The organism is Streptomyces sp. NPDC020780 (assembly GCF_044334475.1).
GTDB lineage: Bacteria > Actinomycetota > Actinomycetes > Streptomycetales > Streptomycetaceae > Streptomyces.
In genome coordinates this window covers 517,181-632,523 of sequence record NZ_JBIRTB010000002.1, presented here as the reverse complement: position 1 = coordinate 632,523, position 115,343 = coordinate 517,181, and the positions used below count along the sequence as shown (strand labels likewise).

At 70.9% G+C, this 115,343-nt stretch carries 93 protein-coding genes, 2 tRNA genes, 1 other RNA gene, 2 pseudogenes and 1 riboswitch (1 of these 99 cut by a window edge); of the genes and pseudogenes, 72 read left to right on the top strand and 26 right to left on the bottom strand.

What is annotated here, in order from left to right:
- The 3 genes in view from ACH4VO_RS06115 to ACH4VO_RS06105 are tightly spaced (each overlapping or abutting the next) and all read left to right on the top strand, a layout consistent with a single transcriptional unit that may run on beyond the window.
- Window positions 1–1,848: the 3' portion of a CDP-glycerol glycerophosphotransferase family protein gene (locus tag ACH4VO_RS06115; protein ID WP_360995757.1), read on the top strand. It extends 1,626 nt beyond the left edge of the window; 1,848 of the gene's 3,474 nt are visible here — the last part of the coding sequence; the start codon falls outside the window, past its left edge; its stop codon occupies window positions 1,846–1,848.
- Window positions 1,845–4,700 (top strand): CDP-glycerol:glycerophosphate glycerophosphotransferase, encoded by a 2,856-nt coding sequence (locus tag ACH4VO_RS06110; protein ID WP_360995755.1) that lies wholly within the window; start codon window positions 1,845–1,847, stop codon window positions 4,698–4,700. Before ACH4VO_RS06115 ends, ACH4VO_RS06110 begins: the two co-directional genes overlap by 4 nt.
- Window positions 4,697–5,854, top strand: coding sequence for a glycosyltransferase (locus ACH4VO_RS06105; RefSeq protein WP_360995753.1), 1,158 nt, complete (start codon window positions 4,697–4,699; stop codon window positions 5,852–5,854). Before ACH4VO_RS06110 ends, ACH4VO_RS06105 begins: the two co-directional genes overlap by 4 nt.
- A gap of 98 nt (window positions 5,855–5,952) precedes the next feature.
- On the opposite strand, the gene ACH4VO_RS06100 is transcribed toward ACH4VO_RS06105, so the two are convergent.
- The 5 genes from ACH4VO_RS06100 to ACH4VO_RS06080 all read right to left on the bottom strand — a co-directional run bounded on the left by ACH4VO_RS06100 (window position 5,953) and on the right by ACH4VO_RS06080 (window position 15,614).
- A complete protein-coding gene (locus ACH4VO_RS06100) occupies window positions 5,953–8,187 on the bottom strand; it encodes a bifunctional glycosyltransferase family 2 protein/CDP-glycerol:glycerophosphate glycerophosphotransferase (RefSeq protein WP_360995750.1) in 2,235 nt (744 codons plus the stop codon).
- A 184-nt stretch (window positions 8,188–8,371) separates the two neighbouring features.
- The gene (locus tag ACH4VO_RS06095) at window positions 8,372–9,250 is read right to left on the bottom strand and encodes a carbohydrate ABC transporter permease (protein ID WP_360995827.1); all 879 of its coding nucleotides are present in this window, start codon (window positions 9,248–9,250) and stop codon (window positions 8,372–8,374) included.
- A 50-nt stretch (window positions 9,251–9,300) separates the two neighbouring features.
- The gene (locus tag ACH4VO_RS06090; protein WP_360995748.1) at window positions 9,301–10,674 is read right to left on the bottom strand and encodes a sugar ABC transporter permease; all 1,374 of its coding nucleotides are present in this window, start codon (window positions 10,672–10,674) and stop codon (window positions 9,301–9,303) included.
- Window positions 10,675–10,678: 4 nt separating this feature from the next.
- Window positions 10,679–12,025 carry an ABC transporter substrate-binding protein gene (locus tag ACH4VO_RS06085; RefSeq protein WP_398440876.1) on the bottom strand — a complete coding sequence of 449 codons (1,347 nt, stop codon included), beginning with the start codon at window positions 12,023–12,025 and terminating at the stop codon, window positions 10,679–10,681.
- Window positions 12,026–12,266: 241 nt separating this feature from the next.
- Window positions 12,267–15,614 carry an FHA domain-containing protein gene (locus tag ACH4VO_RS06080; protein ID WP_360995742.1) on the bottom strand — a complete coding sequence of 1,116 codons (3,348 nt, stop codon included), beginning with the start codon at window positions 15,612–15,614 and terminating at the stop codon, window positions 12,267–12,269.
- 451 nt (window positions 15,615–16,065) lie between these two features.
- Between ACH4VO_RS06080 and ACH4VO_RS06075 the strand changes: the two genes are divergently transcribed.
- The 4 genes from ACH4VO_RS06075 to ACH4VO_RS06060 all read left to right on the top strand — a co-directional run bounded on the left by ACH4VO_RS06075 (window position 16,066) and on the right by ACH4VO_RS06060 (window position 21,297).
- Complete coding sequence (locus ACH4VO_RS06075; protein ID WP_360995739.1) at window positions 16,066–17,700, top strand: serine/threonine-protein kinase; 1,635 nt, start codon at window positions 16,066–16,068, stop codon at window positions 17,698–17,700.
- Window positions 17,701–17,870: 170 nt separating this feature from the next.
- A complete protein-coding gene (locus ACH4VO_RS06070; protein ID WP_360995736.1) occupies window positions 17,871–19,109 on the top strand; it encodes a serine/threonine-protein kinase in 1,239 nt (412 codons plus the stop codon).
- 70 nt (window positions 19,110–19,179) lie between these two features.
- Window positions 19,180–20,286 (top strand): peptide chain release factor 2, encoded by a 1,107-nt coding sequence (prfB, locus tag ACH4VO_RS06065; protein WP_360995733.1) that lies wholly within the window; start codon window positions 19,180–19,182, stop codon window positions 20,284–20,286.
- A 354-nt stretch (window positions 20,287–20,640) separates the two neighbouring features.
- Window positions 20,641–21,297, top strand: a complete 657-nt coding sequence (locus ACH4VO_RS06060; protein ID WP_398440875.1) for an LPXTG cell wall anchor domain-containing protein — start codon at window positions 20,641–20,643, stop codon at window positions 21,295–21,297.
- Window positions 21,298–21,416: 119 nt separating this feature from the next.
- Here the strand turns inward: ACH4VO_RS06060 and ACH4VO_RS06055 are convergent, their stop codons facing one another.
- Window positions 21,417–21,605, bottom strand: coding sequence for a hypothetical protein (locus ACH4VO_RS06055; protein WP_069173036.1), 189 nt, complete (start codon window positions 21,603–21,605; stop codon window positions 21,417–21,419).
- 258 nt (window positions 21,606–21,863) lie between these two features.
- On the opposite strand from ACH4VO_RS06055, the gene ftsE reads away from it, so the two are divergent.
- From ftsE to ssrA, 5 genes are all read left to right on the top strand, one after another.
- Window positions 21,864–22,553: a cell division ATP-binding protein FtsE gene (ftsE, locus tag ACH4VO_RS06050; protein WP_014046319.1), complete on the top strand. Its 690-nt coding sequence runs from the start codon at window positions 21,864–21,866 to the stop codon at window positions 22,551–22,553.
- 102 nt (window positions 22,554–22,655) lie between these two features.
- Window positions 22,656–23,576 (top strand): permease-like cell division protein FtsX, encoded by a 921-nt coding sequence (ftsX, locus tag ACH4VO_RS06045; RefSeq protein ID WP_360995727.1) that lies wholly within the window; start codon window positions 22,656–22,658, stop codon window positions 23,574–23,576.
- A 68-nt stretch (window positions 23,577–23,644) separates the two neighbouring features.
- Window positions 23,645–24,865, top strand: coding sequence for a S41 family peptidase (locus tag ACH4VO_RS06040; RefSeq protein ID WP_360995724.1), 1,221 nt, complete (start codon window positions 23,645–23,647; stop codon window positions 24,863–24,865).
- Between the two features lie 18 nt (window positions 24,866–24,883).
- The gene (gene smpB / locus ACH4VO_RS06035; protein ID WP_360995721.1) at window positions 24,884–25,372 is read left to right on the top strand and encodes an SsrA-binding protein SmpB; all 489 of its coding nucleotides are present in this window, start codon (window positions 24,884–24,886) and stop codon (window positions 25,370–25,372) included.
- A 130-nt stretch (window positions 25,373–25,502) separates the two neighbouring features.
- Window positions 25,503–25,890, top strand: a transfer-messenger RNA (tmRNA) gene (gene ssrA, locus ACH4VO_RS06030).
- Between the two features lie 155 nt (window positions 25,891–26,045).
- On the opposite strand, the gene ACH4VO_RS06025 is transcribed toward ssrA, so the two are convergent.
- The gene (locus tag ACH4VO_RS06025; RefSeq protein WP_398440874.1) at window positions 26,046–27,335 is read right to left on the bottom strand and encodes an MFS transporter; all 1,290 of its coding nucleotides are present in this window, start codon (window positions 27,333–27,335) and stop codon (window positions 26,046–26,048) included.
- An 83-nt stretch (window positions 27,336–27,418) separates the two neighbouring features.
- Here ACH4VO_RS06025 and ACH4VO_RS06020 point away from each other — a divergent pair, with 83 nt between their 5' ends.
- The 10 genes from ACH4VO_RS06020 to ACH4VO_RS05975 all read left to right on the top strand — a co-directional run bounded on the left by ACH4VO_RS06020 (window position 27,419) and on the right by ACH4VO_RS05975 (window position 41,787).
- Window positions 27,419–28,414, top strand: coding sequence for a LysR family transcriptional regulator (locus ACH4VO_RS06020; protein WP_360995718.1), 996 nt, complete (start codon window positions 27,419–27,421; stop codon window positions 28,412–28,414).
- A gap of 140 nt (window positions 28,415–28,554) precedes the next feature.
- Complete coding sequence (locus tag ACH4VO_RS06015; protein WP_360995715.1) at window positions 28,555–29,199, top strand: hypothetical protein; 645 nt, start codon at window positions 28,555–28,557, stop codon at window positions 29,197–29,199.
- A 66-nt stretch (window positions 29,200–29,265) separates the two neighbouring features.
- Window positions 29,266–31,392 carry a glycosyltransferase gene (locus tag ACH4VO_RS06010; RefSeq protein WP_360995713.1) on the top strand — a complete coding sequence of 709 codons (2,127 nt, stop codon included), beginning with the start codon at window positions 29,266–29,268 and terminating at the stop codon, window positions 31,390–31,392.
- Between the two features lie 320 nt (window positions 31,393–31,712).
- Entirely contained in the window at window positions 31,713–32,993 is a 1,281-nt protein-coding gene (locus tag ACH4VO_RS06005; protein ID WP_398440882.1) for an acyltransferase, read from the top strand.
- 153 nt (window positions 32,994–33,146) lie between these two features.
- Window positions 33,147–34,478, top strand: a complete 1,332-nt coding sequence (locus ACH4VO_RS06000; RefSeq protein ID WP_360995711.1) for a nitrate/nitrite transporter — start codon at window positions 33,147–33,149, stop codon at window positions 34,476–34,478.
- 129 nt (window positions 34,479–34,607) lie between these two features.
- Entirely contained in the window at window positions 34,608–35,753 is a 1,146-nt protein-coding gene (locus tag ACH4VO_RS05995) for a uroporphyrinogen-III synthase (protein ID WP_360995708.1), read from the top strand.
- Window positions 35,754–35,816: 63 nt separating this feature from the next.
- Complete coding sequence (locus ACH4VO_RS05990; RefSeq protein WP_360995705.1) at window positions 35,817–36,380, top strand: GNAT family protein; 564 nt, start codon at window positions 35,817–35,819, stop codon at window positions 36,378–36,380.
- 308 nt (window positions 36,381–36,688) lie between these two features.
- Complete coding sequence (locus ACH4VO_RS05985) at window positions 36,689–39,064, top strand: UvrD-helicase domain-containing protein (RefSeq protein WP_360995702.1); 2,376 nt, start codon at window positions 36,689–36,691, stop codon at window positions 39,062–39,064.
- 451 nt (window positions 39,065–39,515) lie between these two features.
- Window positions 39,516–40,949, top strand: coding sequence for an NAD-dependent malic enzyme (locus tag ACH4VO_RS05980; protein WP_069173024.1), 1,434 nt, complete (start codon window positions 39,516–39,518; stop codon window positions 40,947–40,949).
- Window positions 40,950–41,505: 556 nt separating this feature from the next.
- On the top strand, window positions 41,506–41,787 hold the full coding sequence (locus ACH4VO_RS05975; protein WP_003968811.1) for an HU family DNA-binding protein: 282 nt from the start codon (window positions 41,506–41,508) through the stop codon (window positions 41,785–41,787).
- 359 nt (window positions 41,788–42,146) lie between these two features.
- Here ACH4VO_RS05975 and murA read toward each other — a convergent pair whose 3' ends face one another.
- The gene (murA, locus tag ACH4VO_RS05970) at window positions 42,147–43,487 is read right to left on the bottom strand and encodes a UDP-N-acetylglucosamine 1-carboxyvinyltransferase (RefSeq protein WP_360995698.1); all 1,341 of its coding nucleotides are present in this window, start codon (window positions 43,485–43,487) and stop codon (window positions 42,147–42,149) included.
- A 298-nt stretch (window positions 43,488–43,785) separates the two neighbouring features.
- Between murA and ACH4VO_RS05965 the strand changes: the two genes are divergently transcribed.
- The 20 genes and pseudogenes from ACH4VO_RS05965 to ACH4VO_RS05870 all read left to right on the top strand — a co-directional run bounded on the left by ACH4VO_RS05965 (window position 43,786) and on the right by ACH4VO_RS05870 (window position 69,686).
- Window positions 43,786–44,346 (top strand): YqgE/AlgH family protein, encoded by a 561-nt coding sequence (locus ACH4VO_RS05965; RefSeq protein WP_360995695.1) that lies wholly within the window; start codon window positions 43,786–43,788, stop codon window positions 44,344–44,346.
- A gap of 30 nt (window positions 44,347–44,376) precedes the next feature.
- Window positions 44,377–44,676 carry a DUF3039 domain-containing protein gene (locus ACH4VO_RS05960; RefSeq protein ID WP_014155978.1) on the top strand — a complete coding sequence of 100 codons (300 nt, stop codon included), beginning with the start codon at window positions 44,377–44,379 and terminating at the stop codon, window positions 44,674–44,676.
- A gap of 300 nt (window positions 44,677–44,976) precedes the next feature.
- Window positions 44,977–46,281: an extracellular solute-binding protein gene (locus ACH4VO_RS05955; RefSeq protein WP_360995692.1), complete on the top strand. Its 1,305-nt coding sequence runs from the start codon at window positions 44,977–44,979 to the stop codon at window positions 46,279–46,281.
- A gap of 2 nt (window positions 46,282–46,283) precedes the next feature.
- Window positions 46,284–47,255, top strand: coding sequence for a sugar ABC transporter permease (locus tag ACH4VO_RS05950; protein WP_360995690.1), 972 nt, complete (start codon window positions 46,284–46,286; stop codon window positions 47,253–47,255).
- Complete coding sequence (locus tag ACH4VO_RS05945; RefSeq protein ID WP_360995688.1) at window positions 47,252–48,103, top strand: carbohydrate ABC transporter permease; 852 nt, start codon at window positions 47,252–47,254, stop codon at window positions 48,101–48,103. The genes ACH4VO_RS05950 and ACH4VO_RS05945 overlap by 4 nt, the downstream gene beginning before the upstream one ends.
- A gap of 2 nt (window positions 48,104–48,105) precedes the next feature.
- A complete protein-coding gene (locus tag ACH4VO_RS05940) occupies window positions 48,106–49,737 on the top strand; it encodes a beta-N-acetylhexosaminidase (protein WP_360995685.1) in 1,632 nt (543 codons plus the stop codon).
- Window positions 49,738–50,049: 312 nt separating this feature from the next.
- Window positions 50,050–50,946 (top strand): FAD binding domain-containing protein, encoded by an 897-nt coding sequence (locus ACH4VO_RS05935; protein ID WP_360995682.1) that lies wholly within the window; start codon window positions 50,050–50,052, stop codon window positions 50,944–50,946.
- A complete protein-coding gene (locus ACH4VO_RS05930; protein WP_360995679.1) occupies window positions 50,943–52,871 on the top strand; it encodes a 2Fe-2S iron-sulfur cluster-binding protein in 1,929 nt (642 codons plus the stop codon). Before ACH4VO_RS05935 ends, ACH4VO_RS05930 begins: the two co-directional genes overlap by 4 nt.
- 82 nt (window positions 52,872–52,953) lie before the next feature.
- Complete coding sequence (locus ACH4VO_RS05925; protein WP_360995676.1) at window positions 52,954–55,293, top strand: xanthine dehydrogenase family protein molybdopterin-binding subunit; 2,340 nt, start codon at window positions 52,954–52,956, stop codon at window positions 55,291–55,293.
- Window positions 55,294–55,396: 103 nt separating this feature from the next.
- A complete protein-coding gene (locus tag ACH4VO_RS05920) occupies window positions 55,397–55,909 on the top strand; it encodes a hypothetical protein (RefSeq protein WP_360995673.1) in 513 nt (170 codons plus the stop codon).
- A 1,539-nt stretch (window positions 55,910–57,448) separates the two neighbouring features.
- On the top strand, window positions 57,449–58,849 hold the full coding sequence (gene mycP / locus ACH4VO_RS05915; RefSeq protein ID WP_360995671.1) for a type VII secretion-associated serine protease mycosin: 1,401 nt from the start codon (window positions 57,449–57,451) through the stop codon (window positions 58,847–58,849).
- A 314-nt stretch (window positions 58,850–59,163) separates the two neighbouring features.
- On the top strand, window positions 59,164–60,561 hold the full coding sequence (gene mycP / locus ACH4VO_RS05910; RefSeq protein ID WP_360995668.1) for a type VII secretion-associated serine protease mycosin: 1,398 nt from the start codon (window positions 59,164–59,166) through the stop codon (window positions 60,559–60,561).
- A gap of 328 nt (window positions 60,562–60,889) precedes the next feature.
- Window positions 60,890–61,389, top strand: a pseudogene (locus tag ACH4VO_RS05905) (GNAT family N-acetyltransferase).
- Window positions 61,390–61,713: 324 nt separating this feature from the next.
- Complete coding sequence (locus ACH4VO_RS05900; RefSeq protein ID WP_398440873.1) at window positions 61,714–62,148, top strand: hypothetical protein; 435 nt, start codon at window positions 61,714–61,716, stop codon at window positions 62,146–62,148.
- 19 nt (window positions 62,149–62,167) lie between these two features.
- A complete protein-coding gene (locus tag ACH4VO_RS05895) occupies window positions 62,168–64,522 on the top strand; it encodes a hypothetical protein (RefSeq protein WP_398440872.1) in 2,355 nt (784 codons plus the stop codon).
- Between the two features lie 23 nt (window positions 64,523–64,545).
- Entirely contained in the window at window positions 64,546–65,229 is a 684-nt protein-coding gene (locus ACH4VO_RS05890; protein ID WP_360998288.1) for a hypothetical protein, read from the top strand.
- Window positions 65,230–65,492: 263 nt separating this feature from the next.
- Window positions 65,493–65,817, top strand: a pseudogene (locus tag ACH4VO_RS05885) (MFS transporter); the annotation flags it as partial.
- Window positions 65,818–66,156: 339 nt separating this feature from the next.
- On the top strand, window positions 66,157–66,591 hold the full coding sequence (locus ACH4VO_RS05880) for a hypothetical protein (protein ID WP_360998292.1): 435 nt from the start codon (window positions 66,157–66,159) through the stop codon (window positions 66,589–66,591).
- A 19-nt stretch (window positions 66,592–66,610) separates the two neighbouring features.
- Entirely contained in the window at window positions 66,611–68,962 is a 2,352-nt protein-coding gene (locus ACH4VO_RS05875; protein ID WP_398440871.1) for a hypothetical protein, read from the top strand.
- A 34-nt stretch (window positions 68,963–68,996) separates the two neighbouring features.
- Window positions 68,997–69,686, top strand: coding sequence for a hypothetical protein (locus tag ACH4VO_RS05870; protein ID WP_360987417.1), 690 nt, complete (start codon window positions 68,997–68,999; stop codon window positions 69,684–69,686).
- A 199-nt stretch (window positions 69,687–69,885) separates the two neighbouring features.
- On the opposite strand, the gene ACH4VO_RS05865 is transcribed toward ACH4VO_RS05870, so the two are convergent.
- Window positions 69,886–69,960 (bottom strand) — tRNA-Cys (locus ACH4VO_RS05865).
- A 201-nt stretch (window positions 69,961–70,161) separates the two neighbouring features.
- Here ACH4VO_RS05865 and ACH4VO_RS05860 point away from each other — a divergent pair.
- The 5 genes from ACH4VO_RS05860 (at window position 70,162) to ACH4VO_RS05840 (ending at window position 75,974) form a co-directional block, all read left to right on the top strand.
- Window positions 70,162–71,628, top strand: a complete 1,467-nt coding sequence (locus ACH4VO_RS05860) for an MFS transporter (protein ID WP_360987419.1) — start codon at window positions 70,162–70,164, stop codon at window positions 71,626–71,628.
- A 183-nt stretch (window positions 71,629–71,811) separates the two neighbouring features.
- Window positions 71,812–71,943: a hypothetical protein gene (locus ACH4VO_RS05855; protein ID WP_360987421.1), complete on the top strand. Its 132-nt coding sequence runs from the start codon at window positions 71,812–71,814 to the stop codon at window positions 71,941–71,943.
- 150 nt (window positions 71,944–72,093) lie between these two features.
- A complete protein-coding gene (locus ACH4VO_RS05850; protein ID WP_360987423.1) occupies window positions 72,094–73,875 on the top strand; it encodes a DEAD/DEAH box helicase in 1,782 nt (593 codons plus the stop codon).
- A 505-nt stretch (window positions 73,876–74,380) separates the two neighbouring features.
- A complete protein-coding gene (locus ACH4VO_RS05845) occupies window positions 74,381–75,025 on the top strand; it encodes a helix-turn-helix domain-containing protein (protein ID WP_358675352.1) in 645 nt (214 codons plus the stop codon).
- Window positions 75,026–75,185: 160 nt separating this feature from the next.
- A complete protein-coding gene (locus ACH4VO_RS05840; protein ID WP_360987425.1) occupies window positions 75,186–75,974 on the top strand; it encodes a S16 family serine protease in 789 nt (262 codons plus the stop codon).
- Here the strand turns inward: ACH4VO_RS05840 and ACH4VO_RS05835 are convergent.
- From ACH4VO_RS05835 to ACH4VO_RS05820, 4 genes are all read right to left on the bottom strand, one after another.
- Complete coding sequence (locus ACH4VO_RS05835) at window positions 75,904–77,244, bottom strand: MFS transporter (protein ID WP_360987427.1); 1,341 nt, start codon at window positions 77,242–77,244, stop codon at window positions 75,904–75,906. The genes ACH4VO_RS05840 and ACH4VO_RS05835 overlap by 71 nt on opposite strands.
- A 2-nt stretch (window positions 77,245–77,246) precedes the next feature.
- On the bottom strand, window positions 77,247–77,429 hold the full coding sequence (locus tag ACH4VO_RS05830; protein ID WP_360987429.1) for a hypothetical protein: 183 nt from the start codon (window positions 77,427–77,429) through the stop codon (window positions 77,247–77,249).
- 13 nt (window positions 77,430–77,442) lie between these two features.
- Window positions 77,443–78,060 (bottom strand): winged helix-turn-helix domain-containing protein, encoded by a 618-nt coding sequence (locus ACH4VO_RS05825; RefSeq protein WP_360987431.1) that lies wholly within the window; start codon window positions 78,058–78,060, stop codon window positions 77,443–77,445.
- Window positions 78,061–78,184: 124 nt separating this feature from the next.
- Window positions 78,185–78,658 carry an Lrp/AsnC family transcriptional regulator gene (locus tag ACH4VO_RS05820; protein WP_360987433.1) on the bottom strand — a complete coding sequence of 158 codons (474 nt, stop codon included), beginning with the start codon at window positions 78,656–78,658 and terminating at the stop codon, window positions 78,185–78,187.
- A 122-nt stretch (window positions 78,659–78,780) separates the two neighbouring features.
- Between ACH4VO_RS05820 and hppD the strand changes: the two genes are divergently transcribed.
- The gene (gene hppD, locus ACH4VO_RS05815; protein WP_360987435.1) at window positions 78,781–79,926 is read left to right on the top strand and encodes a 4-hydroxyphenylpyruvate dioxygenase; all 1,146 of its coding nucleotides are present in this window, start codon (window positions 78,781–78,783) and stop codon (window positions 79,924–79,926) included.
- A 145-nt stretch (window positions 79,927–80,071) separates the two neighbouring features.
- Here the strand turns inward: hppD and ACH4VO_RS05810 are convergent, their stop codons facing one another.
- Window positions 80,072–81,676, bottom strand: a complete 1,605-nt coding sequence (locus ACH4VO_RS05810; protein ID WP_360987437.1) for a tetratricopeptide repeat protein — start codon at window positions 81,674–81,676, stop codon at window positions 80,072–80,074.
- Window positions 81,677–81,773: 97 nt separating this feature from the next.
- Here ACH4VO_RS05810 and ACH4VO_RS05805 point away from each other — a divergent pair, with 97 nt between their 5' ends.
- Window positions 81,774–83,141, top strand: coding sequence for an FAD-linked oxidase C-terminal domain-containing protein (locus ACH4VO_RS05805; protein WP_360987440.1), 1,368 nt, complete (start codon window positions 81,774–81,776; stop codon window positions 83,139–83,141).
- A gap of 88 nt (window positions 83,142–83,229) precedes the next feature.
- Here the strand turns inward: ACH4VO_RS05805 and ACH4VO_RS05800 are convergent, their stop codons facing one another.
- A complete protein-coding gene (locus ACH4VO_RS05800; RefSeq protein ID WP_360987442.1) occupies window positions 83,230–83,706 on the bottom strand; it encodes an SsgA family sporulation/cell division regulator in 477 nt (158 codons plus the stop codon).
- Between the two features lie 213 nt (window positions 83,707–83,919).
- On the opposite strand from ACH4VO_RS05800, the gene ACH4VO_RS05795 reads away from it, so the two are divergent.
- Together ACH4VO_RS05795 and ACH4VO_RS05790 are read left to right on the top strand one after the other, a co-directional pair.
- Window positions 83,920–85,542, top strand: coding sequence for an RDD family protein (locus tag ACH4VO_RS05795; protein WP_360987444.1), 1,623 nt, complete (start codon window positions 83,920–83,922; stop codon window positions 85,540–85,542).
- A gap of 216 nt (window positions 85,543–85,758) precedes the next feature.
- A complete protein-coding gene (locus ACH4VO_RS05790; protein ID WP_360987446.1) occupies window positions 85,759–86,409 on the top strand; it encodes an RDD family protein in 651 nt (216 codons plus the stop codon).
- A 27-nt stretch (window positions 86,410–86,436) separates the two neighbouring features.
- On the opposite strand, the gene ACH4VO_RS05785 is transcribed toward ACH4VO_RS05790, so the two are convergent.
- Complete coding sequence (locus ACH4VO_RS05785; protein ID WP_360987448.1) at window positions 86,437–86,733, bottom strand: hypothetical protein; 297 nt, start codon at window positions 86,731–86,733, stop codon at window positions 86,437–86,439.
- A 378-nt stretch (window positions 86,734–87,111) separates the two neighbouring features.
- Between ACH4VO_RS05785 and ACH4VO_RS05780 the strand changes: the two genes are divergently transcribed.
- Both ACH4VO_RS05780 and ACH4VO_RS05775 read left to right on the top strand, forming a co-directional pair.
- Window positions 87,112–89,511, top strand: coding sequence for an immune inhibitor A domain-containing protein (locus ACH4VO_RS05780; protein WP_360987450.1), 2,400 nt, complete (start codon window positions 87,112–87,114; stop codon window positions 89,509–89,511).
- Window positions 89,512–89,634: 123 nt separating this feature from the next.
- Entirely contained in the window at window positions 89,635–89,994 is a 360-nt protein-coding gene (locus ACH4VO_RS05775; protein ID WP_360987452.1) for a hypothetical protein, read from the top strand.
- Window positions 89,995–90,012: 18 nt separating this feature from the next.
- Here ACH4VO_RS05775 and ACH4VO_RS05770 read toward each other — a convergent pair whose 3' ends face one another.
- Complete coding sequence (locus ACH4VO_RS05770; RefSeq protein ID WP_360987454.1) at window positions 90,013–90,597, bottom strand: isochorismatase family protein; 585 nt, start codon at window positions 90,595–90,597, stop codon at window positions 90,013–90,015.
- A gap of 158 nt (window positions 90,598–90,755) precedes the next feature.
- The gene (locus ACH4VO_RS05765) at window positions 90,756–92,084 is read right to left on the bottom strand and encodes a nicotinate phosphoribosyltransferase (protein ID WP_360987457.1); all 1,329 of its coding nucleotides are present in this window, start codon (window positions 92,082–92,084) and stop codon (window positions 90,756–90,758) included.
- A gap of 79 nt (window positions 92,085–92,163) precedes the next feature.
- Between ACH4VO_RS05765 and clpS the strand changes: the two genes are divergently transcribed.
- From clpS to ACH4VO_RS05730, 7 genes are all read left to right on the top strand, one after another.
- Window positions 92,164–92,481: an ATP-dependent Clp protease adapter ClpS gene (gene clpS / locus ACH4VO_RS05760; RefSeq protein ID WP_069172987.1), complete on the top strand. Its 318-nt coding sequence runs from the start codon at window positions 92,164–92,166 to the stop codon at window positions 92,479–92,481.
- Window positions 92,482–92,522: 41 nt separating this feature from the next.
- Complete coding sequence (locus tag ACH4VO_RS05755; RefSeq protein ID WP_360987459.1) at window positions 92,523–93,107, top strand: DUF2017 domain-containing protein; 585 nt, start codon at window positions 92,523–92,525, stop codon at window positions 93,105–93,107.
- A 319-nt stretch (window positions 93,108–93,426) separates the two neighbouring features.
- Window positions 93,427–94,857, top strand: coding sequence for an amino acid permease (locus ACH4VO_RS05750; protein ID WP_360987461.1), 1,431 nt, complete (start codon window positions 93,427–93,429; stop codon window positions 94,855–94,857).
- A gap of 157 nt (window positions 94,858–95,014) precedes the next feature.
- Complete coding sequence (locus ACH4VO_RS05745; protein ID WP_360987463.1) at window positions 95,015–95,449, top strand: M67 family metallopeptidase; 435 nt, start codon at window positions 95,015–95,017, stop codon at window positions 95,447–95,449.
- A 122-nt stretch (window positions 95,450–95,571) separates the two neighbouring features.
- The gene (locus ACH4VO_RS05740; protein WP_015577357.1) at window positions 95,572–95,685 is read left to right on the top strand and encodes a putative leader peptide; all 114 of its coding nucleotides are present in this window, start codon (window positions 95,572–95,574) and stop codon (window positions 95,683–95,685) included.
- 113 nt (window positions 95,686–95,798) lie between these two features.
- Window positions 95,799–96,077: a MoaD/ThiS family protein gene (locus tag ACH4VO_RS05735; RefSeq protein WP_360987465.1), complete on the top strand. Its 279-nt coding sequence runs from the start codon at window positions 95,799–95,801 to the stop codon at window positions 96,075–96,077.
- On the top strand, window positions 96,077–97,027 hold the full coding sequence (locus tag ACH4VO_RS05730; protein ID WP_360987467.1) for a cysteine synthase: 951 nt from the start codon (window positions 96,077–96,079) through the stop codon (window positions 97,025–97,027). Before ACH4VO_RS05735 ends, ACH4VO_RS05730 begins: the two co-directional genes overlap by 1 nt.
- Window positions 97,028–97,440: 413 nt before the next feature.
- Here ACH4VO_RS05730 and ACH4VO_RS05725 read toward each other — a convergent pair whose 3' ends face one another.
- Window positions 97,441–97,911, bottom strand: coding sequence for a type II toxin-antitoxin system PemK/MazF family toxin (locus ACH4VO_RS05725; RefSeq protein ID WP_360987469.1), 471 nt, complete (start codon window positions 97,909–97,911; stop codon window positions 97,441–97,443).
- A 171-nt stretch (window positions 97,912–98,082) separates the two neighbouring features.
- On the opposite strand from ACH4VO_RS05725, the gene ACH4VO_RS05720 reads away from it, so the two are divergent.
- A complete protein-coding gene (locus ACH4VO_RS05720) occupies window positions 98,083–98,835 on the top strand; it encodes an MBL fold metallo-hydrolase (protein WP_360987471.1) in 753 nt (250 codons plus the stop codon).
- A 186-nt stretch (window positions 98,836–99,021) separates the two neighbouring features.
- On the opposite strand, the gene ACH4VO_RS05715 is transcribed toward ACH4VO_RS05720, so the two are convergent.
- Both ACH4VO_RS05715 and ACH4VO_RS05710 read right to left on the bottom strand, forming a co-directional pair.
- Window positions 99,022–100,287, bottom strand: a complete 1,266-nt coding sequence (locus ACH4VO_RS05715; RefSeq protein ID WP_360987473.1) for a PTS transporter subunit EIIC — start codon at window positions 100,285–100,287, stop codon at window positions 99,022–99,024.
- A gap of 256 nt (window positions 100,288–100,543) precedes the next feature.
- Window positions 100,544–101,803 (bottom strand): PTS transporter subunit EIIC, encoded by a 1,260-nt coding sequence (locus ACH4VO_RS05710; protein ID WP_360987475.1) that lies wholly within the window; start codon window positions 101,801–101,803, stop codon window positions 100,544–100,546.
- 217 nt (window positions 101,804–102,020) lie between these two features.
- Here ACH4VO_RS05710 and ACH4VO_RS05705 point away from each other — a divergent pair, with 217 nt between their 5' ends.
- The 4 genes from ACH4VO_RS05705 (at window position 102,021) to rdgB (ending at window position 104,290) form a co-directional block, all read left to right on the top strand.
- Window positions 102,021–102,254, top strand: coding sequence for a glucose PTS transporter subunit EIIB (locus tag ACH4VO_RS05705; protein ID WP_014046255.1), 234 nt, complete (start codon window positions 102,021–102,023; stop codon window positions 102,252–102,254).
- Between the two features lie 176 nt (window positions 102,255–102,430).
- Window positions 102,431–103,168: a ribonuclease PH gene (gene rph / locus ACH4VO_RS05700; RefSeq protein WP_360987478.1), complete on the top strand. Its 738-nt coding sequence runs from the start codon at window positions 102,431–102,433 to the stop codon at window positions 103,166–103,168.
- A gap of 101 nt (window positions 103,169–103,269) precedes the next feature.
- The gene (locus ACH4VO_RS05695) at window positions 103,270–103,668 is read left to right on the top strand and encodes a hypothetical protein (protein WP_360987480.1); all 399 of its coding nucleotides are present in this window, start codon (window positions 103,270–103,272) and stop codon (window positions 103,666–103,668) included.
- A 19-nt stretch (window positions 103,669–103,687) separates the two neighbouring features.
- Window positions 103,688–104,290, top strand: a complete 603-nt coding sequence (rdgB, locus tag ACH4VO_RS05690; RefSeq protein ID WP_360987482.1) for an RdgB/HAM1 family non-canonical purine NTP pyrophosphatase — start codon at window positions 103,688–103,690, stop codon at window positions 104,288–104,290.
- Window positions 104,291–104,349: 59 nt separating this feature from the next.
- On the opposite strand, the gene ACH4VO_RS05685 is transcribed toward rdgB, so the two are convergent.
- The 4 genes from ACH4VO_RS05685 to bcp all read right to left on the bottom strand — a co-directional run bounded on the left by ACH4VO_RS05685 (window position 104,350) and on the right by bcp (window position 107,731).
- A tRNA-Leu gene (locus ACH4VO_RS05685) sits at window positions 104,350–104,433 on the bottom strand.
- Window positions 104,434–104,478: 45 nt separating this feature from the next.
- Window positions 104,479–105,483, bottom strand: a complete 1,005-nt coding sequence (locus tag ACH4VO_RS05680) for an HNH endonuclease signature motif containing protein (protein WP_360987484.1) — start codon at window positions 105,481–105,483, stop codon at window positions 104,479–104,481.
- Window positions 105,484–105,631: 148 nt separating this feature from the next.
- Complete coding sequence (gene proP, locus ACH4VO_RS05675) at window positions 105,632–107,128, bottom strand: glycine betaine/L-proline transporter ProP (RefSeq protein ID WP_360987486.1); 1,497 nt, start codon at window positions 107,126–107,128, stop codon at window positions 105,632–105,634.
- Between the two features lie 135 nt (window positions 107,129–107,263).
- Window positions 107,264–107,731, bottom strand: coding sequence for a thioredoxin-dependent thiol peroxidase (bcp, locus tag ACH4VO_RS05670; RefSeq protein WP_360987488.1), 468 nt, complete (start codon window positions 107,729–107,731; stop codon window positions 107,264–107,266).
- Window positions 107,732–107,860: 129 nt separating this feature from the next.
- Between bcp and ACH4VO_RS05665 the strand changes: the two genes are divergently transcribed.
- The 3 genes from ACH4VO_RS05665 (at window position 107,861) to ACH4VO_RS05655 (ending at window position 109,111) form a co-directional block, all read left to right on the top strand.
- On the top strand, window positions 107,861–108,181 hold the full coding sequence (locus ACH4VO_RS05665) for a DUF3618 domain-containing protein (RefSeq protein ID WP_360987490.1): 321 nt from the start codon (window positions 107,861–107,863) through the stop codon (window positions 108,179–108,181).
- 76 nt (window positions 108,182–108,257) lie between these two features.
- Window positions 108,258–108,596 (top strand): co-chaperone GroES, encoded by a 339-nt coding sequence (locus ACH4VO_RS05660; protein WP_069173155.1) that lies wholly within the window; start codon window positions 108,258–108,260, stop codon window positions 108,594–108,596.
- Window positions 108,597–108,681: 85 nt separating this feature from the next.
- A riboswitch (guanidine-III (ykkC-III) riboswitch) is annotated at window positions 108,682–108,755 on the top strand.
- 35 nt (window positions 108,756–108,790) lie between these two features.
- Complete coding sequence (locus tag ACH4VO_RS05655) at window positions 108,791–109,111, top strand: multidrug efflux SMR transporter (RefSeq protein WP_069172972.1); 321 nt, start codon at window positions 108,791–108,793, stop codon at window positions 109,109–109,111.
- 50 nt (window positions 109,112–109,161) lie between these two features.
- Here the strand turns inward: ACH4VO_RS05655 and ACH4VO_RS05650 are convergent, their stop codons facing one another.
- The gene (locus ACH4VO_RS05650) at window positions 109,162–111,555 is read right to left on the bottom strand and encodes a transglycosylase domain-containing protein (protein WP_360987492.1); all 2,394 of its coding nucleotides are present in this window, start codon (window positions 111,553–111,555) and stop codon (window positions 109,162–109,164) included.
- A 156-nt stretch (window positions 111,556–111,711) separates the two neighbouring features.
- Here ACH4VO_RS05650 and ACH4VO_RS05645 point away from each other — a divergent pair, with 156 nt between their 5' ends.
- From ACH4VO_RS05645 to ACH4VO_RS05630, 4 genes are all read left to right on the top strand, one after another.
- Window positions 111,712–112,512 (top strand): ABC-2 family transporter protein, encoded by an 801-nt coding sequence (locus tag ACH4VO_RS05645; RefSeq protein ID WP_360987494.1) that lies wholly within the window; start codon window positions 111,712–111,714, stop codon window positions 112,510–112,512.
- A 16-nt stretch (window positions 112,513–112,528) separates the two neighbouring features.
- A complete protein-coding gene (locus tag ACH4VO_RS05640; protein WP_398440881.1) occupies window positions 112,529–113,392 on the top strand; it encodes an ABC transporter permease in 864 nt (287 codons plus the stop codon).
- A 9-nt stretch (window positions 113,393–113,401) separates the two neighbouring features.
- A complete protein-coding gene (locus tag ACH4VO_RS05635; protein WP_360987498.1) occupies window positions 113,402–114,373 on the top strand; it encodes an ATP-binding cassette domain-containing protein in 972 nt (323 codons plus the stop codon).
- A 217-nt stretch (window positions 114,374–114,590) separates the two neighbouring features.
- Window positions 114,591–115,304 carry a DUF1707 domain-containing protein gene (locus ACH4VO_RS05630; protein WP_398440870.1) on the top strand — a complete coding sequence of 238 codons (714 nt, stop codon included), beginning with the start codon at window positions 114,591–114,593 and terminating at the stop codon, window positions 115,302–115,304.
- Window positions 115,305–115,343 lie beyond the last annotated feature (39 nt).

Genomic DNA, 115,343 nt, shown 5'->3' with positions numbered 1-115,343 from the left:
ACGGGCCTGACGGCCCTGCGCCTCCAGGAGTGGCGCACGAAGGAAACCCGGGAGTTCCCGCTGGCGGCGGGCGAGGGCCCGGACGGCCGTACCCTCCTCGCCGACGTGCCGCTCGACACCTTCCTGGGCGCCGACGGCGACTGGGGCGTCCAGCTGGTGGGCGCGGGCCGCAGGCTGACGGTCGCGGCCCGTCCCGAGACCGACGCCGGGCGATACCCGCTGGCCGGGGGCCGTGAGCTGTACGCGGCGGCCAACCCCTCCGGGGACCTCGTCCTCACCGACCGGGCCACGCAGCCCGTCGTCGCCCGCCTGTCCTGGCCCGACGGCGGCGCCCTCGCCCTGGAGGGGACCTTCCCCGGGGAGTCCGGACGGCCGCTCGAACTCGTCCTGCGCCACGCCGGGCACCAGGAGGAGACCGCCTTCGCCGTGGAGCGGACGGGGCCGGCATTCCGTACGGCGCTGACGCCGTCGGCCGTCGAGGGGACCGGCGGCGCGCTGCCGCTCGCGGAGGGCCGCTGGTACCCCTTCCTGAGGGAGCGGGGTGAGCGGGACCCGGAGCGCTACCTGCCGCTGCGCGTGGTTCCCCAGCTCCACGCCGCGCTGCCGGTGCACCGGGAGTCCGGCGGACGCCGTTTCACCCTGGAGCGCCGTTTCCACGACCGGCTGAGCCTGGAGTCCGGCAGCGCCCTGCCGCCGGGGGACCGGGGCGCGTACGGGCAGGCCCGGCTGCGCCGGGAGTACGCCACCGCGCGCACCCGGGGGCTGCGCGAGGCCGTGCTCTACTCCAGCTTCGACGGGCGCCAGTACTCCGACTCGCCCCGGGCCGTCCACGAGGAGCTGGCCCGCCGCGACACCGGCGTCGAGCACCTCTGGGTGGTGCGCGACCAGCAGGCCGCCGTGCCCGCGGGGGTGCGGGCCGTGGCCCTGCACAGCGCCGAGTGGCACGAGGCGCTGGCCCGCAGCCGCTGGATCGTCACCAACACCCAGCTGCCGGACTGGTTCGAGCGGGTGGACGGCCAGTTCGTCGTCCAGACCTGGCACGGCACCCCGCTCAAGCGCATCGGCCGCGACCTGGAGGGCAGCCCGCACGCCGACTCCGCGTACATGGCGTCCATGCCGGCGCGCGCTGCCCAGTGGAGCGTGCTCGTCTCGCCGAACACCTTCTCCACCCCCGTGCTGCGCCGCGCCTTCGGGTACACGGGCGAGGTCCTGGAGTGCGGCTACCCGCGCAACGACCTGCTGTACGCCCCCGAGCGGGCGAAGACGGCCGTCGCGGTACGGGAGGCGCTGGGCGTGCCCGACGGCAGGCGGGTGGTGCTGTACGCCCCCACCTGGCGGGAGGACCGGCCCAGGCGGAGCGGCCGGTACGGTCTCGATCTCCGGCTCGACCTGGAGCGGGCGGCCGAGGAACTGGGGGACGGCCACGTCCTGTTGGTGCGCCGCCACTACCTGGTCGGCGGGAGCGTCCCCGAGAGCGACTCCGTGCGTGACGTGTCGCGCTACCCGGACGTCGCCGAGCTGATGCTGATCAGCGACGCGCTGGTCACCGACTACTCGTCCCTGATGTTCGACTTCGCCCAGACCGGCCGCCCGATGCTCTTCCACACCTACGACCTGGAGCACTACCGCGACACCCTGCGCGGCTTCTGCTTCGACTTCGGGAACCGTGCGCCGGGCCCCCTCCTCACCACCTCGGCGGAGGTCGTCGAGGCGCTGCGCGACCCGGAGGCGGCGGTCGCGGGCCACCGCGAGGCGTACGCGCGCTTCCGCGAGTCCTTCTGCGACCTCGACGACGGCACGGCGTCGGCGCGGGTCGTGGACCGGATGCTGAAGGGGGCGGGGGCGTGAGCACTCCCGACGTCAGCTGTGTGATCACCGCGGGCGCGGGCGGGGAAGCCGCCCTGCGGGAGTCCGTGGAGTCCGTGCTCGACCAGTCGCTGCGCGCCGTCGAGGCCCTCGTCGTCCTGCCCGCCGACGGTGACGCCGCCCTCCGCGCGGCGTCCGGAGCGCTCGCCGGGCGGTCCGGGGGCAGGGTCCGTGTGCTCACCGCCGACGCGCCGGCGAGCGCCGTCGCCGTCCTGCGCAACACCGGGCTGGCCGCGGCGGCCGGCACGTACGTCCTCGTCCTCGACGACGGCGAACTCCTCCGGCGCCACGCCTGCCGCACCCTGTGGGAGGCCGGGTCCCGCACCGGCGCGGACCTCGTCGCCGGGCGCTGGAGCCGGCTGACCGGCGACGGGCCCAAGGAGCAGGAGCCGCCCTGGCAGCACACCCTGTTCGCCCGCTCCCGGACCGTGGAGCGGTTCACCGAGGCCCCCGAACTCGCCGTGCGAGACGCCCTGGTGACCGGTTTCTGCCTGCGGCGCCGGGCCCTGGAGCAGCACGGTCTGCGCTACGACGAGGAGCTCACCCACAGCGGGATCCTCTTCGGCCCCCTGGCCGCGGCGGTGGTCGGCCGGATCGCGCTCGTACGCCGCCGGATCGTCAGCCGGCGCGCCCTGCCCGACGGCGGCCGGGACCTCGCCGGACTGGTGGAGGCGCACCGCCGGGTCTGCCACGTCCTGGCCGCACAGGGTCCGACCGGGCTGCGCGGGGAACGGGACCGCGCGTTCCTGGGGGACCACCTCGTGCCGCTGGTGCGCACGTTCGTGCTGCGGCCCGCCGCCGAGCGCGACCGGATCACCGCGACGGCCGCCCGGGTGCTGCCCGCATGCGTTCCCGAGGAGGCGCTGCTCACCCTCCCGCCCGTGGAGCGCGCCGGCGTACGGCTGCTGGAGCGCGGCGATCCGGACGGAGTGCTCTCGGCGGCGTACGCGCTGCGCAGGCGGGGCACCGTGGCGGCGCCGCTCACCCTCGGCGGGGACGGGCGGGTGTACTGGGGGAGCGGGGACGACCCGGCGCTGGACGTCACCGCGCTCGGCCACCAGTACCGCACCTTCGGCGAACTGCGCCTGATGAACCGGGTCACCCGCTACGAGGCGGACGGCGGCAGGGTCCTGCTCGCGGGCCGGCTCGTCCTGCCCGGCCACACCGGCCCCGATCCGGACGGTCCCCTCACCGCCCACCTGGAGTTCCGGGTGCGGGACGGCGCGCGCACGTTCCGCTTCCCCGTCGACGAGCTGCGGCGCGACGCCACCGGGATCGCCTGGCGCACCCGGGTCCACCTGACCCGCGGGCTGCGCCCGTCCGGCGCCCGGGACACCGTGTGGGATGCCCGGATGGTGCTGGAGGACGGCCGTACCCGCTCGGTCACCGACCTGTTCGCCGCCCACGACCTGGTCGGCCCGGCGGACCGCTCGCCCGCTCTGCCCCGGCTGGGCCGCACGGCGGGGGACACCTGGCAGCCCTACGTCACGCTGAAGGACCACCTGGCGCTCCGACTCGACGCCCGGGGCCGCCCCGCCCGTACGGCGCGGCGGCTCGTCCACTACGCCACGCACTTCCGCCCCGCCCGCCGGGTGAGGCTCCTGCTGCGGGCCCTGCGCACCCGCCGGGACCGGCTGCACGCCCGCGGCTTCAAGGCCTCCGTCTACGACTCCTGGCTGCTCCGGCTGCCCGTACGCAAGGGGTCCGCGGTGTTCGAGAGCCACATGGGCAGGTGTTACGGCGACAGTCCCCGGGCCGTGTACGAGGAGGTGTGGCGCAGGGGACTGCCGCTGCGCTGCGTCTGGTCGTACGAGAGCTCCCCGGACGGATTCCCGACCGGTGCCCGGCTCGTCCGCCGGTGGTCCTGGCGGTATCTGTGGGCGCTCGCCCGGGCCGAGTTCTGGGTGGACAACCAGGGCTTCCCGCAGCAGCTGCGCAAGCCGTCCGGCACCACCTACCTGCAGACCTGGCACGGGTCGGCGTACAAGCGGATGGGCTTCGACGAGACGCGCGTGCGCCTGCAGAACGCCCCGCAGCGTGAGCGGCTCCAGCGGGCGGTGCACCGCTTCGACCACTTCCTCGTCCGCTCCGAGCACGACGTACGCACCCTGGCCCGCGCCTACCGGCTCCCGGAGGAGACCCTGCTGCGCACGGGGTACCCGCGTAACGACGCCCTGGTCGCGGCCCGCGCCCGGGACGAGGCGGAGGGGCGGCTTCCGCGGCCGCCGCTCGCGGCGGAGCTGGGGCTGCCCGACCACCGCGAGGTCGTGCTGTACGCGCCGACCTTCCGCGCCGTGGGCGGCAGGCGCAGGCGCCGTCCGCTGCTGCTGGACGCCGCACGCTTCGCGGAACGCTTCGGCGACCGGTACACGCTGCTGGTGCGGGCCCACTACCTGGAGGCGGCGAGCCTGCCGGTGTGCCCGCCCGGCACGGTCGTGGACGTCTCCGGCCACCACGACGTCAGCGAACTGCTCGCGCTCGCCGACGTCCTCGTCACCGACTACTCGTCGATCATGTTCGACTACGCGCTCCTGGACCGCCCGGTCGTCCTCTTCGCACCCGACCTCGACGCGTACGCCGCCGAGCGGGGCAGTTACTTCGACCTGCGGGAGAAGGCCCCCGGGCCGGTCGTCGGGACCGAGGACGAACTCTTCGCCGTGCTGGACCGGCTGAAGGCCGCGGACACCGGCTTCCAGGAACGTCGCGCCGCCTTCGCCGAGGAGTTCGGCGGCTACGACCGGGGGGACGCCGCCCGCGCGGTCGTGGACACCGTGTTCGCCCGGCACATCGGCCCGGCCCGCAGCAGGGCCCGTACCGGGGAGGCGGGCCGATGAGCCGCAGCCGTGAGGTCCGTGACGTCTTCGTCGTCTCCAACAGCACGGACGAGCTCGGCGGGGTGACGGCCTGGACGCACCGCACCGCCCGGCTGCTGCGGGAGCGGGGCCACCGGGTGCACGTCGTGGGGATCCACGCCTCCGCACTGAAGATGGCCCTGCCGGAGCCGCACGGCTACCCCGTCACGGCGCTGTACCCGGCCCATCCGCCGACGCCCTGGGCGCCCAAGGGGGTGCGGGACCGGCTCCGTCTCGCGGCCAGGCGGCGTGAGGCGGCCCGGGTGGCGGAGAAGCGGCGGGCCGTCGCACGGCTCTCGGAGATCCTCCGCACCGCACGGCCCGGCGGTGTGGTGATCGTCAGCCAGGTCTGGGCGATGGAGTGGGTCGGTGAGGCGGACACGTCCGGCCTGCGGGTCATCGGGATGAGTCACGAGTCCTACGACTACTCCCGGGCGAGCCACCGCTACCGCTGGATCAAGGACCACTACCGGAACCTCGACCGCTGGCTCGTCCTCACCGAGGAGGACGCCGACCTGTGGGCGGGGGACGGCATGGACAACGTCGGCTTCATGCCCAACGCCCTGGCGGCGCTGCCCGAAGTGCCCTCGCCCCGGCGGGAGAAGGCGGTCGCGAGCATCGGCAGGCTCACCGACCAGAAGGGCGTCGACATGCTTCTGGACACGTGGGCACTGGTCGCGCCCGAGCGCCCCGACTGGCGCCTGGACGTGTACGGGGCCGGCGAGGACGAGGCGGACCTCCGGGCCCTGTGCACGGATCTGGGACTGGACGGGTCGGTCCGCTGGAGGGGCCGCACGGACGATGTGCCCGGAGCGCTCGCGTCCTGTTCCGTCTTCGTCCAGTCCTCGCGCGGCGAGGGCTTCCCGCTCGCGCTGCTGGAGGCCATGGCGAGCGGGGTGCCGTGTGCGGCGTTCGACTGCGCGCCGGGCGTGCGGGAGATCGTGCGCGACGGTGAGGACGGGCTGCTCGCGCCCGCCGGTGACATCGGCGCGCTCGCGGACCGGCTGCTGCGGCTCACGGGCAACCCCCGGATGCGGGACGCGATGGGGGACCGGGCGCGGACCGCCGTCCAGCGGTTCTCCGAGGAGGAGATCATGGACCGCTGGGAGGACCTGTTCGCGTTCCTGGAGCGCTGAGCGGCGAGCGGCGAGCGGCGAGCGGCGAAGGTCGGTGGCGCCGGGCCGAGGGGGGTGCGGGGGCCGTCTCCGCGCCCCCCTCCCCCGTCCCCTGGGGCTCACCCGGTGGTGAACTCCCGTACGGGCACCTGCCGGGGCACTCCCGGGCTCCCGCGGCCCGTGAACGGCGCGGGCAGGGGCGGCTCCGCGGTGTCGCCCAGGAAGACCCGGCGCACCACCCGTTCCGCCGCGTGCCCGTCGTCGTACGGGCAGAAGCGGGCCCGGAACGCGGCCCGGCGCTGCGCGGAGCGGGGGCCGCGCCAGTGGTCGGTGGAGAAGACCTCGTGCAGCTCGTCCTGGTCACGGGCCACGGCACCGGGTGGGAACGCCTCCAGGTCGAAGTACGTGCCCCGGGCCGCCTCGTAGGCCTCCCGGTCCGCCAGGTGCAGGACGACCGGCCGGTCCAGGTTGACGTAGTCGAACATCAGCGACGAGTAGTCCGTGATCAACGCGTCCGAGGCGAGGCAGAGTTCCTCGACGGACGGGTGGGCGGTGACGTCGATGATCCGCGGGTGGGAGGGGCGGGGGGTGCCGGCGCCGGAGGCCGCGTCGAGATAGTGGGAGCGGGCCAGGATCACGTAGCGCGGGCCCAGTACGCGGACGAGCCGCTCCAGGTCCAGGGGGTGGTGGGGGTCGCGCCGGTAGTCGCGGTGGGTCGGCGCGTAGAGCAGGGCGGTGCGGTCGGTGGGGACGCCCAGGCGCTCGCGCAACTGTGCGATCTCGGCCGGGGGCGTGCGGTGGAAGACGTCGTTGCGCGGGTTTCCGTACTCCAGTGTCGTGTAGCCGGAGGGGTAGGCGCGCTCCCACACGAGGGTGGAGTGCTGGTTGGCGGAGAGGGAGAAGTCCCACTTGTCGACGTTGCGCAGCAGCTGCTCGAAGTCCATGGAGCCGGCGGCCGCCGGGCGGTGCGCGAGGTCGGTGCCCATGGTCTTCAGGGGGGTGCCGTGATGGGTCTGGAGGAACACCTGGCCGCGTCTCTTCACCAGCCTGCGGTCGAAGTTGACGTTGTTCACGAGGTACTTGGAGCGGGCCAGGGCCGTCCAGTACGCGTACGTCCCCGGGTGCAGCACGCGTGTGGCGGACGGCACGGTGTGCGCGTCGCCGGGGCGGCAGATCCAGGAGGTGCGCAGGCCGGGGACCAGGGCCCGGGCGGTGGCCTCCAGCGCCGCGGGGCTGCAGGTGTAGCCCCGGTGCCAGTACGCGGCGAACACGGCCTCCGCCGGCCGGACCGGCAGTCGCAGCTGGACGCGGTAGTGCAGCTGGAGGACCGCTCCGCGCACCGCGTGGCGCAGGGCGGCGGAGCGGCGGCGCAGCCGGCCGCGCAGCTGCTGCCCGGCCCACAGGGTGCGGTAGGTGCGGTGCGCGCCCAGCCGGAACAGCGCGTGCCGCAGCCGGCTGCGGAACGGCACGGGGGCGCCGGGGGCGCGGTAGCGGCGGCAGTGGGCGCGGGCGCGGCGGAAGAACTCGGCGTGGGTGCCGCGCGGGAGCCGGCCCCGGGAGGTGAACAGCGTCGAGAAGTGGTCGAGCATCCGCCGGAACATCACCGGCCGCCAGAGCGCGAGTCCGGGGCGGGAGTCGATGAAGGCGAAGACGCGGTCGTACTGGTCGAAGACGTCGAAGTGCCTGCGGGTGGTGGTGGAGAGGATGTTGCCCCGGCGCCGCTGGCGGTATCCGACGCAGACCGCGTCCAGGACGGCGATCGATCCGGCGGCCATCAGCACCGGGTAGGTCCAGGGGGTGTCCTCGTAGTAGCCGGGGGGAAAGGCGAAGCCCTCGGCCTCGATGAACTCGCGGCGGTACGCCTTGTTCCAGACGACCATGAGGACCTTGAGCAGTTCGGGGCGCTGCGCCAGCCGGAAGGAGGGCGGGCCGGTCTCCGCGAGGTGCGCGGCGAAGGCGTTGCGTACGGCCTCGCCCGACCAGTACGTACGGGCGTAGTCGTAGACCAGGACGTCGGGACCGCCGGTGGCGTCCAGGCGGTCGGCGATGCTCTGCAGCGCCTCGGGGGTGAGGGTGTCGTCACCGTCCAGGAAGAGGAGGTAGTCACCGCTCGCCCTGGCGATCCCGGCGTTGCGGGCAGGGCCGAGACCGGCGTTGTGCGGAAGGTGCACGACGGTGACCCGGGGGTCACGGGCGGCGTACTCGTCGGCGATCGGGCCGCAGGCGTCCGGCGAACAGTCGTCGACCACGATGATCTCGTAGTCCTTGTACGACTGGTCCAGCACGGAGTCGAGACACGCGTGCAGGTACGCCTGGACCCGGTACGCGGGCACGATGACACTGAACCGGGGCACAACACATCCAGAGGCGCTCGCGGGCGGGCAGGTGGCCCGCAAACGGCCGATGGAGTGACATGGTTACGCCGGATGTGGCATTCGAGGGAAGTACGAGGTAGGGCGGCCCGGTCACGAGTGACCGGACCGCCCCAGGGTTGACGAACGTCTGTGCTGTCCGCTGTCCGCTGTTGTCGGGGTTCTCCTACTTGACCGCGCCGGCCATCACGCCGGAGACGAACTGCCGCTGGAAGGCGAAGAACACCACCAGCGGGATCACCATCGACACGAAGGCGCCGGGCGCCAGCACGTCGATGTTGTTGCCGAACTGGCGAACCTGCTGCTGCAGGGCCACCGTGATGGGCGGGGACTCCGAATCGGCGAAGATCAGCGCGACCAGCATGTCGTTCCACACCCAGAGGAACTGGAAGATGCCGAGCGAGGCGATCGCGGGTCCGCCGAGCGGCATGACCACCCGGGTGAACACCCGGATCTCGCCCGCTCCGTCCAGCCGTGCGGCCTCCAGGAGTTCGCGCGGGATCTCGGCGAAGAAGTTCCGCAGCAGGAAGATGGCGAACGGCAGGCCGAACGCCGTGTGGAACACGATCACGCCGAAGGTCGTCTCGAAGATCCCGATCGTCCCGAAGAGCTTGGAGACGGGGATCAGGGCGACCTGTACGGGCACGACCAGCAGGCCCACGACCACCAGGAACCACCAGTCGCGGCCGGGGAACTCCATCCAGGCGAAGGCGTATCCGGCGAGCGAGCCGATCACCACCACCAGGAAGGTGGCCGGAACCGTGATCATCACCGTGCTGAGGAGGGAATCGGTGATGACCGAGTTGTCCAGCAGGCGCTGGTAGTTCTCGAAGGTGAGATCGGTGGGGGCCGTGAGGACCTTCCACCAGCCGCTCGCCGCGATGTCGTCGGCCCCGCGCAGCGAGGACAGCAGCAGCCCGATGGTCGGCATCAGCCAGAAGAGGGCCACCAGCACCAGGAAGACCCGCATCACCCCGCCGCCCGCCCGTGCGGCGAGCCGGGAGCCCAGGGGCTGCCGGAGCGGCGGGGCGTCGGCCGTGGTCACCGTCTGTGCCGCTTTCGGGGCGGGTACCGCCTGTGCGGCCTCGTTCGTGGTCACCGCCGCCCCTCCTTCCGTATCCGGCGGATGTTGAACAGCATGACCGGGATCACCAGCAGCAGGAGGAGTACGGCGATGGCGCTGCCGACCCCGAGATCCGCGTCCGTGCCGAACGAGGACCGGTACAGCTGCAGCGCCAGGACGTTCGCGTCGTCCTGCGAGGAGCCCGGCGCGATGATGAAGACCAGGTCGAAGATCTTCAGGACGTTGATCATCAGGGTGACGAGCACCACCGCCAGGACGGGCGCCAGCATCGGCACCGTGATCCGGCGGAACACCTGCCACTCGTTCGCGCCGTCCACCCGGGCGGCCTCGAGGAGTTCGCGGGGCAGGCCCGCGAGGCCCGCGGCGATCAGGACCATCGCGAAGCCCGCCCACATCCAGACGTAGCTGCCGATGATCCCGGGGGTCACCAGGGACGGGCCGAGCCAGTCGACGCCGTTGTACGGCTCCCGGAAGTTGTCGGCGGGCAGGCGCAGGTACGCCCCGTCCGCGGACGCGGGAAGCGTGAAGACACCGTCGGCGCCGGCCGTGGCCGAGGCGACGACCTTGCCGTCCTTGACGGCCTCGACCTTCATGCCCTTGAGGCCGAGCTCCGAGGGGTCGACGGCGTTGGGCTTGCCGCCGCCGCCCTTGGTGAAGTCGAGCCAGGTGGTGCCCGTGATGCCGTCACCCGACGCGGACGCGGCCTTCGCCGGCACCGCGTCGTCCGGCATCTTCGCGGGCGCCACCCCGACCAGCGGCAGCAGCGCCGGCCGGCCCGCCCGGACCGGTTCCTTGGTCATGAACGATCCGCCGCCACCCGCCTCGAGCGGGTGCACGGGCAGCGGGTGCGCCTTCGGGAACGCCGACGACGCGGCGAACGTGTCGTGCACGCCCACCGCCACGGCGTTGGCGACCCCGCGCTCCGGCGCCTGGTCGTACACCAGCCGGAAGATGATGCCCGCGGCCAGCATGGAGATCGCCATCGGCATGAAGACGATCAGCTTGAAGGCCGTTCCCCAGCGGATCCGCTCGGTCAGCACCGCGAAGATCAGTCCCAGCACGGTGGAGACGGTCGGTGCGACCACCACCCATACCGCGTTGTTCTTGACCGCCGTAAGGATGGTGTCGTCGGTGAACAGTGCCTTGTAGTTGTCGAGGCCGGCGAAGCCCGTGCCCGCCTGGTCGAAGAACGACCGGTAGACCGAGTACACGATCGGGTAGACGACGAGGGCGCCGAGCAGTGCGAGGGCGGGCAGCAGGAACGCCGCCGCGATGACCCTCCGGGTGCCGGTCACACTCCGCCGCGAACGTCCGGGTCCGGGCCCGCCGGGAGACTTGTCGGCGGGGGGCACCGCTGCGGTGCCCCCCGCGGTCGCTGTCGTCATCCCGTCAGCTCGTGTAGGCCTTGGCCGCGTCGGACTCCAGCTTCGCCTGGGTCCCCGCGATGTCCTTCGGGTTCTTCAGGAAGTCCTGGAGGGTCTTCCACTCACCCTTGCCGGGCGTACCGCCGAACGACTGCGGGGCCTGGTCGGACATGTCGAACCGGACGTCGTCGCCGGCGTCGATCAGCGCCTCGGCCATCGTGCGCTGCACGTCGTTGGGGTACGCGGCCGTGTCCAGCGCCTTGTTGGGCGAGATGAACCCGCCCGCCTCGGCCCAGATCTTCGCCGCGTCCTGGGAGGCGAGCCAGGTCAGCAGGGCCTGGGCGCCCTTGCTGTCCTTGAGCGCCACCGCCGCGTCGCCGCCCGTCACGACGGGGGAGTCGGCGCCGACGGCCGGGAACGGGAACACCTTGGCGTCCGTACCGACCTTCGCCTCGGTCTGGGCGATGTTGACGGAGACGAAGTCGCCCTCGAACACCATCGCACCCTTGGGCTGGTCGCCTCCGGTGAACGTCTGCGTGACGGAGGCCGGGAACTCGGTCTGCAGAGCCCCGTCCGCGCCGCCCGTGATCAGGTTCGGCTTGCCGAAGAGCTCGGCCAGGGTGGTCAGCGCGTCCTTGACGGACGGGTCCGTCCACTTGATCTCGTGCTTGGCCAACTGGTCGTACTTCTCCGGGCCCGCCTGGGAGAGGTAGATGTTCTCGAACCAGTCGGTGAGCGTCCAGCCGTCCGCGCCGCCCACCGACACGGGAGTGACACCGGAGGCGGACACCGTCTCGGCGGTGGCCAGGAAGTCCTTCCAGGTCTTCGGCTCGCTCGCGCCGGCGTTCTCGAACGCCTTGGCGTTGTACCAGATCAGCGACTTGTTGGCGGCCTTGAAGTAGACGCCGTACTGGGTGCCGTCCACCGCGCCGAGGTCCTGCCAGACCTTCGCGTAGTTCTTGCTCAGCTGGGCCTTCGCCTCGGCGCCGACCGGCTTGGCCCACTTCTTGGCCACCGCCTGCTGGATGGCTCCCACCTGCGGGATCATCGCGACGTCCGGGGGCTGGCCGCCCGCGATCTTCGTACCGAGGAAGTTCACGATCGGGTCCTGCGCCGGGACGAAGGACACCGTGGCGCCCGTCCGCTTCTCGAACTCCTTCAGGACCTTGGTGAAGTTGGCCTGCTCGGGGCCCGTCCAGACCGCCGCGACCGAGATCTTCTCGCCGTCCAGTTTCGGCAGGGTGACGCTCGACGGGCTCTCCTTGCCCGCCCCGGAGCCCTCGCCCGCCTTCTTCTCCTTGCCACCGTCGTCACTGCAGCCGGTGAGTGCCAGTGCCCCGATCGCGGTGAATACCAGTGCGGCCCTACGCATACGAGCGCTTCTGCGCATCCCTTGCCCCGTCTCTCCTGCACGCGCATGCGGGCGGAGCGGCACCACCGGTTGGGACCCGGCGGCGCCGCCCACGCCTCCACATCGTGCGGCTCACGTCGTTCGTGCGCACAGTCCTATGCCCGGTACTCCGGACTCGCAATACCGCTACAGGTTCCTGTCAATTGATCGTGATGGGCTCGTGACGTGACGTCAGGAACGCACGGGCGCGCGGGCGCTGTGTTCAGGACGGGGGAGGCGGCGGGAGCAGCGGTGGAAGCCGCTCGGCGTTCACCGAGCGGGCCGCCCGCTCCAGGGCGCTGGCCAGCAGGGCCAGATCCGTGGGGCCGTTGCCCAGTTCGCGCAGCGGCCGGCGGGTCGGCGGATCGCCCATCCGCTCCCACTCCAGGGGGACGACGGTCGGGCGCAGGGTCGCGGTGCGCGGGATGCGGCCGGTGACCCTGCCCCCCTGGAACGGCGTCACCCGGCCGTCCGGATGCCCGAGCCGGCCGCGGCCCGGCGCCGCCTCGTCGGGGGAGGGCGGTACGACGGGTGGGTCGAGCACGATGCGCAGCCGGGCGCCGCGGGCCAGCTCCGTGTCCTCGGTGCGGTCCGGGCGGCCGGAGGTGGCGACCAGGTGGACGCCGAGGCGCCCGCCGTCCCTGGCCACGGCTTCCAGCACCCGGACGACGGAACCGGCGGACGGGCGGCCGGGGCTGCCGAGCGCCGGGGCCACCAGGGCGTCGAAGTCGTCGACCAGGACGACGAGCCGGGGCAGCGGGGACGGACCCGGGTCCGCCGTGCGGGCTGCGGCGGGCCGCAGCCGCAGGGTGCCGGTGGCCGGGGAGTCGAGGTCGCCGCGTTGCTCGGCGGCGGAGGAGGGGCGCCGGCCCGCGGTGGGGGCCTGCGACCGGGCGTACCGCTCGTGCCATTCGGGGAAGCCCAGCCCGCCGAGCAGCTCCGCCCGGCGTTTCAGCTCGCCACCGAGGGCCTGGGCGAACTCCCGCATCCGCACGGGGTCCGAGGCGATGTGGGTGAAGACGTGCGGCAGCTCCGTGCAGGGGCGCAGCCCCTCGCCGCGCTCCCCGTGCTCGCCGCCCGAGCCGTCGATCAGCAGGATGCCGAGCCGGTCGGGCCGGGCGGCGGAGGCCAGCGAGGCGGCGACCGCGCGCAGCAGCTCCGTACGGCCGCTGCCCGCCGGTCCCTCGATCAGCAGGTGCGGCCCCTCGTCGGCCAGATCGACGGAGAGCGGGCCCCGGGGGCCGGCGCCGAGCACGATCACCGGGCGCCCCGCACTGCCGGCGGTCGTGCCGGGACCGGGCCCGGGCACAGGTTCGCTGTCACGCCGCTGGGCGACGATCCGGGGGCTGCCGCCACTCCCGGCCGCCGTGGTGCTTCCGGCCGCCGCCGCGGGTGGCAGATGGTCCGGCCCGCCGCGCTGCGGGCTCACCCGGGGCCCGGTGCTCAGGGTGCGGCCGGAACCCGCCGTGTCCAGGTCCGCCCCGGCGGGGGCCGCCGGGGGCAGCGTGGCGCCGGGCTGCTGCTCCGCCGTGGAGGCCCAGCGGGCCATCAGGGAGGCCGGGGTGGCCCTGGCCAGGCCCAGTTCGTCCAGGAGACGGGCGGAGGGGGGCAGCGCCGCCGCCAGGGGTCTGCCCGGCAGCACGGCCGTGCCCTCGTCCCGCAGCGGCGCGAGGGCACGCGCGAACCGCTCGGCCCAGGCCGACGACACCGCGTCCACGGTGGCGACGGTGCCGTGGCCCGCCGTCCGGCCGCCCGCCGTGCGCAGCAGGCGCAACGCGGTCGCCACGTCGCCGCTAAGCATGGCGACCGCCCCGCACTCCCGGAAGGGGATCGAGGCCCGGCACGCGGTGTCGTACGTCGCGGTGACCGGCGAGGTGGGTGAGGCGGCCGGGGTCTCGGCGAGGCAGATCAGGTGGATACCGGCCGCGGCTCCGGCGCCCGCGAGCGCTGCCGTGGTCTCGCGCAGCTCGGCCGAGCCCGGGTCGCCGTCCACGATCACCACGGTGTACGGCCCCGGGTGGCGGCCGGCGGCCCCGGCGACGGCCGCCCGGTCGGCGCTCGCCCAGTCCGGGCCCAGCGGCCCCGCCTCGAGGCGGCGTACCAGCTCCGCCGTCCGGGCGGCCGCCTGCTCACGGTCGTACGCCAGCAGCAGCCGGCAGTCCTGGCCGTGCATGGGGCGCAGATGGGGCAGCCAGCCGAGCCAGGACCACTCGCGCAGGCGCTCCTCCGCGCCGCGCGTACGGTCCGTGCTGATCAGCACGATCTCCAGGTCGAACGGGGAGTGCAGGGCGGCGAGCTGGGCCACCGCCGAGCGGGCCAGCCCGGCCAGCCGGGCCCTGGGGCCCGCGAGCCCGAGCGAGCCGGCTTCCCGCAGGGCCACGGTGACGGGTACGGCCGGCAGCCCGGCCCGCTCCGTCGTCCCCAGTCGCACGACCAGCGCCTCCGGGTGCGCCGGGTCGCGCTCCCACAGACGGGGTCCGGGCCCGAGCGCCGTGAGGAGGACGGCCGCGGGGTCGGGCCAGGTCCCGGCGGGGTCCCGCCGCGACGGGACGAGGCCACCGGCTTCCGCCGGCGGGCCGCCCGGGTCGGTGTGCGCCGGTCCGTCCGCGGGTCCGGAGGCGGCCCGGCCGGCGTCGCCCTGTACTGGTTCGCCCTTGCCGCCTGCCAGGCGGCGCGCCCAGGCGCCTATGCCGCGTCGGGGGGCCTCGCCGTCGGCGAGGGCGGTGCCGCGCCCGTGGGTGGTGTGGGCCGCCGGTGCGCCGTGACCACCCGGGCCGGCGGATCCCGGCTGCTCGCCGCGGTCGGCGGGCCCGCCGTCGTACGGATCGTGGGCGCCGTGTCCGGTGGGGGCGGGGCCGCGGGCGGGGCCGTGGCCCGCACCGCCGCCGGATCCCCCCGCTCCGCCGCCGTTCTTCGCGCCGTCCGGCCGGGCCACCCGCAGATGGCCCTCCCCGTCAGGGGTCGTCGTCAGGGCCGGCGCGGGCGCGCCCGGCGTGAGGCGCAGCGCGGACTCGCCGAGGCGCAGCAGCGCGCCCGGGGCCAGCCGCACCGGGGTGTCGCGGACCTCCGTGCCGTCCAGGGAGGTGCCGTTGGTCGAGCCGAGGTCGGCGACCGACACCCCGCCGTCCTCGGAGACCGTCACGGCGCAGTGCAGCCGGGACACGTCGGGATCGTCGAGCGGGACGTCGGCCTCGGCGGAGCGCCCGATGCGGATGCGGCCGCCGTGCAGCAGGTGGACGCCGCCGGCGTCGGGGCCCGCGATCACGTGCAGCTGCGCGGGGACGGCGTCGTCCGCCGCCTCGTTCTCGCCGGGCACCTGGAGGGAGAGGACCGTGCCGTCCACCAGGGGCGGCTCGCCGAGGGCGCAGCGCTGCGGGTCGAGCCGCTCCCGCCCGGCGTACAGCACCACGGCGCCGCCGCCCGGCGGGGTCTCGGGGCCGGACACCGCCGTGGCCAGGCCGGAGGCGACGGCCGCGAGAGCCGTCCCCGCGGGGGCGGTGACGAGCACGTCGCACGCACGGGGCGGGTTCTGGCCGCTGCGCGGCGCGAGGACGGTCAGCCGGATCTGCATCGCCGTCAGCGGTCCCTTCTGCGCGGGGCGCCCGGCAGGGGAGAAGCCCTGTGATTCCCCCCACCCGGCACGGACGCGTCGTCCGGTTCAGGTCGTCACGGAGCGCGAGGCACCCGGCCACACGGTTCCGTGCTGGAGGCATCCTCGCACCTGCCACTGACAACACGCCCGAGGGTGACCGCTTAGTGATCTTGAATGGCCGAGTGTGGGTGCAAAAGTGCCTGCTTGGTCCTGCGGCGGGCGTACTGCACACTCGTTCGGCAACCAACCCCTCGCCGTCCGCGTCTTCCCCGGACACGGCGGCGACGCGACCGGAAGTCCCTCCGAAGTCCCTTCGAAGACGCTCCGTCCGGCGGCCTCGCGGCCGCCGGACAGGTCGTTAGAGTGGGCCGGGACATCCGGGCCGGCCCCGGGGATCCGCCAGCACAACGACCAGCAGGGAGCGCGTGACGTGCGGCCAGTCGGCAGCAAGTACCTGCTCGAGGAGCCGCTCGGACGCGGCGCCACGGGCACCGTCTGGCGAGCCCGCCAGCGGGAGACCGCGGGCGCCGAGGCGGCCGTCGCCGGGCAGCCCGGCGAGACCGTCGCGATCAAGGTGCTCAAGGAGGAGCTCGCCAACGACGCGGACGTCGTGATGCGGTTCCTGCGTGAGCGCTCCGTGCTGCTGCGGCTCACCCACGCCAACATCGTCCGAACCCGGGACCTGGTCGTCGAGGGCGACCTCCTGGCCCTGGTCATGGACCTGGTGGACGGCCCTGACCTGCACCGTTACCTCCGCGAGAACGGCCCGCTCACCCCGGTCGCCGCGAGCCTGCTCACCGCCCAGATCGCGGACGCGCTCGCGGCCAGCCACGCCGACGGTGTCGTCCACCGCGATCTGAAGCCCGCCAACGTGCTGCTCGACGAGCGCGACGGCGAGATGCACCCGATGCTCACCGACTTCGGTATCGCCCGCCTCGCGGACTCCCCGGGGCTGACCCGGACCCACGAGTTCGTCGGCACGCCCGCCTACGTGGCGCCCGAGTCCGCCGAGGGCCGCCCGCAGACCTCCGCCGTGGACATCTACGGCGCCGGCATCCTGCTGTACGAGCTGGTCACCGGCCGCCCGCCGTTCGCCGGGGCCACCGCGCTCGAGGTCCTGCACCAGCACCTCAGCGAGGAGCCCCGCCGCCCCGGCACCGTTCCCGAACCCCTGTGGACGGTCATCGAGCGCTGTCTGCGCAAGGACCCCGACCAGCGGCCCAGCGCCCTGAACCTCGCCCGTGCCCTGCGCACCGTCGGGGCGGGCATCGGGGTGCACGCGAACTCGGCGCAGATCGCCGCGGCCGAGGGCGTGGGCGCCCTGCTCGCCCCCGACCCGGCCCCCGCAGCCGTCCCGGAGACCCCGGGCGCGGCCGACGCGACGCAGGTGCTGCCGGGCAACGCGGGGTCCTACGACCCGGCCGCCCCCACCAGCGTCATGCGGCAGACCTCGGGCGGGAACGGCGGACACGCCGACCCCACGGCGGTCCTGCCCCCCGTTCCCCCGGGTCCCGACGGGCCCCCGCGCCCCGACGAGCCGCACCCCTGGCAGTCCCAGCTCCGGGCGGCCCGCGACCGCAACGAGCAGACGCAGGTCCAGTACCTCGACCCCAGCCAGGACCCGCTGCGCCGCCGCCCGCAGCGGCAGCAGCCCCCGCAGGCCCCGCGTCAGAGCCCACAGGCCCCGCAGCAGCAGCCCCGGCAGCCCCAGCGGCCGCAGCAGCCGCAGTACGCGCAGCAGCAGGCCCAGCCCCAGCGCTACCAGCCGCCGCAGCAGCCCCAGCGGCAGCAGTACGCGCCGCCGCAGCAGCCGGCGCCCCAGCCGCCGGCCCCGCGACAGCCGAGGCAGCGCAGCGCCAACCCGATGCGTATCCCTGGCCTCGGATGCCTCAAGGGGTGCCTGTTCACGATCGTGCTGCTGATCGTCGCCGGCTGGCTCGTCTGGGAGCTGACACCGCTCCAGGACTGGGTCGACCAGGGCAAGGGCTACTGGGAGGCCATCGGGGACGGCATCTCCACCGTCACCGGCTGGTTCAAGGATCTCGGGGGCAGCACCCCGAGCTGAGTTCCCGGCCGACCGGGCGGCAACGGCCCCCACTCTGTGGCTTTGTCGACTTCTGCGGGCCCAATTAGCCCGCGGAAGTGAAGGTCGGCGCCGTCCGCGGCACGCAACACCCCGATCGCCGCGTAACTTTGTCGACCGGGGGGTCAACGCCAGCCGCTGAGGGAGCAGTCTTGGCACGGAATATCGGCAGCCGGTACACCGCCCACCAGATCCTGGGGCGCGGCAGCGCCGGCACGGTGTGGCTCGGCGAAGGGCCCGAGGGCCCGGTGGCCATCAAGCTGCTCCGCGAGGACCTCGCGTCCGACCAGGAGCTCGTGGGCCGTTTCGTACAGGAGCGCACCGCGCTGCTCGGTCTCGACCATCCGCACGTCGTCGCCGTCCGCGACCTCGTGGTGGACGGCAACGACCTGGCACTCGTCATGGACCTCGTACGGGGCACCGACCTGCGGACCCGCCTCGACCGGGAGCGCCGGCTCGCGCCCGAGGCGGCCGCCGCGATCGTCGCGGACGTCGCCGACGGCCTCGCCGCCGCCCACCGGGCCGGAGTCGTGCACCGCGACGTCAAGCCGGAGAACATCCTGCTCGACATGGAGGGCCCCCTCGGCCCCGGCGGCTCGCACCCGGCCCTGCTCACCGACTTCGGCGTCGCCAAGCTCATCGACACCCCGCGCCGCACCAAGGCGACCAAGATCATCGGTACGCCGGACTACCTGGCCCCCGAGATCGTCGAGGGCCTACCGCCGCGCGCCGCCGTCGACATCTACGCCCTCGCGACGGTGTTCTACGAACTCCTCGCCGGCTTCACGCCCTTCGGCGGCGGACACCCCGGGGCGGTGCTGCGCCGCCACGTCACCGAGACGGTCGTTCCGCTCCCGGGCATCCCCGAGGAGCTGTGGCAGCTGCTGGTCCAGTGCCTGGCCAAGGCCCCGGCGTCCCGGCTGCGCGCCTCTGAACTGGCGGCCCGGCTGCGCGAGCTGCTCCCGCTCCTGGCCGGGATACCCCCGCTCGACGTCGACGAGCCGGAGACCGGGTCCGAACCGCAGGCGTACGACGAACAGAGTTACGTCCCCGACCCGGAGCAGCCCCGCCGCCGCGGAGCCGTCCCCCTGGTCCCCGGCTCCGCCCCGGACTCCAACCGGGACACCCACACGAGCATGCGCGTCCCCGCCCCCGACGAACTGGCGGGCGGCCCCCTCGGCACGGCGAGGGCCCCGCGCGCCCCGGGCCGCCCCCGGCCCGGCTCGGCCCGGAACAAGTCCGCCGCCGTCCGCAAGCGCCGCATCACCCTCGGTGCGGCCGCGGTGGCCCTGTGTGCGGCGATCGGTGTCGGCGGCTGGTTCGCCACGAGCGGGGACGACGGGGGACCGGCGCCCGAGGACTCGGGGAATTCGGCTCCGTCGGCCCCCTGAGGGCGGCCCGGCGGGGGCCGGGCCACCGGGGGAGGGACAGGTTCACTCGTCCAGCCGTTACGCTGGACCCGTGGCAGTCGTCGATATTTCCGAAGAGCTGAAGTCCCTCTCCTCGACCATGGGGTCGATCGAGGCCGTCCTGGACCTGGATTCCCTGAGGGCCGAGATCGCCGCGCTCGAGGAGCAGGCGGCGGCGCCGTCCCTCTGGGACGACCCGGAGGCGGCCCAGAAGATCACCAGCAAGCTTTCGCACCTCCAGGCCGAGGTCCGCAAGACCGAGGCTCTGCGCGGGCGCATCGACGACCTCGTCATCATGTTCGAGCTCGCCGAGGACGAGGGCGACGCCGAGGCGCTGGGCGAGGCGGAGGCCGAGCTCGAGTCGGTCAGGAAGGCGCTGGACGAGATGGAGGTCCGCACCCTCCTCTCGGGCGAGTACGACTCGCGTGAGGCGCTGGTCACGATCCGCGCCGAGGCCGGCGGCGTCGACGCCGCGGACTTCGCCGAGAAGCTGCAGCGCATGTACGTCCGCTGGGCCGAGAGGCACGGCTACAAGACCGAGGTCTACGAGACGGCGTACGCCGAGGAGGCCGGCATCAAGTCGACCACCTTCGCCGTCGAGGTCCCGTACGCCTACGGCACCCTCTCCGTGGAGCAGGGCACCCACCGGCTCGTCCGGATCTCCCCCTTCGACAACCAGGGCCGCCGCCAGACGTCCTTCGCGGGTGTCGAGGTCCTCCCGGTGGTCGAGCAGACCGACCACATCGAGATCGACGAGTCCGAGCTGCGCGTCGACGTGTACCGCTCCTCGGGTCCCGGCGGCCAGGGTGTCAACACCACGGACTCCGCGGTGCGTCTGACCCACCTGCCCACGGGCATCGTCGTCTCCTGCCAGAACGAGCGCTCGCAGATCCAGAACAAGGCGTCCGCGATGAACGTCCTCCAGGCGAAGCTGCTCGAGCGCCGCCGCCAGGAGGAGCAGGCGAAGATGAACGCCCTCAAGGGCGACGGCGGCAACTCCTGGGGCAACCAGATGCGGTCGTACGTCCTGCACCCGTACCAGATGGTCAAGGACCTGCGTACGGAGTTCGAGATGGGCAATCCGGAAGCGGTCTTCAACGGCGAGATCGACGGCTTCATCGAGGCGGGCATCCGCTGGCGCAAGCAGAGCGAGAAGTAACCGTACGCGTACGGCGGCCGGGCCCGGGCAGGGGAATCCTGTCCGGGCCCGGCGCGTTCTCCCGTCCGTTCCCGGGGAGTTGGGGCGGTCAGTGTGGCGAATGAGTCACAGTCGTGCGTCCGATTGCCCGTCAAGAACCCCCATAGCGCCGCTTATGCCTCGGAACGGCCTTGACGTAGTCCTTGACTCTGGACAGGGTGCTAGGGCAGCACGCGTATGTCTGGGACAGGTGTGACGGGGGCGGGGCGGGATGACCACGGTACGACGTGGCCCCGCGGAGACCGCGACCTCGCAAGGCCGTGGACCGCATATGGCTGCTCCATCGACGAGATCGGCTACTGGGGGTAGCAACAGATGACCAAGAAGACGCGAGTTCGCATTGCGCGGATAGCCGCTGGTGCGGTTGTCGCCGCGGGCGCCTCGCTCACTGTCACCGGTGCGGCGCAGGCTGCCGGTTACCTCACCGAAGAGAGTGTTACGAGCACCACCACCACGACCGACGGTGAGCCCGAGGTTATCGGTGGCCTGCTCGGCGGAGTGGACGCCGGCGCCGAGGGTGGTGCGGGCGACCAGGGTGGTGCGGGCGACCAGGGTGGTGCCGGTGACCAGGGTGGTGCGGGCGACCAGGGTGGTGCCGGTGACCAGGGTGGTGCGGGCGACCAGGGTGGTGCCGGTGACCAGGGCGGGGTGACCGGCGGTGACACCGGGTCCACCACCGGCTCGTCCACCACCGGCTCGGCCACCACCGGCTCGGCCACCACCGGCTCGGCCACCACCGGCGAGACCGGCACCTGCACCGTCGACCTGGACGGCGCCGCGTGCGCCGACAACACCGACACCGACAGTGTCGGCAACCAGCCGGCCGAGCAGAGCAAGGGCAAGGACGAGCTCGCCGAGACCGGTGCGGCCGAGACCACGTTCCTGCTGGTCGGCGCCGCGACGATGATCGCGGGCGGTATCGGCTTCCGCATCCTGCCGCGTCTGGCGGGCGGCGGTCGTACGGTCGCCTAGACCCGTACGCGCACGATGAAGGGCCAGGGAGGGCGCTCAGCCTCTCCCTGGCCCTTTCCGTACACCCGCGGCGCCCGGACCGCTCCTGCGGCCGTACACGCCCGCACGGGGCCTCCTGCTCAGACCTGGTGCGCCAGCAGGGCCAGCGCGGCCACCAGGATCACCATCAGCGCGATCAGCATGGCCGGATTCAGCCCGGAGAACGGACCCTGCTCCTGCATCCGCTCCCGGCTCGCCCGGCAGACGCGGCAGCGTCCCTCACTCACGGGCGCCGCGCAGTTCGCGCACACCAGTCGGTCGTAGGTCATGCGCTTCCTCCTCACTGCGCGGCGGAGCCGCGTTCACGTTCTCTCCGCACAACGCTCAGGGAAACGCGACCGTTCCCCCTTCCACTGTGCCAGCTCGCGCGGATTTCGGCGCGGCCCGCAGGCCAGGGTCCGGCACGCCCCGTTTCGTTCCCTGCCGCGTTCCGCCACAAAACCCTCATTGAGGGACGCCGACTGCACGCCTCAGCCCGGTTCGCGTATGGTCACGCACACCTACTCCCGGCCGACCGTGGTGCATCCGTGATCCGATTCGACAACGTCTCCAAGACCTACCCGAAGCAGAGCCGTCCAGCTCTCCGGGACGTCTCACTCGACATCGAGAAGGGCGAGTTCGTCTTCCTGGTGGGCTCCTCCGGCTCCGGCAAGTCCACCTTCATGAGGCTCATCCTCCGCGAGGAGCGCGCCAGCCAGGGCATGGTCCACGTGCTGGGCAAGGACCTCGCGCGCCTGTCCAACTGGAAGGTGCCGCAGATGCGCCGCCAGCTGGGCACGGTCTTCCAGGACTTCCGCCTCCTGCCCAACAAGACCGTCGCCGAGAACGTGGCCTTCGCGCAGGAGGTCATCGGCAAGCCCCGCGGCGAGATCCGCAAGGCCGTGCCGCAGGTCCTCGACCTCGTCGGCCTCGGGGGCAAGGAGGACCGCATGCCCGGCGAGCTCTCCGGTGGTGAGCAGCAACGCGTCGCCATCGCGCGGGCGTTCGTCAACCGCCCGATGCTGCTGATCGCCGACGAGCCGACGGGCAACCTCGACCCGCAGACCTCCGTGGGCATCATGAAGCTGCTGGACCGGATCAACCGGACCGGCACCACCGTGATCATGGCGACCCACGATCAGAACATCGTCGACCAGATGCGCAAGCGCGTCATCGAGCTCGAGCAGGGCCGTCTCGTCCGCGACCAGGCGCGCGGCGTCTACGGCTACCAGCACTGAGGGCTGTCCCGTACGTCCCGCCCGGGCGCGTTCCGGAACACGCCCGGCAAGGGCCTCGCCCCGTCACGCACCTGCACGAGCATCGAGTACTGAAAGGACGCCATGCGCGCCCAGTTCGTCCTGTCGGAGATCGGCGTCGGTCTCCGCCGCAACCTCACGATGACCTTCGCGGTCGTGGTCTCCGTCGCCCTCTCGCTCGCCCTGTTCGGCGGCGCCCTGCTGCTGCGCGAGCAGGTCGGCTCGATGAAGACCTACTGGTACGACAAGGTCAACGTCTCGATCTTCCTCTGCAACAAGAACGACGCCAAGGACGTGCCCAAGTGCGCCAAGGGCGCCGTCACCGCGGACCAGAAGAAGGAGATCAAGGCCGACCTCGAGAAGATGGACGCGGTCCAGAAGCCGGTCCTCTTCGAGACGGTCGACGAGGCGTACAAGCACTATCAGGAGGAGTTCGGCGACTCGCCGATGGCCGGCAGCATCACGCCGGACCAGATGCAGGAGTCGTTCCGGGTCAAGCTCAAGGACCCGCAGAAGTACAAGGTCGTCGCGACGGCCTTCGCGGGCCGTGACGGGGTGCAGTCCGTCCAGGACCAGCGGAGCATCCTGGACAACCTCTTCGAGCTGATGAACGGCATGAACGTCGCCGCGATCTTCCTGATGGGGCTGATGCTGATCATCGCGCTGATGCTCATCGTGAACACCGTGCGCGTCTCGGCGTTCAGCCGTAGACGCGAGACCGGCATCATGCGGCTGGTGGGGGCGTCCGGCTTCTACATCCAGATGCCGTTCATCATGGAGGCGGCCTTCGCCGGGCTCATCGGCGGACTGCTCGCCTGCGTGATCCTGCTCGCCGGCCGGTACTTCCTCATCGACGGCGGTCTCGCGCTCCAGGAGAAGCTCAACCTGATCGACTTCATCGGCTGGGACGCCGTGCTCACCAAGCTCCCACTGGTGCTCGCGATCGGGCTGCTGATGCCCGCTGTTGCCGCTCTCTTCGCCTTGCGCAAGTACCTCAAGGTGTGACGATCGCCCCGTGCGGCGTGCGGCCGACGAACCGTGCGCAGCAGGGGCGTTGTCCTAGACTCGGCGCCATGCCGGGCCTCACGAATCCCTTGGTGCCCCGCGGCGTCCGCCGCGGGGCGGCGCTGACACTGGTCTTCGCGAGCGTGCTCGCCGCCGGCGCGGCGACCGGGTCCCTGCCCCACGAGGACGACACGGGCACGGAGATAAAGGCCCGTTCCGTCTCCTCCACCGTGGATTCCGTGGATTCCGCGGGGTCCGGGGGTCCCGTGGACCGCCGGGAGATCGCGGCCGCGGCCGCGGCCGCGGCCGCCGCGGCCGACGGGAAGTCCGGCGCGGACGCCGCGGAGGAGGTCGTCAGCCGCAGCGGGGACCGCTGGGGCGCGGTCTACGACGAGCGGGAGTACGAGGAGTTCGAGCGGGCCCTCGACGGCTCGTACACCGGGGTCGGGGTCTCCGCGCGCCGCACCGCGGACGGAGCGGTGACCGTCAGCGGCGTCCAGTCCGGTGGTCCCGCGGACCGGGCGGGGATACGCCCGGGGGACCAGCTGCGCACGGTCGACGGCAGGCCGGTGGGCGGGCGCCCCGTCTCCGAGGTGGTCGCCCTGCTGCGCGGCGACCGGACGGAAGCCGCCGAGGGCACGTCCGTCGTCCTGGGGCTGAGGCGCGGTGGGCACTCCTGGACCGATTCCCTGCGGCGGGCCAGGCTGACCACCGAGCCGGTGAGCGTCCGGCGGCTGGGCGGTGGCCCGTCCTCCGCCGTACTGGTCAAGGTCGCCGCCTTCACCAAGGGCGCGGGCACCGCGGTACGCGACGCCGTGGAGGCGGCCCCCGAGCAGGCGGGCATCCTCCTGGACCTCCGGGCCAACTCCGGCGGCCTGGTCACCGAGGCCGTCACCGCCTCCTCGGCCTTCCTGGACGGCGGCCTGGTCGCCACGTACGACGTGCACGGCGAGGAGCAGGCCCTGTACGCCGAGGCCGGAGGGGACACCGAGCGGCCCGTGGTCGTCCTGGTGGACGGTGGCACGATGAGCGCCGCCGAGCTGCTCACCGGCGCCCTGCAGGACCGGGGGAGGGCCGTGACCGTCGGCTCGCGCACCTTCGGCAAGGGGGCCGTGCAGATGCCCAGCGAGCTACCGGACGGCTCGGTGGCCGAGCTGACCGTCGGGCAGTACCGCACCCCGGCGGGCCGGAGCGTCGAGGGGCACGGCATCACACCGGACGTCGGGGCGGGCCGGGAGGCCCAGAAGCGGGCCGAGACGGTATTGAGTGGCCTCGGGGGTGGGTCGTAGTGCGAAAATGACCGCACTATGGCCAAGGAAAAAGACACCGGGCGCAAGATGATCGCGCAGAACAAGAAGGCGCGGCACGACTACCACATCCTCGACACCTACGAGTGCGGCCTCGTGCTCATGGGCACGGAGGTCAAGTCGCTGCGGATGGGCAGGGCCTCGCTGGTCGACGGCTTCGTCCAGATCGACGACGGTGAGGCGTGGCTGCACAACATCCACGTCCCCGAGTACGTGCAGGGGACCTGGACCAACCATGCGGCCAAGCGCAAGCGCAAGCTGCTGCTGCACCGGGCCGAGATCGACAAGCTGGCCTCCAAGTCGCAGGAGAGCGGCCACACGATCGTGCCGCTGGCCCTGTACTTCAGGGAGGGCCGGGTCAAGGTCGAGATCGCGCTCGCCAAGGGCAAGAAGGAGTACGACAAGCGGCAGACGCTGCGCGAGAAGCAGGACACGCGGGAGACGAACCGCGCGATCTCGGCCGCCCGCCGGCGCCAGCGCAGCGCGTGATCGGGGTCCGCTCGGCGCGTGGCCGGGGCCCTGGTCGCGGGACCGCCGGAATACAGTGGCATCCGTGCGCGTTGGTCACGTACGATGGGCCGTGCGCCTCGCAGAAGGTGCACGTTTGAAAAATCAACATGGGGATGATCGGTTTCGACAGCGGATGTCGAAGCAGGGGAAGCGAGTCGAGGAAGCGGCAATGATCTCGTAAACCATATGTCGCAACCAATAATCGCCAATTCCAAGCGCGATTCCTCCGCCTTCGCCCTCGCTGCCTAATTAGCAGCTAAGCGAAGACTCTGCGGAGTGTCAGCCCGGGGGTGATCCCGACCCGGATCCTGGCATCATTCAGGGATCTAAACTTCTGAGCCCGGTCACGGGGCCCAGAAGGAAATCAAACAGTGACTGGGCCTGTCGGAGGCTTGTTCGCGTGACCTCCGGGGCCGAGAAAAGCGCAGCGGACTGCACTCGGAGAAGCCCTGGTTCTGCACCGTTGGACGCGGGTTCGATTCCCGCCATCTCCACCACCCCATGTAAGCCTCCGCCCCGCGAGTTCACTCGCGGGGCGAAGGCTTTTTCACGTCCCGGCGCTCTTCAGGGGGCGGCCACCGGCGCGGGTGCCTCCGCGTATCCGTGGGGGGCCGCCGCCGGGTCGAACGCGGCCAGGAAGGTGCGAGGGGGCTCATACACCGTCCTTCTCGCCCGGTGCGGGCCGGCGCCGTGCCGCGAACGGCACCGCCGCGATGACCAGGGCCAGGGCCGCCGCGCACAGCGGTGCCGCGTAACCCGTGACCGTACCCGCGTGTTCCACCAGCCAGCCCCCCGTCGCCGAGCCTGCCGCTATGCCGCCCAGGAGCGCGGTGACGGCGAGTGTCATGCCCTCGTTGAGCTGTGCCTGCGGGGTGAGCCGCTGGACCAGCGTCATGCCGGTGACCATGGTGGGCGCCGTGGCCGCGCCCGCCAGCAGGAGGCAGCCCGCCAGTACCGGCAGGGAGCCGGTGGTGGAGGTGGCGACCAGGGGCAGGGACATCAGCGCGGTCATGCCCACGAGGCAGAGCACCAGCCTGCGTTCGACGCTCGCGGCGGGGCGCAGCGACCCGTAGAGCAGTCCGGCCACGCAGGAGCCGCCCGCCTGGAGGGCGAGGATCGCGCCCCCGGCGTGGGCGATCGAGACCACCTCCATGGCGCCGAAGACGGCGCCCGTGGCGAGGAAGACGGTCAGCAGGGCGGGCATGCCGCGCGCCCGCAGCGGGGAGCCGGCGCGGGTGTCGCGGGGGGCCACCGGGGGTTCGGTCGCCCGCTGGGCGGCGAAGACCAGGACGCCCGTCATCAGGAGGAACGCACCGGTGAGGGTGCCGGCTTCGGGGAAGAGCGCCCCGCACAGAGAGGCGGCCAGCACGGGACCGAGCATGAAGCACAGCTCGTCGACGGCCTGTTCGAAGGAGTTCGCGGTGTGCAGGGTGGCCGGATCGCCCTGGTGCAGGTGTGCCCAGCGGGCCCGTGACATCCCGCCGGTGTTGGGCGTGGTGGCCGTGGCCGCGTAGGAGGCGAAGAGGGTCCAGACCGGGGCGTCGTAGTACACGCAGAGCACGAGGGCGAGCGAGCCGAGCGCGGCGACGGCTGTGGCGGGCACGGCGATCCGGGCCTGGCCGTACCGGTCGACGAGCCGGGCCGTCCAGGGGGCGACCACGGCGGTCGCGGCCAGCCCGGTCGCGGTGACCGCTCCCGCCAGGGCGTACGACCCGTGTGCCCCGGCGATCATGATGACGGCGCTGACGCTGAACATCCCCATGGGGAGCCGGGCGAGGAGGTTGCCCGCGGTGAAGGCGCGCGCGCCGGGTGTGGCGAGCAGCCGGCGGTACGGGTTGCCGGGTGCGGGTGCGGGTGCGGGAAGGGGTGCGGGTGCGGGCGTGGACGAGGGAGGTGCGGGCTCGTGCGGCGGAGGCGGGGTGGCGAGAGTTTCGTCGGGCACGCGTCAACTCTCACGGCGCCGGGTCCGGACCGTCCAACACCTGCTCCGCACCGATTCACGCATTCCTGTTGTAAATTTCCGGGATGGCACCCTCCGACATCGACCCCCGGCTCCTGCGCGCCTTCCTCGCCGTGGCCGAGGAACTGCACTTCACCCGCGCCGCCGCCCGGCTCTACCTCGCGCAGCAGGCGCTGAGCCGGGACATTCGCCGGCTGGAGCGCGAGCTGGGCAGGGAACTGTTCGTACGTACCACCCGCCAGGTGTCCCTCACGCCGGACGGGGAGAGGCTCCTCCCGTACGCGCGGCGGGTGCTCGACGCGCAGGGCCACCTCGCCGCCGCCTTCGCCGACCCGGCCGCCCGCCCGTTGCTCGTCGACCTCAACACCGACGGGATGACGGCGGCCAGGGTGCTGGCCAGGGCGCGTGAACTCGCGCCCGAGTGCGAGCTCATGGCCCGCTTCGAGAGCGGCCTGACCTACGCGGCCGGCGAGGTGCTCGCCGGCCGCCTCGACGTCTCCTTCGGGAGGGCCGCCGGGCTCGAACCGGGCGTGCTCGCCCGGCTCCGCGTACAGCCGGTGCGGTACGAGCCGATGGCGATCATGCTGCCGCGCGATCACCCCCTCGCCGCCCGCCCGGTCGTCGCCCTGGACGAACTGTCCGGCGAGACCGTCTACGCGGGGGCGGGTAACACGCGCACCCTGGAGTGGACGGACCTGGCCTCCCGGCTGTTCGCAGAGTGGGACATCGTGCTCGCTCCCCCTGCTCCGCTCGCCGTGGGAGTGGCCGAATTCCAGAGGGTGATGGCGAAGTCGGGGAATCCGGTACTGGCCGTCGTGGACTTCCCGCCGCTGCCCGGCACAGTGGTCCGTCCCCTGGTGCGCCCGGTGCCCCTGTCGCCCCTGATGATGGTGTGGCGCGCCGGACCGGACCATCCCGGGCTGGGTGCCCTGCGGGCCGCCGCGGCCGAACTGGCTGCCGCGGAGGGATGGATGGTGAGGCCACCTGAATCCTGGCTGCCCGAAACCGACGCATCACTCATGCGTCACCGTTTCTTCACAACCGCTGAGACGCGGTCCTGAATGTGGCGGTCGTGCGCTACATTCGGAGCCCCGGTGCACGGTGGTACGTGGCGCGAGGGCAGGGTGGGGGCCCGTCCGACGGCAAGAAACCAGTCATTTCCGCGCGCCTGTTTCACTGAGTGGGGGAAGAGCGAACACCCGTGGAAAATTGGCGCGAAAGTACCCGTACCGGGCATACCCACGAGCCGCACGAGGTCACGATCCAACTGGGCGGACTCGGCCGGCACCTCTCCGAACTGCCCGCTGAACCACGCGTCCCCGACCTTGCCGACGGGCCCGTCTTCGTCGACGAGAGCGGACGCCGCAGCAAGACGTACCGGCGGCTGGGCTGGCTGCTCGCCGGGATCTGCGCCGCCTACGCCGTGACCCTGGTGGTCGCCGTGCTCGGCGGGAACTCCTCGGCCCCGTTGCTTCCGCTCTCCGGGCAGGAGGAGCAGAAGGTGGGCGACGTCGGGGTACGGCCCGTCCCCACCGGGAGCGCGGCGGAGGCGGTCCCGGGCGCCGGCCCCGACGCCTCCCCCTCAGCCCCCACGGATCTCCCGTCCGCCGCTTCCTCCGCCTTCCTCCCGGCCGGCCGCGGCGCGCCCGCCTCGGCCCCCAGGACCAGTGCTCCGCCCAGGACGCAGGACGCCCCCGCGGCGCCCGTCCCCGAGACCCCGGCCCCCGCCCCGTCCTCCGGCAGTCCCACGCCGTCGGCCGGCCCCGCGAGCCCTGTCGAGGAGAGCCGGCCGGCGCTCCCGGACCCCGCTGCCCCACCGGTGCAACCAGGAGAAGGCGCCCAGTAGATGACACCCCCCGCCCCGCGGGTCGGGCAACACCGGAAGAAGCGGGCACCTCGGCGCAGACTCCCCATGCGCTACCTGCTCCCGTCGCTCCTCCTTGTCGCCCTGCTCGCCATGCTGATGCTGCGCGGGTACGTGCACAGCGAGATCCTCGCCGACCACCGTGTGCAGCCTCCCGCTCCGACCACCCAGGTGCCCTCCGAGGTGCTCGACGGCGGGCCGGTCATCGACGCCCGTACACCGGGCAAGGCCGCTGAGACGCTCCGGATACCCGACCACAGGATCGTCCTGACCTTCGACGACGGTCCGGACCCGGTCTGGACCCCCCGCGTCCTGGACGAGCTCAAGGAACACCACGCGCACGGCGTGTTCTTCGTGACCGGCACCATGGCCTCCCGCTACCCGGGCCTCGTGCGGCGCATGGTCGACGAGGGCCACGAGGTCGGGCTGCACACCTTCAACCACCCCGACCTCTCCTTCCAGTCGGCCCGCCGCATCGACTGGGAGCTCTCCCAGAACCAGTTGGCGCTGGCCGGGGCGGCGGGCATCCGGACCTCCCTGTTCCGGCCGCCCTACTCCTCGTTCTCCGACGCCATGGACAACAAGTCCTGGCCGGTCACGCAGTACATCGGCAGCCGCGGTTACCTCACCGTCGTGAACGACACCGACAGCGAGGACTGGAAGCGCCCAGGTGTCCGGGCGATCATCGAACAGGCCACGCCCGAGCACGGCGAGGGCGCCGTCATCCTGATGCACGACTCCGGCGGCGACCGCTCGCAGACCGTGGCCGCCCTGGGGACGTTCCTGCCGCAGATGCAGGAGCGCGGCTACGAGTTCACCAACCTCACCGCGGCTCTCGGCGCCTCCAGCGCCCACACCCCGGTCAGCGGCTTCGCGCTCTGGAAGGGCAAGGCGTTCGTCTACGGTGTCGGCATCTCCGAGCACGTCACCGGCGTGCTCGTGGTCGGGCTCGCGGTCATCGGGGTCCTCGTCATGGTCCGCTTCGGCCTGATGCTGCTGCTGTCCTTCCTGCACGCCAGGAAGGTGCGCCGCAGGAACTTCCGCTGGGGCGAACCGTTCACCCGACCGGTGTCCGTCCTGGTGCCCGCGTACAACGAGCGCGAGTGCATCGCGTCCACCGTGCGCTCGCTCGTGGCCAGCGACTACCCGATCGAGGTCATCGTCATCGACGACGGCTCGACGGACGGCACGGCCGACATCGTCGAGTCGATGTGGATACCGAACGTCCGCGTCGTCCGGCAGGCCAACGCGGGCAAGCCCGCAGCCCTCAACAACGGTATAGCGCACGCCCGTCACGACATCGTCGTGATGATGGACGGCGACACGGTCTTCGAGCCCTCCACCGTGCGCGAGCTCGTCCAGCCGTTCGCCGACCCCCGGGTCGGGGCGGTCGCCGGCAACGCGAAGGTGGGCAACCGCGACTCGCTGATCGGTGCCTGGCAGCACATCGAGTACGTGATGGGCTTCAACCTCGACCGCCGGATGTACGACCTGCTGGGCTGCATGCCCACCATCCCCGGTGCGGTCGGTGCCTTCCGCCGGGACGCCCTGGACCGGATCGGCGGCATGAGCGAGGACACCCTCGCCGAGGACACCGACGTCACCATGGCCCTGCACCGCGACGGCTGGCAGGTCGTCTACGCCGAGAACGCCCGCGCCTGGACCGAGGCGCCGGAGTCCGTGCAGCAGCTGTGGTCCCAGCGCTACCGGTGGTCGTACGGCACGATGCAGGCCATCTGGAAGCACCGCGGGGCGGTCTTCGAGCGGGGGCCCTCGGGCCGTTTCGGGCGCGTCGGCCTGCCGTTCGTCTCCCTGTTCATGGTGGTGGCGCCACTGCTGGCCCCCCTCATCGACGTCTTCCTGCTGTACGGGCTGGTCTTCGGCCCGACGGGGAAGACGGTCGCCGCCTGGTTCGGCGTCCTGCTGGTGCAGGCCGTCTGCGCCGCCTACGCGTTCCGGCTCGACAAGGAACGCATGACCCACCTGATATCCCTGCCGCTCCAGCAGGTCCTCTACCGGCAGCTCATGTACGTCGTACTGCTCCAGTCCTGGATCACCGCCCTCACCGGCGGCCGTCTGCGCTGGCAGAAGCTACGCCGTACGGGAGTGGTCGAGGCACCCGGCGGTACACAGAACCGCAAGATCGCGGAGAGGCACCGGAGGCCGGTCGCATGACCCACCCGAACGAACCCTGGCAGGACGGCCACGGTGGCGCCCGGCCGGGGGAGGCCGGCACCCGGGCACCGGACGACGGCAGCCCGTCGGCGCCACCCGGCGATCACCCGGCGGCCCGCGTCCCGTACCCGCCGAGCGGCGGGCACCCGGACCATGACGGGTCCCACCCGGCGAGCGGCGGTGCCTCCCGGACGAGTGGCGGCCCGTACCCGCGGCCGGGCAGCGCGTACCCGCCCAGCGGCACCCGCTACCCGCAGTCCGGCGCCCCGTACCCGCAGACCAGCACCCCGTACGGCGGCGCCCGCCCGGCGCAGGGCGCCGTGCAGCCGGGAACCGGCCCCGTCCCGGCGCTGCCCGGCGCCTTCCCGGGGCGGACCCGTACCGCCCTGCAGCCCCCCGCCCCGGCCGCGTACCCGGCCGAGGGCGCCCCGGCCTCACCGGCGCCCGCCGGCCCCCTCGCGGCGCCCGCCCCCGCGAAACCGGGACGCGACCGCTACCTGGACCTGCTCCGGGCCGTCGCTCTCGTCCGCGTCGTCTGCTTCCACCTGTTCGGCTGGGCCTGGCTGACGGTGCTCTTTCCGTCCATGGGCGTGATGTTCGCGCTGGCCGGCTCCCTGATGGCCCGCTCGCTGGCCCGTCCCGCGGCGAGCGTCATCCGCGGCCGGCTGCGCAGGCTGCTTCCCCCGCTGTGGGCGTTCTCCCTCCTCGCCGTACCGGTGATGTTCGCGCTCAGCTGGAAGCCCGTCCGCGACGAGGGCCTGTGGTGGTTCGTCAAGATCGGCTACTACCTCCTCCCGGTCGGCACCCCTCCCTACCCCGAGGAGAGCGGCTCGGCGGGCGGCTGGCTCGAGGTGTCCTGGGCGGACCAGGCGGCGGGACCGCTCTGGTACATCCGTGCCTACCTCTGGTTCGTGCTCGCCTCGCCCCTCCTGCTCAAGGCCTTCCGCAGACTGCCGTGGGTCACCCTGCTGGCCCCGGTCGTCCTTACGGCGGTCATCGGCACCGAGCTCGTCACGGTCCCCGGCGAGGGCGGCGAGGTGCTGATCGACTTCGCCGTCTTCGGGTCCTGCTGGATCCTCGGCTTCGCCCACAACGACGGGCTGCTCAAGGAGATCCCCCGCTACCTGGCGGTGTCCTGCGCCGCGATCGTCATGGGCTTCGGCCTCTGGTGGGCGTCCGGCCACCTCACCGAGGAGGGCTGGAACCTCGACGAGATCCCGCTCGCCCAGGCCACCTGGTCCCTCGGTTTCTGCGCGATCCTGCTCCTGTACGCCCCCTCCTGGAAGCAGCTCCCCGGGAAGCTCGCCGGCTGGGACAGCCTGGTCACCCTCGCCAACAACCGGGCCGTGACGATCTACCTCTGGCACAACATCCTGCTGATGGCGGCCGCGCAGATCCTCGACCAGTCCTGGAACATCCCGTGGTTCGGCGACACGTTCGGCCCGTACATCGAGAGGGCGTACGACGGCCTCGTCCTCGTCCTGATCTGGCCGCTGCTCGGTGTCGCGGTCCTGGCCTTCGGCTGGGTCGAGGACGTGGGCGCCAAGCGCCGGCCGCGCCTGTGGCCCAACGGGGCGGTCAAGGTCCCCGACAGGCGCTGAGCCCTCCGGGAGGGGTGCGGCGGGCAGGGCTCACCGCGCCCCCGCCGGCCGAGTGAGAGCAAGGTTGCGCACCGGTCACCTCGCGGCACCGCGCCGAAACGCGGACTCCCTAGCGTCGGGATCACAACACCCCGACCCCTGTGGAGGCGCGTGATGGCCGGTCGTTGGATCGAGCAGTGGGAGCCGGAGGACGAGACCTTCTGGCGTGAGACGGGCGAGCGGGTCGCCCGGCGGAACCTGTGGTTCTCGGTGCTCTCGGAGCACATCGGCTTCTCCGTGTGGTCCCTGTGGTCCGTCATGGTCCTGTTCATGGGACCGGAGTACGGCATCGACCCGGCCGGGAAGTTCTTCCTGATCTCCACGGCCACGCTGGTAGGGGCCGTCGTCCGGGTGCCCTACACCTTCGCCGTAGCCCTGTTCGGCGGGCGCAACTGGACGATCTTCAGCGCGCTGTCGCTGCTGGTGCCGACCGTCGCCGCCTTCGTGGTCATGGAGCCCGGGACCTCGTACACGACCTTCCTCGTCGTCGCCGGGCTCACCGGCATCGGCGGCGGCAACTTCGCCTCCTCGATGACGAACATCAACGCCTTCTTCCCGCTCCGCGAGAAGGGCTGGGCGCTCGGCCTCAACGCGGGCGGCGGCAACATCGGCGTACCGGTCGTGCAGCTCGTCGGCCTGCTGGTGATCGGCACGGCGGGCGCGGCGCATCCGCGGATCGTGCTCGGCGTGTACGTGCCCCTCATCGTCGTCGCCGCGGTCTGCGCCGCCTTCCGCATGGACAACCTCAGGCCCGTGCGGAACGACACGGGGGCCGCTCTCCAGGCCGTACGCGATCCGCACACCTGGATCATGTCGGTGCTCTACACCGGCACCTTCGGCTCGTTCATCGGATACAGCTTCGCCTTCGGCCTGGTCCTGCAGACCCAGTTCGGCCGGACCCCGCTGCAGGCCGCCTCGCTGACCTTCGTCGGCCCGCTGCTCGGCTCCCTGATCCGCCCCCTGGGCGGCCGGCTGGCCGACCGGTACGGCGGCGCCCGCATCACCCTGTGGACCTTCGCGGCGATGGCGGCGGCGACCGGTGTCGTCGTCCACGCCTCCGGCACCGAGTCGCTGGCCCTCTTCCTCGTCGGCTTCATCGCGCTGTTCGTGCTCACGGGACTGGGCAACGGCTCGACGTTCAAGATGATCCCGGGCATCTTCCACGCCCAGGGGGTCGCCAAGGGACTGCGGGGCGAGGAGGCGGCTGCCTACGGCCGGCGCCTCTCCGGTGCGGCCATGGGGCTCATCGGCGCCGTCGGGGCGCTGGGCGGCCTCGCGATCAACCTCGCGTTCCGGCAGTCCTTCGCGACCTCGGGCGCCGGCACGGCCGCCTTCTGGGCCTTCCTCGCCCTCTACGCCGTCTGCTTCGCCCTCACCTGGGCGGTATACCTTCGGCGCACCGCGGAGGTGCCCGCGAAGCCCCAGCTCAGCTACGCCGAGGTGTGAGGATGGCCAGAGGGCGTCAGGTGACGTAACGGGCGGGAAACGCAAGCGAACCGAGCCTGTCACGCAGGGTTGGCAGGCTCGGTCCTCCGCACCATCGAGCACAGCGGGACGAGAGCCGGGTATCACGCCATGCACGACGACGACGCACAGCACGGGCCCCTCGCGGGCTTCACGGTCGGGGTGACCGCCGCCCGTCGCGCCGAGGAGCTCGGGACGCTCCTCACGCGCAGGGGCGCCGCCGTCCTGCACGCGCCCGCGCTGCGGATCGTGCCCCTCGCGGACGACAGCGAACTCCTGGCCGCCACCCAGGAACTGATCGGCGACGCACCCGATGTCGTCGTCGCCACCACCGCCATCGGCTTCCGGGGCTGGGTGGAGGCCGCGGACGGCTGGGGCGTCGGCGAGGCGCTCCTGGACCTGCTGCGCGGCGTCGAACTGCTCGCCCGGGGCCCCAAGGTCAAGGGCGCCATCCGGGCCGCCGGCCTCACCGAGGCGTGGTCGCCCGCCTCCGAATCGATGGCCGAAGTGCTGGACCGGCTGCTGGACGAGGGAGTCTCGGGCCGCCGGGTCGCCCTCCAGCTGCACGGCGAGCCCCTGCCCGGCTTCGTGGAGGCGCTCCGTGCGGCGGGCGCCGAGGTCGTCGGCGTACCCGTCTACCGGTGGATGGCCCCGGAGGACATCGCCCCCCTCGACCGCATGCTGGACGTCACCGTCGCCCGCGGCCTCGACGCCCTCACCTTCACCAGCGCCCCCGCCGCCGCGTCCTACCTGAACCGGGCCGAGGCCCGGGGCATGCTCTCCGACGTGCTGTCCGCCCTGGGCCATGACGTCCTCGCGGCATGTGTGGGTCCGGTCACCGCCCTGCCGCTGCAGGCGCGGGGCATCGACACCGTCCAGCCGGAACGCTTCCGCCTCGGCCCGCTCGTCCAGCTGCTCTGCGCCCGGCTGCCCGCCCGGGCCCGCACGCTGCCGGTCGCCGGACACCGGGTCGAGATCAGGGGCCACGCCGTCCTCGTCGACGGTGCGCTGCGCCCGGTACCGCCCGCCGGCATGGCCCTGCTGCACACGCTCGCCCGCCGGCCGGGCTGGGTCGTCTCCCGCGCCGACCTGCTGCGGGCGCTGCCGGGCAGCGGGACGGACGAGCACGCGGTGGAGACGGCGATGGCCCGGCTGCGCTCGTCGCTCGGGGCGCCGCGGCTGATCCAGACCGTCGTCAAGCGCGGCTACCGGCTGGCGCTGGACCCCTCGGCCGACACCAAGTACGCGGGCGCCTGAGGCGCGTACGCCGGCTCCTGGGCCCGTACGCCGCTCGCCGTCCGGGCCGGTTACCGTGCGGGGATGACCGACGACATCCACCTCCTGGCCGCCGGCGTCCGGCTGAGGCCCGCGGTGCTCGGCGACGCCGCGTCCTTTGCCGAGGCGCTGACCCGCAGCCGTGCCTACATGCGCCGTTGGGAGCCCGTGCGGCCCGAGGCCTTCTACACTCCCGAGGGCCAGGCGCAGCGCCTGTCCGGACTGCTCGCGGACCGGGACGCGGGGCGCGCGATGCCCTGGGTACTGGCCGACGAGGAGGACCGGGTCGTGGGCGCGATGACGCTCGCGTCCATCGAGCGCGGGCCGTTCCGCAACGCCCGGCTCGGCTACTGGGTCGATGTCGGCCTGGCGGGGCGGGGCCTGGCGACGGCAGCCGTCGGCCGGGTCTGCGAGGTGGCGCGCGAGACCCTCGGGCTGCACCGGATCGAGGCGGGCACGGTGGTCGACAACGCCGCCTCGCAGCGGGTGCTGGCCAAGTCGGGCTTCGAGCTCATCGGGACGGCGCCGCGCTACCTGCACATCAACGGCGCGTGGGCGGACCACCGCTTGTTCCAGAGGATCCTGCACGACGGCCCGCCGCAGCGCTGAACGGCGGCGGCCGTCGTGCGGGGACCGCGCCGCTGCCAAGGGCTGTCCCGCGATTCCCGGTGGGCACGCGACGACAGCTACGGCGCCTTGCCGTGCTGTCGGGGGCGGCGGGGCCCGCGGGGACGTCCACGGCACCGAGGCGAGGACCTCTTCCGCCGGGCGGCGGGGGAGAGGGACGCGCGGGTTGCCGACCGAATCCGGCAGAGCGGGACGGAGCACCCGAAAATGAACCGGGTCGCGGGTGCGCGGGGGAGCCCCCTGTCGCGTAGGGTTGACGGCTGCCCGATGCACGTCAGAAGGGGGCCTCGGTGGCCGCGCAGGATGCCGCTGTCGATTCGTTGCGGGACCGGGAGACCGGTGTCGAGCAAGAACATCTGGACCGGGTCTACCACCGCCTCGAGGAGAAGATCCACGAGGCGGAATTCCTCATGCACGACGCCGGCAAACGGGGCCAGGTAGGCACACCCGGCGCGCTCGCCGAGCGGGACGCCCAGGTCTTCCGTGCCGGCGTCCACCTCAACCGGCTGAACAGCGAGTTCGAGGACTTCCTCTTCGGGAGGATCGACCTGCTGGCGGGCAAGGACGGCGTACGCGGCCCGGACGGCGCGTTCACCTCCGTCGAACCCGCCGACGACGCCGTCCGGGAGGACGGCACCGCCGACATCGCCGAGACGCTCCACATCGGCCGCATAGGAGTCCTCGACGCCGACTACGCGCCGCTGGTGATCGACTGGCGGGCCCCGGCCGCGGCGCCGTTCTACCGGTCGACGCCCAAGGACCCGGGCAGGGTCGTGCGCAGGCGGGTCATCCGCTCCAAGGGCCGCAAGGTCCTCGGGGTGGAGGACGACCTGATGCGTCCGGAGCTCACCGCGTTCCTGGGCGGCGAGACCCTGCCCGTCATCGGCGACGGCGCCCTGATGGCCGCCCTGGGCCAGGCCCGCAGCCACACCATGCGCGACATCGTCTCCTCCATCCAGGCGGAACAGGACATGGTGATCCGCGCCCCCGCGGCCTCCGTCACGGAGGTGTCCGGCGGACCGGGCACCGGTAAGACGGCGGTCGCCCTGCACCGGGCCGCGTACCTGCTCTACCAGGACCGGCGCCGGTACGCGGGCGGCATCCTCGTCGTCTCCCCGACCCCGCTCCTGGTCGCCTACACCGAAGGCGTGCTGCCCTCGCTCGGCGAGGAGGGCCAGGTCGCGATCCGTGCGGTCGGCTCCCTCTCCGACGAGGCGGCGGGCGTCGAGGGGGCCACCACGTACGACGAGCCCGCCGTCGCCCGGATCAAGGGCTCGTCCCGGATGCTGCACGTCCTGCGCAAGGCCGCCCGGGGGGCGCTGGAGCAGCCTGTTCCCCGCCCCGCCGCCCAGGGTGGGCAGCTGGCGTTCGGCGAGGCGGAGGCTCCCGCCGGACAGGGCACCCCCACCCGGCTGAGGGTGGTGGCCTTCGGTGCCCGGCTCGAACTGGACGCGGACGAGCTCCGGCGCATCCGGCACAACGTCCTCGGGGGCACCGCGCCCGTCAACCTGCTGCGCCCCCGCGCCCGCAAGCTGCTGCTGGACGCCCTGTGGGGCAAGTCGTCGGGGCGGGGCCGGTACACCGACCCCCAACTCGTCGCGGAGCTGCGCTCCTCGTTCGACGAGGACGTCTCCACCGAGCCCGTGTTCCTGGAGTTCCTGAACGCCTGGTGGCCGGAGCTCACCCCGCGCCGGGTGCTGGCCGCGATGGCCGACGAGCGGCGGCTGGGCCGGTGGGCGCGCCGGATCCTCAACCAGGGCGAGGTACGCCGCCTCGCCCGCTCGCTGAAGCGGCTGGGCGAGGACGGCACGGGTGCCCTCTCCGTGCACGACGTGGCGCTCCTGGACGAACTGCAGACGCTGCTGGGCACCCCGCACCGGCCGAAGAGGAAGCGCGAACTCGACCCGCTGGACCAGCTCACCGGCCTGGACGAGCTGATGCCCCGGCGTGAGGAGACGCAGCGGGAGCGCGCGGAGCGGCTGGCGGCGGAGCGCACGGAGTACGCGCACGTCATCGTCGACGAGGCCCAGGACCTGACCCCGATGCAGTGGCGCATGGTCGGCCGCCGGGGCCGGCACGCCACCTGGACGATCGTCGGCGACGCGGCCCAGTCCTCCTGGTCGGACCCGGACGAGGCGTCCGCCGCCCGTGACGAGGCGCTCGGCAGCCGGCCCCGGCGCCACTTCACCCTCACGGTCAACTACCGCAACCCGGCGGAGATCGCCGAGCTCGCCGCGAAGGTGCTGGCCCTGGCCATGCCGGGGATGGAGTCCCCGGCGGCGGTCCGCTCCACGGGGGTGGAGCCGCGCTTCGAGACGGTGCGGGGCGGGGATCTCGCGGGGACCGTACGCGAGGAGGCGCGCAGGCTCCTCGCGGAGGTGGACGGCACCGTCGGCGTGGTCGTCGCGATGGACCGCCGCGCCGAGGCCCGCGGCTGGCTGGAGGAACTCGGTGAGCGGGTGGTGGCGCTGGGCAGCCTGGAGGCGAAGGGCCTGGAGTACGACGCCACCGTGGTCGTCTCGCCCGCGGAGATCGCGGACGAGTCCCCGGCGGGGCTGCGGGTGCTGTACGTGGCGCTCACCCGGGCGACGCAGCAGCTGACCGTGGTCTCCGGCGAGCGCGACCTGCCGGACGGGAACGGTGTCCCCGACCTGCTGAGGGACTGAGGGAGGGGCAGGGGAGGAACCGCGGGACGGGCGGTGGCGAGGACCCGTACGAGGGAGCGGCCGGAGGCTCGTCACCGGCTCGACGCGTCGCGGGGGAATCACTTTTCCGGGGTCTTTGTTAGCCTGGTGGAGGCACCGGCTCGATCCAAGCCCCCGGGCCCAACCTTCGTCGCTACGAGCGACCACTTGCCGCGAGGCGAGCATGGCGGGCCGGTGCCACCTGAGTGAAGAAGACAGACCCGCGTCACCTGAGGGTGGCGCGGGTCTGTTGCGTGTACGGCGCCTCCCCAGGGTTCCCTGGGGAGGCCACTTCTCGTATGGTGGAAGAAACTTTCCGAAAAGCGGCAGTCATTACCGGCTACCGGCCGGTAGGTGCGACGATTCGGAACGCGCGTACGGGTAAGCCCCACTGCGCGCAGGCAATGAAGCTCAGGAAAGCGAAGGACTGGCCATGGCAACGGCGCCCAGCGTCTCGTACTCGATGACGGTCAGGCTGGAGGTGCCCGCGAGTGGCACAGCGGTCTCCCAGCTCACCACGGCCGTGGAGTCCTCCGGCGGCTCGGTCACCGGCCTCGACGTGACCGCTTCCGGCCACGAGAAGCTGCGGATCGACGTCACCATCGCGGCTTCGTCCACCTCGCACGCGGACGAGATCGTCGAGGGACTGCGCGGCATCGAGGGCGTCGTCCTCGGCAAGGTCTCCGACCGTACGTTCCTGATGCACCTCGGCGGCAAGATCGAGATGGCGTCCAAGCACCCCATCCGCAACCGCGACGACCTCTCGATGATCTACACCCCGGGTGTGGCCCGGGTCTGCATGGCGATCGCCGAGAACCCGGAGGACGCCCGCCGGCTGACCATCAAGCGCAACTCCGTGGCCGTGGTCACGGACGGGTCCGCGGTGCTCGGCCTCGGCAACATCGGCCCCAAGGCCGCCCTCCCCGTCATGGAGGGCAAGGCCGCCCTGTTCAAGCGCTTCGCGGGCATCGACGCCTGGCCGCTCTGCCTGGACACGCAGGACACCGACGCCATCGTCGAGATCGTCAAGGCGATCGCCCCCGGGTTCGCCGGCATCAACCTCGAGGACATCTCCGCCCCCCGCTGCTTCGAGATCGAGGCGCGGCTGCGCGAGGCCCTGGACATCCCCGTCTTCCACGACGACCAGCACGGTACGGCGATCGTGGTCCTGGCCGCGCTGACCAACGCGCTGCGCGTGGTCGGCAAGTCCGTCGGCGACGTCCGGGTCGTCATGTCCGGTGCCGGCGCGGCCGGTACGGCCATCCTGAAACTCCTCATCGCGGCGGGCGTCAAGCACGCGGTCGTCGCCGACATCCACGGTGTGGTGCACGCGGGCCGTGAGGACCTCGTCTCCGCCGACCCCGACTCGCCGCTGCGCTGGATCGCCGACAACACGAACCCGGAGGGTGTCACCGGCACCCTCAAGGAGGCCGTCGTCGGTGCCGACGTCTTCATCGGCGTCTCCGCCCCCAACGTCCTGAACGGTGACGACGTCGCGGCGATGGCCGAGGGTGCGATCGTGTTCGCTCTCGCGAATCCGGACCCCGAGGTCGACCCGGCAATCGCCAGGGAGACGGCGGCAGTTGTGGCCACGGGCCGCTCCGACTTCCCGAACCAGATCAACAACGTGCTGGTCTTCCCGGGCGTCTTCCGCGGCCTGCTGGACGCTCAGTCCCGCACCGTCAACACGGAGATGATGCTCGCCGCCGCGCGTGCCCTCGCCGGTGTCGTCGCCGAGGACGAGGTCAACGCGAACTACATCATCCCCTCGGTCTTCAACGACAAGGTCGCGGGAGCGGTCGCCGGAGCGGTCCGCGAGGCCGCCAAGGCGGCCGGAGTGGCCGAGGCGGCCCCCGACCCGGCCTGACGTCCGTTCCGCGGCCTGACGTCCCTCCGGGCTGGCCGACACCCGTCCCCGTCCCCGGGTGGGCGCGGACGGGCCGCTGCGGCCCCGCCCCGCCGTGGGTGGGTAATCCGGTGCGCGGCATCCCGCGACGTGCCGCGTGCGGCGCCGTGGCCGGTTCGCAGGGACCGGGGGGCGCCCCGGCGCGCCCCGTGTGCGGAGGCCGGTCACGGTCCTGGCGGGCGGTGTCCTGCCTCACGTCCGGGGCCCGTACGGCGCGTCGTGGGTCGCGGCGTCCCAAACGCCCCTTTAGGGTGGGCGGGCAGCGAGCCCCACAGGCCCGGCATCCGCTGCGGACCGCTCCAAGGAGTCGACGGAACGTCACCACGGGCACTCGGTGGCGCTTTTCGTGTGGCGTCCGGGGGTTCCGGATTGGCGTTAGCGCCGCAGGTGGGGGCAGGATGCGTATTCGGGCGCGAGGGTCTGACATCAGACCCGGGTCCGGGGACTGTCAGAGGGCCCTGGCAGCATCGGCTTCGATCTCACGCCTCACAGGCAAGAAGAACACGGGAGTAACAACATGAACCGCAGTGAGCTGGTGGCCGCCCTGGCCGACCGTGCCGAGGTGACCCGCAAGGACGCCGACGCCGTTCTGGCCGCCCTCGCCGAGACCGTCGGCGAGATCGTCGCCAAGGGCGACGAGAAGGTCACCATCCCCGGCTTCCTGACCTTCGAGCGCACCCACCGTGCCGCTCGCACCGCTCGTAACCCGCAGACCGGCGACCCGATCAACATCCCGGCCGGCTACAGCGTGAAGGTCTCCGCGGGCTCGAAGCTCAAGGAAGCCGCCAAGGGCAAGTAAGGCCCCCAGGCATCAGTAAGGGCGGCCGTCCTCACCGGACGGCCGCCCTTCGGCATACCCGGGGGCCGGCTGCAAGGGGCAAGTGGCGGCCGGGGACCGCGTGACGGGGAGCCGGTGGCCGCCGGGGGGGCCGGGAAGCGGCCCTGGCCGCCGTGCGGGCGGCGCTGCGGGCCCGGAGGCGCCCCGGGGTCCCGGAACCTGCGCGCGGCCGTTCCCGGAGCCCGCAGGGCCGTCCCCGCGCGCCACAGCCCGCTGCCCCGGTCCCATGGACGGGGCCGGGGCAGCGGGCTGCGGTGCGGGGGCGCGCAATGCTGTGTGCGGCAGCACTGTGCGTACGCCGGAGCGTGTCCGGCGCGGGGTCAGACGAGCGATCCGCCGGGGAGCTCGACCTTGGCGCCGAGCCTCTCGAGCTTGTCCATGAAGTTCTCGTAGCCCCGGTTGATCAGGTCGATGCCGTGCACCCGAGATGTGCCCTGGGCCGCCAGCGCGGCGATCAGGTACGAGAAACCGCCCCGGAGGTCCGGGATGACCAGGTCGGCGCCCTGGAGCCGCGTGGGCCCGGACACGACCGCGGAGTGCAGGAAGTTCCGTTGGCCGAAGCGGCAGTCGGAGCCCCCGAGGCACTCGCGGTAGAGCTGGATGTGCGCGCCCATCTGGTTGAGCGCCGAAGTGAAGCCGAGCCGGGACTCGTACACCGTCTCGTGGACGATGGAGAGGCCCGCGGCCTGCGTCAGGGCCACCACCAGCGGCTGCTGCCAGTCGGTCTGGAATCCGGGGTGGACGTCCGTCTCCAGGGCGATGGCGTTCAGCGCGCCCCCCGGGTGCCAGAAGCGGATGCCCTCGTCGTCGATCTCGAAGGCGCCACCGACCCGCCGATAGGTGTTGAGGAAGGTCATCATCGAGCGCTGCTGGGCACCGCGCACGTAGATGTTGCCCTCGGTGGCCAGCGCGGCGGACGCCCAGGAGGCGGCCTCCAGCCGGTCCGGGATCGCCCGGTGCGTGTACCCGTCGAGCTGGTCGACGCCGGTGATCCGGATGGTCCGGTCGGTGTCCATCGAGATGATCGCGCCCATCTTCTGCAGTACGCAGATGAGGTCCTCGATCTCCGGCTCGACGGCCGCGTTGGACAGCTCGGTGACGCCCTCGGCGAGGACGGCGGTCAGCAGCACCTGCTCGGTGGAGCCGACCGACGGGTACGGCAGCCTGATCTTCGTACCGCGCAGGCGCTGCGGGGCCTCCAGGTACTGGCCGTCGGCCCGCTTCTCGATGACCGCGCCGAACTGGCGCAGCACCTCGAAGTGGAAGTCGATCGGCCGGCCGCCGATGTCGCAGCCGCCCAGCCCGGGGATGAAGGCGTGGCCCAGGCGGTGCAGCAGAGGACCGCAGAAGAGGATCGGGATGCGCGAGGAGCCCGCGTGCGCGTCGATGTCGGCGACGTTCGCGCTCTCGACGTGCGACGGGTCGAGGATGAGTTCGCCCGGCTCGTCACCCGGGCGTACGGTCACGCCGTGCAGCTGCAGCAGCCCCCGGACCACCCGCACATCGCGGATGTCGGGCACGTTGCGGAGCCGGCTGGGCCCGCTGCCGAGCAGCGCGGCGACCATCGCCTTCGGCACCAGGTTCTTGGCGCCTCGGACGCGGATCTCGCCCTCCAGCGGGGTGCCGCCGTGGACAAGCAGGACATCGTCTGTGCCGGTCATGTATCTCGCGTTCCGAAGTGGTCGGGCAGGGGGCCTCCGAAGAGGGTAATGGGCCCCCACCCCCCTTCCGTAAGTCACAGGGGGGTGTGCGAACGTCATGGATCCGCCACAACACGCTCTGCTCCGGCCCTCTTGCGGAGGGTCACCGTCCGGGTGGCCGGTGCCGGGGCACCCCTCCCCGGGTCCCCCGTGCGCCCGTGCGGCGGCTCGGGCGTCCTGAGCTGCGCGCGGGCGCGAGCCGTGACCGGGTGGGCCGTCCGGTTCCCGCGGAGGGCGGACATGCGGGATCATCTCTGCCATGACCGAGGTGTCCTCGCTCACAGGGCGGCTGCTCGTGGCCACACCCGCCCTGGCGGATCCGAACTTCGACCGTGCCGTGGTGCTGCTCCTCGACCATGACGAGGAGGGCTCGCTCGGCGTCGTCCTGAACCGCCCGACCCCGGTGGGCGTCGGTGACATCCTCGCGTCCTGGGCCGGCCTGACCGGCGAGCCCGACGTGGTCTTCCAGGGCGGTCCCGTCTCGCTCGACTCGGCCCTGGGCGTCGCGGTCATCCCCGGGGGCGAGGGTCCTCCGGGCTGGCGCCGGGTGCACGGGGCGATCGGCCTGGTGGACCTGGAGGCACCTCCGGAACTGCTGGCCGCGGCGCTCGGCTCCCTGCGGATCTTCGCCGGGTACGCGGGCTGGGGGCCGGGGCAGCTGGAGACGGAGCTCAGGGACGGCGCCTGGTACGTCGTCGAGTCGGAGCCCGGCGACGTGTCGTCGCCACGCCCGGAGAACCTCTGGCGCGCCGTTCTGCGGCGCCAGCGCAGCGAACTGGCGATGGTCGCGACGTATCCGGACGACCCTTCGCTGAACTGATGCCCGGAGCTTTCAGTACGCTTGGCAGTTATGAGCACTCTTGAGCCCGAGCGCGGGGCAGGGACGGGCACCCTCGTAGAGCCGACGCCACAGGTGTCGAACGGCGACGGCGACCACGAGCGCTACGCCCATTACGTCCAGAAGGACAAGATCATGGCGAGTGCCCTCGAGGGCACTCCCGTGGTGGCACTGTGCGGAAAGGTCTGGGTCCCGGGGCGCGACCCCAAGAAGTACCCGGTCTGTCCCATGTGCAAGGAGATCTACGAGTCCATGGGCGCCGGAGGCGACAAGGACAAGGGCAAGGGCGGCAAGGACAGCGGCAAGAAGTAGCCCCACCTGGTGACACCGTCCGGCCCGTGACCCCCGGGGCGCGCAGCGATGCGCGCCCCGGGGGTCTTCGCATGTCCGCGCGCATCCCGACCCGGGTGTGGGGCGCGCGGACGGGTGGTCCGCGGACGCGCGGGGCGCGGGCCCGTCCGGGCGGCCGGGCGTTGCACGGGCTGCTCCGGGTGGTCACAGAGTGGTTGAGACCACTTGTCGGGGTGCGGGCGCGCGCTTACTCTCCTGCCAGTTGTGCAGAACGAAACGTGCGTTGCACAGCATGCAACGACTGACCGGTAGGGGTTCCGCATGAAGCTTTCTGCCCGAATGGCCGTCCCGGCCGCGGCTCTTGTGCTGGCCGGCCTCACCGCCACCGCCTGCGCGCCGCAGACCTCCGACACCGCCTCCGGGGCGGACGAGAAGAGCGGGACACTCCGCGTCTGGCTCTTCCAGGAGGTAGGCAACAAGCCCAAGGAGAAGGTCGTCGACGCCGCGGTCGCCGCCTTCGAGAAGTCCCACAAGGGCGCGGAGGTCGAGGTCGAGTACATACCGGTCGACACCCGCGCCCAGCGCATCAAGGCCGCCTTCAACGACCCGAAGAGCGCCCCCGACCTCGTCGAGTACGGCAACACCGACACGGCCGGGTACGTGAAGGACGGCGGACTCGCCGACGTCAGCAAGGAGTTCGCCGCCTGGGACGAGGCCGAGGACATCGACCCGGCCGCCAAGCAGTCCGTGACGGTCGGCGGCAAGGTGTACGGGGCACCCCTCTTCGTCGGGGTACGGGCGCTCTACTACCGCACCGACGTCTTCGAGGACCTCGGCATCCAGCCGCCCACGTCCCAGACGGAGCTGATCTCCACCGCCAAGAAGATCCACAAGGAGAAGCCCGGGCTGTACGGCCTCGCGGTCGGCGGCGCCTACACCTACGGCGCGATGCCCTTCATCTGGGCGCACGGCGGCGAACTGGCCGACGAGACCGGGGTGACCTACGAGTCGGCCATCAACAGCGAGAAGGCCCGCACGGGCATCGAGGCCTACACCTCCCTCTTCGGCGACGACAACTGCCCCGCCGCCAAGTGCGCGGCCATGGGCGGCAACGCGACCGTCACCGCCTTCGCGTCCGGCAAGGCTGCCATGGCGATCGGCGGCGACTTCAGCCACGCGGCCGTCGAGGCGGGCGCAGTGAAGGGCAAGTACGCGGTCGTGCCGCTGCCCGGCGTCGAAAAGGGCTCCATCGCCCCGGCGTTCGCGGGCGGCAACAACATCGGCGTGCTCAGGAGCAGTGCACACCGCACCCTCGCGGTCGACCTCATGAAGGCGCTGACCGGTAAGAAGACGCAGGCCGAGATGTTCGACGCCATGGGCTTCCTGCCCACCTACACGGACGTACGGGCCGCGGTCGCCGAGAAGGAGCCCTTCGTCGGGCCGTTCGTCGACACGCTCGGCGCGGGCGCCAAGTTCGTCCCGGCGTCCCCGGCCTGGGGTCAGATCGACGCCTCACTGGTCCTGCCCACGATGTTCCAGGAGATCGTCAGCGGCCGTAAGGACGTGGCAGCCGCCTCGGACGACGCGGCGAAGAAGATGGACGCGGCGTTCGCCGACGCGGGCTGACGATGACCGCGAACACGACAGTGCACAAGGCCCCGGTGCCCGGGGCGGGCGGCGGCACGCCGGCCCGCCCGCCCCGGCGCCGGCCGGCCTCACCCGTACGGCGCTCCGGCTGGACACCCTGGCTGTACCTGCTGCCCGCCCTCGTGCTGCTCGGCGGGCTCCTGGTCTACCCGATCTACCAGCTGGGCCTGATCTCCTTCCTGGAGTACACCCAGGCCCAGGTCAGCGGCGGCGAACCCACGACCTTCCAGGGTTTCGGCAACTACGCGACGCTCTTCCGCGACAGCCAGTTCTGGCAGGTGCTCCTCGCGACCGTGCTGTTCGCCGCGGCCTGCGTGCTCGCCACCCTGTCCGTCGGCTGCGCCCTGGCCGTCCTGCTCACCCGGATCCGGGCCCTGCCCCGGCTCGCCCTCATGATGGCCGCGCTCGGGGCGTGGGCGACCCCGGCGATCACCGGATCGACCGTCTGGGTCTTCCTCTTCGACCCGGACTTCGGACCGGTCAACAAGGTGCTGGGCCTGAGGGACTTCTCCTGGACGTACGGGCGCTACAGCGCCTTCGCCCTGGTCCTCCTCGAAGTGCTGTGGTGCTCGTTCCCGTTCGTGATGGTGACCGTGTACGCGGGCATCCGCGCGATCCCCGCCGAGGTGCTGGAGGCGGCCTCGCTGGACGGCGCCTCGCAGTGGCGGATCTGGCGGTCGGTCATGGCACCGATGCTGCGGCCGATCCTGATCGTCGTCACCATCCAGTCGGTCATCTGGGACTTCAAGGTCTTCACCCAGATCTACGTCATGACCAACGGCGGCGGGATCGCCGGCCAGAACCTGGTGCTCAACGTGTACGCGTACCAGAAGGCGTTCGCGTCCTCGCAGTACAGCCTCGGATCGGCGATCGGCGTCGTGATGCTGGTGATCCTGCTGGCCGTGACGCTGGTCTATCTGCGCCTGGTGCGGCGCCAGGGGGAGGAACTGTGAGCTTGCCGACGACCCGCCCGCGCATCCGACGGCCCGGACGGCTGGCCGCGGAGGCCGCGGCCTTCCTCATCGCCGCCGCGGTCGCCTTCCCGCTGTACTGGATGGTGCTCTCCGCCCTCAAACCGGCGGGCGAGATCCAGTCCACGCACGCCCGGCCCTGGACACTGTCCCCGTCCCTCGACTCCTTCCGCCGGGTCTTCGAACAGCAGGATTTCGGCCGCTACTTCCTCAACAGCCTGCTCGTCGCCGGCACGGTCGTCCTCGCCTCCGCGCTGATCGCCTTCCTCGCGGCCACGGCCGTCACCCGATTCCGTTTCAGATTCCGCACCACGCTGCTGATCATGTTTCTCGTGGCACAGATGGTGCCGGTCGAGGCGCTCACCATCCCGTTGTTCTTCCTCATGCGGGATTTCGGGCAGCTGAACACCCTGGGCTCGCTGATCCTGCCCCACCTCGCCTTCTCGCTGCCGTTCGCGATCTGGATGCTGCGCGGATTCGTCAAGGCCGTCCCGGAGGCCCTGGAGGAGGCCGCCTACATCGACGGGGCGAGCCGGACCCGCTTCCTGTGGCAGATCCTCTTCCCGCTCGTCTTCCCCGGCCTCGTGGCGACCAGCGTGTTCTCCTTCATCTCGACCTGGAACGACTTCCTCTTCGCCAAGTCGTTCCTCATCAGCGACACGTCCCAGTCGACTCTTCCCATGGCCCTCCTGGTGTTCTTCAAACCCGACGAGAACGACTGGGGCGGGATCATGGCCGCCTCGACGGTGATGACCGTTCCCGTGCTCGTCTTCTTCGTACTCGTACAGCGCCGTCTGGTCTCGGGACTCGGCGGAGCGGTGAAGGACTGACCATGCACCAGCTGATTCCGGCGCCCGTACGCGCCGAGACCACGGACCGGAGCGCGTTCCTCCTGGACGGGGCCACCACCCTCACGGCACGGGCCGGCACCGAGTCCACCGGGCGCTGGCTGCGCACCACTCTCGGAGCCGCCTTCGGTATCCCGCTCGCCCCGGGGGGCGACGGCACCGGCACCACCGTCGACCTGCGCATCGACCCCGCGAGGGAGCCCGAAGGCTACCGTCTGACCGTCACGCCCGAGGGCGGCGTCGAGATCTCCGGAGGCAGCGCCGCCGGCGTCTTCTGGGGTGCGCAGACACTCCGCCAGCTCCTCGGCCCGGAGGCGTTCCGCCGCGCGCCCGTGGGCCCCGCGGGCCCGCGCCCCGTCCCCCTCCTGGACATCGAGGACGGCCCGCGCTTCGGCTGGCGCGGTCTGATGCTCGACGTGGCGCGCCACTTCATGCCCAAGGACGACGTCCTGCGCTACCTCGACCTGATGGCGGCCCACAAACTCAACGTCTTCCACTTCCACCTCACCGACGACCAGGGCTGGCGCGTCGAGATCAAACGCCACCCCCGGCTCACGGAGACCGGCGCCTGGCGTCCACGCACCCGATACGGCCACCGCGCCTCCGACCTCTGGGACGAGACCCCGCACGGCGGTTACTACACCCAGGACGACATCCGCGAAATCGTCGCGTACGCCGCCGAGCGGCATATCCGGGTCGTCCCGGAAATCGACATCCCGGGCCACTCGCAGGCAGCGATCAGCGCATATCCGGAACTCGGCAACACCGACGTCATCGATACCTCCGCGCTTTCGGTCTGGGACACCTGGGGCGTCAATCCGAACGTACTCTCCCCCACTGACAGCACCCTCCGCTTCTTCGAAGGGGTCTTCGAAGAGATTCTCGGTCTCTTCCCCGCCGCCACCTCGCCGTTCATCCATATCGGTGGCGACGAATGCCTCAAGGACCAGTGGAGGCAGTCACCGGCGGCGCAGGCCCGGATGGCCGGACTCGGCCTCACCGGCGAGGACGAACTGCAGTCCTGGTTCATCCGGCACTTCGACGGCTGGCTCACCGCCCGGGGCCGCAGGCTCATCGGCTGGGACGAGATCCTCGAGGGCGGCCTCGCCGAGGGGGCCGCGGTGTCCTCGTGGCGCGGATACGCGGGCGGCATCGCCGCCGCCGAGGCCGGACACGACGTCGTCATGTGCCCCGAACAGCAGGTCTACCTGGACCACCGTCAGGACGGCGGCCCCGACGAACCGATGCCCATCGGGTACGTACGCACCCTGGAGGACGTCTACCGCTTCGAACCCGTCCCCCCGGGGCTCTCCGAAGAGGCGGCCGCCCACATCCTCGGCACCCAGGCCAACGTCTGGACCGAGGTCATGCAGAACAGGGCCCGCGTGGACTACCAGGTCTTCCCGCGGCTCGCTGCCTTCGCCGAGGTCGCCTGGTCCCCCCTTCCGGCCCCCGAAGAGAGGGACTTCGCCGGATTCGAGCGCCGCATGACCGCGCACTACGCCCGGCTCGACGCCCTGGGTGTCGGCTACCGGCCGCCGGGCGGCCCCCTGCCGTGGCAACGGCGGCCGGGCGTCCTGGGTCGCCCGATCGAGGGACCGCCCCCGAACGTCTGAGGTGCGCCCCCGTCCCGTCCCCGCACACGGGACCCGTCGCCCGGGCGCGTCCGGTCCGCGTGTCCACCCCTCGGCGCGGGTGGACACGCGAAACGAACAAGTCGAGCGAACGCGCCGGACGATCGCCATGCGCACACCGGGCGAAGGTGCGCTAAAGGTGATGCACCCCCCGGTCAGGGACGGATGCGCCCTTCGTGGACCCTCGCGTCGGTCCGCCCGGAAGATGTGCCAGAGTTGCCACGTCCCGGCCGTGAGCACGTACCGTACGGCGGACAGGCGGGACTGCCGGGACACCGGGAAGGGGCAGCTGGGTTGACCACGCACGCACCGCAGGCGATGCAGTCGGTGACGCTCCCGGCCTCGCTCGACGAGGCCGTGGCAGCTCTCGGCGCCATGCCTGCCGCCGTTCCTGTGGCCGGGGGCACGGACCTCATGGCCGCCGTCAACAAGGGCCTCCTGCGGCCCTCCGGGCTGGTCGGCCTGAGCCGGATCAGCGAACTGCGCGGCTGGCACTACCAGGACGGCCACGCCCTCCTCGGCGCCGGCCTCACCCACGCGCGCATGGGACGGCCCGACTTCGCCGCCCTCATCCCCGCGCTGGCCGCCTCCGCACGCGCCGCCGGCCCGCCCCAGATCCGTAACGCCGGAACCCTCGGCGGCAACATCGCCACCGCGGCGCCGACCGGCGACGCCCTGCCGGTGCTGGCGGCCCTGGAAGCCGAACTGGTCATCGCCGGCCCCGGGGGCGCCCGGCGTGAGATCCCCGTCTCGCACCTGCTGGCCGGCCGCGAGATGCTCGAACCCGCCGAGCTGATCGGCTTCGTCCGCGTACCACTGCTGCACGCGCCCCAGGTCTTCGTCAAGGCCACCGGCCGCACCGGCCCCGGGCGTGCCACCGCCTCCGTCGCGATCGTCCTGGACCCGGCCCGCCGCGGCGTGCGCTGCGCCGTCGGGGCGATCGCCCCCATGCCACTGCGGCCCCTGGAGGCCGAACGCTGGATCGCCTCCCTGATCGACTGGGACGGCGAACGCGGCCTGGCCCCCGACGCGCTGGCCGCCTTCGGCGAGTACGTCGCCGCGGCCTGCATCCCGGACCAGGCGCCACCTGACGACGGGGGAGAGGCGCCACCGCTGTCTCCCGCCGTACTGCACCTGCGGCGCACGGTCGCCGCGCTCGCCCGACGCGCACTGGGGAGGGCACTGTCGTGAGCAATGAGGAGAACCCCGGGCAGCAGCACGGGCAGCCCGATCCGTACGGCGGCTGGCAGCCGACCCCGCAGGGCGGCGAGTACGACGCCGAGGCCACCGCCTTCGTCCACCTGCCTCCGGAGGACCTGGCGAACCTCGGCGGTGACCCGCTGGCCGCCCCCGGCCACGGCTATGTCCCGCCGATGATCCTGCCCCTGACCCCGGCGGCAGGGCTGGACCCGGCGGCGACCGGCAGCTGGGTCATGCAGACGCAGAGCCAGCAGGAGCGGGCCGGCCACGCCGCAGGCGCGGAGGGCGCACCGGAGGCGGTGCACTGGCCCGACCCGAACAGCGCGCACGAGACGTACCAGCAGTACCACCCGGACACCTCGCAGTACGGGCAGACGTCGTCCACGACCGCCCAGTGGCACTTCCCCGAGGCGGAGGCCCCCGCCCCGGCCCCCGAGCCCGTACCGGAACCCCTCGGGCACACCGGGCAGTGGACGATCCCGGTCGCGAACGGTGACATCCCCGAGGAGTCCGGCGAGTACGCGGCCTCGGCGATGGCGTCGCAGTGGTACGCGGACACGCCCCCGGCCACGCTGCCGGGCGGCGCGCCGGCGCCGTGGGCCACCCCTGAGCCGGTGGTCACCCAGGAGCCGACCGCCGCCCAGGAGCCGACCGCCACGCCGGCCACTCCGTCGGCGGCATCCGTCCCCGAACCCGCACGCCCGCCGGAGCCTGAGGACCAGCAGGCCACCGGGGCCCCGGTGGGCGGCGTTCCTCCGACAGGGGTTCCCGCAGGCGTTCCTGTGCCCGGAGAAGAGCCCCCCGGCACTCCCGTGCACGCTCCGGACGTCCCGGGGAGCCCGGAGGACACCGACGCCCTGGGCGCCCAGGACACCGGTACGCAAGCCGACGCAGAGCACGCGCAGTACGCCGAACAAGCGGAGTACGGCGAGCAGGGCGAGCAGGGCGAGCATGCGGGGTACGGCGAGCAGCGCGAGTCCGGCGGCTCCGGGGAAGCCCCGGAGCCCGCAGAGGCCCACGAGCAGGACGGCGCGCCCCCTGGGGCCACGGGGCCCCAGGAAGGCGCCGGACTTTCCGCAGGTGGTGCACTTCCGGGCACCGACCTGCCCGCGGGCGCCGAACCTCCCGCAGGCGCCGACGGGGTCGCCGCCCTCCCCGGGGAGACGGGCTCCGACACGGACCACGCCACCGCTGCCACCGACCCCGCCGCCGACCCCGTCATCGACGCAACGGACGCAACGGACGCAACGGACGCGACGCTCGGTCAGGCGCCCGTCCCGGAGCCGGACCCCTCGCCCGCCCCAGCCCCCGTTCCCATGGACGGTCCGAGCGAGCACCCGGCGGCTTCGTACGTCCTGCACGTGAACGGCGTGGACCGCCCCGTCAGCGATGCCTGGATCGGTGAGTCGCTGCTCTACGTCCTCCGCGAGCGCCTCGGCCTCGCCGGGGCCAAGGACGGCTGCTCGCAGGGCGAGTGCGGGGCGTGCAACGTCCAGGTCGACGGCCGCCTCGTCGCCTCCTGCCTCGTTCCCGCGGCCACCACGGCGGGCAGCGAGGTCCGCACGGTGGAAGGCCTGGCGGTGGACGGGGAACCGTCGGACGTCCAGCGGGCCCTCGCCGGGTGCGGTGCAGTGCAGTGCGGCTTCTGCATCCCCGGGATGGCCATGACCGTCCACGACCTGCTGGAGGGCAACCACGCCCCCACCGAACTGGAGACGCGCCAGGCCCTGTGCGGCAACCTCTGCCGCTGCTCCGGCTACCGGGGCGTACTCGACGCCGTACGCGAGGTCGTCGCGGGCCGGGAGGCGACCGCGGAGGCGGCCGCCACGGCCGACGACGAGCCGCGCATCCCCCACCAGTCCGCCCCCGGAACGGGCGGCGTCCACACCCACGCGCACGAGGGAGACGCCCGGTGAACACCGCGTCTCCCGCCTCACCGGTCACACCCACCACCATCACCCGCCGCTGCCGCAGCGGGGCGAACGACAAGGAGGCGGCGTGACCAGCGACGCAGCCACCGCGACCAGCACCACCCGTACGTCACCGCGGCCCGAGGGCCCGAATCCGGGCCCTGACGCCGAGCCGCCGTCGCACGGCCTGGGCGCCTCCCTCCCGCAGACCGACGCCCGCGCCAAGACCGAGGGCACGTTCCCGTACGCGGCCGACCTCTGGGCCGAGGGGCTGCTGTGGGCGGCGGTGCTCCGCTCCCCGCACGCGCACGCGCGCATCCTCTCGATCGACCCGTCGGCCGCCGCAGCGATGCCCGGCGTACGCGCGGTCGTCACGCACCAGGACATCCCCGGCGACAGCATGTACGGCAGGAGCGTGGTCGACCGCCCCGTCTTCGCCTCCGACCTCGTCCGCCACCACGGCGAGGCGATCGCCGCCGTCGCCGCCGACCACCCCGACACCGCGCGGCTGGCCGCCGCGGCGATCGCGGTGGAGTACGAGGTGCTCGAACCGGTCACCGACCCGGAGAAGGCCTTCGCCGCCGAGCCGCTGCACCCCGACGGCAACCTCATCCGCCACATCCCGCTGCGCTACGGCGACCCCGAGGCCGTGGGCGAGGTCATCGTCGAGGGCCTGTACCGCATCGGCCGTCAGGACCCCGCCCCCATCGGCGCCGAGGCCGGCCTCGCCGTGCCCCGCCCCGACGGCGGCGTCGAGTTGTACACCGCCTCCACCGACCCGCACACCGACCGGGACCTCGCCGCCGCCTGCTTCGGGCTGGACGCCGAGCGCGTCAAGGTCGTCGTGACCGGCGTCCCCGGAGCCACCGGCGACCGGGAGGACCCCGGCTTCCAGATCCCGCTCGGCCTGCTCGCCCTGCGCACCGGCTGCCCGGTGAAACTGGCCGCCACGCGCGAGGAGTCCTTCCTCGGCCACGCACACCGCCACCCGACCCTGCTGCGCTACCGCCACCACGCGGACACCGAGGGCCGGCTGGTCAAGGTCGAGGCGCAGATCCTCCTGGACGCCGGCGCGTACGCCGACGCGTCCTCGGAGTCCCTCGCCGCCGCCGTGGCCTTCGCGTGCGGTCCCTACGTGGTTCCGCACGCCTTCATCGAGGGCTGGGCGGTCCGTACGAACAACCCGCCCTCCGGTCACGTGCGCGGAGAGGGCGCGATGCAGGTCTGCGCCGCCTACGAAGGCCAGATGGACAAGCTGGCGGCGAAGCTGGGCATCGATCCGGCCGAACTCCGCCTCCGTAACGCCCTGTCCACCGGCGACATCCTCCCCACCAGCCAGACGGTGACCTGCCCGGCCCCGGTGGCGGAACTCCTCGAGGCCGTACGCGACTTCCCGCTGCCCGCCCTCCCGAAGGACGCCCCTGAGGACGACTGGCTGCTCCCGGGCGGTCCGGAGGGCGCGGGTGAACCCGGAGCGGTACGCCGAGGCGTCGGCTACGCGCTCGGGATGGTCCACATGCTCGGCGCCGAGGGCGCGGACGAGGTCTCCACGGCCACGGTCCGGGTCCACGACGGCGTCGCCACGGTCATCTGCGCGGCCGTCGAGACCGGCCAGGGGTTCACCACGCTCGCCCGCCAGATCGTCCAGGAGACCCTGGGCATCGAGGAGGTCCACGTCGCGGCGGTGGACACCGATCAGCCTCCCGCGGGTCCGGCGACGCACGGCCGTCACACCTGGGTCTCGGGCGGCGCCGTCGAACGCGCCGCCAAGATGGTCCGCACCCAGCTTCTCCAGCCGCTGGCCCACAAGTTCGGCATGTCCACCGAACTCCTGCAGATCGCCGACGGCAAGATCACGTCGTACGACGGGGTGCTCTCCACGACGGTCATGGAGGCCATGGACGGCAAGGAGCTCTGGGCCACCGCCCAGTGCCGCCCCCACCCGACCGAACCCCTGGACGAGTCCGGTCAGGGAGACGCCTTCGTGGGACTGGCCTTCTGCGCGATCCGCGCGGTGGTCGACGTGGACATCGAACTCGGCTCGGTCCGGGTGGTCGACATGGCGGTCGCCCAGGACGTCGGCCGGGTCCTCAACCCGTCCCAGCTGGCGACCCGCATCGAAGCGGGCGTCACCCAGGGCATCGGCGCCGCCCTCACGGAGAACCTCCGCACGGCCCGCGGCCTGATCCGCCACCCCGACCTCACGGGGTACGCACTCCCGACGGCCCTGGACGCTCCGGACATCCGCATCGTCAAACTGGTCGAGGAACGCGACGTGGTCGCCCCCTTCGGCGCCAAGGCCGCCTCGGCGGTACCCGTGGTCACGTCCCCGGCAGCGGTGGCCGCAGCGGTCCGCGCGGCGACGGGCCGCCCGGTCAACCGCCTCCCGATCCGCCCACAGGCGGCGGTGGCAACTCCCAGGCCCTGACGTGTGATCCGCGTTGCACGCGCAAGCCGGGGATGCGGTGTGTCACCGGTGCTGACTACAGTGATGCCAGACGTTGTAGCCAGCCGGATACGGGGAGGGTGCTGTGCTGCCGAGTGAGGTCGGACTTGGGGTGGCCGCGTCGTTCGCGACCATGGGCGCCACGACTGCGGAACTTGCAACGGAGCTATCGTCGTTCACCGCGTTCCGTAACCACATCGACGAGATCCTGCGCGACCTGAAGACGTCGCCGGCCGGCCCGGCCAAGCTGGGCGAAGACCCGCTGTCGCGAACTCAGTTCGGCGGCGGTGAGATGCAGTGGGCGGAAGCAGCCAATCTCTTTCTCTCGTACCAGAAAGTGGTCACCGAGCTGGAGACGCTTTCCAAGTTGCTGTCGGAGTCCATCGAGGGAATGAGCATTGCGGTGCTCGCTTCCCACAAGGGGTACGAGAACCTGGACCTCGATATCCGGCAGCGCATGCTCGCCATCGCGGACAACGCGCAGGAGCACTACGGCGGTGAGTACGACCCGTCGCAGGGCGCGAAGGAGAGTGCTGACGCGCCTGGGGCGGACAAGCCGGCGAAGCCGGCGCCGGGGGCGAGTACCGGTTCGGCCTGAGGCGACGACGATCATCGGTATGACGCGGGGATAGACGGGGGCAGGAATGGATGTCAGGGAATCCGGACAGGGCACACCGTTCGAAAGCATGAGTCACGAGGCCATGCTGGCGTGGCTGGACAAGGCCAACAGCGGTGCGGTCAAGGGTGCGTCGGATCGACTGTCGAGTGCTGCCGCGGAGATCAGGAAGGTCGCCACGGAGCTGAGGGACCGTCCGCAGCGGGTTGAGTGGAAGGGCGAGGGGGCGAACGCGTTCCAGACCTGGAGTGCTGACCTGGCCAATGCGACGCTTCGTCTGGGTGACTTCAGTTCGGGTGTGTCCGAGTGGCTCGCGGAGGCGTCGAACGCGATCGCTACGGCCCAGGCATCGATCCCTCGCACACACGGGGATGCTCAGGCGAATCTCGAAGCGGCGCGCGTTGCGAGGAACGACCCGGACGCGTCGGTGGTCGCGAGGAAGTCGGCGGAGACGCTGATCGCGACTCAGGAGGCCAACCGCCATGAGGCGGCGGCCCAGATGCGAAGGTTGGCTCAGACGTACTCGTTCTCAGCCCAGAAGATGGACGGCCTGGAGAGGCCGGTGTTTCCCCCTCCGCCGGGGGCGATCGTGCCGGAGCGCAAAGATGTCGTCGGCAATGAAGAGGGTTGGGCACGCTCAGGAGGTGGCTCGGGTTCGGGAACCGGATATGGCACGGACAGCGTCGCTTACTCCTCGACCTCGCAGCGGACAGTCAGCCCCGAAAGTGGGCTGACAGGCTCCCCGGAGAGTCTGCCAGTGCATACATTTGTCCGACCGGATCGGGCCGTCGATATGGAGATCGACGGGGTGGCGACTCTGCCGACGCAGTCTGTGCCTGTCCCGCCTACGGCGCCCCCAGCCGTTGGAAAGACGGATGCCGTTCTCCCCTCTGGGACGACGCCTTTGACGCCAGGGCTCATAGGGGGCTCAACGACGTTTCCGGGACCGACAGGCGTGGGGCGACCCGCAGGATCTGGCGTCCGGCCGCCTTTGATGTCTGGCCAGAGTGGACTTGGGACAGGCCCAGGCACCCGAGCGCCACGTGATGGTGGTATCACCGGCGGCCGCCCAGTGGCGCAATCGATGGCGCGCCCAGCGGTAGGTTTTCCCCGAGGAACAGTTGTCGGTGCCGAAGGTACGCATGCCGGCCGTGCACCTATGGGTCATAGCACGGGTATGGGAGGTGCCGGCGGTAGCCAGGGTGGTATTACTGGTGGCCGACGCCTGGCGGGCGAGACTGGGGGCCTGGTGGGGGGCCGTCCACAGCAATCGGGACGGGCGAACGGTCGGCCGTTCACACCCGGGGGCACAGGCTTGGTACGCAAGTCCGCGCAGGCGGACGGTATGCGTGGAACGGGCCCGGTAGGGCGTGCCGGAACACCTGGGAAACTGGGCGAAGCGGGTCGTGACGAGCGCGACCGGCCGGACTACCTCGTCGAGGACGAAGAGACATGGCAGCAGGGCGGCCGACGTGTCGTCCCTCCGGTCATCGACTGATCAGCTCCGGCAAAGGAACCAGGATGCCTGCCAGCAGTACCCGAGTCACCTGTCGTCGAGTCATTTATCCTGCGCTGCTGGTGGGAGTGGTGCTGGCTGGGTCTCTTCCTGCCACTGCCCATGCGGACTCCGTTCGCTCGAATCAGTGGCACCTCACGGTCATGAAGGCCGAGGAAATGTGGGAGACGAGCACGGGTAAAGGTGTGACAGTCGCTGTCATTGATTCGGGCGTCGATACATCGAACGCTGACCTGCAGGGGCAAATCCTTGAGGGTAAGGACTTCGCCACAAACGAATCCGGCGACGAGCACACAGATATTGGTGGGCACGGCACAGGCATGGCCGCGTTGATTGCGGGAACGGGCGACAGTGGGGGTGGCGACGGCGCATTTGGGCTCGCCCCTGGCGTCAAGATCTTGCCGATCAGAGTTCCGGACAAGGCGGCCAACCTCGAAGCCGACATCCAGCAATTCAACACCAAGGTGCCAGCCGCGATTCGTTACGCTGCTGACAACGGTGCGAAAGTGATCAACATTTCGCTGGTCACAAGTCAGGGATCTCAACAGCTTACCGATGCTGTCGCATACGCCCTCGACAAGGGGTCGCTCATTTTCGCAGGTGTAGGAAATGACGCTGAGAGGGCGAACGGCGTAAAATATCCGGCTGCGACTCCCGGGGCAGTGGGCGTTGGTGCTGTGAGTAAGGATCTCAGGAAGACGGGCGAGTCCCAATGGGGTCCGCAGGTTGATCTTTCCGCACCGGGCGAAGAAATGATTTACGCCTGCACCGAAAAGTCCGGCCTTTGTAAGGGGCACGGCACGAGTGCTGCCACTGCCTTGGTCTCTGCTTCCGCGGCTCTGATCTGGTCCAAGTACCCCGAGTGGACCAACAACCAGGTCCTGCGGGTGCTGCTCAATACTGCTGGTGGCGCTGTCAACGGGGAGGAGCGTACGGACTACATCGGTTACGGAATTGTCCGCCCTCGCATCGCTTTGAAGTCTCCGGGTGACCCTGGCCCGGCTGACGTGTATCCGCTCCCGGACCTTGCCGCTGCCGTGTCTCCGGCGCCGTCTGCCGAGTCGTCCAGGGCGGTTGATGGAGCGGAGGCGTCGGGCGAGAGTGAGGAGCCGAACGCCGGGCCTGTGGCCGCTGATGACGAGAGCGGTAACGCTGGTCTTTGGATCGGGCTGGGTGTCGGTGCGGCTGTGCTCGCTGGAGGGGTGGCGGCCGTGGCGATGCTTCGCTCCCGTCGCCGGAAAGCGGCTGCGCCGGCAGCTGCCCCCTATCAGCCCTCTTACGTGGGCGGGCAGTCACAGCCCACCTATCCTCCGTACGCTCCGCCGCCGACGAGCCCGTCGACTGGTTCCGGATCCACCCGGCCCTACGGCGGCCCGCCCAACCAGGCCGGTGGCTCCGCCGGGTGAGCTCCCCTGTCCTGGTGCGCGGGAGGGCACTGCCTGTGATCCGTGGCAGTGGTCGCAAGGAAGTCGTCGGAGACGCTGATGGTGACCTAGGAGGCCAACCGCCATGAGGTGGCGGCCCAGGTGCGAAGGCTGGCTCAGAGGTATTCGTTCTCAGCTCAGAAGATGGACGACCTGGAGAGGCCGATGTTTCCGCCTCCGTCGGGGCGACCGTGGCGGACCGTAAGTGTCGTGGGGGCGAGGAGACGAGGCAGCAGGGCGACCGTTGAGGCGCCGGTGATCGACTGAGTAGCCGGAAAACGGACAAAGGGAATCGGATGCGTACCAGCAGTGCAATGGTCGTCCGTCGTGGAACCGCCATTTTCGCAACGGTCACATTGTTGTTGGTAGGAGCCGGCCCCGCTTATGCGGATCCTGTTCGCTCCAAGCAGTGGCACTTGGACATGATGTGGGCAGAGCAGATGTGGGGGATCAGTACGGGTGAGGACATCACCGTTGCTGTCATCGATTCGGGAGTGGACGCATCCGTCCCCGACCTGCAGGGACGTGTTCTCCAGGGAAAGGATCTAGCGGCAGACTCGCCGGGGGATGAAACCACGGACTACGACAATCACGGGACCGGGATGGCAGCTCTAATTGCCGGGACCGGCAGTGTGAGTGGCGGTGGTGGTTCCTTCGGTCTGGCCCCCGGATCAAAAATTCTCCCCATTCGTGTGCGAGATGACGCAGGCAAGGTGAACGGGGCCACTGGTGGTGAAAACTTCAACGACGACGTTTCGGTAGCGATCCGTTATGCCGTGGATGAGGGAGCCAAGGTAATTAACATCTCCATGGGTAACCAGACAGGTTCGCGGCGTCTCAGTGACGCTGTGAGTTACGCGCTGGACAGTGGTTCCCTCGTTTTCGCAGCCATGGGAAACACCGGTGATCAAGGAAATGTCCTGGAATATCCGGCGGGTACTCCTGGCGTCGTCGGCGTGGGGGCGGTCGGAAGAAATCTGCAGAGGGCGAAGTCTTCTCAGTACGGACAACAGGTCGATCTTGCCGCACCGGGCGTAGACATGGTGTACGCCTGCAGCGGGGGGACTCAGTTGTGCAAGGGAAGCGGCACCAGCGCAGCGACCGCCATCGCCTCGGCGTCCGCCGCCCTCATCTGGTCGAAGCACCCCGACTGGACCAACAACCAGGTATTGCGCGTCATGCTCAACACTGCTGGCGGCCCGATCAGCGGTGACGAGCGCACGGACTATATCGGTTACGGCATCGTCCGTCCCCGCATCGCTCTGAAGACCCCGGGTGACCCTGGCCCCCCTGACGTGTACCCCCTCCCCGACCTCACCGCAGCCGCGTCTCCGACGCCGTCTGCCGAGCCGTCGAAGGCCGCCCGCGGAGCGGAGGCGTCGGGCGAGAGCGAGCGGCCGAGCGCCGCGTCCTCTGCGGCGGCTGACGACGAGAGTGGCGGCGCCGGTCTCTGGATCGGGCTGGGCATCGGTGCGGCCGTGCTCGCCGGTGCCGTGGTGGCGGTCGCGGTGGTTCGTTCCCGTCGCCGGAACGCGGTGGACCCGGCAGCTTTCCCGTATCAGCCTCCCTACGCGACCCAGCAGTCACAGCCGCAGTATCCGCCGTACGCTCCACCGGCGACGGGCCCCTCCGCCGGCCCCGGAGCCAACCCGCCCTACGGCGGCCCGCCGAATCAGGGCGGCTCCGGCGGGTGACCGGCGAGCCCGGGTCTCCTGGTGCGCGCGGGCACTGCCTGTCGCCCTCGGGGCCCGAGCCCGGCTCACTGTTCTGACCGAGTGCTCAGTTGCGCCCTGCCGCCCGTCATCCGGTATTCCGCGCCTCGTGTCGTCCGCGTCAGGTGAGCCGAGCGTTCTCCTCGGTGAGAGCAGGATGGTGGCGGGGGCAGGACGGCGCGTGCGGCACCCCGCTCCGAGCCTCAGACGCGGGCACGGGCCCGGGCGCGGGCGCGGGCGTGTGGCGTCTACCGGGAGGAATCCTCAGGGAGGACGCGGAGCGTGGGCTCCGTGGTGTGATGCTGGCGTCATGAATAGTCACCGCGAGGTCGCCATCGCCCGCTGGCCAGGCCAGACCCCTCCGATCGAGAACGGGTTGGCCGCGTTGCTGGCGGCCTACCATCTGCAGACAGAGGCCGAGAAGGGCGTACCGGTTGCCGGTGTCGACGGTTTGCCGGGCCGCTACCGGGCGGAGATCGCCGACCCGCGGACCGCATTCGCCGGTGCGTCGTGCTGGTAGCTCTCGTGGGCGACGCTGCCGTCGGCTGTCTGGTGGTGACCGCCCCGATCGAGGGGCAGTCGGAGATCAAGAGGCTCTGGACGGACCCCGAGTCCCGGGGGCGCGGCATCGCCTCCGAACTGCTCGGCGCCGCGCTTGCTCATGCTGTGAAGAATGGTGTGGACACCGTCCGGCTCTCGGTGTGGGAGTGGCGGACCGGAGTCATCGCCCTGTACGAACGGCTCGGATTCACCGTCACCGAGTCATGGGACGACAGGGGCCAACTGGTGTGCATGCAACGCGCCGCATGAGCAGTCACGGGCAGGTGCTGATGGCCGCGCCAACGCCGGTCTGCGCCCCTGAACCGACACGTCCGGCCGGCTGCGGGCGGAGCCATGGGCGGACCACCGCGGCGGTGAAGGTTTCCCGGAGGGCGGAGGCACCTCCCGGTCTCCTCGGCAGAGCGGATCACTATCGACTGCCCGCCGGGGAGGGAGATCCCCTTCCTTCCGAATGGACTGACAAGTGCGCCCTCCCTGGGGCTCCTCGGAGGAAACTGAGCGGCTAGCGTAGGCGTCACTGAAAGCGGAGTCGATGGCTTCGGTGGGTATCCGGGAATGAGTACGGGGGAATTCGTGACGTTCGACGCGGAATGGGCGGCTCTTCGGGCGGAGTCCACGCAGCGGGTGGACATGAGGCTCAACAGCATCCCGGCGGAGGGTGGTGGCAGTAGTGGGCCGGTCAACGCCGATCTGGCTGTCAATCAGGACAACCTGGGTGCCATCGGGCATGACGCCTACGCGCTGCGCACCCGCCTGTCGAAGGACGGGGACCATGCCCGGCCCGCAACGTTCGACGCGGCCATCGCGTTGACGAACGGCAATTTCTCGAGCGGTTCGGCCCTGCTCAAGGTGCACGATCGCTGGAACACGCACATGAAGACGTTGCTCGACGCCTGTGCGCAGATCTCGAACCACCTGGATTACAGCAAGGCGGCGCATGCGAAGGATGACGTGCAGATCGGTGGCGATCTGCTGTCCGTCTCCAAGCTCAACGAGTATCTGAAGTAGTTTCCGGGGGAGTGCTGGAATGCTGACGTACGAGGACATAGTCGACGCCCCGGTGGCGAAGCTGAAGACGGCGGCCGACGACTGGGCAACCATGGTCAAGAACCTGGACCAGCTCGCCGACGACGCCAATGACGGTATGAAGGTCAAGGCGGACAAGGCGGAGTGGGAGGGCGCCAACGCGGGCGTCACCCGAGGGTTCATCGGCAAGACGGCCAAGGAGTTCAAGGACGCCGCCGCCGAGGCCAAGGGTGTCCAGCAGATCCTGGAGGAAGCCCACACGGCCATCAAGAAGGCCAAGGACGACCTGATCGACATCCGGGACCACGAAGGTCCGGCGGCCGGTATCCATGTGGACGCCAAAGGCAAGGTCACCGCGCTGCACCCGGTGGAGGACATTCCCGCGGCCCAGCGCCGCCATGACCCCGACTATCCGGAGATCGCGCGCCAGCAGCGGGAGAACATCGCGGCCTGGCAGAAGAAGATCGATCAGATCGTCGAGACCTGCGGTGACACGGACGTCTCCTTCAAGAACTCCCTCGAGGCCAACGTCACCGAGGGCAACGACTTCAGTGCGCCGAAGTACACGAAGATGGACCAGGAGGAGGCCGCCCGGGCCGCTGCCCTGGCCGCCAAGGGCCGCGACATCTCGCACACCGAACTCCAGGCGCTCAACGAGCTGTTGAAGGACAACGGCAAGTCGCCGGAGTTCGCGAAGAACTTCTACGAGAAGCTCGGCCCGGAGAAGTCCCTGGCCTTCTTCGGCCAGCTCTCCACCGACACGTACGTCTACCCCAAGGTCGACAAAGAGCGACTCAAGGATGTTCAGGCGCTGCAGAAAAACCTAGGACTGAACCTCGCCACCGCGTCGCACGACAAGGCGTTCGCCGCCGAGTGGGGCCCTGAGCTGCGCAAGCTCGGCACGGAACGGATTTCGCTGGCCAAGTACGACACCGGCGGGCCTTATGGCTATCAGCTGCTCGGCGGGATCATGCGGTACGGGAACTACGACGCGAAGTTCCTGAACCCCATCGCCGAGCATGTGGCGCAGCTGCACCAGAAGGACCCGTACATGTTCGCCGGCAACAGGGTGGCGAACAGCTCGTTCAAGAACCCGTTCAACCCCTCGGGCGTCAACGGCTCCGGCTACGACCCCACCGTCTCCATGCTGGAAGCCCTCGGCAACAGCCCGGACGCGGCCAAGCGCTTCTTCGCCGACCCGCCGACCGCGTACAACGAGGACGGCACGGTCGACAAGAGTGGCGTGGCCGACCTTGGGAAGGGCGAGGGCGGGCTTGCGGTCAAAAACTATCTTGACTTTTTCGGAAACGAGAAGTGGGAGTCTTTCAGGGACATCGATCAATCCGACGAGGCCCAGCGGGAATCGTCGCTCGGCTACATGCCAGATGCCCTGGGCCACGCACTTGAGGCGGCGACGCTTGGCTATCCGGCCGGTCACCCAGATGCAAGCGTGGTGCGGGGCGCCGAGAACGCTGAGGTAATGAAACAGGTCATGGAGAAGTACGGCGCGGACGCCGGGCTCCTCAAGAAGCAAGAGGCGATGGCGGACAGCCTCGGCACGATGGGGGCCGGTTATATCGGCGACATCAACTGGTCACTGGACAAGAACAGTGCGGACAGCGTCTTCGCGCCGGGAAGGGACCCGGACGGCCACCTCGACTTCTCCGATGCTCAAGGCAGTCACGGTCGCGACATCGCAAGGAAGTTCCTCAGCGTTTTGGGACAGCACCCGGATGCGTACGCCACGCTGTCCACCGCTGAGCAGGTGTATACGGCAAGTGCGCTCGAGGCCCAGGTGGGCCCGGACGGGGACCCCGATCCCGGGGGCGCCAGGTCGGTGGTGTTCCGTGGTGCCGAGGTGCATGGAATGCTCGACCAGTCCAGGGCCGACCAAGTCGAGGCCGATCACATGAAGACCCACGAGGACTACGAAAAGGCCGTGGCAAAGCGGGCGGGGTGGGTGGAGTTCGGGGCCACGGTCGGTGTCGCGGCTGGTGTGGCGTTCCTGCCCGCGACCGCTGCAGTGGGCACGGCAGCGGTGCTAGTTACCTTGGCGACCGACACAGCCACCGGGGCGGCGGAGCAGGTCATCAGCCAGGTCGTCGGCGATTTCTCGGATAAGTCGGTGGAAAAGAGCAAGGAAAAGGCCGAGGATCTCACTGTAACGGAATGGAACGATATATATCGGTCCGGTGAGGCCATGGCTGAAGCTCCGATGGATGGCTTCCTCGAAAGACATGCATCCGGAGAGGAAAACAAAGAATTTCGTCAAGAAATGACCGAGTCCCTGGCGCTCGGTTACCTGCAAGGCAATGGTCGTGAGAACCAACAGGGCGGTGCCCCTGAAACCGGTTGATGCAGATGGGGAAGGGGTGCGGGATGACTGCCGTGGGGTGTGTGCGGATGAGGCGATTGCTTGCGTGTGCCGGTTTGGTGATGCTCTTGAGTGCTGGAGGTGTGGCGTGCGCTTCGGAGGATAAAGCGGAGGAGGCGCATGAGGCGTACGTTGGGGCGGAAGAGGTGTGTGACGGCTTGTTTGCCGGACCACTGGCGAAGATGGTCGAAGAAGTGACGGGCCACAAGCTGTTTGCCTGGAGCAGTCGGAAGGGCATGGAGGAAGTGGTGAATGCGCTCAAGGAGGGGTATGCGTCAGGGCGTAGCTGGGCCGACGGGGCTGACCTTTGTCGATTGGTTCCGCAGGGGGCAAGGCCGACGGATCCGGCGGGCGGAGTGAAGTTCTCGATGTATGCCCCCCATGACGTGGGTGATTTCAACCTACCGGCAGGATCAGAGCTTTACACCATGGGTAAGCAGTCCGAAGTCGGGCGAAGTGGGGCCTCCCTGTATTTCGAGTGCGTAACTCCGCAGTTGAAGGGTTCCCGAGAGCGCCCGTTGCGGATTCTGGGCTCTTTCGGGAGAGGGAAGAGCAGCGCACCGGCCACACGTGCATACCGCGACACCAACCTGAGGATATTGCACGCCGTTTCGCTCGAGCTGGTGAAGGAGCTCGACTGCGAGAAAAATGGCGGCCTGCCCGAGACGCCCGTCCTCGCGCCGAAGTAGCCACACCGTCGACTTGCACGCAACGGCCGCCCCTGCATGCCGGGGGCGGCCGTTGCCGCTCAGTTCTCTCGCTGAGGCCGCCTGGGTGACCGGGGATTGGTCCAGGCCGTGACCGGAACCGGTGTAACGCGAGTTGCAGTCGAGCCCCTGAACCACTCGGGCACACGGCCAGGTGTGTCGTTCCTTCTGCCAGTCACCGTACGGGCCCGGTGCCGTGCCGCTCAAGGTCGGCGACCGGCCTGCAACACGACTGCCATACGGCGTTCACCACCAGCCACTTCGCCATGGCGCTCTCCGGTCAGTGGGCCGACCGACGTGGGCCGCTCGCTCCGCTCGCCACCGGGATCGGGGCGTTCGGGGCCGGGCTGCTGGTCTCCGGTACGGCGGGCGGCATGGTGATGTTCATCCTCGGCCGGGCCGTCCAGGGCATCGGCGGCGGCCTCGTGATCGTGGCGCTGTACGTCGTCATCAGCCGGGCCTACCCGGAGCGCATCAGGCCCTCGATCATGGCCGCGTTCTCGGCGGCCTGGATCGTCCCGTCCATCGTCGGACGGCTCGCCGCCCGGAACGGTGACCGAGCACCTCGGGTGAGGCTCAGGGGTCGGTCGCACAGCTCGTGAACGCGGGCCTGTCGTGTCGCTGTGACGGGCGCTCCCCGGCTCTTCGGGCTCGCCCGGAACTGCGGCAACCAACGCCATTCGACGCCGGACGGGCGGCAGTGCGGTGATTGGTCGTTTTCGCGCGCGTTGGTGTCCGACTCCGGTGGGTCGAGAGCCGAGCTCGTGAAGATGTTCCCCCTCCTTCCGAATGGCCCGATAAGTGCTCCCCACCTGCGGCTCCCCGGAGGAAACCGAACAGCTAGCGTGGGTGTCATTGAGAGCGGAGTCGATGGCTCGGCGGTATCCGGGAATGAGTACGGGGGAATTCGTGACGTTCGACGCGGAATGGGCGGCTCTTCGGGCGGAGTCCACGCAGCGGGTCGACATGCGGCTCAACAGCATCCCGGCTGAGGGTGGCGGCAGCGCGGGGCCGGCCAACGCCGATCTGGCTGTCAATCAGGACAACCTGGGTGCCATCGGGCATGACGCCTACGCGCTGCGCACCCGCCTGTCGAAGGACGGGGACCATGCCCGGCCCTCCACCTTCGACGCGGCCATCGCTCTCACGAACGGCAACTTCTCCAGCGGGTCCGCACTGCTCAAGGTGCACGACCGCTGGAACACGCACATGAAGACGTTGCTCGACGCCTGTGCGCAGATCTCGAACCACCTGGATTACAGCAAGGCGGCGCACGCGAAGGACGACGTGCAGATCGGTGGCGATCTGCTGTCCGTCTCCAAGCTCAACGAGTACCTGAAGTAGTTTCCGGGGGAGCGCAGTAATGCTGACGTACGAGGACATAGTCGACGCCCCGGTGGCGAAGCTGAAGACGGCGGCCGACGACTGGGCAACCATGGTCAAGAACCTGGACCAGCTCGCCGACGACGCCAATGACGGTATGAAGGTCAAGGCGGACAAGGCGGAGTGGGAGGGCGCCAACGCGGGCGTCACCCGAGGGTTCATCGGGAAGACGGCCAAGGAGTTCAAGGACGCCGCCGCCGAGGCCAAGGGTGTCCAGCAGATCCTGGAGGAAGCCCACACGGCCATCAAGAAGGCCAAGGACGACCTGATCGACATCCGGGACCACGAAGGTCCGGCGGCCGGTATCCATGTGGACGCCAAAGGCAAGGTCACCGCGCTGCACCCGGTGGAGGACATTCCCGCGGCCCAGCGCCGCCACGACCCCGACTATCCGGAGATCGCGCGCCAGCAGCGGGAGAACATCGCGGCCTGGCAGAAGAAGATCGACCAGATCGTCGAGACCTGCGGTGACACGGACGTCTCCTTCAAGAACTCCCTCGAGGCCAACGTCACCGAGGGCAACGACTTCAGTGCGCCGAAGTACACGAAGATGGACCAGGAGGAGGCCGCCCGGGCCGCTGCCCTGGCCGCCAAGGGCCGCGACATCACGCACACGGAACTCCAAGCGCTCAACGAGCTGTTGAAGGACAACGGCAAGTCGCCGGAGTTCGCGAAGAACTTCTACGAGAAGCTCGGCCCGGAGAAGTCGCTGGCGTTCTTCGGCCAGCTCTCCACGGACACGTACGACTACGGCAAGCTCGACAAGGAGCGTCTGAAGGACGTCCAGGACCTCCAGAAGAACCTGGGTCTCAACCTGGCCACCGCGTCACACGACAAGGCGTTCGCCGCTGAGTGGGGCCCTGAGCTGCGCAAGCTCGGCACCGAACGGATCCCGCTGGCCAAGTACGACACCGGCGGGCCCTACGGCTACCAGCTGCTCGGCGGAATCATGCGGTACGGGAACTACGACGCGAAGTTCCTGAACCCCATCGCCGAGCACGTGGCGCAGCTGCACCAGAAGGACCCGTACATGTTCGCCGACAACAAGATGGTGAACAGCTCGTTCAAGAACCCGTTCAACCCCTCGGGCGTCAACGGCTCCGGCTACGACCCGACCGTCTCCATGCTGGAAGCCCTCGGCAACAGCCCGGACGCCGCGAAGCACTTCTTCGCCGACCCGCCGACCGCCTACAACGAGGACGGCACGGTCAACACGGGTGCGAAGGCAGACCTCGGCAAGAGCAAGGACGGCGAGAAGGTCGGGAACTACCTCGACTTCTTCGGGGACGAGAAGTGGGAGAACTGGGGCGATGTCGACTCGCTCGACGAGAAGGAACTCAAGGCGTCGCTCGACTACATGCCGGACGCCCTCGGGCACGCCCTGGAGGCGGCGACCCTCGGTTATCCGGTCGGCCATCCCGACGCGGGTGTGGTGCGGGACGCCGACAACGCCGCCGTGATGCAGCAGGTCATGGAGAAGTACGGGGCGGACGCGGGGCTCCTCAAGAAGCAGGAGGCCATGGCGGACAGCCTCGGCACCATGGGCGCCGGCTACATCGACGACATCAACTGGGCTCTGGACAAGAACGAGCCGAACAGCCCGTTCGCGCCGGGGAAGAATCCGGAAGGTCACCTGGACTTCGCCGACACCGAGGACAAGAACGGCAGGAGCGTTGCCCGGGGCTTCCTCAGCACCCTCGGTCAGCACCCGGATGCGTACGCGACGGTCTCGACGGCGGAACAGGTCTACACCCGAAGCGTGCTCGAAGGCCAGGTGGGACCCGACGGGAAGATCGACACCGGAGCGGCCAGGAACACCGTCCACGTCGGCGCCGAGGTCCAGGGCATGCTCGACCAGTCCCGGGCCGACCAGGTGGAGGCGACGAACCTCAAGACCCACGAGGACTACGAGAAGGCGGTGGCCAAGCGGTCGGGCTGGATCGAGTTCGGGGCCGCGGCAGGGGTGGCGGCAGGCGTCGCCTTCCTGCCCGCGACGGCGGCCGTGGGCACGGCGGCGGTACTCATCCCGCTGGCGACGGACACCGCCAGCGGCGCTCTGGAACAGGTCATCGGACAAGTGGTCGGTGACATCTCCGACAACTCGGTGGACGAGCACAAGGAGAAGGTGGAAGAACTCACCCGGGAGGAGAAGACCAAGGTCTACTCCGCGGGTGAAAGCATGGCCGAATCGCCCATGGAGGAGTTCATGCGGCAGAACGGCGTGACGTCGGACAGCGACTTCGGGCAGGACCTGAAGGAATCCATGAGGGTCGGATACTCGACCGGCAACCAGCGTGAGAACCAGCAGGGCAACGATCCGGAAACCGGCTGAGGCCGTGGACGGCCGATGACACAGAAGGATGCTGATGGTGATCAGTCGTAGAGGCATGCGGGGCGGACTCCTCGGTGCTGCCGTGGCCGGTTCGCTGGTCTTCGGGGCCGCCGGCTGCTCGGACGACGAGAAGGACTACGCGGCGGAGGCCCGGAAGCAGTCCGTTCCCGCCACGGAACTATGCGGCGGACACGCGGTGTCCGCCGCTGCGGGCCAGGGGCTGGAAACGATCACCGGCTCGCCGAGGTTCGAGGCATCGGGTGAGGAGTACACGGTCGCCCGAGCCGCTCAGGAGCTGAGTGACACGTTCACGTCCTCCGCCACCGGGCACGGGGACGTCTGTCGGATCTACCCCCCGGTTGGGACAGCGGGCGGCGAGCTCCGGATTACCTGGCACCTGTCCCCCGAGACCCCGGGTGACGCCCCAGCTGCCAAGTACACCGTGCTGAAGATGGGCGAGAGGGCGGGCGCCGCGCCGGATGGCGCGTTCGTCGACTTCGCATGTCGGGGTGGGGATCTGTCCGGTTCCTCGCCGGCTCACATCAACATCGCCGTCGAGCCCGGCGGGATGCCCGAGGAACCCGAAGACGACATCGAGGAGCTGAAGAACGCCTACGCCACGGTCGCCCACTCCTTCTCCCTGGCCATGGCGAAGGAACTCGGCTGTGAGGGCGACGGAGGGCTCCAGGCTCGGCCGTCCCTGGATCCCGCCGGGACCCGGTGACGAACACCTGAAACGCACACTCGGGCCGCCGAGAGCCGCGTCATTTCGTGCACGCGGGGCTGCAACTCCACCGCTCAACTACGACGCTTTACACGGCCGAACGCGTGCTCGCACGGCAACGGCCGCCCCCGCACCATGGGGGCGGCCGTTGCCGCTCAGGTCTTCCACCGGGGCCGTCTGAGGGCTGTCCCGGGACCGATGGAGGCCGTGACCGGATTCGAACCGGTGTAACTCGAGTTGCAGTCGAGCCCCTGAACCACTCGGGCACACGGCCAGGTGTGTCGTTCCCTCTGTCAGTGACCGTACGGGCCCGGCGCCGCGCCGCTCAAGGGCGGCGGGGGTCCCGCAATACGACTGCCATACGGCGTTCACGCGCGGGGCCGGGGCCGGGTTCGCGGACCTACGACCAAGGCCCCACCCGGTCTCCCTCCACCGACAGGGCCCACCTGCCGTTTCGGCCCTTACTCTGGGGTCCATGAGTGTCCTGGAACCGCGTGACGCCGAGGTCACGGCCCCTCTCGAAGACAGCGCAGCCGATATCCCGCCCGCCGAGGGTGTGCTGGGACGTACGTACCGGGCGCTCAGCATCGGCATCGTCTCCGTCGTGCTGCTGATCGCCTTCGAGGCGACCGCCGTCGGTACGGCGATGCCCGTGGCGGCCCGTGAACTGCACGGCATCCCGCTTTACGCGTTCGCCTTCTCCGCGTACTTCACCACCAGCCTCTTCGCCATGGTGCTGTCCGGGCAGTGGGCCGACCGGCGCGGGCCGCTCGCTCCGCTCGCCACCGGGATCGGGGCGTTCGGGGCCGGGCTGCTGGTCTCCGGTACGGCGGGCAGCATGGTGATGTTCATCCTCGGCCGGGCCGTCCAGGGCATCGGCGGCGGCCTCGTGATCGTGGCGCTGTACGTCGTCATCAGCCGGGCCTACCCGGAGCGCATCAGGCCCTCGATCATGGCCGCGTTCTCGGCGGCCTGGATCGTCCCGTCCATCGTCGGACCGCTCGCCGCCGGGACGGTGACCGAGCACCTCGGGTGGCGCTGGGTCTTCGTCGGCATCCCGGCGCTCATCCTCCTGCCGCTCGGCCTCGCCCTGCCCGCGATCCGGCGGATGGCGGCCGGGCCGGCCGACGCGGTGGCGGGGGAGAAGCCGTACGACCGGCGGCGCATCAGGCTGGCCCTGGGCATCTCGCTGGGCGCGGGACTGCTGCAGTACGCCGGGCAGGAGCTGCGCTGGCTCTCGCTGCTGCCCGCCCTGGCCGGTACGGCCCTTCTCGTACCGGCCGTGCTCGGCCTGATGCCCCCGGGGACGGTACGGGCCGCGCGGGGGCTGCCCGCGGTCATCCTGCTGCGCGGGATCTCGGCCGGTTCGTTCATCGCGGCCGAGTCGTTCGTTCCGCTGATGCTGGTGACCCAGCGGGGGCTGTCGCCCACGATGGCGGGGTTCTCGCTCGCCGCGGGTGGTGTGACGTGGGCGCTCGGTTCGTACGTGCTCGCCCGGCCGCGCCTGGAGCCGCACCGCGAGTCCCTCATGGTGGCGGGCATGGTGCTGGTGGCCGTGTCGATCGCAGCCGCCCCCGCCGTGCTGATCGAGGCGGTACCCGTGTGGACACTGGCCGTCGTGTGGGGCGTCGGCTGCTTCGGCATGGGCATGGTGCTCGCTTCGACGAGCGTGCTGCTGCTGAAACTGTCCGCGCCTGAGGAAGCGGGCGGCAACTCCGCGGCCCTCCAGATCTCGGACGGTCTGGCCAACGTCCTGCTGCTCACCGGTGGCGGCGCGGCGTTCGCCGCGCTCGGCGGGGGCGAGGTGGGCGCGGCCGTGCACGGGGCGGTGGGCAGTGGAACAGCCGGCGCGCATCCGGGGGCGTTCGCGGCGGTGTTCCTGCCGATGGCGGCGGTGGCCCTGGTGGGCGTGTGGGTGGCGACAAGAGTGCGGACCGCGTAGCGGGATCTTCGGCGAGCGGGCCTGCTCCGGATCTGGGCACGGCGGCGTCCCGCCCGCAGTCCCCGGCGGCGTCCCGCCCGCAGTCCCCGGCGGCAGCTCTCCCGCAGTCTCCGGCGATCAACCATCCGCTCCTCGACGGCGGACCGGAGGACTGCCCGGCCGTCGCGCGTGAGCTTCCCGGCGATGAGCGGGGCGGACCCGCGCCCGGCCACCGGCCCGGCGAAAGGCCTGGTCATCGCGGTGGAGGCCGGAGAGACGGACGAGGTGGAAGCCGCTGTGCAGGGGCTTCGCGCACCGGTGGCCGACCCGGTGTGACGGCTGTCGCAATCGGGTGGGCCGGGCAGTGGTGCGAGACGTCTCCGCCCCACCCGCCGGTAGGGTGGCCCGGTTGTCGTATCGCGTACGGGCCGGTTCCGGCCGGTACGGACAGCCGACCACGTACCCGAGTGCCCCGAACCGGAGACCGTGACTACTACCGCCTCCCACCACCTCTCACCCGCCTTTCCCGGCCGCGCCCCCTGGGGTACGGCCGGGAAGCTGCGCGCCTGGCAGCAGGGTGCCATGGAGAAGTACGTCCAGGAGCAGCCGCGTGACTTCCTCGCCGTCGCGACGCCCGGCGCGGGGAAGACCACCTTCGCGCTGACCCTCGCCTCATGGCTGCTGCACCACCACGTGGTGCAGCAGATCACCGTCGTGGCGCCCACCGAGCACCTGAAGAAGCAGTGGGCGGAAGCGGCGGCCCGCATAGGCATCAAGCTGGACCCGGACTACAGCGCCGGGCCCGTGAGCAAGGAGTACCACGGAGTCGCGATCACCTACGCGGGTGTCGGTGTCCGCCCGATGCTGCACCGCAACCGGTGCGAGCAGCGCAAGACGCTCGTGATCCTCGACGAGATCCACCACGCCGGGGACTCGAAGTCCTGGGGAGAGGCGTGCCAGGAGGCGTTCGACCCGGCGACCCGGCGGCTCGCCCTCACCGGCACGCCGTTCCGGTCGGACACCAACCCGATCCCCTTCGTGGCGTACGAGGAGGGCAACGACGGCATCCGGCGCTCCTCGGCCGACTACACGTACGGCTACGGCAGCGCCCTCGCCGACGGCGTCGTCCGCCCCGTGATCTTCCTCAGTTACAGCGGCAACATGCGCTGGCGTACCAAGGCCGGGGACGAGATCGCCGCACGGCTCGGTGAGCCGATGACCAAGGACGCCATCGGGCAGGCCTGGCGCACCGCGCTCTCGCCCACCGGCGACTGGATCCCCAACGTCCTGACAGCAGCCGACAAGCGGCTGACCGAGGTGCGCAAGGGCATCCCGGACGCGGGCGGTCTGGTCATCGCCACGGACCAGGAGTCGGCCCGTGAGTACGCCAAACTCCTCAAGAAGATCACCGGCGACCGGCCCGCCGTCGTTCTCTCCGACGAGAAGGCCGCGTCGAAGAAGATCGACCAGTTCAGCCAGGACGGTTCACGCTGGATGGTCGCGGTCAGGATGGTGTCCGAGGGCGTCGACGTACCGCGTCTCGCGGTCGGCGTGTACGCCACCACCATCTCCACGCCGCTCTTCTTCGCGCAGGCGGTCGGCCGTTTCGTCCGGTCGCGGCGGCGCGGCGAGACCGCCTCGGTCTTCCTGCCGACCATCCCGATGCTGCTGGACTTCGCGAACGAGATGGAGGTCGAGCGCGACCACGTGCTCGACAAGCCCAAGAAGGGGAGCGACGAGGAGAACCCCTTCGCGGAGGAGGACCAGCTCCTCGCGGACGCGGAGAAGCTGGAGGACGAGGAGACCGAGGAACAGCTGCCCTTCGAGGCGCTGGAGTCCGACGCGGTCTTCGACCGGGTGCTGTACGACGGTGCCGAGTTCGGTATGCAGGCGCACCCGGGCAGCGAGGAGGAGCAGGACTACCTGGGGATCCCGGGGCTGCTCGAACCCGACCAGGTACAGCTGCTGCTCCAGAAGCGCCAGACCCGGCAGATCGCGCACAGCCGCCAGAAGCCGGCTTCGGAGGCCGACCTCCTGGAGAAGCCGGCCGAGGGCAGACCCGTGGTCACCCACAAGCAGCTGCTGGGGCTGCGCAAGCAGCTCAACACGATGGTGTCGGCGTACACCCATCAGAGCGGTAAGCCGCACGGGGTGATCCACACCGAGTTGCGGCGGGTGTGCGGCGGGCCGCCGAGCGCGGAGGCGACGGCCGGCCAGATCCAGGACCGGATCAAGAAGGTGCAGGAGTGGGCCACCCGGATGCGGTGAGCGGGTCCCGCTGAGGCGGAACGCGGGCCCGGTACGGCGAAGTAGGCGCCGTACCGGGCCCGTTCGGCCCTTCCGGCCGGGTCCGTCCAGTGCTCCCCGAGCGGGGGCGCGTAGGCGCTCGCGGGGGCGTGCGGTGCCTGCTGGGGCAGAAGTTTCTGCAACAATTATTCACACTCGGTTAACAATCGTTCACGTCGATGAACGGAGCGTCGCGACTGCGTCACCCGACATGAACGCGCGTAGATGTTCGCGTTCCGGACGGTTTCGCGTTGACCGGCGGTTATGCCGACCCGTTACACGGGCGGACCGGATTCTGGACGAGGTCTTCCGCTGAGCGGACCCGCTCGCTAATGTCCCGGAAACATGAACGCGCCGTGGCGATGTTGCCGCGGAGCACAGCCGGTGCCATGGCCAGTCGGCGGCCTCTCGGTGCGTCGTCGACGGGACCGGCGTCGGCACTGCCGGAGAGAGAACCGCCCCGCTCACCAACGAGGGAGAGGGCGTCGTGACCGCGGAGACTTCGCAGACGCTCGACCGGGGACTGCGTGTCCTCAAACTGCTCGCCGATACCGATCACGGCCTGACCGTCACCGAGTTGTCGAACAAACTCGGCGTCAACCGCACCGTGGTCTACCGACTGCTCGCCACCCTGGAACAGCACGCCCTCGTCCGGCGCGACCTGGGCGGCCGGGCCAGGGTCGGCCTGGGGGTGCTGCGCCTCGGCCGTCAGGTGCACCCGCTCGTCAGGGAGGCGGCACTGCCCGCGCTGCGTTCCCTGGCCGAGGACATAGGGGCCACCGCCCACCTCACGCTGGTCGACGGGGCCGACGCGCTCGCGGTCGCCGTCGTCGAACCGACCTGGACCGACTACCACGTGGCCTACCGGGCCGGCTTCCGGCACGCGCTCGACAGGGGTGCCGCGGGCCGGGCCATCCTCACCGCACGGCAGAAGACGGTCACCGACCACCCGGGCTACACCCTCACCCACGGCGAGCTCGAAGCCGGCGCCTGCGGGGCGGCTGCGCCCTTGGTCGGGGTGTCCGGCGTGGAGGGCAGCGTGGGTGTGGTGATGCTCGCGGACGCCGTGCCGGAGCGGGTGGGGCCCCGGGTGCTGGACGCGGCCCGCGAGGTCGCGGACGCGCTGCGGTAGCCCCCGCCCCACCACGGCGTGGCGGGGAAGCGGGCGGGCGGGGGACGCCCTCACGCAGGCCCCGGCCCCCGAGGCCCCGGGCTCCCGGTCCGCCGGTCCCGGGCCCCAGGCCCCCGCACCGGTGGGACGGGGACCGGTCGGTGGCGGATAGATTGGGCGGGTGGTCACTCGTCTCTCGCGCCCCCGCGTCCTCGCCCTCTGCGCGCTGCCCGTCCTCGCGCTGTTCGGTACGGCCGCCTTCGCTCCGCTGCCCTTCACGCTGGCGCAGCCCGGGACGACCGCGAACGTCCTGGGGGACGACAAGGGCAGGCAGGTCATCACGATCGACGGCACGCCGACCCGTGCCACCGACGGCAAGCTGCTGATGACGACCATCCTCGCGACCGGCCCGAACGCCGATGTCGGGATCGGGGACGTGGTCGACGGCTGGTTCAGGACGGACCGCGCGGTCCTGCCGCGTGACTCGGTGTACCCGACGGGCGGCTCCGAGAAGGAGATCGAGAAGCACAACCTCCAGGACATGAAGGAGTCGCAGAACGTCGCCGTCGACGCGGCCCTGAACTATCTCGGCAAAGCCCCCGGTTCGGTGGACATCACGCTGCACCTCGCCGACGTCGGCGGCCCCAGCGCCGGACTCTTCTTCTCGCTGGGCATCATCGACAAGCTGGCCGGTGACGGTTCCGGCGGTGATCTGACCGGGGGCCGCACGGTCGCCGGTACGGGGACGATCGCGGCCGACGGCACCGTCGGGGCCGTCGGCGGGGTCTCCCTGAAGACGCAGGCGGCCCGGCGTGACGGGGCGACCGTGTTCCTGGTGCCCAGGGCCGAGTGCAAGGAGGCCCGGGCGGAGAAGCCGGCGGGCCTGCGGCTGATCCCCGTCACGACACTGAAGAGCGCCGTGTCCTCGCTGCGCGCTCTGGAGCAGGGTGGGAAGACCCCGAGCTGCTGAGCGGGTCCTCCGGTCCGTGCCGCTCCGGCTGGTCCTTCTCGATGGTGCGCCAGGCCGGGAACACCAGGGGGCTCAGCGTCGCCAGGAAGTACACCCCGCCCATCACCAGCAGCGCGCCCCTCGCCCCGACGCCCTCCACCAGCAGGCCCGCCGCGAGCCCGCCCACGGGCATGGCGAGCTCGCAGCCCGCGGTGAGCGCCCCGGAGACACGGCTGCGCAGTGCTTCGGGGACGCGTTCGTACGTCACCGTCGTCAGGATCGGGTTGAGCATGCCGCCCGCCACACCGCTGAGCGCCATCGTGACGGCGAGCGGCAGGGTCGTGCCCGTCACCGCCGCGACCAGGAATCTGGGCGCGCCGCACAGCACGACGCACACGGTGAACACCGCGCGCCGGGAGAAGCGGTGCCCCACGGCCCCGTACAGCAGCGCGCCGGTCAGCCCGCCCGCCCCGAACACGGCGGTGAGCAGCCCCAGATCGGTGGCCCCGCCGAGCTCTCCCTCGGCGTGCACGGGCAGCAGGACGGCGTTCCAGCCCTGGTCGGTGCCGTTCATGAGCATGACCATGAGGACCACGCAGAGCAGCAGCCGGTGGCCCAGCACGTAGGCGTATCCCTCGCGGAGTTCGGTGCGGTAGGTGCCCGGCGACACGGGAGTCGCGGCCCTGGCGGGCTCGGCGGCGCGTACCCCCCGGACGCCCGCTGCGACGAGCAGCGCGGACACGGCGAACGTGGCCGCGTCCAGCAGCAGGACGGTCTCGGCGCCGAGAGTGGCGATGAGCACGCCGGCCAGGGCCGCGCCGACCATGCGGGCGCCCCGCGAGACGGCGTCGAAGAGGCTGGCGGCACGGGCGAGGGTGGTGCCGGCATGCGCGGCCAGGTCGGGTACGAGGACGTAGCGGGCCGTGCTGCCGGGAGTGTGGACCAGCCCGTTCAGGGCCATCAGGGCGCACAGCATCCAGAAGTCGAGCACACCCGCGTGGTGCAGGAGCGGGACGGCGGCGACGGCCGCGCCGCACACCGTGTCGGAGGCGACGGCCACCCGGCGCCGGCCGATCCGGTCGATGACCGGACCGCCGGTCAGTGCGGCGACGACGACGGGCAGCGTCGCGCAGAAGGCGACGACACCGGCCCGCCCCGCGCTGCCCGTCGTCTCCAGGACGAACCACGGCACACCGATGAGGGTGAGCGAAGTACCCGCCGTGGATATGGAGTTGGCGGCCAGGACGGCGACGAGCGGAACGCGGCTCCTCGCCGCTGTCCCCCCGTCCATCGTCAGGCCGTCCGCGCGGAGCCGACGGGAGCCGGGCGGGACTGGACCAGACGCAGTCCGAGGTCGACCATCAGCCAGCCGGCCCGTTGGCGCAGTGCGGGACGCCGCGGCCGCAACCGGGCGGCCTCCCCCATGAGTTCGGCGGCGCGGTGGGTGTGCAGCGTGTAGTGGATGTCGCCGTGCATGGCGGTGGTCCCCTCAGTCGGTCGGGCGCGGGAACATGTGCAGGTGGGTACGGACGACGCCGGACCCCTCGGCGTCCTCGGGCACACGGCCCCGGTAGCTGTTCACCAACTCGTGCACCCGGTCCGCGAGCTCCAGGGCGAGTTCCGGGGTGAGGCGCAGCTTGAAGTCGCTGATGTCCATCGCGCGCTGCCATTCCTCGGGCCACTCGTGCATGGTGCCGAGCCAGGTGTTCAGTTCCTGGGCGTGGGTGGTCGCGACCTCGTGGAGCACCACCCCTATGGCGCCCCGCACCTCCGGGTCCGCGTGATGGGTGAAGGCGACCGCGGGCCCGAAGACAGTCCCGGTGTGAGCGGCCTTCCACCACCGCTCGCGCCCTTTGCCGCGCTCCGGATCGTCCTCGACGAAGCCGTACGCCGCGAGCTGGCGCAGGTGGTAGCTGGTGGCCCCGCTGGACTCGCCCAGACGGTCGGCGAGCCCGGAGGCGGTGGCGGGGCCGAACTCCCGGAGGGCGTTCAGCAGCCGCATACGCAGGGGGTGCGCGAGGCCGCGCAAGGTGCGGGCGTCGACCTGGTGCATCGCGGGGTCGTCGGCGTACGGGGAAGGGCGGCGCTCGGGCTCGTTCGGCGGCATGGAGCAACCGTAAAGTTGCAAAGACTACTTTGCAACGCTTTTTTGCAGCGAACCCTTTGCATGTCTGCCGGACGCCTGTGCGGGGTCGGTCCCGCCCGCTCGGTCTGCCCTGCCCCGACCTCGGTCAGCCGGCGTCCTCCGCCGCTTGTTCCACGAGCGGGATGACGCGCAGCGGTACGGGGTTCTCCATCACGATCGCCGTGGAGGCCCGCATGATCCCCTCGAAGCCGACGACGCGGTCGATCACCCGCTGAAGATCCGCGTTGGAGCGTGCCACCAGCCGGCAGAGCATGTCACCGTGCCCGGTCGTGGTGTGCAGTTCCAGGACCTCGGGCACCCCGCGCAGATGGGCCCGCACGTCCGCCCCCTGCCCCTGCTTGATCTCCAGGGTGGCGAAAGCGGTGACGGGGTAGCCGAGGGCCGCCGGGTCGACGTCCGGGCCGAAGCCGCGGATGACGCCGTTCGACTGCAGGCGGTCCAGTCGCGCCTGCACGGTCCCGCGTGCCACGCCGAGCCGCCGGGACGCCTCCAGGACACCGATACGGGGCTCGCGGGCCAGCAGCACGATGAGCCGGCCGTCCAGATGATCGATCGCCATGACACGTCTCCCGGTGGTCATCCTGTACAGATAGCCCGCCCATCATGGCTATCCGCTGGGCACTCTGACCACCGATCGCGCGAACTGTTGCGCACCTTGCGAAGCGACGAGACTCTTCCCGTATGACTGAGACTCTGCACAGTGCCCCCGACACCGCCCGGCAGGCCGATCCCTTCCCGGTCAAGGGTATGGACGCGGTGGTCTTCGCCGTGGGCAACGCCAAGCAGGCGGCGCACTACTACTCGACCGCCTTCGGCATGAAGCTCGTCGCCTACTCCGGACCGGAGAACGGCAGCCGCGAGACCGCGAGTTACGTCCTGACGAACGGTTCGGCCCGCTTCGTCCTGACCTCCGTCATCAAGCCGTCCACCGAGTGGGGCACGTTCCTCTCCGATCACGTGCACGCCCACGGCGACGGCGTGGTCGACCTCGCCATCGAGGTCCCGGACGCCCGCGCGGCGTACGCGTACGCGGTCGAGCACGGCGCGAAGGGCATCACCGAGCCGTACGAGGTCGGGGACGAGCACGGCACGGTCGTCCTGGCCGCCATCGCCACGTACGGGAAGACCCGCCACACGCTGGTCGAGCGCGGCGGCTACGACGGCCCGTACCTGCCCGGCTACCAGGCCGCCGACCCCCTCGTGGAACCGGCCGCCAAGCGCACCTTCCAGGCCGTCGACCACTGCGTCGGCAACGTCGAGCTCGGCCGGATGAACGAGTGGGTGGCCTTCTACAACAAGGTCATGGGCTTCACCAACATGAAGGAGTTCGTGGGCGACGACATCGCCACCGAGTACTCCGCCCTCATGTCGAAGGTCGTCGCCGACGGCACCCTGAAGGTGAAATTCCCGATCAACGAGCCGGCGATCGCGAAGAAGAAGTCGCAGATCGACGAGTACCTCGAGTTCTACGGCGGCGCGGGCGTCCAGCACATCGCGCTCGCCACCAACGACATCGTCGCCTCCGTGAAGGCGATGCGGGCGGCCGGCGTGCAGTTCCTCGACACCCCGGACTCGTACTACGACACGCTCGGCGAGTGGGCGGGCGAGACCCGCGTGCCCGTGGAGACCCTGCGCGAGCTGAAGATCCTCGTCGACCGTGACGAGGACGGCTACCTGCTGCAGATCTTCACCAAGCCGGTCCAGGACCGGCCGACGGTCTTCTTTGAGATGATCGAGCGGCACGGCTCGATGGGCTTCGGGAAGGGCAACTTCAAGGCCCTGTTCGAGGCGATCGAGCGCGAGCAGGAGAAGCGCGGCAACCTGTAGGACCCCGCGGCGCACGGAACGGGCCCTGCGGGTGCTTGGGTTCTGACGGTCCTCGCCACACCCATGATCTGTGGGAGTTGCGAGGACCGTGGGCGTTGAGCGGGTTGATCTTGCGGGGTCGAGGGAGCGTTTCCTTGCGCGGCCGCTACGAGGCCGCCGGGGTGGCCGACCGCTTCGGCTCGGGGGCCGCACCCGAGTCGGCCCCCCGCTCCGGGGCCGGCTCCGCCTTCGGCGCCGCGGAAGGCGAGAAGGAAGCCGACGGAGCCGGTTCCGGTTCCGGCTCGCTCAGTTCCGCCGGACCGCCCGACGCCGGTTCGCCCAGCTCCTCCAGGGCCTCCTGGGCCAGGGGGGCGGCCAGCGGCGAGAACTCCGGGTTGGTCCGGAGCGCCTCCTCCAGATGCCCGCGGGCCGGCCCGTCCTGTCCGAGGCTGCTCTCGATCACTCCCAGGTGGTACGCGTACGAGGCGTTCCGTTCCCCCGTCTCCACCGCCCGCTCCGCGTACCGCACGGCCTCCTCGGACCGGCCCGCCCTGTGCAGCGCCCAGCCCAGCGCGTCCGACACCGCCGAACTGCGGCGCAGCGACGCCCACTCCGTGCGCATCAGCTCCACCGCCGCTTCCGGGTCGCCGTGGTCGGCCTCGTAACGGGCCTCCAGCACGGACTCGTTCACCCCGGCCGCCCTCGCCCGGTCCAGGAGCCTGCGCAGCTCGGCGTACTGGGTGCGGGCGTCGCCGTCCAGGTCCATGGACTCGTACAGCTCACCCAGTTCGAGGACGTACTCCGGCAGGGGCAGCTTCACGGTGACCGTCCGGTAGTCGGCCAGCGCCTCGTCCGTGCGGTCCAGGGCGGCCAGGGCCCGGGCCCTCCCCGCCCGGGAGGCCAGGTGGCCGCGGTCGGTGCGCAGGGCGGCCTCGTACTGGGCGAGGGCCTCCGCGGGTTCGCCGCGCTCCCAGGCCAGGCCGCCCAGCCGGTGCAGCGCCGCCGCCTTCTCGGCGGGACCCGTGGCGCGGTCCGCCGCCTCCTGGGCGGTGGCCAGGGCGTCCTCACGCCAGCCCTGGTTGCGGTACATGTCGGACGTCCTGGCCAGCGAGGGGGCACCCTTGCGCAGCGCCCCGAACCTCTCGGTGGCCTTCCCCGCCGCCTCGTACTCGCCCAGGCCGTTGTACGCGTCGATCAGGACCGGGTAGGCCGTCCAGTCCTTCGGCTGCCGCGCGCGTACCGTCTCGCCCCACTTCTTCGCCGCGAGGTGGTCGTGCCGGGCGTTGGCCAGCGCGCCCAGCCCCACCCACGCCTGCGTGTTCCCCCGCTCACCGGGCTGCGCGGCCAGCGAGCGCTGCAGGGCCCGCTCCGCCCGCGTGTAGTACGCGGGGTCCGCGGAGCGCCGGCCCCACTCCACGTACGCCGTACCGAGCGCAGCCCAGGACGGGGCGTCGGACGGATGGGTCTCGACCCACTTCTGCCGGTCGCCGATCAGCGCGGTGAGGTCGGACAGGGACGCCGGGGAGCCGGCCGCCGCCGCGGCCTCGGCCCGCGCCACCGGCCCCGGCGCGGGTGGCACGGTCTTCTTCGCCACCTCGTCCGGTACGGCGACGACCGCGCCGGCCACGAGGACGGCGCCCGCGACGGCACCGAACGCGGCCCTGCGCAGCGTGGTGCGCAGGGCCGGGGGAGGGGGTGGGACGGACGTCGCGCCCTCCGGCGGCAGGGTGGAGGAGAGCGGCTCCGGATTCTGCTGCGGCTTGGCATCCATGGCCATCACTCTGCGTCAGTATGAAGAGCACATCGCGCTCTGCGTCCATCGGCGTAGACGGGTTCACACCATTGGCCCCGGGTGTCAGGCTTGGATCATGGACTCACTCCTCGAACAACTGCGGGCAGGTCTCCCGGCCGAGGCGCTGCTCACCGACCCGGACATCACCGCCTCGTACGCCCACGACATGGCGAGCTTCTGCGATGCCGGTGCCCCCGCCGTCGTGGTCCTCCCGCGCACGGTCGAGGAGGTCCAGCACGTCATGCGGACCGCCACCGCACTGCGGGTGCCCGTGGTGCCCCAGGGGGCCCGGACGGGTCTGTCCGGCGGCGCGAACGCCTCCGACGGCTGCATCGTGCTCTCCCTGGTGAAGATGGACCGGATCCTGGAGATCAGCCCGGTCGACCGGATCGCGGTCGTCGAACCGGGCGTCGTCAACGCCACGCTCTCGCGCGCCGTCGGCGAGCACGGGCTGTACTACCCGCCGGACCCGTCCAGCTGGGAGATGTGCACCATCGGCGGCAACATCGGGACCGCGGCGGGCGGCCTGTGCTGCGTGAAGTACGGCGTCACCGCCGAGTACGTCCTCGGCCTGGACGTCGTCCTGGCCGACGGCCGGCTGCTCCGTACCGGCCGGCGCACCGCCAAGGGCGTCGCCGGATACGACCTCACCCGGCTCTTCGTGGGGTCGGAGGGCAGTCTCGGCATCGTCGTCAAGGCCGTCCTCGCACTGCGGCCGCAGCCTCCGCGACAGCTCGTGCTCGCCGCCGAGTTCCCCTCCGCGTCGGCGGCCTGCGACGCCGTGTGCGCGATCATGGAGCAGGGACACACCCCGTCACTCCTCGAACTGATGGACCGTACGACCGTGCGCGCCGTCAACGCGATGGCCGCCATGGGACTGCCCGAGTCCACCGAGGCACTGCTGCTCTGCGCCTTCGACACCCCCGACCCGGCGGCCGACCTCGCCGCCGTCGGGGAACTGTGCGTCGCCACGGGCGCCACCGAGGTGGTGCCCGCCGACGACGCGGCCGAGTCCGAACTCCTGCTCCAGGCCCGCCGGCTGTCGCTGCCGGCCCTGGAGACGGTCAACTCCGCCACGATGATCGACGACGTGTGCGTACCGCGGTCGAAGCTCGGCGCGATGCTGGAGGGCACCGCCGCCATCGCCGAGAAGTTCGACCTGACGATCGGGGTCTGCGCCCACGCGGGCGACGGGAACACCCACCCCGTCGTCTGCTTCGACCACACCGACGCGGACGAGTCCCGCCGGGCCCGGGCGTCCTTCGACGCGATCATGGCACTCGGTCTCGAGCTCGGCGGCACCATCACCGGTGAACACGGGGTCGGCGTGCTGAAGAAGGAGTGGCTCGACCGCGAACTGGGTGAGGTGGGAGTGGAGTTGCAGCGCGGCATCAAGGCGGCCTTCGACCCGCTCGGCCTTCTCAACCCCGGCAAGCTGTTCTGACCGGCAGGCGGTTCCGGCCCGCCAGGACCGCTCCCCCCGCCCGGTTCCGGGGTCCGGCCCCGGCTGCCCCGGGCGCCGTCCGCACCGGTCACGGCTCACCGTCCTGGGATTCCTCGGCGGCCCACGGATCGGTCAGCCAGGCGTCGTCGGCCGGCAGGGGGGTGAGCAACTCGGCGAGGGCCGCGTCCAGGCCCAGCAGGGCGTTCTCGGAGCCCGGCGGCACGATCACCAGGGTGCGCTCCACCCAGGCGGAGACGGCGGCCGACGGCATCTCCAGCAGGGCGTTGCCGTCCGGTGAGGCCAGCGCGACGCAGATGACGCCACGGCCGTCGTCCCGGGTCGGCCAGATGCGTACGTCCCCCTGCCCGCACGGCCTGAACACGCCCTCCACGAGCAGCTCCCGGGCGAACGTCCAGTGCACCGGCGACTCCGAGCCGACGTGGAAGGCGATGTGCACGGCGTACGGGTCGTCGGTGAGGTAGGAGAGCCGGGCGGGCACGGGAACGGACCGCTCCGGCGACAGGACCAGCATCATCTCCAGCTCACGTTCCACGACGTCTCGCATGGCAAGCACCTTCCGTTGGTCGTAGAGGCCGGTCCCCTGACCGGTCCGCACAAGGAGAGAGAGCCTTCCCGTCCGCCCATGACGCGACTTCCCGGAAAATCCTCCGGCGACCCTGAAAGTGGTCCAAACGTCAGGACGGGCCCGGGGGTGCGCGGCGGTCTGATAGATGTGGACCCTTGTATTGAGGCCTCGAAGAGATACGGGACCACGGTGATGAGCGCCCCAACCCCGGCACCCGGTGACGAAAGCCCCCGCGAGGGCTACTACCCCGACCCGTCCATTCCCGGATACGTCCGGTACTGGAACGGCGCGTCGTGGGTCCCCGGTACGAGCCGGCCCGCGCCCCGGAGCGACGGGACGGCGGCCACCCAGCAGCAGGGCGGTACGGCAGCCGCACAGACGGCGGACGCCGCCCCTCAGCAGGCGGACCGCCGGCCGGACCGACATCCGGCCCGCCGGCCGGCGCAGCGGACCGCTCCGGTGGACGAGACCGGACCGATGTTCCTCGACGAGGTCGAGGAGGCGGGCGACTTCGGTGGTGGCGGCGGAGGGACGGGCGCGGGCGGCAGCCGCCCCGAACCGGCGTCCGCCTGGCAGGCCGACACCGCCCGGCAGGCGGGGTTCGGCGGAGAGCACGACCACCGCGTCTCCTGGGGAGGCCCCGCCCCCCGCACGGCCGGCGACCCGCCGTCCGCGACGGCCCGGCCGGACGCGGCTCCCTCGGGCACCGGGCCCGCCCCCGCAGGCGACGCCGCGGCCGGCCGGCCTCCGGCCGACCCCCGCGTGCCCGGCTCCGGTCCGGCGCGGGGCGCCCTGCCCGGGACGAGGGACGGTGCCGGTGACGTGCCCGACGGGACCCCCGCCGTCCGGGCGGACCGGCCGGGAGATGCGTGCGAGGGGGGCCGCCCGCCGTCCGACGGCACGCTCACCATCCGCGCGCTCGACCCGGGCGGCGCCCGCACCCCGCGTCCCCGCGCGTCCGGGCCCGTGCCCGCCGACGGCACGATGGCGATGCGCGCGGTGCCGCCCGCCGTCACCCCGCAGGCACTCACCCCTGCCCCCGCACCGCCTCAGGCGCCCGCCCCTTCCCCCGAACCGCCACGGGCCCGGACCCCGGAGGCCGCTCCGCACACGCCCCTGACCCCCGGCCCCGGCGGCGGGTCCGCCTCCTGGGCGCAGCAGGTCCAGCAGCTCGCCCAGCCCGGACAGACGGCCCGGCCGCAGCAGCAGCCGGTCCCCCCGCAGCAGTCGGTACCCCCGCAGCAGCACGGTGCCGGGCCCGGGCAGCAGCCCGTGGTGCCCTGGAAGCCCCCGGTCGACGACCCCTTCCAGCAGATGGCCCGCTCCCAGGCGTCCGCCAGGCCCGCCGGTCTCGGCAAGCGGCTGGCAGCCCGACTCCTCGACACGGTCGTGCTCGGCGCACTGGCCGGCGCCGTCGGCTTCCCGCTGGTCACCCAGGCCATGGACCACATCGACGGGAAGATCGAGGCGGCGAAGCAGTCCGGCGAAACCGTCACCGTGTGGCTGCTGGACTCCACCACGGCCGGACTGCTCGGTGCGGTGATCGGCGCGTTCCTCGTGCTGGGCTTCGTGCTGGAGGCCCTGCCCACCGCCAAGTGGGGCCGCACGCTCGGCAAGAAGCTGTGCGGCCTCGAGGTGCGCGACATCGAATCCCACCAGGCGCCCACGCTCGGGGCCGCGCTGCGCCGCTGGCTGGTGTACGGGGTGCTGGGCCTGCTGGCCGTCGGCGTGGTGAACGTGCTGTGGTGTCTGGTCGACCGGCCGTGGCGCCAGTGCTGGCACGACAAGGCGGCCCGGACCTTCGTGGCGGGCTGAGGCGCCGGGGCCGAGGTACCGGGCAACGGGCAGGGGTGCGCCGGGGACCCGCGCCCGTCGCGTACGGCCTGACGCCCGACCACCTGACACAGGGACAGGTAGGAGCCGGCCCGTCGGCCCCGGCCCGGCCACCCCGTACGCCCGTGTGCTGACGCCCCGTCCCCCGAAAGCACCTCAGCCGTTGCGGGCCCGCACGGGCCGCGGTGCACTGCCCCCATGAGCAACGAGCCACCGCCGCCGCCACCCGGTCAGCCGCCCGGGGACGATCCCTATTCCAAGCGGCCGCCGCAGGGCCCGCCGCCACCGCCGGGCGGCCCGCCCCCACCGCCGTACGACCCCGGTCCGTACGGCGGAGGCGGTCCGTACGGCGGTGCCGATCCGCTGGCCGGAATGCCGCCGCTCGCCGAGCCGGGCAAGCGGATCCTGGCGCGGCTGATCGACTTCCTCATCATCTCGATCCCGCTGTACCTGATCTCGCTGCCCTGGGGTGGCGCGCTCGATTACAACGGGGACAACGGGAACGGCAACTTCGGCAACGCCGTCGGCAGCGCCTACAGCGGGCACCAGCTGGTCTGGTCGCTGATCGGCCTGGTGGTCTACGTCGCCTACGACACGTACTTCACGCACAAGGACGGCCGGACGCCGGGCAAGCGGCTGCTGAAGATGCGTGTGGCGATGCTCAACGACGGCTCGGTGCCCGACACGAGCTCCGCGCTGATGCGGGCCGTCGTGCTGTGGCTCCCGGCGCTGCTGTGCTGCCCTTGCCTGTGGTGGCTGATCAACATCATCTTGATGTTCACCGACAAGCCCTACCGGCAGGGCCTGCAGGACAAGGCGGGCAAGACGGTGGTGGTCGCCGTGAGGTGAGGCGGCGAAACGCTGCCGGACGCGCTGTCAGCGGTGCAGCGAGTGCTCCCCGACACGCTCGTCCCGGCGTACGGAAGCCGTCCCGGCGTCGTCGGGCACGGGCCGGGTGCGGGCAGGTGACGGCGCCGTCGTCCGCCGGGCCGGTCCGAGCCGTCCGGGCAGCGGGACGGTCACGGCCACCAGCAGACCGATGACCAGTGCGGCGACACAGATGACGGCCACGCCGACGCCGGATTCCGTGCGGGACAGCAGCAGCATGGCGAGGGCCGAGGCGACGACGGTGACCGAACCGTAGGAGAACTGTGCGGCAGTCGGACGAGGCATGGCGTTATCCGTCCTCAGGGTGTCGGATAGGGGTCTCTCAACACGTTCGCACTGTCAATCGACTCTACGACGGTGGATGCCCTGAGAGACGGGGTAGTAAGCGTGACCTAACCCGTGGTGCCGGTGCACAGGGGGCGCACTGAGTCACACGGCCGCCGGCCGGGTTGCGGGACGCGCCGGTCGGTCCGTCGGACTTCCCGGTGAACGTCCGGATACCGGAACAAGGCTTTCGCATAGTGCACTTGGCCTGTGCAAGTCAAGATCTGTCTTTTTTCTCGTAACTCCGATCAAATGTCGTCACTTGTGACGCGTCAACGCGCGCGGCCCTGCTTCATCCTTCCTGGCCGCGGACGCGAACGCCGGGGAGGACTGCATCAAGTGACCACTACAAGACGGGCGCTGCGCGCCACCGCAGTAGCCGTGGCCCTGGCCGCCACCGCTGCGACGGCATCGGCCTTCGCCACCGCGCAGGCGGACGACAGGACGTCGGGATCGGACGCGTCCCTCGTGGACCGCCGCGATCCCGCGCCGGCCAAGGCGCACGAGCACGACCTGGACGGCCCCTTCAGCAAGGAGCAGGACGCCCAGCGTCAGGCCGCGCTGGAGCAGGTGCTGTCCGGCGACAAGAAGGTGACCACCCGGGGTGGTTCCAAGGTCGTCAAGCTCGGCACGAGCAAGTACGTCGAGCTCGGCCGCGAGAAGACCGACAAGATCTTCACCATCCTCGTGGAGTTCGGCGACAAGGTCGACGACACCACGATGTTCGACCCCGACGGCGACGGCCCCAAGCCGCCCGTCAAGAAGTACGGCGGTACGCCCGGCCCCCTGCACAACCGGATAGCCGAGCCCGACCCCGAGAAGGACAACAGCACCGCCTGGCAGGCGGACTACAGCCAGGCGCACTTCCAGGAGCTGTACTTCGGGCAGGGTGAGGGCAAGGACTCGCTCAAGACGTACTACGAGAAGACGTCCTCCGGGCGCTACTCGGTCGACGGCGAGGTCTCCGACTGGGTGAAGGTGCCCTACAACGAGGCGCGTTACGGCTCCAACTACTGCGGCTCGACCAACTGCGCCAACGTCTGGGACACCGTCCGCGACGGCGTCAACGCCTGGGTCGCCGACCAGAAGGCCAAGGGCCGCACGCTCGACCAGATCAAGGCGGACCTCGCCCAGTACGACCAGTGGGACCGTTACGACTTCGACGGCGACGGCAACTTCAACGAGCCCGACGGCTACATCGACCACTTCCAGCTGGTCCACGCCGGCGAGGACGAGTCCGCGGGCGGCGGCGCCGAGGGCACCAACGCCATCTGGGCGCACCGCTGGTACGCCTACGGCACCAACGCCGGTGCGACGGGCCCCGCCGGCAACAAGGCCGGTGGCGCCGAGATCGGCGACACGGGCATCTGGGTCGGCGACTACACCGCGCAGCCCGAGAACGGCGGCCTGGGCGTCTTCGCCCACGAGTACGCCCACGACCTCGGCCTGCCGGACCTGTACGACACCTCCGGCGGCGGCGAGAACTCCGTCGGCTTCTGGTCCCTGATGTCGGCGGGCTCCTGGCTCGGCACCGGCCAGGGAGAGATCGGCAACCTGCCGGGCGACATGACCGCCTGGGACAAGCTCCAGCTCGGCTGGCTCGACTACGGCACGGCCAAGGCCGCCACGAAGTCGACGCACAAGCTCGGCGTGTCGGAGTACAACACCAAGGACAAGCAGGCGCTCCTTGTCGAGCTGCCGAAGAAGCCCGTGACCACCAGCGTCGTGAAGCCCGCCGAGGGCTCCAAGCAGTGGTGGAGCGACATGGGTGACGACCTGTCGAACACCCTGACCCGCTCGGTCGACCTGACCGGCAGGACGTCCGCCTCGCTGGACCTGTCCGGCTGGTACGACATCGAGGCCGACTACGACTACCTCTACACCGAGGTCTCGGACAACGGCGGCGCCTCCTGGACCGCGCTCGACGGCACCGCCGACGGCAAGGCCATCCCGCGCGACGCCAGCGACAAGCCGGCCCTGACCGACGTCTCGGGCGCGTACAAGAAGCTCTCGTACCCGCTGGACGCCTACGCCGGCAAGAAGATCGACCTCCGCTTCCGCTACCAGACGGACGGTGGCGCGGGCGGCAAGGGCTTCACGGCCGACGCCATCACCGTCACCGCCGACGGCGCCGCGCTCTTCGCGGACAACGCCGAGGGCGACGACAACGGCTGGACCGCCAAGGGCTTCTCCCGCATCGGAGAGTCGTTCACCAACGACTACCCGCAGTACTACATCGCGGAGAACCGCCAGTACGTCTCGTACGACAAGACCCTCGAGGTCGGCCCGTACAACTTCGGCTTCTCCACCACCCGCCCCGACTGGGTCGAGCACTACGCCTACCAGAACGGCCTCATGGTGTGGCTCTGGGACACCTCCCAGAAGGACAACAACACCTCGGTCCACCCCGGCCACGGCCTGATCCTCCCGGTGGACTCCCACGCCAAGCCGCTCAAGTGGACCAACGGCTCGCTCCTGCGCAACAAGATCCAGCCGTTCGACGCGCCGTTCAGCTGGTACCCGAACAAGGGATTCACGCTGCACAACGCGGACGTGGCGCTGAAGATCAAGCCGTCGCTGGGCGTCCCGGTCTTCGACGACCGCAAGGGCACGTACTGGTACGAGGAGAACCCGACCGGAAGTGTCCAGGTCACTGACACCAACACCCGGATCTCGATCGTCGACGAGCCGCTCAGCGGCTCCACGATGACCGTGAAGGTCGGCCGCTCGGGCAAGTAGTCCTAAAACAAGCAGGTCAGAACATGATCGGCCGTCGCCCTCTAGCGGGCGGCGGCCGATCGTGTTTAGGTGCGTCCTACCGAATTCTTATTGACACGATGTCTCACGGGGGGAGTGCCACGCATGGCAGGCGGAGGTTTCTGCAGACTGCCCAACGGAACGGTGGTGGTGGCAGTCGCACTGAACCGGCCGGCCGGAGGCACGGGGCCCGCAGGCCCCGTACGGGTGCTGGTCCACGCCGCCAACCGGGCGCGCGCCCTGACCCGGCTGCGCAACCTCGGACTGCGCGCCGTCTACCTCAGGGGCAACGCCCAGCCGCCCACCCCCGACGAGATCACCGCGGTCCTGCACCACCCGGACGGGCTGCTGTGGCGCACGGCGCCCCCGACCGGCCAGGAGCTTTGGCACCAGGAGCTCTGGCACCCGATACGTGCACTGCTGGGCCCCGCCGGGTACGCAGGCCCCGCCCGTCCGGCCGCCTGAACCCGCCGGAAGGACGGTTCAGACGACGGGCTTGCCGGACAGCTCCACGCCCGCCGTACGCATCTCCTCCAGGGCCCGGTCCGTCGTCCCCTCGGCCACCCCGGCGGTCAGGTCCAGCAGCACATGCGTCGTGAAACCCTCGCGTGCCGCGTCCAGGGCCGTGGCACGCACGCAGTGGTCCGTGGCGATGCCGACGATGTCCACCTCGGTGACGGACCTGTCGCGGAGCCACTGGGCGAGCCCCGTCCCGTTCTCGTCCACGCCCTCGAAGCCGCTGTACGCGGCGGCGTACGCCCCCTTGTCGAAGACGGTGTCGATCGCCCCGGAGGCGACGGCCGGGGCGAAGTTCGGGTGGAAGCCCACGCCCTCGGTACCGGCGACGCAGTGCGCCGGCCAGGAACGCTCGAAGTCGGGCGTCGCCGAGAAGTGGTCACCCGGGTCGATGTGGTGGTCGCGGGTGGCCACCACGTGGCGGTATCCGGGCTGGGCCTGGCCGATGAGGTCGGTGATGGCGGCGGCGACGTCGGCACCGCCCGCCACCGCGAGGCTGCCGCCCTCGCAGAAGTCGTTCTGAACGTCGACGACGATCAATGCGCGATGCATGGCGGGTGTCCTTCGGTGGGGGTTCGACTCGGGCGTTCGACGGGGGGCCGGGCGGCGGTCGCACGGACGGCGGGGATACCACCGAGCCTAGAGACTCGGCGGAGCCGGCGGGAGGGGGCGCACCGCCCGGGTCCGCCCGCCCGCCCCTCCCGGCCCTCTCACACGTACTCGGTGGGGATCACCGGCTCGCCCCGCGACAGCTGCGTCGCCGACAGCGGCAACCCCGCGCGCGCCGCGACGTGCCGCTCCCGCGCCGCCTCCAGCGGCTCCCGGGCGACCACCTCGCCTCCCTTGACCAGCTCCACCTGGAGCTCCCGGAGTGCCGGATCCGCCACGAACTCCCCGGTGCCGACCACCTCGGCCTCGGCCACCCCGTCCCCGTCCAGCCGGCGCGCCGCCCACTTGCGGCCGCCCCGCGACGACTTGGCGCCCAGCGACTTCTTCACCACCGGGACCAGAGGGTCGGCGGGATCGGCCGACGTCGCGCGCGCGACCAGTTTGTAGACCATCGAGCACGTCGGGTGCCCGCTCCCGGTGACCAGCTGCGTACCCACCCCGTAGGAGTCGACCGGCGCGGCGGCCAGCGAGGCGATCGCGTACTCGTCCAGGTCCGACGTCACGACGATCTTCGTCTCCGTGGCACCCAGCTCGTCCAGCTGCTGCCGCACCCGGTGGGCGACCAGCAGCAGATCGCCCGAGTCGATCCGTACGGCCCCGAGCTCCGGCCCGGCCACCTCCACCGCCGTACGGACGGCCTCGGCCACGTCGTACGTGTCCACCAGCAGCGACGTGCCCCGCCCCTGCGACTCCACCTGCGCCCGGAACGCGTCCCGCTCGCTGTCGTGCAGCAGCGTGAAGGCGTGCGCGCTCGTCCCGACGGTCGGGATGTTGTACCGGAAGCCCGCCGCCAGGTCCGACGTGGTGTGGAAACCGCCGACGTACGCGGCCCGGGCCGAGGCCACCGCCGACAGCTCGTGGGTGCGCCGCGCACCCATCTCGATCAGCCGGCGGCCCTGCGCCGCCGAGGACATCCGGGACGCCGCGGCGGCGATCGCCGAGTCGTGGTTGAGGATCGACAGGATCACGGTCTCCAGCAGCACGCACTCGGCGAAGGAGCCCTCGACCCGCAGGAGCGGCGAGCCGGGGAAGTACACCTCTCCCTCCGGGTATCCCCAGATGTCCCCGCCGAAGCGGTAGCCGGCCAGCCAGTCGGCGGTGGCGTCGTCCACGACACGCCGGTCACGCAGGAAGGCGAGCATCTCGTCGTCGAAGTGGAAGTTCTCCACCGCGTCCAGCACCCGCCCGGTCCCCGCGACGACGCCGTAGCGCCGTCCCTCCGGCAGCCGCCGGGTGAAGACCTCGAAGACGGAGCGCCGGTCCGCCGTGCCGGCCTTCAGTGCCGCCTGCACCATCGTGAGCTCGTACTGGTCGGTGAAGAGCGCGGTCGACGGCACACCGACCCGTCGCCCAAGGTCCGCTGAGTTCATGACGGCGATGCTACTCCCTATTCGTCAAACTGACGAGATGGGGTCTCCGTTTGTGCGCCGGCCCCCTCCTGGTGGCAGCATGGGGCATGTGAGCGTTGCTGCCCCCGTAGAGATCGAACGTCCCGAGTCGGCCGAGGAGACCTTCGCCGTCCCCGAGCCCGATGTCCCCTGGGTGACGCTGGTGCACAACGATCCGGTCAACCTGATGAGCTATGTGACGTATGTCTTCCAGGCCTACTTCGGCTACTCCAAGGACAAGGCGCACAAACTGATGCTCGACGTCCATCAGAAGGGCCGCGCCGTCGTGTCCAGCGGGAGCCGGGAGGAGATGGAGCGCGACGTCCAGGCCATGCACGGCTACGGCCTCTGGGCCACGCTGACCCAGGACCGCAACTGACCCACCGCTGCCCCTCCGTCCGACCCACCATCGGAGAATTCATGGCCGGCCACTTCGAGGCCACCCCCGGCGGCGGCGCGGCCGTCGCGCTCGACGAGGTCGAGATCGCCATCCTGCGCTCCCTCGCCGTCCAACTGCTCGAGCTCATCGGCCCCGGCGACCAGCCCGCCGACGGCGAGGACCCCCTCGCCGCCCTCTTCGCCGAGGGGCCGAGCGAACCGCCCACCGACCCCGCCCTGGCCAGACTCTTCCCCGAGGCCTACGGGGACGAGGACAAGGAGCTGCGGGAGGCGTCGGCGGAGTTCCGCCGCTTCACGGAGAACGACCTGCGCACCCGCAAGCGCGAGGACGCCCTCGTCGTCGTGCGGACCCTGGACGCGCTCGGGCCCGTCGGGGACGGCGGTGCGGTCCTCACCCTCACCGCCGACCAGTGCCGCAACTGGCTGGGATCCCTCAACGACCTCCGCCTCACCATCGGCACCCGCCTGGAGGTGTCCGACGAGGACGACGGCCAGGACGGCTCGCTCTACCGCCTCCCCGACAGCGACCCCCGCAAACCGATGGTGATGGCCTACCTATGGCTCGGCGCCCTCCAGGAAACACTCGTGGAAACACTGATGCCGTAGGACCCCGCGCGGATCGGACGATCGCCGTTCGCTCAACGGCGGCTCAAATCCGAATAACGATCCCGTCACCTGAACAGCCTTTTTTGCAGCGCCTGGAAACCCTTGTCCGCTTTTTCCTGTGACGTGCGCCACATAATGTCCGGTGGATCATCCGGGTACACGTGATAAATCTTCACGACCGCCCGGGGACGCCACCCCTGTCCCCGGGGGCGCCAGGGGCCGGCCGAACGCCGGCGGCACTCCATCCATATCCGGGGGGATCAGGACCTGATCCGACGCCTACGACGGCGCGGATCAGCGTGGAGAAAGGCGCACCACCATGACATCGGCGCAGGTCGACAACGGACAGGCGGGCGGCCCCGAGGCCGCGGAAGCCACAACGGGCGAGGGCTACCAGCGTGGCCTGGGAGCCCGGCAGATCCAGATGATCGCCATCGGCGGCGCTATCGGCACCGGACTCTTCCTCGGTGCGGGCAAAGCCATCGACCGGGCCGGACCCAGCCTCATCCTGGCGTACGCCATCGCCGGCCTGGTCATCTTCTTCATCATGCGCGCCCTGGGCGAACTCCTCATGTACCGCCCCGTGTCCGGCTCCTTCTCGGAGTACGCACGCGAATTCCTGGGCCCCTTCTTCGGATTCGTGACCGGCTGGACCTACTGGCTCTTCTGGGTCGTCACCGGGATCACCGAAGTCACCGCCGCAGCCACGTATATGACGTACTGGTGGGATATCCCGCAATGGCTGTCCGCGCTGGTCTTCACCTTCATCCTGTACGGAGCCAACCTGATCTCGGTCAAGGTCTTCGGTGAACTCGAGTTCTGGTTCTCGATGGTCAAGGTCACCGCGATCCTCGGCATGATCCTCATCTGTGCCGGCGTCCTCACCGTCGGCTTCTCCGACGCCGGGGACACCGCGACCGTCGCCAATCTCTGGAATGACGGGGGCTTCTTCCCCGAAGGCATCAGCGGCACCCTGATGACCCTCCAGATCGTGATGTTCGCCTTCCTCGCCGTCGAACTCGTCGGCGTCACCGCCGGCGAGTCCAAGGACCCCGAGACCGTCCTGCCCAAGGCCATCAACACCGTGCCGTGGCGCATCGCCGTCTTCTACGTCGGCGCGCTCATCATGATCCTCTCCGTGGTCCCCTGGAGCACGTTCAAGCCCGGAGTCTCGCCGTTCGTCGCCGCGTTCGAGCAGATGGGCCTCGGCATCGGCGCGGCGATCGTCAACTTCGTCGTCCTCACGGCCGCGCTCTCCTCCTGCAACTCCGGCATGTACTCCACCGGCCGCATGCTGCGCGACCTCGCACTCAACGGCCAGGGGCCGAAGGCGTTCACCCGGCTCACGAAGAACGGCCTGCCGCTCACCGGAACCACCTTCTCCGCCGCCCTGATGCTCGTCGGGGTGTGGATCAACTACCAGTGGCCCGGCGACGCCTTCAATTACGTCGTCTCCTTCGCCACCATCTCCGGCATGTGGGCCTGGATCATGATCCTGGTCTGCCAGATCCGCTACCGCGCCAAGTCCGACCGCGGCGAACTGCCCCGGTCCCCGTTCAGGGCGCCCGGTGCCCCCTTCAGCAGCTGGTTCGCCCTCGCGTTCATCGGCCTCGTCATCGTCATGATGGCCGTCGACAAGGACGCCCGGATCTCGCTGTACTGCGCACCCCTGTGGGGGCTCATCCTCGGGGTCTCGTTCCTGGTCCTCAAGGCCCGCAACCCCCAGAACGCCTCCTTCGCCAAGCGCTGACCCGCGTACGGCACCCCCGGGCACGGCCGCCCCGACGGCCGGGTCCGGCATCCGGCCCTCCCGTACCGCCCGCCGGTACGGGAGGGCCGCTCCGCTCCCGGCGGTCGCGCACGGGAGCGCCTCTCCGCCCGCGGCGGGCCCGTCCTATCCTGGCGCCATGCTGACCCTCACCCAGGCGCTCCACGACCAGATCGTCGCGCACGCCCGCGCCGACCACCCCGACGAGGCGTGCGGAGTGGTCGCGGGCCCGGCCGGAACGGGCCGCGCCGAACGCTTCATCCCGATGCTCAACGCCGCGCGCTCACCCACGTTCTACGAGTTCGACTCCACGGACCTGCTGAAGCTCTACCGCGAGATGGACGACCGCGACGAGGAGCCGGTGATCATCTACCACTCCCACACGGCGACCGAGGCCTACCCCTCCCGCACCGACGTCTCGTACGCCAACGAGCCCGGCGCCCACTACGTGCTCGTCTCCACCGCGGACACCGACGAGGCGGGCCCCTTCCAGTTCCGCTCGTTCCGCATCGTGGACGGCGAGATCACGGAGGAGGATGTACAGGTCGTCGACGCCTACCCCTCGGCCGCCTGACCGCACGGAAAGCGGGGGCGGGCCCCTCCACCCCCGCCCGTCCGTCCATCTGGCGAACGCTCACCGTCCACGATGCGGGATCACACTCCGGGTTCCGGGTGGGGAATCGATACGATGAGCGCATGGTTCCCCATGACGTGAGCGACAAGACGCCGGGCATGCTGCTCGTCGCGCGGCTGCACGTCGACCTGTGCAGGCTCTCCAGCGCGATGTGTCCCGCCGCGGCATGCCCGTGAACCGCACGGCCTGACCCCGGGCCCGAGCGCCCTCACACACGCACCACCCCCTGCGCGGGGGCCACCAACGTGTGCCCCACGCCACCTCCACGCTTTCGACAGGAGCCCACGCCATGGCCATCGAGGTCCGCATCCCGACCATCCTCCGCACCTACACCGACGGCGCCAAGGCCGTCGAAGGCAACGGGGACACCCTCGCCGACCTCCTCATCGACCTGGAGAGCCGCCACAGCGGCATCCGTGAGCGCATCGTCGACGGCGACACGCTCCGCCGCTTCGTGAACGTCTACCTCAACGACGAGGACGTCCGCTTCCTCGACGGCATCTCCACCAAGCTGGCCGACGGCGACAACGTCACCATCCTCCCGGCCGTCGCCGGCGGCATGCGCTGATGAGGTACGACTCCCCGCTGGACGCCGTGGGCAACACGCCCCTGGTCCGCCTGCCGCGACTGTCCCCCTCCGAGGACGTCCGCATCTGGGCCAAGCTCGAGGACCGCAACCCCACCGGCTCGATCAAGGACCGCCCCGCGCTCCACATGGTCGAGCAGGCGGAGAAGGACGGCCGCCTCACCCCCGGCTGCACCATCCTCGAGCCGACCAGCGGCAACACCGGCATCTCCCTCGCCATGGCGGCCAAGCTCAAGGGCTACCGCATCGTGTGCGTGATGCCGGAGAACACCTCGCAGGAGCGGCGCGACCTGCTGGCCATGTGGGGCGCCGAGATCATCTCCTCACCGGCCGCGGGCGGCTCCAACACCGCCGTACGCGTGGCCAAGGAACTCGCGGCCGAGCACCCCGACTGGGTGATGCTGTACCAGTACGGCAACCCGGACAACGCCGGCGCGCACTACGCCACCACCGGTCCGGAGATCCTCGCCGACCTCCCCTCCCTCACCCACTTCGTGGCCGGCCTCGGCACCACCGGCACCCTCATGGGCGTCGGCCGCTACCTGCGGGAGCACAAGCCGGACGTCAGGATCGTCGCCGCCGAACCCCGCTACGACGACCTCGTCTACGGCCTGCGCAACCTCGACGAGGGCTTCGTCCCCGAGCTCTACGACGCCTCGGTCCTCACCACCCGCTTCTCCGTCGGCTCAGCCGACGCCGTCACCCGCACCCGCGAACTCCTCCAGCAGGAGGGCATCTTCGCGGGCGTCTCCACCGGCGCCGCACTCCACGCCGCGATCGGCGTCGGCCGGAAGGCCGTCACGGCGGGCGAGCAGGCCGACATCGTCTTCGTCGTCGCCGACGGCGGCTGGAAGTACCTGTCGACGGGCGTCTACACCGCCCCCACCACAGAGGCCGCCATCGAGACGCTGCACGGCCAGCTCTGGGCGTGACCCACCGGGCACCACAGGCACCACGGACACACCACAGGCACCACGGGCACCACGGCTCACGGCGCGGGGCGGACCTGACCACCAGGCCCACCCCGCACCGCCGTCTTCCGGCACGGGCACGCACCACGGAACGCGTGAATCCCACCGCGCGGTACCGAACGCGCGGATCCCACCGCGCGGGCCCCCGGCCCGCGAGTCAGCGGCCCGGAGCTCCCAGTCCGGAGCCCGGGGTCAGCCCAGCCCGGATTCCGCAGTACCTGATGCGCGCCGGCTGCCGGCCTGCGAGTGAGCAGCCCGCAGCCCGCAGCCCGTAGCCCTCAGCCCGGAGTCAGCCCGGCGGAGCCCGCGGTACCGAACGGGTCGGCCGCGGTCCACGAGTCAGCGGTCCGGAGCGCGGAGGCCGGGGCCCGGAGCTAGCCCAGCCCCCGCACCCGCTCCCACACCGACGCGTCCACCTCGCCCGCCTTCCGGCGGAACCCCGACACCGCCACATCCCGCAGCTCGTCCGTCTCCAGGAAACTCCGCCGCCCCCGCGCGTCCCCCACCGCCCCCGGCGGCAGCGCGATCACACCCGGCCGCTCCTCATGACGCCTGCTGGTGATCTTGGCGACGACCACCGTGCCGCCCCGCACCGACAGCACGAGACACGGCCGGTCCTTGGACCCGGGTCCGTCCTCGAACGGCACGTCCGCCCACCAGATCTCCCCCGGACGCGGAGCACCGTGCGGCCGCCCCCGTACCCGCTCCGGCGCCCGCCCCGGCGGCCGCGTCCGCCCGCCCGGCCTTCGCGGACCGCGCCCTCCCCGCCCCCGCGCGTCGGAGACCGTCGCTGCGAGAGCCAGCAGGACGACGACGGCCAGTGCCATCCACCACCACGTGTTCATCACCTGACCGTACCCGTGCCCCCACGCCCCGGGGCTTGCGGCGAACCGGTGACAGCACAGGTGAGTTCCCCCACAACGACAGGCCGTGGAGGAGCGACCACCGGTTTCGCGCCTTACGCTCGACGCACCGCACGAACCCTCCCCGTTCCCACTCCCGGAGGTTCACGCTCCATGAAGCTCACCGTCGTCGGCTGCTCCGGCTCGTTCCCGTCCGCGGGTTCGGCGTGCTCGAGCTACCTCGTAGAGGCCGACGGCTTCCGGCTGCTCCTCGACATGGGCAACGGAGCCCTCGGCGAGCTGCAGCGCCATGTCGGTCTCTACGACCTCGACGCCATCTTCCTCAGCCACCTCCACGCCGACCACTGCATCGACATGTGCGCGTACTTCGTCGTGCGCTACTACCGCTTCGACGGCGGACGCCCCGCCGCCGTCCCCGTGTACGGACCCGAGGGCACCGAGCAGCGGCTGACCACCGCCCACGGCGACACCCCGTCCGACCACGCGATGGGCGAGGTCTTCGACTTCCACACACTCAAGCCGGGCTCGTTCGAGATCGGCCCCTTCTCGGTCCGCACCGAGAAGCTCCGCCACCCCGTCGACACCTTCGGCATCCGCGTCGAACACAAGGGCCGCTCCCTCGTCTACTCCGGAGACACGGGCACCTGCGAAGCCCTGGCCGAACTCGCCGAGGACGCCGATCTGTTCCTCTGCGAAGCCTCCTTCGTCCACGGCAAGGAGGACATCCCGGACCTCCACCTCAACGGCCGCGAAGCGGGCGAGTACGCCGCACGCGCCGGCGTCGGACGCCTGGTCCTCACGCACATCCCGCCGTGGACGGACGCCGAACGCAACCTCGCCGACGCCCGCGAGGTCTACGCCGGCCCGGTCGAGCTCGCCGCACCCGGCGCGGTGTACGAGATCTGAGGGCTGTCCCGCACGCGCGCCGCGTGTCGGGAGTGCAGCGCGCCGACGGGATCGGACACCGGACGCCGCCGGATCTCCGGCCCTACGACGCCACGTGCGAGACACGGGCCCGGACGCCGGGCGCGAAGAAGGTCCCCACCATCCCTGCACGGGAGGTGGGGACCTTCGTCATGCGCCGCCCAGGGCTTACGCCTTGGTGAGGTCCTCGACCTCCTCCTCGGGCTCACGGCCCGGGGTGGTGAGGTCGAACTTCGTGATGGCGAAGCGGAAGACCACGTAGTAGATCACCGCGAACACCAGACCGATCGGAATGATCATCCAGGGCTTGGTCGCCAGGTTCCAGTTCAGGAAGTAGTCGATCGCACCGGCGGAGAAGCTGAACCCGTGGTGCACGCCCAGGCCCCACGTGACGGCCATCGACACGGCGGTCAGCACCGCGTGGATCACGTACAGCAGCGGCGCGATGAACATGAACGCGAACTCGATCGGCTCCGTGATGCCGGTGACGAACGAGGTCAGCGCGAGGGACATCATCATGCCGCCGACGGCCTTACGGCGCTCGGGACGGGCACAGTGCGTGATCGCCAAGGCGGCGGCGGGCAGGGCGAACATCATGATGGGGAAGAAACCGGACATGAACTGACCGGCCGTGGGGTCACCGTGGAAGAAGCGCGGCAGGTCGCCGTGCCACACGCCACCGGCCGAGTCCTTGAAGGACCCGATCTCCTGCCAGGCCACCGTGTTCACGAACTGGTGCATGCCGACCGGCAGCAGAGCACGGTTGACGACACCGAAGACACCGGCGCCGACGGCGCCCAGACCAGTCATCCACTCACCGAAGTTGGTGATGAGGTCACCGATCGGCTCCCAGACCAGACCGAAGAGCACACCCATGACCGTGCCGACGAAGGCCATGAGGATCGGGACGAGGCGGCGGCCGTTGAAGAAGCCGAGCCAGTCCACCAGCTTGGTGCGGTGGTAGCGCTGCCAGACGACGGCCGCCAGCAGGCCCATGATGATGCCGCCGAACACCTTGGGGTCGTTGTACGTCGCCGCGACGTCGACGCCCTCGTTGGCCGTGGTGTTGACGACAGCCTCGGAGGTGGGGAAGGCGGTGAGCACGTTCTTGTAGACCAGGAAGCCGACCAGGGCTGCGAGCGCCGTGGAACCGTCGGCCTTCTTGGCGAAGCCGATGGCTATACCGACGCAGAACAGCAGCGGCAGGTTGGCGAAGACGGCGTCACCGGCGGTCGAGAAGACCGCGGCGACCTTGTCCCAGCCGAGACCGTCCTTGCCGAACACGTCGGGCTGGCCGAGGCGGAGCAGAATGCCCGCCGCAGGCAGCACGGCGATCGGCAGCTGCAGGCTGCGCCCCACCTTCTGCAGGCCCTGGAACACGCCGGAGCCCCGCTTCTTCGCGGGAGCCGCCGCCGCAGCGGTGTCCGTACTCATCAACTTCCTCCAGTAAGGCAAGGCGCCGCCAGGCACAGGATTTCCGGGGGGCGGCGACTCGAGGAACGCGGCGGCAACGACGGCCGCGCGGTCTGGACCACTCAGTGGTGTAGACCAGTTTTAGCACGGTGAAGGTGGGATAAGGAACCTCCGAATCCGTCCCTTTCTGCCCCGTAGTTCCACCACCACACTGGGTCACACGCCGAAGACCCCCGGACCGGCGGGTCCGAGGGCCTTGCAGAACGGCGAGGGGCCTCTACTTCGTGAGGTCCTCCTCCGTCCTTCTCTCCTCCTCCACGGGCTCCCGCCCGGGGGTCTGGAGATGGAACGTGGTGATCGCGAACCGGAAGATCACGTAATAGATCACCGCGAAACACAGCCCGATCGGGATGATCAGCCACGGCTTCGTGTCCAGGTGCCAGTTGACGACGTAGTCGATCAGTCCCGCGGAGAAGCTGAACCCCGCGTGCACCCCGAAGGCCCAGGTGACCCCCATCGACACGCCGGTGAGGACCGCGTGCACGCCGTACAGCAGGGGTGCGACGAACAGGAACGAGAACTCCAGCGGCTCCGTCACCCCCGTCACGAACGACGTCAGGGCCACGGACAGCATCAGCCCCGACACCTCCTTGCGGCGCTCCGGCCGCGCGGTGTGGGCGATCGCCAGAGCCGCCGCCGGCAGGCCGAACATCATGATCGGGAAGAAGCCGGAGGTGAACTGCCCCGCCGTCGGGTCTTCCGCGAAGAAGCGGGAGATGTCGCCCTGTACGGTCTTGCCGTCGCTCCCCGTGAACTCGCCCGCCTGGAACCAGAAGAAGGTGTTCAGGAACTGGTGCATGCCGATCGGGATCAGTAGCCGGTTCGCGAACCCGAAGATCGCGGCACCCCAGGCGCCGAGGTTGATCAGGTGCTTGGCGAACCAGGTCAGCGCGTCGCCCACCGGCTGCCACAGCAGCCCGAACAGCACGCCCAGGATCACGCAGAGGAACGCCATCAGGATCGGCACGAGCCGGCGCCCGTTGAAGAAGCCGAGCCAGTCGACCAGCTTCGTGCGGTGGTAGCGCTGCCAGACCACGGCCGTGAGCAGCCCGATGACGATGCCGCCCAGGACACCCGGATTCTGCGGGACGCCCGCCGGGGTGGCCGCCGTCTCCGAACCGGCCACCGGGAACGCGGCCAGCACACCCCGGTAGACGAGGAAGCCGACGACCGCCGCCAGCGCCGTCGAACCGTCGGCCTTCTTGGCGAATCCGATCGCCACACCGATGCAGAAGAGCAGGGGCAGGCCCATCCGGCCGTCGAGGATCGCCGTTCCGCCGTTCAGCAGGACCTTGGCGAACCTGTCCCAGAAGGCGCCGTGCAGGGAGGAGTCGAACAGGTTGCCCAGGCTCACCAGCAGGCCCGCCGCGGGCAGCACCGCCACCGGCAACTGCAGACTGCGGCCCACCTTCTGCAAGCCCTGTACCGGCCCGTTCCACCACGGGCGCCGCGGTGCGGCAGCCGCGCTCGCGCTCATCGGCATCCTCCCGGACCACGCAGGTTTGGCAGGCGTCGCAAACTGGTGTAGACCAGTTGCCGTACGGTGCGGAGCCCGCCCACAGGCAGGGCGCCGGTCATCGTCATCCTCGGGGACAGCGTGGTTACCCGCCCGTGAAGGTGGGCCAACCGTGCGTTACCGTGACGAAACGAACCCACGGTGGGGCGCCCACGCCCGCACAGACCAGGAGAAGGACATGGCCAGCAAGGCTGAGAAGATCGTCGCCGGGCTCGGCGGTATCGACAACATCGACGAGATCGAAGGCTGCATCACCCGCCTCCGCACCGAGGTCCACGACCCCAGCAAGGTCGACGAAGCCGCGCTCAAGGCCGCCGGCGCCCACGGCGTCGTCAAGATGGGCACCGCGATCCAGGTCGTCATCGGAACCGACGCCGACCCCATCGCCGCCGACATCGAAGACATGATGTGACCTCCTGAGCCCCGGCCCACCCCCGCTCACCCACCGCGGCCCCGCCCGTCCCGCACCGCAGGCCCCGCTCCCGCCGCCTCCACGGCCCGGGAACGGGGCCCGCGGCGTCACAGGCCCCACCCTCCCCGCACAAGCACCCGAACGGAGTCATCCCCCCAGCCGATAGGCTCGACGCCATGTCTCGTATCGACGGCCGCACCCCCGCCCAGCTCCGCCCCGTCACCATCGAACGCGGATGGAGCAAGCACGCCGAAGGCTCCGTCCTCGTCTCCTTCGGCGACACCAAGGTCTTCTGCACCGCCTCCGTCACCGAAGGCGTCCCCCGCTGGCGCAAGGGCAGCGGCGAAGGCTGGGTCACCGCCGAATACTCCATGCTCCCCCGCGCCACCAACACCCGCGGCGACCGCGAAGCCGTACGCGGCAAGATCGGCGGGCGCACCCACGAGATCAGCCGTCTCATCGGACGCTCCCTGCGCGCGGTCATCGACTACAAGGCGCTCGGCGAGAACACCATCGTCCTGGACTGCGACGTCCTCCAGGCCGACGGCGGGACCCGCACCGCAGCGATCACCGGCGCCTACGTCGCCCTCGCCGACGCCATCACCTGGGCCCAGGGGAAGAAGATCGTCAAGCACGGCCGCAAGCCCCTCACCGACACCGTCGCCGCGATCAGCGTCGGCATCGTCGACGGCACCCCCCTCCTCGACCTCTGCTACGAGGAGGACGTCCGCGCCGAGACCGACATGAACGTCGTCTGCACCGGCGACGGCCGCTTCGTCGAAGTCCAGGGCACCGCCGAGGCCCAGCCCTTCGACCGCACCGAACTGAGCGCCCTCCTCGACCTCGCCACCGCCGGCTGCGCCGACCTGGCAGCCCTCCAGCACGAGGCGCTCGCCCGCACGCTCGGCGAGTAAAGAAGCAACCAAGAAGGCAGCGCACAGCGTCGTAACGGATACGGGCGCACGGGTCGAACCGTGCGCCCGTCCACGTATCCGCCCCCGGGAGGGACCGCACCATGGCCTCGCGCCGCCACAGTCGCCATCACCGCACCGCACTCGCCGTCACGGCCACCCTGCTGACCCTCACCGCGGCGGCCGGCTGCGGGGCCGTCGACACGGCCCTCGACTGCGTCCGCACCGCCGACGCCATAGCCACCAGCGTCGACAACCTCCAGCAGGCGATATCCAGCGCCTCCGACGACCCCACGCAGGCGTCCGAAGCCCTGGACCGGATCGACAAGGAACTCAAGGACCTCGGCGACACCACGGACAACGCCGACCTCGGCAAGGCCGTCGACGACCTCCAGGCAGGCGTCACCAACGTCCGCGCCTCCCTCGAGAAGGGCGACGCCGCCCCCGACATCACCCCCGTCACCGATGCCGCCGGCGAGATAGGCAAGGTCTGCACGCCGTGACCCCGGTGATAATCGAGGCATGACCCGCCTCATCCTCGCCACCCGCAACGCCGGGAAAGTCACCGAACTCCACGCGATCCTCGCCGACGCGGGCCTCACCCACGAACTCGTCGGCGCGGACGCGTACCCCGAGATCCCCGACGTCAAGGAAACCGGCGTCACCTTCGCCGAGAACGCCCTCCTCAAGGCCCACGCCCTCGCCCGCGCCACCGGCCACCCGGCCATCGCCGACGACTCCGGCCTCTGCGTCGACGTACTCGGCGGCGCCCCGGGCATCTTCTCGGCCCGCTGGGCGGGCACCCACGGCGACGACCGGGCCAACCTGAACCTGCTCCTGGCCCAGCTCTCCGACATCGCCGAGCCCCACCGCGGGGCCTACTTCGCATGCGCCGCCGCCCTCGCCCTCCCCGACGGCACGGAACGCGTGGTGGAAGGCCGTCTCACCGGCATCCTGCGCCACGTCCCCGCCGGCACGAACGGCTTCGGCTACGACCCGATCCTCCAGCCGGACGACGAGACCCGGACCTGCGCGGAGCTGACCCCGGCGGAGAAGAACGCCATCAGCCACCGGGGGAAGGCGTTCCGGGCGCTGGTACCGGTGGTGCGGGAGCTGGTGGGCTGAGGTCCGCTGACATGCCGAAGGCTCAGCACGCACGGGGCGGGCTGAGCCTTGTCGGGACGTACGCGAGGAGGGACTCGAACCCTCACGCCACTAGGGCACTGGTACCTAAAACCAGCCTGTCTTGCCAATTCCAGCACTCGCGCGTGTACCGGCAGTCTACAAGGAGTCAGGTGGCAGGCGGAAAGAGGCTAATCTGCGTTCGCCTTGGTCCGGCGCCGGTTACGGCACCACGTGGCCGTCAGTGCATGGCAATTCGGACATAGGTAGCGCAGGTTCTCTGCCCGGTTGTCGAGCCAGTCACCGCTGATGTGGTCGATCTGGAGTGTGATCGGCTGTCCCAGCCATTCGCCGGTGTTCCCGCACGATGTGCACCGATACTCCACGCCGATCTCCTGGAGCGCACGGTGAAGGCGCGTCCGGTTCACGCGCGCCGATCCCTGCGGCATGATCACCAGCGCGCTTGGTGCGATTCGTCGCTGTTCGGGGGGTGCCTGCAGCGCTCCCCAGGTGCGGCGTTTGAAGTGAGCTGTGTCCAACTGCATCTGAAGGACTTTGCGTCGGACCCTGCGGTGGTTGGGATCCGTCACTTCAAGACCGAGTGCGCGCATGACATCGGCAAAGCTGATGGCTTCCCGCACCGCAGTGCGCAGCGCTTCTTCCGGGATGGAGAGGCGTGCGTTGCGGAAGTGAGATGTATCGACGCCTCTGCTGCGGAGCATTGCAGCCACAGCGGCACGCGACCGGCCATCATCAGGAACTCCCAGAGCACGCGCTACCCCGCGGACGGAGTCGCTGGAGTCGGCGGCAGCCTGTAACTCCTCGGTGCTGAACAGGAGGCCCAACTGCGGGCGGTTCATTCCAGGGAAGTGGCTGACGTCGATCCCTGCGGCCGCGATGCGGCGAGCGATGTGCGACAGCGTGCCAGTCGCCGGCGTCGCACCGAGCTTGAGAACGACCTCGCGCAGTGATGACGACGATCTCGCAGCAGCGGCGATGGCTGCGTCGGGATATTTACGCCAGGGGCTCCGCTGCTTGAAATGGCTTGTGTCGAGACCAAGCTCCGCCACCTTGTCCTTGAGGACGCGGTGTCTCCCGCCACTCTCCTTCAAGCCCAAACGCCGCATGAGGTCCGTCCAGTTGCTTGCTGCTGCCACAGCCGGTGCGAGCCTCGCTGGGTCGTACACCTCGGACATCCTGCCTCCGCATTCCGGCCGCGCGTTCGCGGCCTCGTACGGAGCAACGAACCGTTTATCGGATGGTCACGTCCAGAATGCGATGAGATGCGGAAGGGCCCGTACCGCTTTGTGGTGGTACGGGCCCTTCCGCAGGGGCATGCGTGGGTCAGAACTTCGAGTCCGGGCTCTGGGCGTGGACCAGGTCGGCGGCCTCTTCTTCCGTCTCCACCGAGGGCGGGGAACCGGCCAGGGGCTTGTTGGCGGTCTCCTTCATGCAGGCCACCGCGATCACGCCGACCAGGGCCGCCGCCATGGCGTAGTACGCCGGCATGAGGTTCGAGCCGGACCAGCTGATCAGGGCGGTGATCACCAGCGGGGTGGTGCCGCCGAAGATCGAGGCCGAGAGGTTGTAGCCGACCGACAGGGAGCCGTAGCGGACGTTGGTCGGGAAGAGGGCCGGGAGCGCGGCGGACATCGTGCCCAGCATGCAGACCAGGGAGAAGCCCAGCAGGAGCATGCCGATGGCGACCGCCGGGATGCTGCCCTGGCGGATCAGCAGGAACGACGGCAGGGACAGGAACAGGAAGCCGAGCATGCCGGTCATCAGCAGGGGCTTGCGGCCGAAGCGGTCGGAGAGCTTGCCGAACCGGCTGATGACCACCATCAGGAGGACCATGACGGCGAGCAGGATGAGCAGGCCGTGGGTCTCGCTGTAGCCGAGCTCGTCGGAGAGGTACGTCGGCATGTAGGACAGCAGCATGTAGTCGGCGATGTTGTACGCGCCGACGAGGGCGATGCAGAGGATCAGGGTCGGCCAGTACTGCCGGAAGATCTTGGCGAGGTCGCCCTTGGCGGTGGACTCGACGTGGTCGGCGGCCTCGGTGGCGTGCGCCGTGCCGCCCTCCAGCTTCTGGAAGGCGGGGGTCTCGTCCAGGCGCAGTCGCAGGTAGAGGCCGACCAGGCCGAGGGGGCCCGCGACGAGGAAGGGGATGCGCCAGCCCCAGGATTCCATCTGGCCGGTGTCCAGCAGGGCGTAGAGGAGGGTGACGAGGCCCGCGGCGCCGACGTAACCGGCGAGGGTGCCGAATTCGAGGAAGCTGCCGAAGAATCCGCGGCGTTTGTCGGGGGCGTACTCGGCGATGAAGGTGGAGGCGCCACCGTATTCACCGCCGGTGGAGAAGCCCTGGAGCATGCGGAAGAAGATGAGCAGGACTGCGGCCCAGACGCCGATGGTGTCGTGGGAGGGGATCAGGCCGATCGCGAAGGTGCCGATCGCCATGAGGATCATGGTGAGGGCGAGGACCTTCTTGCGGCCGATCTTGTCGCCCATGGGTCCGAAGAACATTCCCCCGAGTGGGCGTACGAGGAAGGCGACGGCGAAGGTGGCGAACGAGGAGAGGAGTTGGGTGGTGTCGTTGTCCGAGGGGAAGAAGACCTGTCCGATGGTGACGGCCAGGTAGGAGTAGATGCCGAAGTCGAACCACTCCATGGCGTTACCGAGTGACGCCGCCTTCACCGCGCGCTTGACCGCCTTGTCGTCGGTGATCGTGATGTCGGTCCGACGGAGCCGGGGGTTCTGCCGCTTCCTGATGGCGCGGAAGAGCGCGGGATGGCGTTTGACCGCGTCAGGGTCGGCCGCCTGGTGGGGGTCGGAGGCCGCCATGGCCGGTTCCTCTCCTCGAAGGGTGTTCCAGGAAAGGCTTCTGCGCAGTCATGGCGTTCGCAAACCGGATTCATGGCCGTGTGCGATCCCGGTCACACCGCTCGCGGCTTCCGGCCATGGGGCGCGCGCCGGCTCTCAGATGCCGAGATCCTTGATGATCTTGGCTACGTGGCCGGTCGCCTTGACGTTGTAAAGAGCTCGCTCCACCTTGCCCTCTTCGTCGACCACGATCGTGGAGCGGATGACGCCTGTCACCACTTTGCCGTAGAGCTTCTTCTCCCCGTAGGCGCCGTAGGCCTCCAGGGTCTCCTTGGAGGGGTCGCCGACCAGGGTGACCTGGAGGTTCTCCTTCTCCCGGAACTTCGCGAGCTTCTCCGGCTTGTCGGGGGACACGCCGATGACGTCGTAGCCGGCGCCGGCGAGGAGTTCGAGGTTGTCGGTGAAGTCGCAGGCCTGCTTGGTGCAACCGGGGGTAAGCGCAGCGGGGTAGAAGTAGACGATGACCTTGCGTCCCTTGTGGTCGGCGAGCGATACGTCGTTGCCGTCGGCGTCCGGAAGGGTGAAGGCGGGGGCGGTGTCGCCGGGCTGGAGTCGCTCGCTCATGTCTCTCCTCGAGTGGCACACGGACTGTGTGGGACCGAGCGTAATAGGGGGTGCCGTCGGGTGTTGGGGCGGCTCAGCTGACAGACTGTCGATGACGGTTTACCGGACGACGACCACGGAGGCGGCGCAGTGTCGGATACGAGGACCCCTGCGCAGATCGAGGCGGACATCATCAGCAGGCGTGAGCAGCTTGCGGTGGTGCTGGACGAGATCGGGGTGCGGATGCACCCGAAGACGATGATCGGTGACGCGAAGGCCAGGGTGGCGTCGACGGTCGACCGGACGGCCGGGCGTGCGTTCGTGGCGGTGAACCGGTCGGTGTCGGACGTGAAGGCGCAGTTCGTGTCGGAGGACGGTTCGCCGCGTATGGAGCGGGTGGTTCCGGCGGCGCTGGTGGTCGTGGGAGCCGTGGCGCTGCTGACGGTGTCGGTGCGGCGCGGGAAGCGCTGAGGCCTCGTTCCCGGCGGACCGGGGGCGTGGGGACGGGTGTGGGGCAGGTAGATTTCCGGGCGTGAGCGACAACGGCGTGAGCGAGAACCCCGACGACAAGCTGCCTATCCGCATGCTGCACGACCGGGTGCTGGTGCGGTCCGATTCGCCCGAGGGTGAGCGGCGTTCGGGTGGCGGCATCCTGATTCCTGCGACGGCTGCGGTGGGCCGGCGGCTGGCGTGGGCCGCGGTGGTCGCGGTGGGTCAGAACGTGCGGACGGTGGAGCCGGGTGACCGGGTGCTGTACGACCCCGAGGATCGCGCGGAGGTCGAGGTGCGGGGTGTGGCGTACGTGCTGATGCGGGAGCGGGATCTGCACGCGGTGGCGGCGGACCGGTTCGAGGGGTCCGTGGATTCGACGGGGCTGTACCTGTAGGTCCGGCGGGTTCGTGTCCTGCCCTCGCCTCGCCCTCGGGGTGGGCGGGTCGGTGTCTGTGGGCCTGGTGACTCCCGTCACCAGGCCTTTCGCTGTTTTTTGCTACGGTGGGACCCCCGACGAGACGCGCCGTACCGGGTTCCGCAAAGACGACGCACCGTGTTGTTCGCGTGTTCCGTCGTGGAGGTGCCGTCGTGGCGTGGGTTCTGTTGCTGGTCGCGGGTCTGCTGGAAGTGGCCTGGTCGATCGGGATGAAGTACACCGAGGGGTTCACCCGGTTGTGGCCGAGTGTGTTCACGGGGCTCGGGATCGTGGCCAGCATGATGTTGCTGTCGCAGGCGGCGAAGACGCTGCCGATCGGTACGGCGTACGGGGTGTGGGTCGGGATCGGTGCGGCGGGGGCGGCGGTGCTGGGCATGGTGGTGCTGAACGAGCCGGTGACCGCGGCCCGGATCTTCTTCGTGTGCCTGCTGCTGGTGGCGGTGGTGGGGTTGAAGGCGACGTCCGGTCACTGACGCCGCGTCCCGTCCCGTCTCCCGGGGCTCGTCCCGTCGCTCCAACCCGCTCAGCGGTGGGGAGCGACGGGTTTTTCGGCCGTTGCGGCTTCCCGGCTTCCCTGGATTCCCCGGCCTCTGGGTGGGGAGGCCGGGGAGGCGTCGGGGGTCGCCGAGGCGGTTCTCCGGTCCTTGGGTCGGCGGGAGGCGGGTGCCCCGCCGGCCGGGTCGTCGGGGGAGGTGTCGTCCGGGTCGTCGGCCCGGGGGGCTTCGGTGGTGCGGTCGCCGGGCTGTCTGCTGCTGGGGGAGTCGGTGTCGCCGCCTTCTGCTTCTTCGGTGTCCCCGGGCTCCCGGGGTGACTCCGACGCGTCCGGGTCGGGTTCTTCGGGGCCTTCGTCGGCCTCCAGGTCGAAGTCCTTCACCTCGCTGCCTTCGAGTGCTGCCCGGGTGTAGGCGCCCCAGGTCTGCGCGGGGGCGCCGCCGCCGTTCATGCGGGCGAGGCCGAGGGCTCCGTACAGCGGTTTCTGGACGCCGGTTTCGGGGTCCTGGCCCATGACGGCGATGACGGTGGCGAGGTCGGGGGTGTAGCCGGCGAACCAGGCGGCCCGGTCCTCCTCGGCGGTTCCCGTCTTGCCGGCGGCGGGCCGGCCCGCCGCCTGGGCGGCGGTGCCGGTGCCGCCTTCGACGACGCTCCGCAGGACGGAGGTGGTGGTGTCGGCGGCTTCGCGGCTGACGGCCTGGCGGGTGGTGCGGGCGGGGAGCCGGAGGTCGGTGCCGTCCTTGCTGACCTTGGCGACGAGGGTGTGGTTCCGCTGTCTGCCGTGGTCGGCGAGGGTGGCGTAGGCGGAGGCCATGTCGAGGACGCTGGCGGTGGCGGGGCCGAGGGCGATCGAGGGGGTGGCGGTGAGGTCGGGGGTGTTCTCGGGGATGCCGAGGGCGACGGCGGTGGCCTTGACCTCGGCGGGGCCGATGTCCTGGGCCATCTGGGCGTAGACGGCGTTGACGGATTTGTCGGTGGCTTCGCGGACGGTGAGGGAGCCGTAGTCGACGTCGTCCTCGTTGGCGGGGGAGTAGCCGGTGGAGCCGGTGGCGCTCTGGACGGTGCGTTCGTTGGTGCCGTCGTAGTGGGTGTTGGGGGTGATGGCGCGGCCGGCCTGGGTGCGGGAGCCGTTGGCGAGTGCGGCGGCGAGGACGAAGGGTTTGAAGGTGGAACCGACCTGGTAGTCGCGGCGGGTGGCGTTGTTGACGTACTGCCGGGTGTAGTCGACACCTCCGTAGAGGGCGACGACGTGGCCGGTGGCGGGGTCGACGGAGGCGCCGCCGGCGCGGACGTTGCGGTCGGCGTCGCGGTCCTCGCTGGTCTTGGAGAGGACGTTGTCCTCGACGGCCTCGACGAGGGCGTCCTGTTTGTCCTTCTGGAGCGTGGTGGTGATGCGGTAACCGCCGGTGGCGAGGGTGTCGGCGTCGAGGATCTTGTGGGCGGCGAGGTAGTCGCCGACGGCGTGGACGATGTAGCCGCGCTGGCCGGAGAGGGCGGTGGCGGGCTTGGCTTCGTCGGGGACGGGGAAGTCCATGGCGGCGCGGGTGGTGCGGGTGAGCCAGTTCTCCTTGACCATGCCGTCCAGTACGTAGTTCCAGCGGGCGAGGACGGCCTTGCGGTTCTCGGGGTGGGAGACGACGTCGTAGTTGCTGGGGGAGTTGAGGAGGGAGGCGAGGTAGGCGCCCTCGCCGGCGTGGAGGTCCTCGACGTCCTTGCCGTAGTAGGCGTGGGCGGCGGCTTGGATGCCGTAGGCGTTGCGGCCGAAGTAGCTGGTGTTGAGGTAGCCCTCGAGGATGTCGTCCTTGCTCTGTTCGCGGTCGAGCTTGATGGAGATGAAGAATTCCTTGGCCTTGCGGACGACGGTCTGTTCCTGGCCGAGGTAGTAGTTCTTGACGTACTGCTGGGTGATGGTCGAGCCGCCCTGACGGCCCTTGCCGGTGAGGGTGTTCCAGCCGGCGCGGAGGGTGGCGGTGACGTCGATGGCGTCCTCGGAGTAGAAGTCGCGGTCCTCGGCGGCGAGTACGGCGTGCTGGATGGTGCGGGGGATGCGGCTGAGGGGTACCTTCTCGCGGTTGATCTCGCCGTCGCGGGCGATGACCGTGCCGTCCGCGTAGGTGTAGACGTTGGCCTGGGCGGTCGCGGCGGCGTTGGCGGCGGGGATGTCGATGAGCTGGTATCCGGCGATGAATCCGCCGACGAGGAGCAGGGCCAGGAGGGTGACGCCGCCGAGGACCATCCGCCAGGTGGGTACCGCCCGGCGCCAGCCGGTGCGCTTGGGGCGTTTTGTGCGCTTCTTCTTCTTGGGTGCGCCGTCCGTGCCCGGGGTGTCCGGGGCGGGTTGTGCGGTCGGGGCGTCCCGGGGGGTCCAGCCCCCGGGATCCTGCTGACCAGGGTCTGAGCTGTTCTGCGGTGGCTCGTTGCTCATGACGGTGGAGGCTCCTCGACGCCGGTGATTTTCCCATACTGCACTTTTCGGGCGGCTGACCCCCGGACCCGATGCGGAAATCGGGTCGCGGCGGCCCTCGGGTCTCGGCTAGGTTCGTGCGCTTTGGTCCTGTGTGGCTGGGGGAGGGAGGGGCCGGTGCGGCTCTACGCGGTGGTGGCGGCCGGTGGGTTCCGGCGGCATGCCACGTACCGGATGGCGACGGCGGCGGGGGTGTTCACCAACACCGTCTTCGGATTCGTCATGGCGTACACCTATTCGGCCCTGTGGGCGGAGCGTCCGCGGCTGGGCGGTTACGACGCGTCGCAGGCGCTGACGTACGTGTGGCTCGGGCAGGCGCTGCTGATGACGTGCGCCATGATGGGCGGCGGTTTCGAGGACGAGCTCATGGAGCGGATCCGTACGGGCGACATCGCGGTCGATCTGTACCGGCCGGCCGACCTGCAGCTGTGGTGGCTGGCGGGGGATCTGGGCCGGGCGGCGTTCCATCTGCTGGGGCGCGGCGTCGCGCCGATGGCGCTGGGGGCGCTGGCCTTCGATCTGGTGCTGCCCGGGTCGATCGGTAGGTGGCTGGCGTTCCTGGTGTCGGTGGCCCTGGGGGTGGTGGTCAGTTTCGCGGTGCGTTTCCTTGTGGCGTTGTCCGCGTTCTGGCTGCTGGACGGGGCGGGGGCGATGCAGATCGCGTGGCTGGCCGGGCTGTTCTTCTCGGGGATGCTGCTGCCGCTGCATCTGTTCCCGGGTGTGTTGGGGGAGGTGGCACGGGCGCTGCCGTGGTCGTCGCTCCTGCAGGTGCCGGCCGATGTGTTCCTCGGCCGGCGCACGGGGTGGGATCTGGTGGGGGCGTACGCCTTCCAGGCCGGCTGGGCGGTCGTGCTGCTGCTGGCGGGGCGCCTGTTGCAGTCGGTGGCGACCAGGAGGGTGGTGGTCCAGGGTGGCTGAGACCGGGGCGGTGCCGGTGGGTGCCGCGGAGGCGGAGCGGCGGCCGGAGAGGACCGGGTACGCGGGCCGGTCGCGGCCGGTGGAGGGGATCCGGGCGTACGGGCTGATCGTGGGGATGTGGCTGCGGTCGACGCTGGCCTACCGTGCGTCGTTCGTGATGACGACGGTCGGCAACTTCGTGGCCACGGCGTCCGATTTCGTGACGATCATGCTGATGTTCACGCACGTCGACGCGTTGGGCGGCTACACGCTGCCGGAGATCGCGTTGCTGTACGGGGCGTCGGCGACCGCGTTCGGGCTGTCGGACCTGGTGCTGGGGTCCATGGACCGGCTCGGTCGGCGGGTGCGGGACGGGACGCTGGACACGTTGCTGGTGCGGCCTGTTCCGGTGCTGGCGCAGGTGGCGGCGGACCGGTTCGCGCTGCGCAGGCTGGGGCGGATCACGCAGGGGCTGCTGGTGCTGGGGTATGCGCTGGTGACGCTCGACGTGGAGTGGACGCCGCTGAAGGTGGTGATGCTGCCGCTGATGGTGCTGAGCGGGGCGGCGATCTTCGGGGCGGTGTTCGTGGTGGGTGCGGCGTTCCAGTTCTTCGCGCAGGACGCCTCGGAGGTGCAGAACGCGTTCACGTACGGGGGGACGACGCTGTTGCAGTACCCGCCGTCGATCTTCGCGCAGGATCTGGTGCGCGGCGTGACGTTCGTGGTGCCGCTGGCCTTCGTGAGCTGGCTGCCGGCGCTGTATGTGCTGGGCCGGGACTACCCGTTGGGGCTGCCGGGGTGGGTGGCGTTCCTGCCGCCGCTGGTGGCCGGGGTGTGCTGGGTGCTCGCGGGGCTGGCGTGGCGGGCGGGACTGCGGGCGTACCGCAGTACGGGAAGCTGAGGGGCGGACATGGGCGACACGGATTTCATCGAGCTCGACGGGGTCGAGAAGGTCTTCGACGTGCGGCGCAGGGTGGGACTCCTGCGGCGGGAGCGGCACGAGGTGCGTGCGGTGGACGGCATCAGTTTTCGGGTGCCGCGCGGGGAGATGGTGGGGTACATCGGCCCGAACGGGGCCGGTAAGTCGACGACGATCAAGATGCTGACGGGCATTCTCACGCCGAGTGGTGGCCGGCTGCGGGTGGCGGGGATCGATCCCTCCCGGGAGCGTACGAGGCTGGCGCACCGGATCGGGGTGGTGTTCGGGCAGCGGACCACGCTGTGGTGGGACCTGCCGTTGCGTGACTCGTACCGGCTGGTGCACCGGATGTACCGGATCCCGGACCGGCGCTTCCGGGAGAACATGGACCGGTGCATCGAACTCCTGGACCTGGGCGCGCTGTTGGACGTACCGGTGCGGCAGTTGTCGCTGGGGCAGCGGATGCGGGGTGACATCGCCGCGGCACTGCTGCACGATCCGGAGGTGCTGTATCTGGACGAGCCGACGATCGGGCTCGACGTGGTGTCGAAGGCCAGGGTGCGGGAGTTCCTGCGGGACCTGAACGCCGAGCGGTCCACGACGGTGCTGCTGACCACGCACGATCTGACCGATATCGAGCAGCTGTGCCGGCGGGTGATGGTGATCGACCACGGCCGTCTGGTGTACGACGGCGGGCTCGCCGGGCTGCACGAGGTGGGGGAGAGCGAGCGGACGCTGGTGGTGGACCTGGAGCGGGAGCTGCCGCCGATCGACGTGGGGGCGGAGTCATCGGCGCGGGTGGTGAAGGTGGAGGGGCCGCGGCAGTGGCTGGCGTTCCCGGCGTCGGCTTCGGCGGCGGGTCTGGTGGCGCGGATCGCGGCGGATTATCCGCTGGTGGACCTGTCGGTGCGGGAGCCGGACATCGAGGCCGTGATCGCGAAGATGTACGCGGCGTCCTCCTGAGGGTTCCTCCCGAGCTTTCCGGCGGGCCCGCGAGGACGGCGGGCGGCGCCTGGCCGCGGTGCGGGAACGTGCGCGTACATCGGGGATGCGCAGGTCCCTCCGTCCGGGGGCGCGCCGCAGCTGACGCCGCTGATCCACGGGGGACGGCCGGACGGCCCCGGGGTTTTCGTCCGGAAGAACCTGAGCTTCCTCGGTCCTGCTCTATAGGGTTCGCGGTATGACAAGTGAACGTCCGGAGATGCGGGCCTCCGACGCGGAACGTGAGCGGGTCGCCGAGACGCTGCGGGATGCGGTGGCCGAGGGCCGGCTGGAGATGGACGAGTTCGAACAGCGGCTCGACGCGGCGTACAGGGCGCGTACGCACGGGGAGTTGGAGCCGCTCGTCAGCGATCTGCCGGTGCCTGGATCGGCGGTGGCGCCGGTGGCGGGTCTGCCGCCGGCGACGGCCCGCGGGGGGTCCGTGGACTGGTCGCGGCGGATCGGTGGGCCCGCGACCTCGACCTGGGGGTTCGCCTTCTGGGGCGGGTTCGCGCGCAAGGGCCGCTGGACGGTGGGGCGGGCGTTCACCGCGTTCGCGATGTGGGGCGGCGGTGAGATCGATCTGCGCGAGGCGGACTTCGAGGACCGCGAGGTCGTGATCCGCTGCTTGACGATCATGGGCGGCATCCAGGTGAAGGTCCCGCCCAACGTGCACCTGCACGTCAACGGCATCGGGATCATGGGCGGCTTCGACGAGCGGACGAAGGACGCGGGCGAGCCGGATCCGGACGCCCCGCGGGTGCGGGTGACCGGGTTCGCCCTGATGGGCGGGGTGGGCGTGGACCGCAAGTGGAGCAAGGCGCAGCGGCAGCGGCTGAAGGAGGCCGAGCGCGGGGAGCGGCTGCGGCTGGAGAAGCCGGATGCGGGGGAGGGGCCGGAGGGGGCCAGGTAGCCCGAGGCGCCCGGGGGCGGTGCCTGCTGCCGGAACCCG

Bases quoted from the DNA above. Each gene is read 5' to 3' on its own strand.
- ACH4VO_RS06105 (WP_360995753.1), top strand. From the start codon at position 4,697: ATGAGCCGCAGCCGTGAGGTCCGTGACGTCTTCGTCGTCTCCAACAGC.
- ACH4VO_RS06090 (WP_360995748.1), bottom strand. From the start codon at position 10,674: ATGACGACAGCGACCGCGGGGGGCACCGCAGCGGTGCCCCCCGCCGAC.
- ACH4VO_RS06085 (WP_398440876.1), bottom strand. From the start codon at position 12,025: ATGCGTAGGGCCGCACTGGTATTCACCGCGATCGGGGCACTGGCACTC.
- ACH4VO_RS06080 (WP_360995742.1), bottom strand. From the start codon at position 15,614: ATGCAGATCCGGCTGACCGTCCTCGCGCCGCGCAGCGGCCAGAACCCG.
- ACH4VO_RS06060 (WP_398440875.1), top strand. From the start codon at position 20,641: ATGACCAAGAAGACGCGAGTTCGCATTGCGCGGATAGCCGCTGGTGCG.
- ACH4VO_RS06055 (WP_069173036.1), bottom strand. From the start codon at position 21,605: ATGACCTACGACCGACTGGTGTGCGCGAACTGCGCGGCGCCCGTGAGT.
- ftsX (WP_360995727.1), top strand. From the start codon at position 22,656: ATGCGCGCCCAGTTCGTCCTGTCGGAGATCGGCGTCGGTCTCCGCCGC.
- ACH4VO_RS06040 (WP_360995724.1), top strand. From the start codon at position 23,645: ATGCCGGGCCTCACGAATCCCTTGGTGCCCCGCGGCGTCCGCCGCGGG.
- smpB (WP_360995721.1), top strand. From the start codon at position 24,884: ATGGCCAAGGAAAAAGACACCGGGCGCAAGATGATCGCGCAGAACAAG.
- ACH4VO_RS06020 (WP_360995718.1), top strand. From the start codon at position 27,419: ATGGCACCCTCCGACATCGACCCCCGGCTCCTGCGCGCCTTCCTCGCC.
- ACH4VO_RS06010 (WP_360995713.1), top strand. From the start codon at position 29,266: ATGCGCTACCTGCTCCCGTCGCTCCTCCTTGTCGCCCTGCTCGCCATG.
- ACH4VO_RS06000 (WP_360995711.1), top strand. From the start codon at position 33,147: ATGGCCGGTCGTTGGATCGAGCAGTGGGAGCCGGAGGACGAGACCTTC.
- ACH4VO_RS05995 (WP_360995708.1), top strand. From the start codon at position 34,608: ATGCACGACGACGACGCACAGCACGGGCCCCTCGCGGGCTTCACGGTC.
- ACH4VO_RS05990 (WP_360995705.1), top strand. From the start codon at position 35,817: ATGACCGACGACATCCACCTCCTGGCCGCCGGCGTCCGGCTGAGGCCC.
- ACH4VO_RS05980 (WP_069173024.1), top strand. From the start codon at position 39,516: ATGGCAACGGCGCCCAGCGTCTCGTACTCGATGACGGTCAGGCTGGAG.
- ACH4VO_RS05975 (WP_003968811.1), top strand. From the start codon at position 41,506: ATGAACCGCAGTGAGCTGGTGGCCGCCCTGGCCGACCGTGCCGAGGTG.
- murA (WP_360995698.1), bottom strand. From the start codon at position 43,487: ATGACCGGCACAGACGATGTCCTGCTTGTCCACGGCGGCACCCCGCTG.
- ACH4VO_RS05965 (WP_360995695.1), top strand. From the start codon at position 43,786: ATGACCGAGGTGTCCTCGCTCACAGGGCGGCTGCTCGTGGCCACACCC.
- ACH4VO_RS05960 (WP_014155978.1), top strand. From the start codon at position 44,377: ATGAGCACTCTTGAGCCCGAGCGCGGGGCAGGGACGGGCACCCTCGTA.
- ACH4VO_RS05955 (WP_360995692.1), top strand. From the start codon at position 44,977: ATGAAGCTTTCTGCCCGAATGGCCGTCCCGGCCGCGGCTCTTGTGCTG.
- ACH4VO_RS05950 (WP_360995690.1), top strand. From the start codon at position 46,284: ATGACCGCGAACACGACAGTGCACAAGGCCCCGGTGCCCGGGGCGGGC.
- ACH4VO_RS05940 (WP_360995685.1), top strand. From the start codon at position 48,106: ATGCACCAGCTGATTCCGGCGCCCGTACGCGCCGAGACCACGGACCGG.
- mycP (WP_360995671.1), top strand. From the start codon at position 57,449: ATGCCTGCCAGCAGTACCCGAGTCACCTGTCGTCGAGTCATTTATCCT.
- mycP (WP_360995668.1), top strand. From the start codon at position 59,164: ATGCGTACCAGCAGTGCAATGGTCGTCCGTCGTGGAACCGCCATTTTC.
- ACH4VO_RS05895 (WP_398440872.1), top strand. From the start codon at position 62,168: ATGCTGACGTACGAGGACATAGTCGACGCCCCGGTGGCGAAGCTGAAG.
- ACH4VO_RS05890 (WP_360998288.1), top strand. From the start codon at position 64,546: ATGACTGCCGTGGGGTGTGTGCGGATGAGGCGATTGCTTGCGTGTGCC.
- ACH4VO_RS05875 (WP_398440871.1), top strand. From the start codon at position 66,611: ATGCTGACGTACGAGGACATAGTCGACGCCCCGGTGGCGAAGCTGAAG.
- ACH4VO_RS05870 (WP_360987417.1), top strand. From the start codon at position 68,997: ATGGTGATCAGTCGTAGAGGCATGCGGGGCGGACTCCTCGGTGCTGCC.
- ACH4VO_RS05860 (WP_360987419.1), top strand. From the start codon at position 70,162: ATGAGTGTCCTGGAACCGCGTGACGCCGAGGTCACGGCCCCTCTCGAA.
- ACH4VO_RS05855 (WP_360987421.1), top strand. From the start codon at position 71,812: ATGAGCGGGGCGGACCCGCGCCCGGCCACCGGCCCGGCGAAAGGCCTG.
- ACH4VO_RS05835 (WP_360987427.1), bottom strand. From the start codon at position 77,244: ATGGACGGGGGGACAGCGGCGAGGAGCCGCGTTCCGCTCGTCGCCGTC.
- ACH4VO_RS05830 (WP_360987429.1), bottom strand. From the start codon at position 77,429: ATGCACGGCGACATCCACTACACGCTGCACACCCACCGCGCCGCCGAA.
- ACH4VO_RS05825 (WP_360987431.1), bottom strand. From the start codon at position 78,060: ATGCCGCCGAACGAGCCCGAGCGCCGCCCTTCCCCGTACGCCGACGAC.
- ACH4VO_RS05820 (WP_360987433.1), bottom strand. From the start codon at position 78,658: ATGGCGATCGATCATCTGGACGGCCGGCTCATCGTGCTGCTGGCCCGC.
- hppD (WP_360987435.1), top strand. From the start codon at position 78,781: ATGACTGAGACTCTGCACAGTGCCCCCGACACCGCCCGGCAGGCCGAT.
- ACH4VO_RS05810 (WP_360987437.1), bottom strand. From the start codon at position 81,676: ATGGATGCCAAGCCGCAGCAGAATCCGGAGCCGCTCTCCTCCACCCTG.
- ACH4VO_RS05805 (WP_360987440.1), top strand. From the start codon at position 81,774: ATGGACTCACTCCTCGAACAACTGCGGGCAGGTCTCCCGGCCGAGGCG.
- ACH4VO_RS05800 (WP_360987442.1), bottom strand. From the start codon at position 83,706: ATGCGAGACGTCGTGGAACGTGAGCTGGAGATGATGCTGGTCCTGTCG.
- ACH4VO_RS05795 (WP_360987444.1), top strand. From the start codon at position 83,920: ATGAGCGCCCCAACCCCGGCACCCGGTGACGAAAGCCCCCGCGAGGGC.
- ACH4VO_RS05790 (WP_360987446.1), top strand. From the start codon at position 85,759: ATGAGCAACGAGCCACCGCCGCCGCCACCCGGTCAGCCGCCCGGGGAC.
- ACH4VO_RS05785 (WP_360987448.1), bottom strand. From the start codon at position 86,733: ATGCCTCGTCCGACTGCCGCACAGTTCTCCTACGGTTCGGTCACCGTC.
- ACH4VO_RS05775 (WP_360987452.1), top strand. From the start codon at position 89,635: ATGGCAGGCGGAGGTTTCTGCAGACTGCCCAACGGAACGGTGGTGGTG.
- ACH4VO_RS05770 (WP_360987454.1), bottom strand. From the start codon at position 90,597: ATGCATCGCGCATTGATCGTCGTCGACGTTCAGAACGACTTCTGCGAG.
- ACH4VO_RS05765 (WP_360987457.1), bottom strand. From the start codon at position 92,084: ATGAACTCAGCGGACCTTGGGCGACGGGTCGGTGTGCCGTCGACCGCG.
- clpS (WP_069172987.1), top strand. From the start codon at position 92,164: ATGGGGCATGTGAGCGTTGCTGCCCCCGTAGAGATCGAACGTCCCGAG.
- ACH4VO_RS05755 (WP_360987459.1), top strand. From the start codon at position 92,523: ATGGCCGGCCACTTCGAGGCCACCCCCGGCGGCGGCGCGGCCGTCGCG.
- ACH4VO_RS05750 (WP_360987461.1), top strand. From the start codon at position 93,427: ATGACATCGGCGCAGGTCGACAACGGACAGGCGGGCGGCCCCGAGGCC.
- ACH4VO_RS05745 (WP_360987463.1), top strand. From the start codon at position 95,015: ATGCTGACCCTCACCCAGGCGCTCCACGACCAGATCGTCGCGCACGCC.
- ACH4VO_RS05740 (WP_015577357.1), top strand. From the start codon at position 95,572: ATGGTTCCCCATGACGTGAGCGACAAGACGCCGGGCATGCTGCTCGTC.
- ACH4VO_RS05735 (WP_360987465.1), top strand. From the start codon at position 95,799: ATGGCCATCGAGGTCCGCATCCCGACCATCCTCCGCACCTACACCGAC.
- ACH4VO_RS05730 (WP_360987467.1), top strand. From the start codon at position 96,077: ATGAGGTACGACTCCCCGCTGGACGCCGTGGGCAACACGCCCCTGGTC.
- ACH4VO_RS05725 (WP_360987469.1), bottom strand. From the start codon at position 97,911: ATGAACACGTGGTGGTGGATGGCACTGGCCGTCGTCGTCCTGCTGGCT.
- ACH4VO_RS05720 (WP_360987471.1), top strand. From the start codon at position 98,083: ATGAAGCTCACCGTCGTCGGCTGCTCCGGCTCGTTCCCGTCCGCGGGT.
- ACH4VO_RS05715 (WP_360987473.1), bottom strand. From the start codon at position 100,287: ATGAGTACGGACACCGCTGCGGCGGCGGCTCCCGCGAAGAAGCGGGGC.
- ACH4VO_RS05710 (WP_360987475.1), bottom strand. From the start codon at position 101,803: ATGAGCGCGAGCGCGGCTGCCGCACCGCGGCGCCCGTGGTGGAACGGG.
- ACH4VO_RS05705 (WP_014046255.1), top strand. From the start codon at position 102,021: ATGGCCAGCAAGGCTGAGAAGATCGTCGCCGGGCTCGGCGGTATCGAC.
- rph (WP_360987478.1), top strand. From the start codon at position 102,431: ATGTCTCGTATCGACGGCCGCACCCCCGCCCAGCTCCGCCCCGTCACC.
- ACH4VO_RS05695 (WP_360987480.1), top strand. From the start codon at position 103,270: ATGGCCTCGCGCCGCCACAGTCGCCATCACCGCACCGCACTCGCCGTC.
- rdgB (WP_360987482.1), top strand. From the start codon at position 103,688: ATGACCCGCCTCATCCTCGCCACCCGCAACGCCGGGAAAGTCACCGAA.
- ACH4VO_RS05680 (WP_360987484.1), bottom strand. From the start codon at position 105,483: ATGTCCGAGGTGTACGACCCAGCGAGGCTCGCACCGGCTGTGGCAGCA.
- proP (WP_360987486.1), bottom strand. From the start codon at position 107,128: ATGGCGGCCTCCGACCCCCACCAGGCGGCCGACCCTGACGCGGTCAAA.
- bcp (WP_360987488.1), bottom strand. From the start codon at position 107,731: ATGAGCGAGCGACTCCAGCCCGGCGACACCGCCCCCGCCTTCACCCTT.
- ACH4VO_RS05650 (WP_360987492.1), bottom strand. From the start codon at position 111,555: ATGAGCAACGAGCCACCGCAGAACAGCTCAGACCCTGGTCAGCAGGAT.
- ACH4VO_RS05635 (WP_360987498.1), top strand. From the start codon at position 113,402: ATGGGCGACACGGATTTCATCGAGCTCGACGGGGTCGAGAAGGTCTTC.
- ACH4VO_RS05630 (WP_398440870.1), top strand. From the start codon at position 114,591: ATGACAAGTGAACGTCCGGAGATGCGGGCCTCCGACGCGGAACGTGAG.